General features: G+C 63.9%; 85 protein-coding genes (2 of these 85 only partly in view). 32 read left to right on the top strand and 53 right to left on the bottom strand.

All coding sequences use genetic code 11. The features are described from left to right. From U0O11_RS02265 to fhuB, 6 genes are all read left to right on the top strand, one after another. Positions 1 to 277 carry the end of a lysine N(6)-hydroxylase/L-ornithine N(5)-oxygenase family protein gene (locus tag U0O11_RS02265; RefSeq protein WP_324691470.1) on the top strand. Its footprint begins 1325 nt before the window's first position, so the window shows 277 of its 1602 coding nt (coding positions 1326–1602); its start codon lies off the left edge, out of view; it ends in the stop codon at positions 275 to 277. Further along, entirely contained in the window at positions 274 to 2991 is a 2718-nt protein-coding gene (locus U0O11_RS02260) for a GNAT family N-acetyltransferase (RefSeq protein WP_324691468.1), read from the top strand. Before U0O11_RS02265 ends, U0O11_RS02260 begins: the two co-directional genes overlap by 4 nt. A gap of 255 nt (positions 2992 to 3246) precedes the next feature. Next, positions 3247 to 4014, top strand: coding sequence for an RNA polymerase sigma factor (locus U0O11_RS02255; protein WP_324691466.1), 768 nt, complete (start codon positions 3247 to 3249; stop codon positions 4012 to 4014). Positions 4015 to 4126: 112 nt separating this feature from the next. Then, entirely contained in the window at positions 4127 to 4894 is a 768-nt protein-coding gene (locus tag U0O11_RS02250; protein WP_279835342.1) for an ABC transporter ATP-binding protein, read from the top strand. An 8-nt stretch (positions 4895 to 4902) separates the two neighbouring features. After that, positions 4903 to 5847: an ABC transporter substrate-binding protein gene (locus tag U0O11_RS02245; protein WP_324691463.1), complete on the top strand. Its 945-nt coding sequence runs from the start codon at positions 4903 to 4905 to the stop codon at positions 5845 to 5847. 7 nt (positions 5848 to 5854) lie between these two features. Then, positions 5855 to 7954 (top strand): Fe(3+)-hydroxamate ABC transporter permease FhuB, encoded by a 2100-nt coding sequence (fhuB, locus tag U0O11_RS02240; RefSeq protein WP_324691460.1) that lies wholly within the window; start codon positions 5855 to 5857, stop codon positions 7952 to 7954. 133 nt (positions 7955 to 8087) lie between these two features. On the opposite strand, the gene purU is transcribed toward fhuB, so the two are convergent. The 6 genes from purU to glyA all read right to left on the bottom strand — a co-directional run bounded on the left by purU (position 8088) and on the right by glyA (position 16033). After that, the gene (gene purU, locus U0O11_RS02235) at positions 8088 to 8963 is read right to left on the bottom strand and encodes a formyltetrahydrofolate deformylase (protein WP_054555342.1); all 876 of its coding nucleotides are present in this window, start codon (positions 8961 to 8963) and stop codon (positions 8088 to 8090) included. A gap of 217 nt (positions 8964 to 9180) precedes the next feature. Beyond that, the gene (locus tag U0O11_RS02230) at positions 9181 to 9882 is read right to left on the bottom strand and encodes a sarcosine oxidase subunit gamma (protein WP_324691457.1); all 702 of its coding nucleotides are present in this window, start codon (positions 9880 to 9882) and stop codon (positions 9181 to 9183) included. Continuing rightward, positions 9875 to 12982 carry a sarcosine oxidase subunit alpha family protein gene (locus U0O11_RS02225; protein WP_324691455.1) on the bottom strand — a complete coding sequence of 1036 codons (3108 nt, stop codon included), beginning with the start codon at positions 12980 to 12982 and terminating at the stop codon, positions 9875 to 9877. Before U0O11_RS02225 ends, U0O11_RS02230 begins: the two co-directional genes overlap by 8 nt. Further along, complete coding sequence (locus tag U0O11_RS02220) at positions 12979 to 13305, bottom strand: sarcosine oxidase subunit delta (RefSeq protein WP_043333138.1); 327 nt, start codon at positions 13303 to 13305, stop codon at positions 12979 to 12981. Before U0O11_RS02220 ends, U0O11_RS02225 begins: the two co-directional genes overlap by 4 nt. A gap of 25 nt (positions 13306 to 13330) precedes the next feature. Then, on the bottom strand, positions 13331 to 14581 hold the full coding sequence (locus tag U0O11_RS02215) for a sarcosine oxidase subunit beta family protein (RefSeq protein WP_043333139.1): 1251 nt from the start codon (positions 14579 to 14581) through the stop codon (positions 13331 to 13333). A gap of 141 nt (positions 14582 to 14722) precedes the next feature. Beyond that, on the bottom strand, positions 14723 to 16033 hold the full coding sequence (gene glyA, locus U0O11_RS02210) for a serine hydroxymethyltransferase (RefSeq protein WP_324691451.1): 1311 nt from the start codon (positions 16031 to 16033) through the stop codon (positions 14723 to 14725). A gap of 372 nt (positions 16034 to 16405) precedes the next feature. Here glyA and U0O11_RS02205 point away from each other — a divergent pair, with 372 nt between their 5' ends. Beyond that, complete coding sequence (locus tag U0O11_RS02205; protein WP_324691449.1) at positions 16406 to 17296, top strand: AEC family transporter; 891 nt, start codon at positions 16406 to 16408, stop codon at positions 17294 to 17296. A gap of 559 nt (positions 17297 to 17855) precedes the next feature. Here the strand turns inward: U0O11_RS02205 and nhaC are convergent. Both nhaC and U0O11_RS02195 read right to left on the bottom strand, forming a co-directional pair. Continuing rightward, a complete protein-coding gene (gene nhaC, locus U0O11_RS02200; RefSeq protein ID WP_324691447.1) occupies positions 17856 to 19388 on the bottom strand; it encodes a Na+/H+ antiporter NhaC in 1533 nt (510 codons plus the stop codon). Positions 19389 to 19603: 215 nt separating this feature from the next. Further along, on the bottom strand, positions 19604 to 20713 hold the full coding sequence (locus U0O11_RS02195; RefSeq protein WP_213113475.1) for a hybrid-cluster NAD(P)-dependent oxidoreductase: 1110 nt from the start codon (positions 20711 to 20713) through the stop codon (positions 19604 to 19606). 619 nt (positions 20714 to 21332) lie between these two features. Between U0O11_RS02195 and U0O11_RS02190 the strand changes: the two genes are divergently transcribed. After that, positions 21333 to 22616, top strand: a complete 1284-nt coding sequence (locus U0O11_RS02190; RefSeq protein WP_192838586.1) for an aromatic ring-hydroxylating oxygenase subunit alpha — start codon at positions 21333 to 21335, stop codon at positions 22614 to 22616. Between the two features lie 147 nt (positions 22617 to 22763). Here the strand turns inward: U0O11_RS02190 and cyoE are convergent, their stop codons facing one another. From cyoE to cyoA, 5 genes are read right to left on the bottom strand one after another with little or no spacing between them, the layout of a single operon-like run. Further along, complete coding sequence (cyoE, locus tag U0O11_RS02185) at positions 22764 to 23618, bottom strand: heme o synthase (RefSeq protein WP_043333143.1); 855 nt, start codon at positions 23616 to 23618, stop codon at positions 22764 to 22766. 13 nt (positions 23619 to 23631) lie between these two features. Continuing rightward, positions 23632 to 23961, bottom strand: coding sequence for a cytochrome o ubiquinol oxidase subunit IV (cyoD, locus tag U0O11_RS02180; protein ID WP_054555337.1), 330 nt, complete (start codon positions 23959 to 23961; stop codon positions 23632 to 23634). Next, positions 23958 to 24569 carry a cytochrome o ubiquinol oxidase subunit III gene (gene cyoC, locus U0O11_RS02175; protein ID WP_389382371.1) on the bottom strand — a complete coding sequence of 204 codons (612 nt, stop codon included), beginning with the start codon at positions 24567 to 24569 and terminating at the stop codon, positions 23958 to 23960. The genes cyoD and cyoC overlap by 4 nt, the downstream gene beginning before the upstream one ends. A 17-nt stretch (positions 24570 to 24586) precedes the next feature. After that, positions 24587 to 26596: a cytochrome o ubiquinol oxidase subunit I gene (gene cyoB, locus U0O11_RS02170; protein ID WP_248379986.1), complete on the bottom strand. Its 2010-nt coding sequence runs from the start codon at positions 26594 to 26596 to the stop codon at positions 24587 to 24589. A gap of 3 nt (positions 26597 to 26599) precedes the next feature. Next, the gene (gene cyoA, locus U0O11_RS02165; protein WP_082388205.1) at positions 26600 to 27568 is read right to left on the bottom strand and encodes a ubiquinol oxidase subunit II; all 969 of its coding nucleotides are present in this window, start codon (positions 27566 to 27568) and stop codon (positions 26600 to 26602) included. A 1490-nt stretch (positions 27569 to 29058) separates the two neighbouring features. Here cyoA and U0O11_RS02160 point away from each other — a divergent pair. Both U0O11_RS02160 and U0O11_RS02155 read left to right on the top strand, forming a co-directional pair. Next, positions 29059 to 29688, top strand: coding sequence for a flavin reductase family protein (locus U0O11_RS02160; RefSeq protein ID WP_052384477.1), 630 nt, complete (start codon positions 29059 to 29061; stop codon positions 29686 to 29688). A 232-nt stretch (positions 29689 to 29920) separates the two neighbouring features. After that, positions 29921 to 31501: a BCCT family transporter gene (locus tag U0O11_RS02155; RefSeq protein WP_043333147.1), complete on the top strand. Its 1581-nt coding sequence runs from the start codon at positions 29921 to 29923 to the stop codon at positions 31499 to 31501. Between the two features lie 127 nt (positions 31502 to 31628). Here U0O11_RS02155 and U0O11_RS02150 read toward each other — a convergent pair whose 3' ends face one another. From U0O11_RS02150 to U0O11_RS02140, 3 genes are all read right to left on the bottom strand, one after another. Continuing rightward, complete coding sequence (locus U0O11_RS02150) at positions 31629 to 31868, bottom strand: hypothetical protein (RefSeq protein WP_043333148.1); 240 nt, start codon at positions 31866 to 31868, stop codon at positions 31629 to 31631. A 261-nt stretch (positions 31869 to 32129) separates the two neighbouring features. Beyond that, positions 32130 to 35156, bottom strand: coding sequence for a molybdopterin-dependent oxidoreductase (locus U0O11_RS02145; RefSeq protein WP_324691435.1), 3027 nt, complete (start codon positions 35154 to 35156; stop codon positions 32130 to 32132). Further along, positions 35153 to 36916, bottom strand: coding sequence for an NADH-ubiquinone oxidoreductase-F iron-sulfur binding region domain-containing protein (locus U0O11_RS02140; protein ID WP_324691433.1), 1764 nt, complete (start codon positions 36914 to 36916; stop codon positions 35153 to 35155). Before U0O11_RS02140 ends, U0O11_RS02145 begins: the two co-directional genes overlap by 4 nt. A gap of 420 nt (positions 36917 to 37336) precedes the next feature. On the opposite strand from U0O11_RS02140, the gene U0O11_RS02135 reads away from it, so the two are divergent. Then, positions 37337 to 38926: a BCCT family transporter gene (locus tag U0O11_RS02135; RefSeq protein WP_043333742.1), complete on the top strand. Its 1590-nt coding sequence runs from the start codon at positions 37337 to 37339 to the stop codon at positions 38924 to 38926. Positions 38927 to 39064: 138 nt separating this feature from the next. On the opposite strand, the gene U0O11_RS02130 is transcribed toward U0O11_RS02135, so the two are convergent. Further along, positions 39065 to 39457 carry a DUF4168 domain-containing protein gene (locus U0O11_RS02130; RefSeq protein WP_043333741.1) on the bottom strand — a complete coding sequence of 131 codons (393 nt, stop codon included), beginning with the start codon at positions 39455 to 39457 and terminating at the stop codon, positions 39065 to 39067. A gap of 668 nt (positions 39458 to 40125) precedes the next feature. On the opposite strand from U0O11_RS02130, the gene U0O11_RS02125 reads away from it, so the two are divergent. Further along, the gene (locus U0O11_RS02125; RefSeq protein WP_324691427.1) at positions 40126 to 40749 is read left to right on the top strand and encodes a DUF4174 domain-containing protein; all 624 of its coding nucleotides are present in this window, start codon (positions 40126 to 40128) and stop codon (positions 40747 to 40749) included. A 104-nt stretch (positions 40750 to 40853) separates the two neighbouring features. Here U0O11_RS02125 and U0O11_RS02120 read toward each other — a convergent pair whose 3' ends face one another. From U0O11_RS02120 to U0O11_RS02075, 10 genes are all read right to left on the bottom strand, one after another. Then, positions 40854 to 41801, bottom strand: a complete 948-nt coding sequence (locus U0O11_RS02120) for an electron transfer flavoprotein subunit beta (RefSeq protein ID WP_324691425.1) — start codon at positions 41799 to 41801, stop codon at positions 40854 to 40856. A 33-nt stretch (positions 41802 to 41834) separates the two neighbouring features. Then, positions 41835 to 43307 (bottom strand): electron transfer flavoprotein subunit alpha/FixB family protein, encoded by a 1473-nt coding sequence (locus tag U0O11_RS02115; protein ID WP_324691423.1) that lies wholly within the window; start codon positions 43305 to 43307, stop codon positions 41835 to 41837. Continuing rightward, positions 43304 to 45514 (bottom strand): (Fe-S)-binding protein, encoded by a 2211-nt coding sequence (locus U0O11_RS02110; RefSeq protein ID WP_324691421.1) that lies wholly within the window; start codon positions 45512 to 45514, stop codon positions 43304 to 43306. Before U0O11_RS02110 ends, U0O11_RS02115 begins: the two co-directional genes overlap by 4 nt. An 88-nt stretch (positions 45515 to 45602) precedes the next feature. Beyond that, positions 45603 to 47681 carry a dimethylglycine demethylation protein DgcA gene (dgcA, locus tag U0O11_RS02105; RefSeq protein ID WP_324691418.1) on the bottom strand — a complete coding sequence of 693 codons (2079 nt, stop codon included), beginning with the start codon at positions 47679 to 47681 and terminating at the stop codon, positions 45603 to 45605. 272 nt (positions 47682 to 47953) lie between these two features. Then, a complete protein-coding gene (locus U0O11_RS02100) occupies positions 47954 to 48490 on the bottom strand; it encodes a DUF5943 domain-containing protein (protein ID WP_107335564.1) in 537 nt (178 codons plus the stop codon). Positions 48491 to 48603: 113 nt separating this feature from the next. After that, positions 48604 to 49614, bottom strand: coding sequence for a dipeptidase (locus U0O11_RS02095; protein WP_324691413.1), 1011 nt, complete (start codon positions 49612 to 49614; stop codon positions 48604 to 48606). A gap of 247 nt (positions 49615 to 49861) precedes the next feature. Next, positions 49862 to 50623 carry a monofunctional biosynthetic peptidoglycan transglycosylase gene (mtgA, locus tag U0O11_RS02090; RefSeq protein ID WP_082388235.1) on the bottom strand — a complete coding sequence of 254 codons (762 nt, stop codon included), beginning with the start codon at positions 50621 to 50623 and terminating at the stop codon, positions 49862 to 49864. A 285-nt stretch (positions 50624 to 50908) separates the two neighbouring features. Beyond that, a complete protein-coding gene (locus tag U0O11_RS02085; protein WP_043333766.1) occupies positions 50909 to 52090 on the bottom strand; it encodes a GlxA family transcriptional regulator in 1182 nt (393 codons plus the stop codon). Positions 52091 to 52832: 742 nt separating this feature from the next. Continuing rightward, positions 52833 to 53696: an S-formylglutathione hydrolase gene (fghA, locus tag U0O11_RS02080; RefSeq protein WP_324691407.1), complete on the bottom strand. Its 864-nt coding sequence runs from the start codon at positions 53694 to 53696 to the stop codon at positions 52833 to 52835. A 122-nt stretch (positions 53697 to 53818) separates the two neighbouring features. Next, positions 53819 to 54928 carry an S-(hydroxymethyl)glutathione dehydrogenase/class III alcohol dehydrogenase gene (locus U0O11_RS02075; RefSeq protein WP_279835312.1) on the bottom strand — a complete coding sequence of 370 codons (1110 nt, stop codon included), beginning with the start codon at positions 54926 to 54928 and terminating at the stop codon, positions 53819 to 53821. Between the two features lie 286 nt (positions 54929 to 55214). On the opposite strand from U0O11_RS02075, the gene U0O11_RS02070 reads away from it, so the two are divergent. Continuing rightward, on the top strand, positions 55215 to 56108 hold the full coding sequence (locus U0O11_RS02070) for a LysR family transcriptional regulator (protein ID WP_054555324.1): 894 nt from the start codon (positions 55215 to 55217) through the stop codon (positions 56106 to 56108). Between the two features lie 137 nt (positions 56109 to 56245). Here U0O11_RS02070 and U0O11_RS02065 read toward each other — a convergent pair whose 3' ends face one another. Then, positions 56246 to 57772, bottom strand: coding sequence for an NCS1 family nucleobase:cation symporter-1 (locus U0O11_RS02065; protein ID WP_324691400.1), 1527 nt, complete (start codon positions 57770 to 57772; stop codon positions 56246 to 56248). A gap of 350 nt (positions 57773 to 58122) precedes the next feature. Between U0O11_RS02065 and U0O11_RS02060 the strand changes: the two genes are divergently transcribed. The 5 genes from U0O11_RS02060 to preA all read left to right on the top strand — a co-directional run bounded on the left by U0O11_RS02060 (position 58123) and on the right by preA (position 64027). After that, a complete protein-coding gene (locus tag U0O11_RS02060) occupies positions 58123 to 58371 on the top strand; it encodes a hypothetical protein (protein ID WP_324691397.1) in 249 nt (82 codons plus the stop codon). Positions 58372 to 58626: 255 nt separating this feature from the next. After that, positions 58627 to 59529 carry a nitrilase-related carbon-nitrogen hydrolase gene (locus U0O11_RS02055; protein ID WP_324691394.1) on the top strand — a complete coding sequence of 301 codons (903 nt, stop codon included), beginning with the start codon at positions 58627 to 58629 and terminating at the stop codon, positions 59527 to 59529. 84 nt (positions 59530 to 59613) lie between these two features. Beyond that, positions 59614 to 61056 carry a dihydropyrimidinase gene (gene hydA, locus U0O11_RS02050; protein ID WP_043333732.1) on the top strand — a complete coding sequence of 481 codons (1443 nt, stop codon included), beginning with the start codon at positions 59614 to 59616 and terminating at the stop codon, positions 61054 to 61056. A 206-nt stretch (positions 61057 to 61262) separates the two neighbouring features. Continuing rightward, entirely contained in the window at positions 61263 to 62663 is a 1401-nt protein-coding gene (locus tag U0O11_RS02045) for an NAD(P)-dependent oxidoreductase (protein WP_324691391.1), read from the top strand. Then, positions 62663 to 64027 carry an NAD-dependent dihydropyrimidine dehydrogenase subunit PreA gene (gene preA, locus U0O11_RS02040; protein ID WP_084589409.1) on the top strand — a complete coding sequence of 455 codons (1365 nt, stop codon included), beginning with the start codon at positions 62663 to 62665 and terminating at the stop codon, positions 64025 to 64027. The genes U0O11_RS02045 and preA overlap by 1 nt, the downstream gene beginning before the upstream one ends. A 149-nt stretch (positions 64028 to 64176) precedes the next feature. On the opposite strand, the gene U0O11_RS02035 is transcribed toward preA, so the two are convergent. The 3 genes from U0O11_RS02035 to U0O11_RS02025 form a co-directional block, all read right to left on the bottom strand. Further along, positions 64177 to 64797: a TetR/AcrR family transcriptional regulator gene (locus U0O11_RS02035; protein ID WP_043333730.1), complete on the bottom strand. Its 621-nt coding sequence runs from the start codon at positions 64795 to 64797 to the stop codon at positions 64177 to 64179. A 170-nt stretch (positions 64798 to 64967) separates the two neighbouring features. After that, entirely contained in the window at positions 64968 to 66176 is a 1209-nt protein-coding gene (locus U0O11_RS02030) for a CmpA/NrtA family ABC transporter substrate-binding protein (protein WP_324691385.1), read from the bottom strand. A gap of 50 nt (positions 66177 to 66226) precedes the next feature. Next, entirely contained in the window at positions 66227 to 66802 is a 576-nt protein-coding gene (locus tag U0O11_RS02025; RefSeq protein WP_054555320.1) for an ANTAR domain-containing response regulator, read from the bottom strand. Positions 66803 to 67364: 562 nt separating this feature from the next. On the opposite strand from U0O11_RS02025, the gene U0O11_RS02020 reads away from it, so the two are divergent. Beyond that, positions 67365 to 68723 (top strand): NarK family nitrate/nitrite MFS transporter, encoded by a 1359-nt coding sequence (locus tag U0O11_RS02020; RefSeq protein ID WP_324691381.1) that lies wholly within the window; start codon positions 67365 to 67367, stop codon positions 68721 to 68723. Between the two features lie 121 nt (positions 68724 to 68844). Here the strand turns inward: U0O11_RS02020 and U0O11_RS02015 are convergent, their stop codons facing one another. The 3 genes from U0O11_RS02015 to dbpA all read right to left on the bottom strand — a co-directional run bounded on the left by U0O11_RS02015 (position 68845) and on the right by dbpA (position 71401). Next, positions 68845 to 69012 carry a hypothetical protein gene (locus U0O11_RS02015; RefSeq protein ID WP_166019763.1) on the bottom strand — a complete coding sequence of 56 codons (168 nt, stop codon included), beginning with the start codon at positions 69010 to 69012 and terminating at the stop codon, positions 68845 to 68847. Between the two features lie 186 nt (positions 69013 to 69198). After that, positions 69199 to 69771 (bottom strand): GNAT family N-acetyltransferase, encoded by a 573-nt coding sequence (locus U0O11_RS02010; RefSeq protein ID WP_054555319.1) that lies wholly within the window; start codon positions 69769 to 69771, stop codon positions 69199 to 69201. 229 nt (positions 69772 to 70000) lie between these two features. After that, positions 70001 to 71401, bottom strand: coding sequence for an ATP-dependent RNA helicase DbpA (gene dbpA, locus U0O11_RS02005; protein WP_324691377.1), 1401 nt, complete (start codon positions 71399 to 71401; stop codon positions 70001 to 70003). 1094 nt (positions 71402 to 72495) lie between these two features. Between dbpA and U0O11_RS02000 the strand changes: the two genes are divergently transcribed. Beyond that, the gene (locus U0O11_RS02000) at positions 72496 to 74109 is read left to right on the top strand and encodes a hypothetical protein (protein WP_324691375.1); all 1614 of its coding nucleotides are present in this window, start codon (positions 72496 to 72498) and stop codon (positions 74107 to 74109) included. A 342-nt stretch (positions 74110 to 74451) separates the two neighbouring features. On the opposite strand, the gene U0O11_RS01995 is transcribed toward U0O11_RS02000, so the two are convergent. Beyond that, on the bottom strand, positions 74452 to 74886 hold the full coding sequence (locus tag U0O11_RS01995) for a hypothetical protein (RefSeq protein ID WP_043333725.1): 435 nt from the start codon (positions 74884 to 74886) through the stop codon (positions 74452 to 74454). Between the two features lie 554 nt (positions 74887 to 75440). On the opposite strand from U0O11_RS01995, the gene U0O11_RS01990 reads away from it, so the two are divergent. The 5 genes from U0O11_RS01990 (at position 75441) to U0O11_RS01970 (ending at position 79418) form a co-directional block, all read left to right on the top strand. Further along, complete coding sequence (locus tag U0O11_RS01990; RefSeq protein ID WP_043333723.1) at positions 75441 to 75785, top strand: hypothetical protein; 345 nt, start codon at positions 75441 to 75443, stop codon at positions 75783 to 75785. 203 nt (positions 75786 to 75988) lie between these two features. After that, positions 75989 to 76303: a hypothetical protein gene (locus tag U0O11_RS01985; protein ID WP_043333722.1), complete on the top strand. Its 315-nt coding sequence runs from the start codon at positions 75989 to 75991 to the stop codon at positions 76301 to 76303. A 244-nt stretch (positions 76304 to 76547) separates the two neighbouring features. Next, positions 76548 to 77438 carry a pseudouridine synthase gene (locus tag U0O11_RS01980; protein ID WP_324691369.1) on the top strand — a complete coding sequence of 297 codons (891 nt, stop codon included), beginning with the start codon at positions 76548 to 76550 and terminating at the stop codon, positions 77436 to 77438. A gap of 142 nt (positions 77439 to 77580) precedes the next feature. Then, entirely contained in the window at positions 77581 to 78774 is a 1194-nt protein-coding gene (locus tag U0O11_RS01975) for a DUF3500 domain-containing protein (protein WP_324691366.1), read from the top strand. Then, on the top strand, positions 78771 to 79418 hold the full coding sequence (locus tag U0O11_RS01970; RefSeq protein ID WP_324691363.1) for a hypothetical protein: 648 nt from the start codon (positions 78771 to 78773) through the stop codon (positions 79416 to 79418). The genes U0O11_RS01975 and U0O11_RS01970 overlap by 4 nt, the downstream gene beginning before the upstream one ends. A gap of 122 nt (positions 79419 to 79540) precedes the next feature. On the opposite strand, the gene U0O11_RS01965 is transcribed toward U0O11_RS01970, so the two are convergent. The 3 genes from U0O11_RS01965 to guaB all read right to left on the bottom strand — a co-directional run bounded on the left by U0O11_RS01965 (position 79541) and on the right by guaB (position 83923). Next, a complete protein-coding gene (locus tag U0O11_RS01965; protein ID WP_324691360.1) occupies positions 79541 to 80506 on the bottom strand; it encodes a hypothetical protein in 966 nt (321 codons plus the stop codon). Between the two features lie 207 nt (positions 80507 to 80713). Beyond that, positions 80714 to 82288 (bottom strand): glutamine-hydrolyzing GMP synthase, encoded by a 1575-nt coding sequence (gene guaA, locus U0O11_RS01960; protein WP_131431235.1) that lies wholly within the window; start codon positions 82286 to 82288, stop codon positions 80714 to 80716. Between the two features lie 165 nt (positions 82289 to 82453). Continuing rightward, positions 82454 to 83923: an IMP dehydrogenase gene (gene guaB, locus U0O11_RS01955; protein WP_131431234.1), complete on the bottom strand. Its 1470-nt coding sequence runs from the start codon at positions 83921 to 83923 to the stop codon at positions 82454 to 82456. 411 nt (positions 83924 to 84334) lie between these two features. On the opposite strand from guaB, the gene xseA reads away from it, so the two are divergent. After that, on the top strand, positions 84335 to 85705 hold the full coding sequence (gene xseA / locus U0O11_RS01950; RefSeq protein ID WP_324691355.1) for an exodeoxyribonuclease VII large subunit: 1371 nt from the start codon (positions 84335 to 84337) through the stop codon (positions 85703 to 85705). 267 nt (positions 85706 to 85972) lie between these two features. On the opposite strand, the gene glrR is transcribed toward xseA, so the two are convergent. The 6 genes from glrR to U0O11_RS01920 form a co-directional block, all read right to left on the bottom strand. Continuing rightward, a complete protein-coding gene (glrR, locus tag U0O11_RS01945) occupies positions 85973 to 87340 on the bottom strand; it encodes a two-component system response regulator GlrR (RefSeq protein ID WP_054555312.1) in 1368 nt (455 codons plus the stop codon). A gap of 120 nt (positions 87341 to 87460) precedes the next feature. Next, a complete protein-coding gene (locus U0O11_RS01940; RefSeq protein WP_052384557.1) occupies positions 87461 to 88027 on the bottom strand; it encodes a hypothetical protein in 567 nt (188 codons plus the stop codon). A 4-nt stretch (positions 88028 to 88031) separates the two neighbouring features. Beyond that, positions 88032 to 89588: a sensor histidine kinase gene (locus U0O11_RS01935; RefSeq protein ID WP_054555310.1), complete on the bottom strand. Its 1557-nt coding sequence runs from the start codon at positions 89586 to 89588 to the stop codon at positions 88032 to 88034. A 1088-nt stretch (positions 89589 to 90676) separates the two neighbouring features. Next, positions 90677 to 91987: an amino-acid N-acetyltransferase gene (argA, locus tag U0O11_RS01930; RefSeq protein ID WP_043333715.1), complete on the bottom strand. Its 1311-nt coding sequence runs from the start codon at positions 91985 to 91987 to the stop codon at positions 90677 to 90679. Positions 91988 to 92168: 181 nt separating this feature from the next. Continuing rightward, a complete protein-coding gene (locus tag U0O11_RS01925; RefSeq protein WP_043333714.1) occupies positions 92169 to 93452 on the bottom strand; it encodes an inorganic phosphate transporter in 1284 nt (427 codons plus the stop codon). Positions 93453 to 93492: 40 nt separating this feature from the next. Continuing rightward, positions 93493 to 94173: a TIGR00153 family protein gene (locus tag U0O11_RS01920; RefSeq protein ID WP_043333713.1), complete on the bottom strand. Its 681-nt coding sequence runs from the start codon at positions 94171 to 94173 to the stop codon at positions 93493 to 93495. Between the two features lie 475 nt (positions 94174 to 94648). Here U0O11_RS01920 and U0O11_RS01915 point away from each other — a divergent pair, with 475 nt between their 5' ends. Together U0O11_RS01915 and U0O11_RS01910 are read left to right on the top strand one after the other, a co-directional pair. Then, positions 94649 to 95659, top strand: a complete 1011-nt coding sequence (locus U0O11_RS01915; RefSeq protein ID WP_324691348.1) for a CYTH domain-containing protein — start codon at positions 94649 to 94651, stop codon at positions 95657 to 95659. 151 nt (positions 95660 to 95810) lie between these two features. Next, entirely contained in the window at positions 95811 to 96872 is a 1062-nt protein-coding gene (locus U0O11_RS01910; RefSeq protein ID WP_324691346.1) for an ion transporter, read from the top strand. Positions 96873 to 96999: 127 nt separating this feature from the next. On the opposite strand, the gene U0O11_RS01905 is transcribed toward U0O11_RS01910, so the two are convergent. Beyond that, positions 97000 to 97623, bottom strand: coding sequence for an L-threonylcarbamoyladenylate synthase (locus U0O11_RS01905; RefSeq protein WP_324691343.1), 624 nt, complete (start codon positions 97621 to 97623; stop codon positions 97000 to 97002). A gap of 65 nt (positions 97624 to 97688) precedes the next feature. Next, on the bottom strand, positions 97689 to 98549 hold the full coding sequence (locus tag U0O11_RS01900) for a PHP domain-containing protein (protein WP_131432877.1): 861 nt from the start codon (positions 98547 to 98549) through the stop codon (positions 97689 to 97691). A gap of 368 nt (positions 98550 to 98917) precedes the next feature. Here U0O11_RS01900 and U0O11_RS01895 point away from each other — a divergent pair, with 368 nt between their 5' ends. From U0O11_RS01895 to mnmC, 3 genes are all read left to right on the top strand, one after another. Further along, complete coding sequence (locus U0O11_RS01895) at positions 98918 to 99499, top strand: septation protein A (protein WP_043333711.1); 582 nt, start codon at positions 98918 to 98920, stop codon at positions 99497 to 99499. Beyond that, positions 99499 to 99798 (top strand): YciI family protein, encoded by a 300-nt coding sequence (locus U0O11_RS01890; RefSeq protein ID WP_043333710.1) that lies wholly within the window; start codon positions 99499 to 99501, stop codon positions 99796 to 99798. Before U0O11_RS01895 ends, U0O11_RS01890 begins: the two co-directional genes overlap by 1 nt. A 141-nt stretch (positions 99799 to 99939) precedes the next feature. Beyond that, entirely contained in the window at positions 99940 to 102267 is a 2328-nt protein-coding gene (gene mnmC / locus U0O11_RS01885; RefSeq protein WP_324691339.1) for an FAD-dependent 5-carboxymethylaminomethyl-2-thiouridine(34) oxidoreductase MnmC, read from the top strand. Positions 102268 to 102281: 14 nt separating this feature from the next. Here mnmC and U0O11_RS01880 read toward each other — a convergent pair whose 3' ends face one another. After that, positions 102282 to 103019 (bottom strand): response regulator, encoded by a 738-nt coding sequence (locus U0O11_RS01880; protein WP_175089931.1) that lies wholly within the window; start codon positions 103017 to 103019, stop codon positions 102282 to 102284. Positions 103020 to 103084: 65 nt separating this feature from the next. Beyond that, the gene (locus U0O11_RS01875) at positions 103085 to 104824 is read right to left on the bottom strand and encodes a sensor histidine kinase (RefSeq protein WP_324691334.1); all 1740 of its coding nucleotides are present in this window, start codon (positions 104822 to 104824) and stop codon (positions 103085 to 103087) included. Between the two features lie 270 nt (positions 104825 to 105094). Here U0O11_RS01875 and U0O11_RS01870 point away from each other — a divergent pair, with 270 nt between their 5' ends. Next, positions 105095 to 106405 carry a 2-hydroxycarboxylate transporter family protein gene (locus U0O11_RS01870; RefSeq protein WP_324691331.1) on the top strand — a complete coding sequence of 437 codons (1311 nt, stop codon included), beginning with the start codon at positions 105095 to 105097 and terminating at the stop codon, positions 106403 to 106405. A 163-nt stretch (positions 106406 to 106568) separates the two neighbouring features. Here U0O11_RS01870 and U0O11_RS01865 read toward each other — a convergent pair whose 3' ends face one another. The 5 genes from U0O11_RS01865 to ccmI form a co-directional block, all read right to left on the bottom strand. Then, complete coding sequence (locus U0O11_RS01865) at positions 106569 to 106847, bottom strand: YheU family protein (RefSeq protein WP_043333752.1); 279 nt, start codon at positions 106845 to 106847, stop codon at positions 106569 to 106571. 92 nt (positions 106848 to 106939) lie between these two features. Next, positions 106940 to 109054 carry an NAD-dependent DNA ligase LigA gene (gene ligA, locus U0O11_RS01860; protein WP_324692486.1) on the bottom strand — a complete coding sequence of 705 codons (2115 nt, stop codon included), beginning with the start codon at positions 109052 to 109054 and terminating at the stop codon, positions 106940 to 106942. A gap of 422 nt (positions 109055 to 109476) precedes the next feature. Beyond that, the gene (locus U0O11_RS01855) at positions 109477 to 110589 is read right to left on the bottom strand and encodes a cell division protein ZipA C-terminal FtsZ-binding domain-containing protein (RefSeq protein ID WP_324691329.1); all 1113 of its coding nucleotides are present in this window, start codon (positions 110587 to 110589) and stop codon (positions 109477 to 109479) included. 413 nt (positions 110590 to 111002) lie between these two features. Further along, positions 111003 to 114524 (bottom strand): chromosome segregation protein SMC, encoded by a 3522-nt coding sequence (smc, locus tag U0O11_RS01850; protein WP_324691327.1) that lies wholly within the window; start codon positions 114522 to 114524, stop codon positions 111003 to 111005. Between the two features lie 279 nt (positions 114525 to 114803). Continuing rightward, on the bottom strand, positions 114804 to 115343 hold the end of the coding sequence (gene ccmI / locus U0O11_RS01845; protein ID WP_324691324.1) for a c-type cytochrome biogenesis protein CcmI. It continues 813 nt past the right edge of the window; only the last 540 of its 1353 coding nucleotides appear in the window; its start codon lies beyond the right edge, outside the window; its stop codon occupies positions 114804 to 114806.

Genomic DNA, 115343 nt, shown 5'->3' with positions numbered 1-115343 from the left:
CATCACCGGTCGTGAGGTCTATACCATCGAGCGCCGCATCGCCTTCCAGAGCTTCGGCGCGCCCGGCTCTGAAAAGGGCTGTGGCAATGGCTTCACACCGCTGCCCGCTGCACACCTGCCCTACGGCGAGACGGATATTCACGCCGGCCCATCCTCTACCGTCAGCTCATCTACCGGCCCATCCTCTGCCGTCAGCTCTTCTGCCGGCACCGCCTCTGCCCCCCAGGCCGACACGAATCACACCGCTGCACCGCAACACCGGGAGACCACCGCATGAACATGCCAGTCGACATCACCAGCGCTGCAAGCGCCGAACAGTCCAGCAGCGCGGCAAGTTCTCACAGTGCAGCGACCCCGTCACAGCAGGTGTTCGGGACGACCTCACTCGCCGCGCCCGCAACGATCAATCTGCTCAGCCCGGCACCGGGAACGCGCTTCACCCGCCGCGCGGTGGAGCTGGAGCAAGCCCAGGCTCGCCTGCGCAAGCCGCAGGACGACAGCACCAGCGAGCGCGCCGAATTCGCGCTGCGCCCGCTCGACCTTGCCGCCGACATGGCGATGGTGGATGAGTGGACCAGCGGCGAACGCGCCAGCTTCTGGGGCATGAGTGATGACCTCATCACCACCAAGTACGACTTCTACCAGGGCCTGGAAGAGAGCCAGCACGCCCAGGGCTGGGTCGGTTTCTACAACGACCAGCCGGCCTTTCTGGTCGAGCTCTATGACCCGGCGCACGACCCGCTCGGCAAGCATTACAGTGTGCAGCCCGGCGACTTCGGCATGCACTTCCTCGTCGCGCCGCGCAGCGAGGACCAGGCCCCCATCAGCGGCTTCTCGCGGGCGGTGATCGAATCGATCATGGCGATGATCTTCGCCGGCCAGTTCCGCGATGAGCATGCCGATGAAGGGAAAGATGCAGTCCGTCCCGTGTCCCGTGTGGTGGTGGAGCCGGACAGCCGCAATCGCGCCATTCATCCGCTGAATGCCGCGGTGGGCTTCGTCGATCATGGCCCGCTGGATCTCGACGGCAAGCCGGCGCGCCTGTGCTTCTGCACCCCGCAGGACTTCCGCGCCGCCCTGGCCAGCCGCAGCCCGCGCCTGGACCGCGGCGTGACCGCCAACCCGGCCGCGGCCAGCCAGCATCTCACCGGGCCGGACTGGCAGCAGGCCAATCGCCTGCTGGTGCGCAAGGCGCTGGCCGAGTTCAGCCACGAGCGTCTGATCCACCCGCAATGCGCCGATTACTGCGGCACCCGCACCGCCTGCCAGAGCCATGACAACTGGCATCACTTCCGCCTGCCGCTGGCAGCGCAGGTCAGCGACACGCCGCCGGTCAGCCGCCGCGCGGCGGAATATCGCTTCGTGGCGCGCCGTTTCCAGCTCGATCACTGGCTGATCGATGCCGCCTCCATTCAGCGTCTGGATGCCGACGGCAACGCCCTGCCGCTGGACGCGCGTGAGCTGATTCTGGAACTCAATGACGTGCTGGAGATTCCGCCGCGTCTGCTGCCGGTCTATCTCGAGGAGGTCAGCGCCACGCTCGCCTCCAGCGCCTGGAAGATGCAGCGCGCCGTGCGCGAGAATCAGTCCGCCCGCGTGCTGGCAGGTGCCTCCTTCCAGACCCTGGAATCGGCAATGAGCGAAGGCCATCCGTGCTTCGTCGCCAACAATGGCCGCATGGGCTTCGATGCGCTGGACTATCGCGCCTACGCGCCGGAAGCCGCGCAGCCGTTCTCGCTGGTGTGGATCGCCGTGCATCGCGACAACGCCCATTACTCGGCCGTGGATGGTCTCGATCCGCGCCGTCTGCTCGAGGAAGAGCTGGGTGAAGCCGAACTCGCCCGCCTGGAACAGCAGCTGACCGAGAAGGGCCTTGCGCCCTCCGACTACCTGATGATGCCGGTGCACCCGTGGCAGTGGAGCCACAAGCTGGCGATCACCTTCGCCGCCGAGATCGCCAGTCAGCACATCGTCTGTCTCGGCCTGGGGGAGGACCGCTATCAGGCGCAGCAGTCGATCCGCACGCTCTACAACCGCAATCAGCCGAATCGCCGCTATGTGAAGGTCGCGCTGTCGATCCTCAACATGGGCTTCATGCGCGGCCTGTCGCCCTATTACATGCGTGCCACTCCGGTCATCAATCAGTGGCTGCAGGGCCTGATCGATTCGGACCCATCCTTCGAGAAGTGGGGCTTCCGCCTGCTGCGTGAAGTCGCGGCCATCGGTTATCGCGATGATGTGCTGGAAGACGCGGACCCGGCGGCCGTCGGCTATCGCAAGATGCTGGCCAGCCTGTGGCGCGAGAGCCCGGAAGACGTCAAGGACGAGGGCGAGCGCCTGATGACCATGGCGGCGCTGCTGCATGTCGACAACGATGAAAAGGCCTTGCTGCCGGCGCTGATCGAGCGTTCCGGCATCGGCGCCGAAGCGTGGATCGACAAGTGGCTGACGGCTTACATGACGCCGCTGCTGCACTGCTACTTCAAGCACGACCTGGTGTTCATGCCGCACGGCGAGAACCTGATCATGCGTCTGCGCGATGGCGTGCCATGTGGTGCGCTGATGAAGGACATTGCCGAGGAAGCGGCGCTGTTCGCCACCGAGGAGACCCGTGCACTCGAACTGCCGGAAGGGGTCGAGCGTCTGGTGGTCGAGGTGCCGGAACCGATCCGTATCCTGTCGCTGCTCACCGATGTCTTCGACTGCATCTTCCGCTTCGCGGTACCGCTGCTGGTGCGCGAGCAGGTGATGACGGAGGAGGCCTTCTGGTCTCGCGTCGCGGCCTGCATCCATGACTATCAGGACGCCCATCCGGAGATGGCCGACAAGTTCGCGCGCCATGATCTGTTCGCACCGCGCTTCACGCTGTCGTGCCTCAACCGCCTGCAGCTGCGCAACAACCAGCAGATGGTCGATCTCACCGATCCGTCCGGCGCCCTGCAGCTCAAGGGCGAGCTGGATAACCCCATCGCGGCCTTCGCCCGCCGCTAGGCGGTGACGCTTGGCTATCACCAGGTCGCGATGACCTGGTGATCGCCATGACCTGTCAGCTAAGCCGCGTCAGCTACGACCCGTCAGCCAAGACCAGCAAACTACGACCAGCTAACTACGACCAAGCAGCACCGGGACCGCCCTCGTCATGCACGGGGGCGGTCCTTGGCGTGTCTGACACTCAATCATTGATAATGATTCGTAACAACAATACCATTACCCTCCCATCACGACAGATCTCATTGCGAGCCGTGGATGTCCTCTCACGCCAAGCCCCCAGTTCGGCCTCATCGCGACACGGATGAGCGAACGCCTGACGCACACGGGCCAGAAGCTGAAACGCCCGCTGAGCTGCAGGCTTGTGCTGCACAGCAATACCGTCACTCGCTGGACCAGCTGTTTGCCGAGCATCGTCACGAACTGACCGGCTTTCTGGTGCGCCAGCTGGGCTCGCATGAGCTGGCGGAAGACATCAGCCATGAGGTCTATCTGCGTCTGCGCCTGACCGGAGACTGGCCCGCCAACCCGCGCGCCTGGCTGTTTCGCATCGCTCGCAACCTGATCATCGATCACCACCGCCACCAGTCCCGCGCACCGGAATTCGAATCGGTGTCCGAGGGCGATGAGCGCGTGGCGGCCGCCCATCTGGACCCGGAGAGAAGCCTGGCGCGCCGCCAGAAGCTGCAGGTCGTCGATGCGGCACTCTCCGAGCTGGCGGGCCATTTTCGCCTCGCCCTGACCTGGTATCGCCTCGAGGGCCTGACCAAGCGCGAGATCGGCGAGCGACTCGGCGTGTCCGAGCGCATGGCAGGCCGCTACGTCACCCAGGCGCAGCAGCACTGCGAGATGCGGCTGGCCGCGGCGGGCTGTTATCGCAATGAAGTCAGCCGCGACTGCGCCGCCAGCCAACAGGACACCGCGGATTCGCCGCCAGCCGTGCGCCAAACGTCAGCCGCGCCCGGCAAGGCGCGACGACGAAGCCGGCGTGATGACATCCCGACAACAAGAGGCGATCAGCACTGATGGCCCCGCGGAGCACGGATGGGCGAACGTCTCCGCGTCATGTCGCCCAGAATGAATCGCCCCTAGCCTGACGCCCTAGCCTGACGCCCTGACCACGGATGACGATGCTTTCATGTTCACTCTCGACCACCTGCGCTTTGACCTCGGCGAGCGCTGCCTGCTCAAGACGCAGTCTCTCGATTTCGCCCCCGGCCAGGTGCATGGCCTGATCGGCCACAATGGCTCCGGCAAGTCGACACTGCTCAAGCTGCTGGCACGTCAGAACACCCCGACCAGTGGCAAGCTGGCGCTGGACGATCGCCCGCTCTCGCAGTTCGGCAGTCGGGAATTCGCGCGGGCGGTGGCCTACCTGCCGCAGCATCTGCCGGCGGCCGAAGCGCTGACCGGCCGCGAGCTGGTCGCCTTCGGCCGTTATCCGTGGCACGGCCTGCTCGGCCGTCCCGGCCCCAAGGATGAAGAAGCCATCGAGCGCGCCATCGCGCTGACCCACACCGAAGCCTTCGCCGAACAGCAGGTCGATACCCTTTCCGGTGGCGAACGTCAGCGCGTGTGGCTGGCCATGCTGCTGGCCCAGGGCAGTCGTTATCTACTGCTGGATGAACCGCTGGCGGCGCTGGATATCGCCCATCAGATCGAGGTGATGGAGCTGGTCTCGCACCTGAGCCACACCCTCGGGCTGGGCATCATCATCGTGCTGCACGACATCAATCTGGCGGCGCGTTACTGCGACCGCCTGGTGGCGCTGCACGGCGGCAAGGTGCTGGCCGAAGGCGCGCCCGACGCGATGATGAACCCCGCCACCCTCAAGGATATCTACGGCGTCGAGATGCAGGTGATCACCCCGCCGCAGAGCCAGCAGCAGATCGCGGTGCCGCTATGAAGTGGCTGTTGGCACTGATCAGTCTGAGCCTGCTGGCGGTGGGTCCCGCCAGCGCTGCCACGACGGACGAGACAGCCCGGCCACCGGCCGGCTTCGTCGATCGCCCCATCGTGGCGCTGGACTGGACCCTGGCCGAGACCCTGACCGGACTCGGAGTGCGCGCCATGGGCGTAGGCCAGGTCGCGACCTACGCAAGCTGGGTGGATCAACCGGCGCTGCCGCAGGGCACGCGGGATCTCGGCCTGCGCACCCAGCCGAGTCTGGAGCAGCTGGCCGCCCTTGCCCCCGCCGATATCCTGATCAGCCCGATGCTGTCCAGCCTTGCGCCGCGCCTGTCGGCCATCGCGCCGGTCACCAGCATCGCCATCTATACCCCGGACGCCGACACCTGGCAGACACTGGTCAAGGCGACCCGCCAGCTGGGCAAGCTGACGCAGCGCGAGCCACAGGCCGAACAGCTGATTCGCCTGAGCACCGCTCGCCTGGCCGGTTACAACGCCGCGCTGCGCCAGCAGGCGGCACGCAAGGGTCAATCGCCCCTGCCGCTGTTGATGGTGCAATTCATGGATGACCGCCATGTGCGCATCTTCGGCGACAACAGCCTGTTCCAGGCCGTGATCGAGCGCATGGGCATCGACAACGCTTGGCAAGGGGACACCAACGCCTGGGGCTTCGCCACCGTCAGTCTCGAGAAACTGGTGACGCTGAAGGGCCGCATGGTGGTGGTGGAGCCGCTGCCGCCCGGCGGACACCAGGCACTGGCACATAACGGTCTCTGGCAGGCCATGCCGGGCGTGCGTGAGAACAGCCAGGCCTCGGCGCCGCTGTTCCTGCCGCCGGTCTGGAGCTTCGGCGCCCTGCCCTCGGCCAATCGTTTCGCCGCACTGCTTGCCAGCCATCTGATTGATGATGAGGCGGCACTTGAGGGGGAGACCACCGATGGCAACCACTGAGAAAGCCATGAGCACCCGCCCCGCATCAGGCCGTCGCCCGCTGCACCTCACGCCGGGCCGGGCCTGCAGCCTGTTGGCCCTGGCCCTTGTGGTGCTGGGCAGCCTCGCGCTCAACCGTGAAGGCCTGAGCCTGATGCAGGGTCTGACCGCACTGTGGGCATCGCCCGACTTCAGCGCTGCGGCCAGTCTCGGCCAGGCAGACAGCGCACTGCTCTCCGCGCAGCTGGTGGCGCATGTCAGCTGGTGGCCGCGTCTGGTCTGCGCGCTGCTGGCCGGTGGCGCGCTGGGCATGGCCGGCGTGCTGATGCAGCAGGTGCTGCGCAATCCACTGGCCGCGCCCACCACCCTCGGCGTCGCCAGTGGCGCGAGTCTGGCGATGATGCTGGCGACGCTGTTCGCCCCGGCACTGATGGCTGGCACGGGTCTTGGGGGAGACGGCTTCCAGCTGGGCCGTGAATGGGTCGCGCTGGCCGGTGGCCTGGCCGCCATGGGGCTGGTGTTCGCACTGGCCTGGGCGCGAGGCATGTCGCCGACCGTAGTGGTGCTGGCAGGGCTGGTGGTCAATCTCTACATCGGTGCACTGGGCATGGTGCTGTTGCTGTTCAATCAGGAGGCCCTGCACGGCACCCTGGTATGGGGCGCAGGTTCGCTGGCCCAGAACAGCTGGGATGGGGTGATCACGCTGCTCACCCGTCTGCTGCCGGGCATGTTGCTGGCACTGGTGCTGATGCGTCCGCTGGCGGTGCTAGACCTCGACGAGGCCAATGCCAGAAGCCTGGGCGTCTCGCTGCGCAAGCTGCGCCTGATGAGTCTGGGACTGGCGGTATTTCTCAGCGCCTGCGTGGTCAGCGTGCTGGGCATCATCGGCTTCATCGGCCTGGCCGCGCCGGCCTGCGTGCGCCTGATGGGTGCGCGCCGCCTGGGCCAGCGCCTGCTGTGGGCACCATTGTTCGGGGCGCTGCTGCTGGCGGTGACGGACCAGGTGGTCGCCAGTCTCGATGGCCTGCTGCCCAACCTGATTCCGACCGGCGCGATGACGGCGGCCCTCGGTGCGCCGCTGCTGCTGTGGCTGATTCCGCGCCTCAAGATGGCGCAAGGGGCTGGCCCCGCCAGTCATCACGGCATGTCACTGACGCATCGTCATCCCCGCCCCGACCGCCTGCTCGGCTGGCTGCTGGCCGGGGTCTGCGTGGCCCTGATGCTGGCCCTGCTGGTCGGCAATGGCGCCGATGGCTGGACCCTGGGCGCTGACATGCTCCAACAGTTGCTGGCCGGTCAGACCAGCGTGCTGGACTTCCGCCTGCCACGGGTACTGGCGGCGGCAGGCGCCGGCGTACTGCTGGCCCTGGCCGGCACCCTGTTGCAGCGCCTCACCAGCAACCCGATGGCCAGCCCCGAGATTCTCGGCATCAGCGGCGGCACCGCCATCGCCCTGATGCTGACGCTGCTGCTGGTCCCGTCGCCGGGGCAACTGACCCTGCTGGGCGCAGGCATCTGCGGGGCGCTGGCCTGTCTGGCGCTACTGGTGGTGCTCAATCATCGCAGTGGCTTCATTCCCGAACGCGTGCTGCTGTGCGGGGTGGCGATCACGGCGCTCTACGATGCGGTGCGCGGCATCATCCTCGCCGATGGTGACCCGCGCGGTCAGCAGATCCTGGCCTGGCTGTCCGGCTCCACCTATTACGTGGGTCTCTCCGCGGCGGTCGGCGTGCTCGCGCTGGCGATCATCGCGGTCCTGCTGGTGCGCCCGCTGGCGCGCTGGCTGGATATCCTGCCGCTGGGCATGGCGAGCGCCAGTGCGCTGGGCATCGGCGTGACCCGCGCCCGCCTGGTGCTGCTGGGCGCGGTGGCGGTGCTGACCGCGCTGGCGACCCTGATCGTCGGCCCGCTGTCCTTCGTCGGCCTGCTGGCCCCGCATCTGGCGCGCCTGCTGGGCCTGAGCCGCGCCCGCGAGCACATGCTCGGCGCGGTGCTGTGCGGCGCGCTGTTGATGGTGCTGGCCGACTGGCTAGGCCGCCAGCTACTCTCGCCCTACGAGATCCCCGCCGGCCTGATGGCCTCGCTGATCGGCGGCAGCTACTTCCTGTGGAGCCTGCGCAGAAGCTGACGCGCATACGCACACGCATGAACGACGAAGCCCGCCACCGAAAGGTCGCGGGCTTCGTCGTTGGTGGACGTTTTGGAGCTCGTGAACTGCATGAACTGAGTGAACTGGGTGAACTGACGGACGCAGCTCGGGCTCAGTTTCCGAACACCACCGTGCGCTTGTCATGCAGGAAGACACGACGCTCGAGGTGATAACGCACACCACGCGACAGGGTCAGGCACTCGATATCACGGCCCTTGGCGATCAGGTCTTCGGGATAGTGGGCGTGATCCACCGTCTCGACGCCCTGGGTGATGATCGGCCCTTCATCGAGATCATCATTGATGTAGTGCGCGGTGGCACCGACCAGCTTGACGCCCTTCTCGTAGGCCTGGTGATAGGGGCGCGCACCCTTGAAGCCCGGCAGCAGCGAGTGGTGGATGTTGATCGCCCGCCCCGAGAGCTTCTCGCACATGTCGCTCGACAGCACCTGCATGTAGCGCGCCAGAATCACCAGCTCAGCCCCGGTGTCCTGCACGATCTGCCATACCTGGGCTTCCTGCTCGGCCTTTGTCTCGGCGGTGATCGGCAGGTGGTGATACGGCAGGCCATGCCACTCGGCCAGCGGCGCCATGTCCGGATGGTTGGAGATGACGGCGGTGATGTCCATCGGCAGCTGGCCGATGCGATGCCGATAGAGCAGGTCGTTCAGGCAGTGGTCCGAGCGCGAGACCATGATGACCACCTTCATGCGCTCATCCGGCGCACTCAGGCTGACATCCATCTCGAAGTCGGCGGCACGCGTGCCCAGGCCCTGCTCGAAACTCGCGGCATCGAAGCCATCATCGAGGGCACCGGCCTCGGTCTGCGGACGAAATTCGGCCCGGATGAAGAAGCGCCCCGACAGGCGGTCATCGAAGGAATTGAGCTCGGTGATATAGCAGCCCTGCTCGCGCAGGTAGCGTGTCACGACGTCCACCGTGCCGATACGGCTGGGACATTGGGCGGTCAGAATCCAGGTATCACGCATACGTAGGTGCCTGTCATGTAAGGATTATCTATTGTTGGAAGCAGCAACGTCAGGGTTGCATCCGAGGCCCTGCGCGACAAACCAATATTATTGAGGCGGGCTTCAGTATTTCTGAAGCCCGCCTCCTGGCCCGGGCAAGGCCCCTGGCAGTCGATTCAGGTCATTGCGTGCGCCTGCGACAGACCTCTCTCCAGACGCAGACCTCAGGCCTCAGATATCAGGCCTTGATGCAGACCCCGAATTCCTTGCTGGCATCCAGCAGCCAGCGGCCGAGGTAATCGGCGAAGCTTCTGCGCACCACCAGCTCGAATTCGCTCTCGCTGACGCGGCGCAGCACCAGTGTCGCCTTGGCGAACACCGCCGGCACGCCACGTCCGACCGGGAAGGCACGCGGGTGCACATCAGTGGGCGTCGACTTCATCAGCACCTGACGCGCCTGGTCGCCACTCAGCGAGATGACGGTCTGGCCACCGCTGACGTTGACCACCTGATAGCGGCCGGCCAACGCCTCATGCAGCGCCTTCTCGACAGTGAAGGCTTCCTCGCCGGGTACCAGGATCAGCCACTCATCCGGTGACAGCCACTGGATCGAGCGACCGCTCTCATTGTGGTGGAGGGTCGCCGGCGTCAACGGCAGCGCCAGACCCAGCGCCGCCTCGACACCCTTGGCGAAGCCCGGCTGCGCGGGGTCACCGCGCAGCGTCAGGTGACCGAGAAACGCCTTCTCCTGCAGCACGATGCCGGCATCGCCGTCATCGCGGGCCGTGAACAGATGCGCCAGCGGCGAACGGGCGCTCTGGGCGTGAACCTCGGGCGTCGGGCGCTGGTCGATCACCGACGTCTGAGAACTTGTCATGTCCTGCGGCTGCGCATCGACGGCGGCACCCGCTTGCGGGTCGAGTGTGGTGGCATCAGACATGCTGGCGCTCCCCTTTCTTGTCGTAGAACACCGGTGAGGTGATTTCGGCTTCCAGCGTCGTGCCATCGGCCTGCGGCAGGAACACCGTCTCGCCGATGCGCTTGGCACCGCCCTTGACCACCGCCAGCGCGAAGCCATGTCCCAGCGTCGGGCTGTAGTAGCTGGAGGTCACGTGGCCGACCATCGGCATCGGGATGGCGTGCTCGGGGTCGAAGACGATCTGCGAGCCTTCCGGCAGCACGATGCGCTCATCGCCGGCCTTCTTGCGCGTCGGAATCAGGCCGACCATCTGCTTGCGGTCGTCGCGGCGGGTATCCGGACGCGACAGCGCACGCTTGCCGATCCAGGAATACGGCTTGTTGTAGCCGACACACCACTGCATGCCGAGATCTTCCGGGGTGATCGAGCCATCGGTGTCCTGACCGACGATGATGAAGCCCTTCTCGGCGCGCAGCACGTGCATGGTCTCGGTGCCGTAGGGCGTGAGGCCGTACTTCTTGCCGCACTCGAACAAACGCTTCCAGACATGCAGCCCGTAGTTGGCCGGCACGTTGAGCTCGTAGGACAGCTCGCCGGTGAAGGAGATGCGGAAGATGCGCCCTGGAATGTCGGCGATCAGACCTTCACGCACTTCCATGAACTTGAAGCTGTCGCGATCAAGGTCGATGTCGGTCAGCTCGCCGACCAGCGCACGCGCCTCGGGGCCGGTGACGGTCAGGGTCGCCCAGTGATCGGTGACGCTGGTCATCTGCACGTCCAGTTCCGGCCATTCGGTCTGGTGCCACAGCTCCAGCCATTCCAGGATCGAGGCCGCGCCACCGGTGGTGGTGGTCATCAGGAAGTGGTCTTCGGCCAGACAGGTGGTGACACCGTCGTCCATCACCATGCCGTCGTCGTGACACATCAGGCCGTAACGCGCCTTGCCGACGCCCAACTTGGCCCAGGCGTTGGTGTAGATGCGGTTGAGGAATTCGCGCGCATCGCGACCGGTGATGTCGATCTTGCCCAGGGTCGAGGCATCCAGCACGCCGACCTTCTCGCGCACCGCCAGACACTCACGCTCGACCGCGGCATGCATGTCCTCACTGCCCTGCGGGTAGTACCAGGGGCGCTTCCACTGGCCGACATCCTCGAACTTGGCGCCCTGCGCCACGTGCCATTCGTGCATCGCGGTGTAGCGGATCGGGTCGAACAGCTCGCCGCAGTGACGGCCGACGATGGCGCCGAAGGTCACCGGCGTGTAGTTGGGACGGAACACGGTGGTGCCGGTGTCGGGGATGGTCTGCCCCAGACAGCGCGCGGCGACCGCCATGCCGTTGATGTTGCCCAGCTTGCCTTGGTCAGTGCCGAAGCCCATCGCGGTGTAGCGCTTGACGTGCTCGATGGACTCGAATCCTTCGCGGGTGGCGAGCTCGATACCGGCGGCGGTGACGTCGTTCTGCAGATCGACGAACTGCTTGGGCGCGCGCGCGGTGGGCTTGTCATGCGGCACCTGATAGAGCGGCAGCATCGGCGTTTCTGCAAGCTCGGAGACCGCAGGCACTTCGGCCTGGGCGGTCTCGAACTCGCAGGCTTCTACCGCGGCGACACCGCTGGCGTAGGCCGCGACCAGCACATCTTCCAGCGCAAAGCTGCCATTGGCGGCACCGCAGGCATCGAAGCCCTTGAGCATCGGTGCGCCCAGCGCCGGCAGGAAGCCGTGGATCTCGTCGCTCCATACCGGACGCGCACCGGTGTGCGCCGCCAGGTGAACCACCGGGCTGTAGCCGCCGGAGCTTGCGATGGTGTCGCAGGCGAGCTCTTCCACCGCCCCCGTCACGCTGAAGGCATCGATATCGATGGCCGCGATGCGCGCGCCTGTCACGCGGCGCTCGCCCTTGGCCTCGATCACGGCGGCGCCGGCGATGATGCGGATGCCCGCGGCACGCGCCGCCTCGACCATCACGCCGGATGGCGCCGGACGCGCATCGGCGATCGCGACCACTTCACGACCGGCCGCCACCCAGGCAAGTGCCGCGCGATAGGCGTGGTCGTTGTTGACCGACAGCACCAGCTTGTCACCGGCGGCGACGCCGTAACGGGTCAGATAGGTGGTGACAGCACCGGCCAGCAGGTTGCCCGGCACATCGTTGTGGCTGTAGACCAGCGGCCGCTCATGGGCGCCGGTGGCCATGATGACGCGATGGGCACGCACGCGGTGCAGACGTGAACGTGCCTGCTGGGCGCCGCGGGCATTCAAGGGCGCGAGATCGGCCTGATGCTCGGTACGGCGCTCGTGCAGGGTCACGAAGTTGTGATCGTGATAGCCATTGGCGGTGGTGCGCGGCAGCAGCTGCACATCCTCACAGGCTTCGAGTTCCGCAAGCACCGCGTCACGCCATTCGATGGCGGGCTTGCCGTCCAGGGTCTGATCGAGGCAGTCCGCCGACATGGAGAGCAGCGAGCCACCCAGCTCTTCCTGCTCGTCACACAGGATGACGCGCGCGCCGCTGCGCGCCGCGACCAGCGCTGCCATCAGGCCCGCCGGGCCGGAGCCGATCACCAGCACATCGGTGTGCTGATGCAGGTGATCATAGATGTCCGGGTCCTCCTCGAGCGGAGAACGCCCGAGACCGGCGGCCTTGCGGATGTACTTCTCGTAGGTCATCCACAGCGAGGCCGGCGCCATGAAGGTCTTGTAGTAGAAGCCCGGCGGCATGAACTTGCCGCCCAGCTTGCCGACCTGCGGCAGGAAGCGGCTCATCAGGTCCTTCTGGGCCTTGACCCAGCCGCTGACGGCGTGGGCTTCCAGGCCGTCGTAGAGCGCCTGCTGGGTAGCACGCACGTTGGGCACCTGACCCGCTTCGGTGCTGCCCAGCTGCAGGATGGCATTGGGCTCTTCGGCACCGGCGGCGACCAGGCCGCGCGGACGCGCATACTTGAAGCTGGCGTTGAGCACGTCGAGGCCGTTGGCCATCAGTGCCGAGGCGAGGGTATCGCCTGCCAGGCCCTGATAGCGCTTGCCATTGAAGGTGAAGGTCAGCGGCGTGGCGCGGTCGATGCGTCCACCCGAGGCGAGACGGCGCGGGGCAGCGGCGGTCTGGTTGTCTTGCTGGCTCATGCGCTCACCCCCTTGGCTTGCGTGGTCGGATCGGCTTTCGTCTCACCGGTGATGGTGGGCTGCTCGCCCATGCGATAGGTCTCGAGAATCTCGTAGGTCACGGTGTGGCGGGTGATGTTGAAATACTTGCGACAGCCCACGGCGTGAATCCACAGCTCGTGGTGGACGCCACGCGGGTTGTTACGGAAGAACAGATAATCCCCCCACTCGGCATCGGAGCAGGCTTCGGGGTCCTTCGGGCGCTCGATATGCGCCTGGCCCTTGACGTGGAATTCCTCTTCCTCGCGCAGCTCGCCGCAGTAGGGACAGAAGATATGCATCATGGTCGGTCGTCTCCTGACGGCAGGTTCAGTGCGCGACGCCAGCGGCGCCGTGTTCGTCGATCAGCTTGCCCGTGTTGAAACGGTCATAGGAGAAGGGTTCTGCCAGCGGATGGGTGCGCCCCTTGGCCAGTGTCCAGGCAAAGACGTTGCCGGAACCCGGCGTGGCCTTGAAGCCACCGGTCCCCCAACCGCAGTTGAAATAGAGCCCCTTCACGGGCGTCTTGGAAATGATCGGGCAGGCGTCCGGGCAGGTGTCGACGATGCCGCCCCACTGACGGTTCATGCGTACCCGCGAGAAGATCGGGAACATCTCGACGATGGCCTGCAGGGTGTGCTCGATGGTCGGATAGCTGCCACGCTGGCCGTAGCCCACGTAGCCGTCGATGCCGGCACCGATGACCAGGTCGCCCTTGTCCGACTGGCTGACATAGCCGTGGACGTGGTTGGACATCACCACGGTGTCGAGAATCGGCTTGAGCGGCTCGGAGACCAGCGCCTGCAGCGGGTGGGATTCCAGCGGCAGGCGGAAGCCGGCCTTCTCGGCCATCACGCCGGAGTTGCCGGCGGTGACCACGCCGACACGCTTGGCACCGATGAAGCCGCGCGAGGTTTCCACCCCGACGATGGCGCCATCCTGCTTGCGGAAGCCGGTGACCTCGGTCTGCTGGATCAGGTCGACGCCGAGGCTGTCGGCACCGCGTGCGAAGCCCCAGGCCACGGCGTCGTGACGCGCCACGCCACCGCGCGGCTGCCAGGAGGCGCCGAGAATCGGGTAGCGTGCGCGGCTCGAGCAGTCCATCGCCGGCACCAGTTCCTGCACCTGCTGGGCGTCCAGCACCTCGCCGTCGATGCCCTGCAGACGGTTGGCATTCACGCGGCGCTGGATGTCACGCATGTCCTGCAGGGTGTGACCCAGGTTGAGCACGCCACGCTGGGAGAACATCACGTTGTAGTTCAAATCCTGGGACAGGCCTTCCCACAGCTTCATGGAATGCTCGTAGAGCGCCGCCGCCTCATCCCACAGATAGTTGGAGCGCACCAGGGTGGTGTTGCGCGCGGTGTTGCCGCCGCCCAACCAGCCCTTCTCGATCACCGCGACATTGGTGATGCCGTGCTCCTTGGCCAGATAGTAGGCCGTGGCCAGACCATGCCCGCCGCCACCGACGATGACGACGTCGTATTCTTTCTTGGGTTCTGGGCTACGCCAGACCTTCTGCCAGTTCTCATGGTGGCTGAGCGCATGCTTGACCAGCCCGAATCCCGAGTAACGCTGCATTTGCCACCCTCCTCACATCTTTGCCACCGCAAGCGCGGTCCGGTGCTCTCGCCCGAGTGATGTCTGTTGTTGTCACCCGAGTGATGTCTCTGCGCTTGCGGCATGTGTCGTTGTTATCGTTGTCTCTCGCCAGCGCCTTGTTCAGGCAAGCGCGGCGGGGTCGGTCACGCTGTTCGATGCGTAGACTGGGAAGCGGGCACAAACTTCCTCGACCTTGCCGCGCACCTCGGCTTCCACCTTGGCGCTCTCGCCGGTGGACAGCGCGTCGATCAGATCACAGATCCAGCCGGCCAGTGCCTCGCATTCCGCCTCGCCGAAGCCGCGCGTGGTAGCAGCCGGGGTGCCGATGCGCAGCCCGGAGGTCACGAAGGGGCTCTGCGGGTCATTCGGCACGCTGTTCTTGTTGACGGTGATGTGGGCGCGGCCCAGTGAGGCATCCGCGTCCTTGCCGGTCACGCCTTGGCGGATCAGCGAGACGAGGAACAGGTGGTCATCGGTGCCGCCGGAGACCACGTCATAGCCGCGCGCCATGAAGACCTCGGCCATCACGCGGGCATTGGCGATCACGCGGGCCTGATAGCTGACGAAGTCCTGGCTCATCGCTTCCTTGAAGGCCGCGGCCTTGGCGGCGATGACGTGCATCAGCGGGCCGCCCTGCTGGCCGGGGAAGACGGCGCCATTGAGCTTCTTGTGCAGCGCTTCATCGCCGGTGGCGGAGAGAATCAGGCCACCGCGCGGGCCGCGCAGCGTCTTGTGCGTGGTGGTGGTGACGACATGGGCGTAGGGCAGCGGGCTCGGGTAGTGACCCGCCGCGACCAGACCAGCCACGTGGGCCATGTCGACCATCAGCCAGGCGCCGATCTCGTCGGCGATATCGCGGAAGCGACGCCAGTTGACCACGCGCGAGTAGGCGGAGAAGCCGGCGATGATCATCTTCGGCTTGTGCTCGCGCGCCAGACGCTCCATCTCCTCGTAGTCCAGCTCGCCGCTTTCGGTCAGGCCGTACTGGATGGCGTTGTAGTGCTTGCCGGAGAAGTTGGGTGCCGCGCCGTGGGTCAGGTGGCCGCCATGCGCCAGGCTCATGCCGAGGATGGTGTCACCCGGCGAGACGAGTGCCATGAACACCGCCGCGTTGGCCTGGGCGCCGGAGTGCGGCTGCACGTTGGCGAAGTCACAGCCGAACAGCGCACAGGCGCGCTCGATGGCCAGCGTCTCGACCTTGTCGACGAATTCGCAGCCGCCGTAGTAGCGCTTGCCCGGATAGCCTTCGGCGTACTTGTTGGTCAGCTGGCTGCCCTGAGCCTCCATCACCAGCGGGCTTGCATAGTTCTCGGAGGCGATCAGCTCGATATGCGCTTCCTGACGCGCTGTCTCTTCGAGAATGGCCTCGGCCAGTGCAGGGTCGAGTCTGGCCAGTCGGTCATCACGGGTGTAGCCATGTTGCTGAGACATTGCGCGCCTCCGGTAAGCGGATCGTTGTTGTTGGAGTGGTTCGATGAAGGGTGATCAGTGATCGTCTGTTCGCTCAAATCCTGTCGAGTCAGCCGGCGCCAAGGCCTTGAGTGGCTGTCTTGACCCGATACTAGCCCTGCCCCCCTGCGGCAAACTGCTTGTCAGCGTCACCCCGCAGCGCGAATGCGACATCGGCAGGCAAAAGCGACATCTCGACGGCCCGCACAGAGCTGCTGCGAATAGTGGCTGCCCGCCACTGGCGCTACACCGAAGCCCCTGCGGGCAGGTATGCTAGACACCGATATCGTGCGATCAGGCGCCGGATGACGACTGATCCATGCAAGCGCGCGCCTGAGGAAGGGAGTTGAGAATATGCTGATGGAATTGCTGGCGGTGATGGCACCGGTACTATGTGGCGCCGCCATCGGCTTCTTCTGGGTCAGGCTGGGCAACGACTACCCGATGGCCTTCGTCACCCGGCTGGTGCTCTACATCGGCACGCCGGCGCTGATCCTCAATGCGCTGGGCAGCGCCGAGATCGACAACTCGAGCTTTTTGCGCACGGGCCTGGCGACGCTGTCCGTGATGGCCCTGCTGCTGGCGCTGAGCTGGCCCTTCGCGCGCCTGATCGGCAAGCCCTGGAAGGTCGCGGTGGCGCCGCTGCTGTTCTCCAACGTCGGCAACATGGGCCTGCCCGTCTCGCTCTACGCCTTCGGGCAGGCCGGCTTCGCCTACGCCATCACCATCATGGTCACCATGTCGCTGCTGCAGTTCACCCTCGGCGCCTGGCTTGCCAGCACCAGCGGCAACCCGCTGCGCAGCGTGGTGCGCTCGCCGACCATCTGGGCCAGCATCGTCGCCACCCTCATGCTGCTCTGCGATGTGCACATGCCGCGCTTCGTCGCCAACAGCCTGGAGCTGATCTCCGGCTTCACCGTGCCGCTGATGCTGATCACCCTGGGCGTGTCGCTGGCCAGCATTCGCGTCAGGAATCTGGCGGCGGGCGTGGGCTTCAGTGTCCTGCGCATTCCCTTTGCCGCCCTGTGTGCCTGGGGGATCGGCACCCTGCTGGACCTGCCCACGCTGGCACTGCATGTGTTGACCATGCAGATGGCCATGCCGGTGGCGGTCTACAACTACATGTTCGCCCAGAAGGCCGGGCGTGAGCCGGAGTACGTGGCCACGCTGGTGTTCTGCTCGACGCTCGCCGCCTTCCTCTATCTGCCCATGCTGCTGGCGGCGATGGGGGCGACACTGGGCTGATCCGACGGAGGTCGCCCGAGCCTTCCCGCAGTGAATGACAGGCACAAAAAAACCACGCGAGCCTGAGCTTGCGTGGTCGTGTGACACCTTCCTGCGAAAACTGCCGTGCCGTGAAGAAGACGGTATTGCACCATCCCGATATTGAGCAGCACGGCGCTTCCTGTTGCGACGATCAGCCTTGTAGTCCTGCTGGCACCCGCTCCCGGCCTGGAGGTGGCGCACTGTTCCCCTGTGTCATCATTGCCCTTTTGACCAAACCCGTGACTGGAGTGGCAGTCGTGGACCTGACGTGAACGCTCTCCGCTCTCGACCCGCAGCTGAAGGTGGCATGCAGCCCAACGGGGCCTTGTGCTTATGGCACCAGGGCGAACCCTAGCGTGGCCTGGCGGGACTTCCCGCAGAGCCCCCTGCACTGCATGCGCTCATTCACGTGGCAACATCTGAAGGGTAGCCCCGAAGTCGTCTGCACCTCCAGATGGTTTGTGCCGTCTTCCTGCGCGAGTCGACTTGCTCATGAACCTGAGCATGAAGTCTTAGAGCACTCATGCCGAGCAGACTGTCAGCGCACCTCGGGCGCGGCGGCTGGCACTCCCGCCAGGCCTTCGGCCTGCTGCTGACGCAGCTGGGCCAGCGTTGTCACGGCATGTCCCCTGGCTTGCCATTCGGCGCGCTCGGCATCATCGGCCCGGATGATGAAGCGTCCAAGCAGGGTGTAGAGCAGCCCCAGCAACGGTGACAGCCAGCAGGCGAATGCCAGCGGAATGTAGAGCAGCCCCTCCATGCCCGCGCCACCGGCCATCAGCCCCAGTGAACTGATCACCACCGCACCACTGGCATTCCAGGGCACCAGCGGCGAGATCAGCGTGCCGCCCTCTTCCAGTGAGCGTGACAGATTGAGCGTCGAGTAGCCTTCTCCGCGGAATACCGGCGCGTACATGCGCCCCGGCAGAGCGATTGAGAGGTAGGGGTCGCCCGCGATGACATTGGTCAGCGCCGCCGTGGAACTGGCCGCGACCTGCAGCCCGAAGATACCGCGCACCTTGACCAGCACTGCGGCGCACAGCACCTCCAGACAACCGATCACCTCCAGCATCCCCCCGAAGGCCAGCGCGATCATCACCAGCAGGATGACCCAGGCCATCGACATCAGGCCACCGCGATTGAGCAGGCTGTCGATCTCGCTCACCCCGGTGTTCAGGGTGTAACCACTCTGCATATAACCGAACAGTGCCTTGATGGCCTCGCCCTGGACACCATAGGCCACCACGGCGCCCGCCAGCACCCCGACGAACAGCGCCGGGAGTGCCGGCATGCGCGCGATCGCCAGCGCCATGACCAGCAGCGGCGGCACCAGCACCCAGAGATTGAATTCGAAGGCACCTGACAGCCCAGCAGTGATGGCGGTGATGCGCTCGAGATCCAGCGACTGGCCAGCGGCGAGCAGGTTGCCGGCGATCAGGTAGATCACCAGCGCGATCAGCATGGAGGGAATGGTGGTCGGCATCATGTTGCGGATGTGCGCAAACAGACTCACGCCGGTGACGGCAGGCGCAAGGTTGGTGGTATCCGACAGCGGCGAGACCTTGTCACCGAAGAAGGCGCCGGACACCACCGCACCGGCGGTCCACCACGGCGGAATGTCGAAGCCGGCCCCGATGCCCATCAGCGCAAGCCCTACCGTACCCACGGTGCCCCAGCTGGTACCCAGCGTGACCGAGACCACCGCGCACAGCAGCATGGCCGCCGCCAGGAAGTATTCCGGCGAGACCAGCTTGAGCCCGTAGTAGATGATCATCGGCACGCTGCCGGAGGCGATCCACACCCCGACCGTCATGCCGACCAGAATCAGGATCGCGATGGAAGGCAGGCCGACACGCACGATGCGCATCATGCCCTCTTCCATCGCCGACCAGCCGTAACCCAGCTTCCAGCCGACCAGCGCCGTCATCGCGACGCCACAGATCAGCGGTACGTGCGGAGTGAATTCACCGAAGACAAACAGTTGCAGGGCCAACACGGCCAGCGTTGCCAGGATAGGCAAGCTGGCCATGGGCAGGGAGGGGCGTTGCGGTGCATCGACATCACGAGTCATGAGACATTGCTCCATTAGCCAGTTGTACTTGTTGTACCCCCACGCTAACCGACCCATGTCCCGACAGATGACTGACAGCGTCACCGGCCTCCCTGTATGCGACATCGTCTACGACTTTCCGCCTATCACTTGCGCGAGATTCATTCACCTCGCCGGGGACTGTCACCAACTTCATCTTGTGGTGAAAAGACGCTCTCCACCAGAACCTCAGAACCTCAGTAATCGATCACCACATCGCCATTGGGCACACTGCAGCAGGACAGGATGAAGCCTTCGGCGACGTCTTCATCGGTGATGCCGCCGTTGTGTTCCATCTCGACCTCGCCCGAGACCTTCTGCACCCGGCAGGTGCCGCAGATGCCCATGCCGCAGGCCTTGGGAATATGCAGGCCGAGCTTGGCGGCGGCGGCGTGGACGGTCTCGCCCGGGGCGATCTGCACCGACTTGCCGGTGGTGGAGAACTCGACCCGCGTGAGATCGGAGCGGTCCAGCTCATCGGCCAGCACCTCGGCCTGTTCGGCCTGCTCGATGGCCTCTTCCTCGACATCGACCGGCGTGGCACCGAAGGATTCCTCGTGATAGCGGCTCATGTCGAAGCCGTGGCTGCGCAGCAGATGCTTGACCGCATTCATGTAGGGCGTGGGGCCACAGCAGAAGATCTCGCGCTCCATGAAGTCCGGCGCGATCATCTCGAGCATCGCGTCGGTGAGATAGCCGCGATAGCCGGACCAGGTCTGGCCGGTCTCGAAGCGCTCGCAGATGACGTGCATGTTGAACTCCGGCACGCGGGAATCCATGAACTCGAGCTGACGCCAGAAGATGATATCGCGTGGGCTGCGCGCACTGTGCACGAAGGAGATGTCCACATTGGCATTGGTATCGAAGTACCAGCGCGCCATCGACATCAAGGGCGTGATGCCCACGCCACCGGACAGCATCAGAATGCGCTCCGCCGGGTAGTCGATGCAGTTGAAGTTGCCGACCGGGCCGTGCACCGCCAGCACATCGCCTTCATTGAGGTTGTCGTGCAGCCAGTTGGAGACCAGCCCGCCCGGCACGCGCTTGACGGTGATCGAGAAGCTGTAGGGCACCGACGGTGAGCTGGAGATGGTGTAGGAGCGCATGATCTGCTGGGCATCGATCTCGAGCTCCAGGGTCACGAACTGCCCCGGCTTGAAGAAGAACATCACCGGCTGTTCGGCCATGAAACAGAAGGTGCGGACGTCCCAGGTTTCCTGAATGACCTTCACGCAGCGCACGCTATGTCGACCGTTGGTCCAGGTCTGTGTCGTAACCGGATTGAAGTTGCTGAGAGTGGTGCTCATGAAGGCCTCGCTGGGCATGTTGTTCTTGGAGACATGTTCTTGAAGAGACAGTGTCAGGCCACCCTGCGCTGCGTGCGCGGCCAACGGTGGGACATGCTCAGGATTGTCGAGTCAGCGCCCGGCAAGCATTTATCCGTGCACGACAGAAACATGCCCGATCACTCCAATCCCGCCCCCGCAGCGCCCTGCCCCCGCCTCATCGCTACGCCTGCCTGTGCCTCAAAGCCCCTGCGCAGACGACCGGCGTCGGAAATACATCATTGAGCGTCGCCATCAGACATAAGTCGCGTCTTGACCTCAGCCACACTGCGCTCCATGCGTGGCAATGCCACTCAGACGTCATGCGGGCTGCCTGAACTTCCACGCTGACTATCCTGTCGAGCGAGCGGCACTCTGCCAGCGCCGCCCTCGACACCCGAACCGACCAGGACGGGATGACGCACCGCGCGATGCATCGGCAACCCCTCATGGGGCCCCGATGCCGCCCCGCGGTGCTGCCCGGCAATGGTCTGTTCACTCGTTCCCTCTGTCCCGGCTTCACAACAACAATGATCAGCACACTCACTCAACCCAAGGCGACCCTGCTCCCGGCGCCTACCGACCGTGCGAGGACACCGCGATGAGCGACTTACTGGAACACGCTCAGGATCAGCAGCGTCAGGCTGTACGCGAGGCCGCCGCGCGGCTTCTAGAGGCCCGCAGTCCCGGCTACACCCTGCCCCAGCCCTTCTACAATGATCAGCGCCTGTTCGATCTCGACATGAAGGAGATCTTCGAGCGCGAGTGGCTGTTTGCCGGTCTCAGCAGCGAGATCCCGCTCAAGGGCAACTTCATGACCATGGATGTAGGCAACAGTCCGATCATCATCGTGCGCGGTGACAACGGGGCCATCCATGCCTTCCATAACGTCTGTCGCCATCGCGGGTCCCGCCTGTGCAGCACCGAGCGTGGCAAGGTCGCCAAGCTGGTGTGCGGCTATCACAAGTGGACCTATGAGCTGGATGGCCGCCTGCTGTTCGCCGGTTCCGACATGGGTACCACCTTCGACACCAGTGAATACGGCCTGCATCCCGTCCACGTGCGCTCAGCCGGCGGCATGCTGTTCATCAACCTCGCCGAGCAGCCCGAGAACTGCGAGCCGTTCTTCAAGACGCTGGAGTTCTACCTCAAGCCCTACGACATGGAGAACGTCAAGGTCGCGGCCAGCTCCTCCATCATCGAGGAAGGCAACTGGAAGCTGGTGATCGAGAACAATCGCGAGTGCTATCACTGCGATGGCTCCCACCCGGAGCTGCTCAACACCCTGCAGGAATTCGATGACACCGATGACCCGCGTGCCACCGAGGCCTACAAGGCGCTGGTCGCCAAGAAGCAGGCCGACTGGGATGCCGAGAAGGTGCCCTATCAGCTGGTGCGCTTCGGTCGCCGCAATCGCATGACGCGCACGCCGCTGCTGGAAGGCACCGTCTCGATGACCACGGACGGCACTCCGGCGTGCAAGAAGCTGTTGGGTCGCCTGCAAAGCCCCGACATGGGCTCGCTGCGCATCCTCAACCTGCCCAACTCCTGGAACCACTTCATGGGCGATCACGCCGTGGTCTTCCAGGTCGACCCCATCGGCCCCCTCAAGACCCGCGTGACCACCAAATGGCTGGTGCACAAGGACGCGGTGGAAGGTGTCGACTACGACCTGGCGAAACTGCGCAAGGTGTGGGACGCCACCAATGATCAGGACCGTCAGCTGGTGGAAGAGAACCAGCGCGGCGTCAACTCCAGCGCCTATCAGCCCGGCCCCTACTCGGCGACCTTCGAGTTCGGTGTCGTCGACTTCGTCGACTGGTATGCCGAGCGCATGCAGGAAGCGCTCAAGGAACAGCAGGAGCCGCATCTGCAGCTGGCCTGAGGACTTTAGTCCTTGAGTCCACGAAACCTGAGTCTCTGAAAGACAGGCAAGAAAAAACCCGCCACCGGCAAGCCGGTGGCGGGTTTTTTTGGCTTTCACCCGGGCAACACGCCGAAGGCGGGTCACCCGAGAGGTACTACGGCTGGATTACAGCTGCGTGTCCAGACTCATCATCAGGCTGAGCGCCATGACGATGATGATGGAGAAGCCGAACAGCTTGCGTGCCCAGGAGGCATCAGGCTGATCCTTGAGGCGCCAGGCGGCCAGATACAGCCACCAGCCACCCGTGACGGTCGCGACTACCAGATACCAGATGCCGGTATATCCCCACAGTGTCAGCAACAGCGACACCGGGATGAAGCCGGCAATGTACCCCGTCACTACACGCTTGGCATGCTCCATGCCTCGCGCTACCGGGAGTACCGGAATATTGGCGGCCCGATAGTCATCGACACGAAACATGGCAATCGCATAGGAATGCGGCATCTGCCACATGCTGAAGATGATCAACAGCAGCAGCGCCCCCATGTCCGCCTGACCGGTGACGGCCAGGTAGCCGACCACTGGCGGCGCAGCGCCGGACAGTGAGCCGATGAGGGTGCCATACACCGAGCCACGCTTGAGCCACATGCTGTAGGCCCCGACGTAGATCACGAAGCCCAGCCCCACGGCGATCATCGCCATGAGATTGGTCATCGCGGCCAGAAGCCAGAAACCTGCAAGGCCCAGCACGCTGCCGAAGACGAAGGCCCCCTTCAGCGAGATGTCGCCCTGCACCAGAGCACGGCCCTGGGTACGTGCCATGTGGCGGTCGATATCGCGATCGATGCAGTTGTTGAACACACAGCCTGAGGCCACGATCAACGCCACCCCGACCAGGGTGGCGATGAACAGCGCCCAATCCACCTCACCACCGGAAGCGAGAAAGAAGCCGCCGCTGACGGTGATCAGGTTGCCGAAGATAATGCCCGGCTTGGTGGTACGCAGGTAGTCCTTGATCATCAGGCTCACGCTATCAGATGGGCATCATGTTCTGATTCAGCTCGATCATGATCCACATGGAACCACCAACGACGATTGCCACGATCACCAGGGTGAACAGCATGGCCATGACATTCCAGCTCTGCTCCTTGGAGCCGTCCAGGTGCAGGAAGAAGTACAGCTGCACGAAGACCTGAGCGATGGCGAAACCGTAGATGGCCCAGATCACGCCGACACCCGGATCGTCCATCATCATCACCATCCCGAACGGGATGATGGTCAGGATGATGGAGAGAATCAGACCGGTCACGTACTGCTTGACGCTGCCGTGATTGTCGTTGTGGTCGTTGTTGGAATGGCTCATAGCATCACTCCTGTGAGATAGACGACGGTGAAGACGCAGATCCAGATGACGTCCAGGAAGTGCCAGAACAGGCTGAGCATCATCAGACGACCGCGATGCACTTCCGTCAGGCCTTTCTGCTTGACCTGGAAGATCAGCAGCGCCATCCAGATCAGACCGACGGTCACGTGCAGACCGTGGGTGCCGACCAGGGTGAAGAAGGCAGACAGGAACGCGGACTTGTCCGGGCCATGGCCGTTCACGATCAGGTGGTGGAACTCATAGATTTCCATCGCGATGAAGCCTGCGCCACAGGCGAAGGTGATCATCAGCCACTTGATCACCGCGGAGCTGTCTCCGCGGTTCATGCCCAGCATCGCCAGGCCGTAGGTGAAGCTCGAGGCCAGCAGCAGCGCGGTCTCGACCAGCACGAAGTCCAGCTCGAAGATCTCGGCACCCGTCGGGCCACCGGCATAGGCCTGGCTCAGTACCACGTAGCCCGCGAACAGCATCGCGAACAGGATGCAGTCGCTCAGCAGATAGAGCCAGAAACCGAAGACCTTCAGGCCGTTGGTATCGTGATGCTCGTGATCGTCATGGGCGTCATGCGCCCCATCGTGAGATGTCATTGCATTATTCGCCATGATTACCCCTGAACCACTGTGTCGTTAGGTGTGCGGGCGCTGGGCAGGGCGCGACGCTCGCGACCCTCACGCTCGACACGCTCCACTTCCTCGACGGACACGTAGTAGTCGATGTCGTAGTTGAAGGAGCGCACGATGAAGGTGGCGATCATGCCGACCAGCCCGACCACGGCCATCCACCAGATGTGCCAGATCAGTGCGAAACCGAACACCAGACTGAAGGCGGAGATGATGACGCCAGCAGCGGCGTTGCGCGGCATGTGGATCGGCGCATAAGGCTTCTTGGCCTCCTGCTCGATGCCACGTTCCTTCATTTCCCAGAACTCGTCGAGCTCGGAAACCTGCGGCTCGTGAGCGAAGTTGTAGAACGGTGCCGGTGAAGTGGTGCTCCACTCCAGGGTACGACCGCCCCAGATATCGCCGGTGGTGTCCTGCAGCTGCTTGCGGTTCTTGATGCTGACCGCGATCTGGATCACGGTGCAGGCGATACCGATAAGGATCAGGACAGCACCGATGAAGGCGACGACCAGGTACGGTACCCACAGCGGGTTGTCGACGTGCTGCAGACGACGGGTCATGCCCATGAAGCCGAGGATGTACAGCGGCATGAAGGCGAGGTAGAAGCCAGTGATCCAGAACCAGAAGGAACGCTTGCCCCACTTCTCGCACAGCATGAAGCCGGTCGCTTTCGGGAACCAGTAGGTGATACCGGCCATCGCACCGAAGACCACGCCGCCGATGATGACGTTGTGGAAGTGAGCGATCAGGAACAGCGAGTTGTGCAGTACGTAGTTGGCGCCCGGAACGGCCAGCAGAACGCCGGTCATGCCACCGATGGTGAAGGTGACGATGAAGCCCAGGGTCCACAGCACCGGAGAGGTCATTTCGACGCGACCGCGGTACATGGTGAACAGCCAGTTGAAGATCTTCACACCTGTCGGGATCGAGATGATCATCGTCGCGATACCGAAGAAGGCGTTCACGTCAGCGCCGGCACCCATGGTGAAGAAGTGGTGCAGCCAGACGATGAACGACAGGACGGTGATGACGAGAGTCGCCCACACCAGCGAGGTGTAACCGAACAGCTTCTTCTTGGAGAAGGTGGAGATGACTTCGGAGAACACACCGAAGACCGGCAGCACCAGGATGTACACCTCAGGATGGCCCCAGGCCCAGATGAGGTTGACGTACATCATCATGTTTCCACCAAGGTCATTGGTGAAGAAGTGGAAGTCGAGGTAGCGATCGAGCGTCAGCATCGCGATGGTAGCGGTCAGAATAGGGAAGGCCGCGACGATCAGGACGTTGGCACACAGTGCGGTCCAGGTGAAGACCGGCATTTTCATCAGGGACATGCCCGGCGCACGCATCTTGAGGATGGTGGCGATGAAGTTGACACCTGTCAGCAGGGTACCGACACCGGAGATCTGCAATGACCAGATCCAGTAATCCACCCCGACTCCGGGACTGTAATTGGCCCCCGACAACGGCGGATAGGCCAGCCAGCCAGTCTTGGCGAACTCACCCAGACCCAGAGAGATGTTGACCAGCAGCGCGCCGACCACGAACAGCCAGAAGCTGAGCGAGTTCAGGAACGGGAAGGCCACGTCACGTGCGCCGATCTGCAGCGGCACGACAACGTTGATCAGACCGATGACCAGCGGCATCGCCACGAAGAAGATCATGATCACGCCGTGGGCAGTGAAGATCTGGTCGTAGTGATCCGGGGGCAGATAGCCGTGCCCGCCGGAGGAGGCCAGCATCTGCTGGGAACGCATCATGATCGCATCGGAGAAACCACGGATCAGCATCACCAACGCGACGATGATGTACATCATGCCGATCTTCTTGTGATCGACAGAGGTGAACCACTCATTCCACAGGTAGGCCCACTTTTTCTTTACCGTGATGAAGCCGAACAGGGCTGCACCACCGAGGATTACCGCCGCGAGCACGATCACAATGATCGGGTCGTGATACGGAATCGCCTCTAATGTGAGTTTTCCAAGCATTGCTTATTCCTCGGTTGCCATCGCAGATTCAGCGTGACCAGAAGCGTCATGATCGGACATGCCGTGTTCGGCGCTGTCGTGATGCATTCCACCCTTCTTCATGTGGCGCATCTGATCATCGCTCATGCCCAGCTCCATGCCGTCCATGTAGGGCGCCATGATCTGCTCATACAGGTTCGGCTTGACCTGACCATAGAAGGTCGGGGCAACGTCCTCGCTCGGCTCCTTGAGAGCGGCAAGACCAGCGTCATCCAGCACCTTGCTGCTGCCGCGTGCCTTCTCGATCCAGGCGTCGAAGTCGCCTTCGCTCATGACATGCGCCTTGAAGTGCATGTCGGCGAAGCCGGCGCCGCTATAGCTGGCAGAGATACCGTCGTAGGTACCCACTTCACTGCCGATCAGGTGCAGACGGTTTTCCATCCCCGCCATTGCATAGATCTGGCTACCGAGCTGCGGGACGAAGAACGAGTTCATCACCGTGTCGGATGTGATGTGGAAGCGAACCTGACGATCCACCGGCATGGCCAGTTCATTGACCGTAGCGATCCCCTGCTCCGGATAGATGAACAACCACTTCCAGTCCATGGACACGACCTGCACCTCGATCGGCTCACCGCCGTCGACGATCTCGGCACGCGGGTCCAGCTCGTGCGTGCTCTTCCAGGTCAGGATGCCCAGAGCGAGGATGATCAGGCACGGAATGCCCCAGACCACGATCTCGATCTTGGTGGAATGCGCCCAGTTGGGCGTGTAGGTCGCCTTGCTCTGCTTGGTATCGCGATAGCGCCAGGCGAACCACAGCGTCATGAAGATGACCGGGATAACAACCACGAGCATCAGGTAGGTAGCAGTCAGGATCAGCGACTTTTCGGATTCACCGATAGGCCCCTTGGGATCGAAGAGTACGGCGTCACAGCCGGACAGCATCAATAATCCCGCGAGGATAGGGAGTCCCCGCAGAGCCCCCCGCATTAGGCTTTTTCTCATCTCACGACCTCGTTGGAACACGCCATGGCGTCATGACGAGCCCACATGTGGAACACAGCGTTCGAAGAAATGACCAACAGGAAGCCGTCGATCTTTCGAACGAAATCAGAAGATTTCCCGCAGGCGGGCACAGGATAGAGAAAAGACAGGGGGGCTGACTACGGGGCAGGATGACGCACCAGGGGCCACATGCGGATGACTTCGGCCATCCGGTGCGCGCCAATCATGCCTTGAGCGGCATGAGTTCTCTCACGCTCGAGGGAGGTTAAGGCAGCGGGATCGGGTGGCGAAGCCGACACTCACGGCAATGATGTCGCGACAGTGCATGCCTTGCAGGGCCAGACAGCTTGTCATTCACCGGCCTTCTCCGCGATGCCAGCCCCCCTGCCCTGCTTGATGATGCCCGTGAGAATCACGACCTTGTCGCGCCACAATTCAGTGCATCCCCGCAGATGTCCTCGCCATCGGCGCACCAGGTGGCGTCGAAGCAACCACTGCCGCCACACGATACCGCGCAACAAAAACCCAATAAATGACCACTACTTGAAATAAAATGCCAAAAATTGTGCCGATGAGCCTTTCAAAAGTTGCTGAAGTACTCCCCCAACCCGGGCGAGAGAGGCGTTTTCCCGACATGATACTTGTATGAGGCCGGCGTTCATTGACGAGAAAACATGCATCATTATCGATCATGACCTGACAGGTAAATGCACCATGATGCGTCTCACATGATGCTGGCATTCCCGATCAACAGGGGACACTTTTTCGCAACCTTGGCATGGCATTCTCATGATCAATGCCGAACCAAATGGCCTGATGAGTGTCATTTTCCGTCATTCATTTACGCGGACTCACCACCTTTCTGCCAGATGACGCCCAGCCTTCCATCATAAAAAATACACAAATAAACACACTTCAGAAACCCTCTGGTTACCAATTTTGCACAAAAATCCGATTTCCCGCCCCCATTGTGTGACTTGAGTCAGACAAGGAATGAACTCGACCGCGGCGTCAGGAACAACATCCTCGAAAAAGGTCAAGACCTGCGACAATTGACCACACCAAAAATAGGGACAATGATCTGGGAGAATTTCCCGGGACCTTTTCCACGCCCAGCGGCCACACAGGTCTCTCTTCACCAGCACCACCGGCCTGAGGTCAGGCGCGATTCGCGTTCCCCATCAGCGATGATTCGCGGCCGCCACTCGCCGCGACGGCCAGATTCTTAAGCTCTCGGTCTAGCGGGCTCTTGGCTTGCCGGGTCTCTTGGCTTGCCGGGCTCTGGGCCTGGCGGGCTCTCACTCTCTCCAATGTCAGGGCCGTGCGACATGCTGGCTGAGCGGGTCGAGAGCCATGCCCTGTGACGGCAGCTCTGCAATGACAGCTCTGCGACGAAAGCTCTACAACAACAGCCCTGCGATGACAGCTCTAAAACATCGGCCCTACAACCAGAGCCCTGCAATGAGACCCTCACCATGACTGCCTCCTCGACCACGCATTCCCTCATCGCCGCCGACCAGCTTCCCGCAGGCATCCTCTATCGCCTGTTCTCGGGCAGCATCGCGCCCCGGCCGATCGCCTGGGTCTCGACCATCGACGCGGCAGGCAACACCAACCTCGCGCCCTTCTCGTTCTTCACCATCGCCAGCATCAATCCGCCGGTGCTCGCCTTCAGCCCGCTGCGCAATGGCGAAGGCAAGACCAAGGACACCCTCAACAACCTCGGGCAGGTGGCGGAGTGCGTCATTCACATCGGTGGCGAGGCGATGAGCGAGGCGCTCAATCTCACCAGCGCCAGTCTCGCCGCCGACGAGGATGAGTTCACCCACGCGGGTCTGAACAAGGTGGCCATGCCGCCGCTGGCGGTTCCGCGCGTGGAAGGCGCTCCGATCGCCTTCGGCTGTCGACTGCGCGACATCATCTCGTTCGGTGATCAGCCGCTGGCCGGTTCACTGGTGCTGGCCGAGGTGGTGGTGATGCATGCCGACGCAGCGGTCTGGGATGGGCGGCATGTCGACAATGAGGTGCTGCGTGCCATCGGGCGCATGGCCGGCAGTGACTATGCACGCACGGATAGCCTGTTCAGCCTACAGCGCCCCGAATGAGTTTCCGGCGCAGACAAGAAATCCATAAACTTTAATACAATCAATGCCTTTCAGCGCACCACAAGGATGGCTCAAGGTTTGACGACGCCACCTGCAACTGGCAGAAAGGCGCATGTTGCACAAGGCTTCAGACCAAGGTCTGAACGCTTCCACCAGGCGGGACAAGGTCCCTCATTCTGACTCGAGATGCCCACAGGAGCGGCTATCGAAAGAAAACATACGAGGTAACTCCATGTCATCGAATCCGTATGTGACGGATTACCAGATCGGTCAGGACAATGTTCAGCGACTCGGGCTGGATGTCCACAAGCCGGTCTTCACCATCAGTGCGCTGCTGATCGTGGGCTTCATCCTGTTCACGCTGCTGATGCCCGAGTCGGCCGAGTCGGCACTGGGCGGCGCCAAGGCATGGTCCATCACCCATGGTGATTGGCTGTTCATGCTCTCCAGCAACTTCTTCATCCTGTTCTGCCTGCTGCTGGTCCTGCACCCGGTCAGCCGCCTGCGTCTGGGCGGACGCGACGCCAAGCCGGAATTCAGCCGGATGGCCTGGTTCGCGATGCTGTTCGCAGCCGGCATGGGCACCGGCCTGATGTTCTGGGGGGTCGCCGAACCAGTGGCGTACTACACCGACTGGTCCGGCACGCCACTGAACGCGCCACCGCGCACGCCGGAAGGCGCAACGGCGGCACTCTCGGCCACCGTCTTCCACTATGGGCTTCACCCCTGGGCCATGTATGCCGTGATCGGCCTGTCGCTGGCCTTCTTCGCCTACAACAAGGGCCTGCCGCTGACGCTGCGCTCGGTGTTCTACCCCTTGCTGGGTGAACGTGTATGGGGCTGGAGCGGCCATATCATCGATATCGTCGCGGTGCTGGCCACCCTGTTCGGCCTTGCCACCTCTCTGGGGCTGGGCGCGGCACAGGCGGCCTCGGGGCTGGACCATCTGTTCGGCATCGGCGATGGGCTGGTCAGTCAGATCGGCGTGATCGTGGCGGTCACGCTCGCGGCCATCTACTCGGTGAGTCGCGGTCTGGATGGCGGCGTCAAACGCCTCTCCAATCTCAACATGATGCTGGCCGCGCTGCTGGTGGTGTTCCTGTTCATCGTCGGCCCGACCATGGACATCATCACCGGACTCGGCACCACCAGCGTCGGCTATCTGGAATATCTGCTGCCGCTCTCCAACTGGATCGATCGCCCCGACGAAGGCTGGTTCCATAGCTGGACCATCTTCTACTGGGCCTGGTGGATTTCCTGGTCGCCGTTCGTCGGCATGTTCATCGCGCGTATCTCGCGCGGACGCAGCGTGCGCGAATTCGTCACCGCCGTGCTGGTGGTACCGACCCTGGTCACCATCGTGTGGATGACCGTCTTCGGGGGCACCGCACTGGAAGAGGCGCGAGCCGCCGGCAGCGAGCTGGCCCAGGGCATCGATACTCCCTCGATGGCCATGTTCCAGATGTTCGACAGCCTGCCGCTGTCCTCCATCACCTCCTGCGTCGCCATCGTGCTGGTGCTGGTGTTCTTCGTGACCTCCTCCGACTCCGGCTCGCTGGTGATCGATTCCATCACCGCCGGTGGCAAGCAGGATGCCCCGACGCGCCAGCGCATCTTCTGGGCAGCGGCCGGCGGTCTGATCGCCTGTGCCCTGCTGTATGGCGGCGGCAGCACCGCGCTGAGTGCACTGCAGGCGGGCGCCATCTCCACGGGTCTGCCCTTCACGGTGGTGCTGCTGGTGATGTGCTTCTCGCTGTTCCGCGGTCTGCGCTGGGAGAAGCGCGAGTACGATCGCGCCAACGCAGCGACCTGAAACACTGCGTGCAGTGAAAAGAGGCGAGTGAGCACCCACGTAAAAGGGCCTGTCAGTCGACAGGCCCTTTTGTTCATCTGGCAATCAGTGTCAGTGCGCGGCGCGCAATCTTTCAGGAGTGCCGCGCCTAGCGCAGCCCCGGCAGCAGATACTTGTCCAGCGCCTGGCGCACCGACGGCAGCAGGATATCGGAGTGCATCACCAGCTCGCGCACCAGCTCCTGCAGGCCCGGCACGCCCACCTCGGCATGCTTTCTGAGTGCCATGCGCGCGCAGGTGTCCGCGCAGGCATGCTCGGAAATCTGCACGCCCAGCGCCACCAGCCGCTCACGAAAGTCTTCGTGATCAATCAGCTCCACGATCATCATCGTCATTCTCCTTGCTCGCTGACGGCGGGCATTGTCATTGGTATTGACCCACTCTGTTCTGAGCATAGCCCTTGTGAGGATAGCCGAAATGCACGACGGGCTGTCTCCGACATTCTGGTCAGACCGGGGCGCCCTCTGCGTGCCTGCCCACGCCACTGGCGTAGGCATTTGCGTCAGGCGCGTCTGGCTCGGTTGCGGTCTATTGCCTCGATCTATCCGCTCGGTCCAGCCCGCTTGCCATGTCCACCTCACATGTCCGCTTCAGCTCTCCACACCCGCCTCGGCGGGTTCGGCTCTGGCCAGACGGCAGGCGGCGTACTTGAACTCGGGAATCTTGCCCACCGGGTCGAGCGCCGGATTGGTCAACAGGTTGGCGGCGGCTTCGGCGTAGCAGAATGGCACGAAGACCATGCCGGCCGGCGTCAGCGGATCGGCGCGGGTGGCAAGAGTGATCTGGCCACGTCGCGTGGTGATCGAGAGCGGCTCGCCCGGCGTGATGCCCAGGCGCTCCAGCTCCACCGGATTGAGCGTGGCCACGGCGGCCGGCTCGAGATTGTCGAGTACCGCCGCGCGGCGCGTCATCGAGCCGGTATGCCAGTGCTCCAGCTGACGGCCGGTGGTCAACACCGTCGGATAGTCGTCATCCAGCGTCTCATCCGGCGGCGTGGGCCAGGTCGGCACGAAGCGGGCACGACCACTGGCGCGAGGGAAGCCCTCGCCGAATACCACATCCTCGCCCTCGCCCCCCGGCGTCAGGCACGGATAGGTCACCGAGTTCTCCTCGGACAGCCGCGCCCAGTCGATGTTGTCGAGGGAATCCATGCCCTTTTGCATCTCGGCGTAGATCTCCTCCGGCCCGGCGTAATCCCAGTCAAGCCCCATGCGCCGCGCCAGCTGCTGGGTGATCCACCAGTCCGGCTTCGCCTCGCCCGGGGCGCGCAGTGCCGCCCGGCCACGCTGCACCTGCCGGTTGGTATTGGTGACGCTGCCGTCCTTCTCCGGCCAGGCGTACGAGGGCAGCACCACATCGGCGAACTGCGCCGTCTCGGTGACGAAGATGTCCTGCACCACCAGGTGTTCCAGATGCGCCAGCGCGCTGCGCGCATGTTCGAGATCCGGGTCCGACATCGCCGGATTCTCGCCGAGAATGTACATGCCGCGGATCTGATCGGCGTGAATGGCGTGCATGATCTCCACCACCGTCAAGCCCGGCGTCGCCGAGAGCGGGGTCTGCCACAGCGCTTCCAGCCGCTCGCGCGCCGCCGTGTCACCCACCGGCTGATAGTCGGGGAACACCATCGGAATCATCCCGGCATCCGAGGCGCCCTGGACGTTGTTCTGCCCGCGCAGCGGGTGCAGGCCGGTGCCTTCACGCCCGACATGACCACACACCAGCGTCAGCGCGATCAGACAGCGCGCATTGTCGGTGCCGTGGGTGTGCTGCGAGATGCCCATGCCCCAGAAGATCATCGCGCGCCTGGCGGTCGCGTACTCGCGGGCCACGGCGCGAATCTCTTCTGCCGCCACGCCACACAGCGGCGACATCGCCTCCGGCGTCAGCGCCGCGACATGCTCCGCCAGCGCGGCGAAGTCCTCGGTGTGTGCCTCGATATAGGCCTGATTGGCCAGCCCCTCGGTGATGATGACGTTGAGCATGGCATTGAACAGCGCCACGTCCGCCCCTGGCGTGAACTGGATCGAGCGATGCGCCTGACGACGCAGCGCCAGCGCACGCGGGTCGATCACCACGATGCGCGTGCCACGCTTGGCGGCGCGCTTGAAGAAGGTCGCCGCCACCGGATGATTGACGCCCGGGTTGCAGCCGGTCAGCACGATCAGATCGGACTGCTCGGCCTGCATGAAGGAGGCACTCACACCGCCCGAGCCGACGCCTTCCATCAGCGCCGCCACCGAACTTGCATGACACAGGCGCGTGCAGTGATCGACATGGTTGGAGCCGAAACCGGTGCGCACCAGCTTCTGGAACAGCCACGCCTCCTCGTTGGTGCACTTGGCGCTGCCGAAGCCCGCCAGGCTGTCGGGCCCATGCGCACGCTTGAGGCGCATGAGCCCCTCGGCCGCGACCTCGAGGGCCTCGTCCCAGCTGGCCTCACGGAAGTGGGTCAGCGGATGGGCGGGGTCAAAGTTCGCATCCAGCCCCTTGGCCACGCCGTCACGGCGGATCAGGGGGCGGATCAGGCGCTCCGGATGGCGCGGATAATCGAAGCCGAAGCGCCCCTTCACGCACAGCCGGCCGTGGTTGGAGGGCCCATCGCGGCCACTGACCGCGATGATGTTGTCCAGCCGCGTATCCGCGACGCGCTGTCGGCGCTTGTCAGTGTTATGGGAGCCGCCGTCCGCCATGCCCTGCTGGGCATCCGCCAGGGTCGCAACCGGCTGGCCCTCGACACTCAACGCCTCGCCGCTGCCACGGCTGACTTGATACTCCAGCTGACAGCCCACGCCGCAGTACGGGCAGATGGAGGCGACGCGCTCATCGACGGCGGCGCTGTCGCCGAAGCCCTGCTCATCCACCTGGGCGGCGGGCATCAGGGCGCCGGTCGGGCAGGCCTGCACGCACTCGCCACAGGCGACGCAGGTGCTGTCGCCCATCGGGTCCTCGAGATCGAACACGATGCGCGTATTGCTGCCACGCCCCGCCAGCCCGATCACATCATTGACCTGCACCTCGCGACAGGCGCGCACGCACAGGCCACAGCTGATGCAGGCGTCATGATTGACCGCCATCGCGGTATGGGAGTGATCGAGAGCGCTGGCCTGCGTCGGCAACCACTCCTCCACAGTCTCCCCCAGCCACTCGCGGACCGTCTCGCGGGCGCCGCCCAGGGTCTCGCGAGCGTGCCCGACATCCACCGCCAGCAGCTCGGCCATCGCCATGAAGTGACTACTGACATCGGGATTGTGCGCCTCGGCGGGCATGTCGGCGGCGAGCAGCTCCACCACCATCGCACGCGCCTCGCCGGCACGCCGTGAACTGGCACTGCGCACCACCATGCCCGCCCGCGCCTCGCGGATGCAGCTGGCAGCGAGAGTGCGCTCGCCATCGATCTCGACCATGCAGGCGCGACAGTTGCCATCGCCGCGATAATCCGGCGCTTCGCTGTAGCAGAGGTGGGGAATCGTCTCGCCGGCACGCTTGGCGATCTTCCACAGCGTCTCGCCGGGATAGGCCGTCACCTCGGAACCATCCAGCGTGATGGTGAAGCCATCCTCGCGCAGCGGCTGATCATCCGAGGACGAGTTGCCCAACCCTGTCAGTGCATTCATGCCTCACCTCCCGTGGTGTCAGCCGCATGGCTCGTGGCGATCAAACGCACCCCGCTACTGGCGAGGGTCTCCCGGAAGTCCTTGAGCAGGCCGAGCACCGGATTGGGCGCGGCCTGACCAAGCCCGCAGATCGAGGCGTCCATCATCACCTGCGACAAGCGCGTCAGCAGCGTCTCATCCCACTCATCGCCGCTGAGCGCCGCCAGCATCTGGCGCGTGCCGACACGACACGGCGTGCACTGGCCGCAGGACTCGTCCATGAAGAAGCTCGTCAGATTGCGCGCCACCGCCGCCAGGTCGTCCTTATCCGACAGCACCACCACCGCGGCCGAGCCGATGAAGCAGCCGTGGGCCTGCAGGGTGTCAAAATCCAGCGGCAGGTCCGCCTTGCTGGCCGGCAGAATGCCGCCGGAGGCCCCGCCGGGCAGATAGGCACGCAGGCGATGGCCGTCGGCCATGCCGCCGCCATATTCCTCGACCAGTTCGCTGAGCGTGATGCCAGCCGGTGCCAGATACATGCCCGGGCGTCTGACGCGCCCGGAGAGCGAGAAGCTGCGCAGCCCCTGACGTCCCTGACGCCCGGCCGCAACGTAGTGGTCATGGCCTTCACGATGAAGCCGCGCGATCCAATAGACCGTCTCGACGTTGTTGACCAGGGTCGGGCGACCGAACAAGCCACATTGCGCCACGAAGGGCGGCCGCTGACGCGGCTTGCCGGGCTTGCCTTCCAGCGACTCGATCAGCGCCGATTCCTCGCCACAGATATAGGCGCCGGCGCCACGCCGTAGCTGGATATAGCCCGGCGCGACGAGGCCTGCGGCTTCCAGCTCCGCAATGCAGTCACGCAGCACCTCATTCAGGGTCGGGTATTCGTCGCGCAGATAGAGGTAGAGCGCCTCGGCCTCGATGGCATGCGCACTGGCCAGCGCGCCCTCGAGGAAGGTGTGCGGCTCACGCTCCAGATAGCAGCGGTCCTTGAAGGTGCCGGGTTCACCTTCATCGGCATTGATCACGCAATAGCGCGGCCCCGCCTCGGCGCGCACGAAGCCCCACTTGCGAAACGTCGGGAAACCCGCCCCGCCCAGGCCACGCAATCCGGCCTGTTCGATCATCTGCGCCAGGTCATCGATGCTGACCTCACCGCCATCCAGCGCGGCGAGCAGCCCATAGCCGCCACTGGCGCGATATTCCGCCAGCCGCGGATAGTCGAGACTCGCAGCCGGCGCCGCATGCACATGGCCCTCGGCAAGCGCCGCCGTGACGCCTTCCACGCTGGCGTGGCCGAGATGGTAATGCCCGACCTCCGCCACCGGCGCACTGTCGCAGCGTCCCATGCAGGGCGCACGCAGCACGCGCACCTGTTCGGGGTCCAGCCCCGAGGCGAGACCGGCGCGCAAGGCCTCGGAGCCGGCCAGCTGACAGGACAGCGAATCACAGACGCGCACGGTCAGTGCCGCGGGCGGCGTCTCGCCATCGCGAACCACGGTGAAATGGGCATAGAAGGTGGCCGTCTCGTAGACCTCGGCCATCGGCAGGCGCATCCACTCGGCCAGCGCGCGCAGATGGGCCAGCGTCAGGTAGCCGACCTCATCATTGAGCACGTGCAGATATTCGAGCAGAAGGTCACGCTGCGCCGGGGCATCGCCCAGCAGGCGCTGTACCTCGGCCCAGGCCTCGGCATCCAGCGGACGGCCGCGCAACTGGCTGCGCGAACGGCGGCGAGCGACAGGTGTCGGCTCGGTCAGGGTCTCAGGCGTCATGGCGGCACCACTGTGTTGTTATTGGGCAGGAGCAGGCAAGTACTGGCGTATCGCGCGAGGAGTGAAGTCTCGGGCGCGAAAGTGGTGCGCGGTCAGGGAGTACGCACCACTTTCCTTCACTGTAGATCGCAATCTACAAAGCGGGCACACCTGCGACAACCGCTCTGAGCGCTGAATCGCCCCCTGTGTCAGTCACGCATATGCCGGCGTCGTATCCAGCTAACTCGCTCTCGCCCAGCCCTCACACAATCACGAGGGCCGGTGGCGACCTGCCCCGCAGTCAGACTCGCCACCGCGCTCCGGATTGCCATTCCACCCCCTTCCCACATCGCAGCCCCGGGAGACACCCACGACAACACCTCGCTTCACGCCAGCTGCCCTGCCCGGCTGGCGACACCAATAACAACATGAGGTCACCACATGTCATCGAATCCGTATGACACGGACTACGAGATCGGCCAGGACAATGTCCAGGTCATGGGTCTCGATGTTCATAACCCCGTCTTCGCGATCAGCGCCGTGCTGATCGTCAGCTTCATCCTGTTTGCCATCCTCTTCCCAGCGGGCGCGGAAAGTGCCCTGGGCGGCGCCAAGGCCTGGTCCATCGCACATGGCGACTGGCTGTTCATGCTGGCCGGCAACCTCTTCGTGCTGTTCTGCCTGCTGCTGATCGTGCACCCGGTGGGCAAGCTGCGCCTGGGCGGTCAGAAGGCGAAGCCCGAGTTCTCGACACGCTCCTGGTTCGCGATGCTGTTCGCCGCTGGCATGGGCATCGGGTTGATGTTCTGGAGCGTCGCCGAACCGGTGGCCTACTACACCGACTGGTACGGCACGCCACTGAACGCACCCGCCGGGACGCCGGAAGGAGCACGCGCCGCGCTGGGCGCCACCATGTATCACTGGGGCCTGCATCCCTGGGCCATCTACGCCGTGGTCGGGCTGTCGCTGGCCTTCTTCACCTACAACAAGGGCCTGCCGCTGACCATCCGCTCGGCGTTCTACCCGATACTCGGTGAGCGCACCTGGGGCTGGATGGGGCATATCGTCGATATCCTCGCCGTGCTGGCGACCATCTTCGGTCTGGCGACTTCGCTGGGGCTGGGCTCCGCTCAGGCAGCATCGGGGCTGGACTACCTGTTCGGCGTCGGCGATGGCCTGCCGACCCAGATCGCGATCATCATCCTGGTGACGCTGGTGGCCATCTACTCGGTCAGTCGCGGCCTGGATGGCGGCGTGAAGCTGCTTTCCAACATCAACATGATCATCGCCGCTGTCCTGATCATCTTCATCCTCATTTTCGGGCCGACACTCGCCATTCTCATGGGCCTGGGCACCACCACCCTCAGCTATGTGGAATATCTGCTGCCGCTGTCCAACTGGATCGGCCGCCCCGATGAAAGCTGGTTCCACGGCTGGACCGTCTTCTACTGGGCGTGGTGGATTTCCTGGTCACCGTTCGTCGGCATGTTCATCGCACGTGTCTCGCGCGGCCGCACCGTACGCGAATTCGTCACCGCCGTGCTGCTGGTGCCGACACTCGTCACCATCGTGTGGATGTCAGTCTTCGGCGGTACCGCACTGGAACAGGCCATCAATGGCGTAGGCGCGCTGGCCAATGGCATCGATTCCGTGTCTCTGGCCATGTTCCAGATGCTCGACAACCTGCCGCTGTCCGGTGTGGCGTCCTTCATCGCCATCCTGTTGGTACTGGTGTTCTTCGTGACCTCCTCGGATTCCGGTTCGCTGGTGATCGATTCGATCACCGCCGGCGGCAAGGTGGATGCACCGATCAGCCAGCGCATGTTCTGGGCAGCGATGGAAGGCCTGATCGCCGGTGCCCTGCTCTATGGCGGCGGAAGCGCTGCGCTGGGCTCGCTGCAGGCGGGCGCCATCGCCACGGGGCTGCCGTTCACGCTGGTATTGCTGGTGATGTGCTATTCGCTGTTCCGTGGCCTGATGCAGGAAAAGAAGGCACAGGACATGCTCATTCGCCCGGTCGCCGGCGCCTGACATGCGGCGCTGACCATAGCTTTACTGACCAAGGCGGTACTGACTGACAGGCCGCAGGACATGGGCACAAAAAAACGCCGCCCCCGGCAACCGGGGGCGGCGTTTTCATTGGATGACCCGAACGTCATCCAGGCGAGATCAGGAGTTTTCCTGAGCCAGCTTCTGCACCTTCTTCATCAGGTCCGGGTCGTTCTGGACCGCTTGACCGATGGAGTTGAAGGTAGCGACTTCCAGACCGGAGTCTTCGACAGCGCTGACCATCTCGTCGTTGGCTTCCTGACGCACGCTCTGCTTGGCAGTCTCGTCGTCGGCTTTCTGCAGCTTGCCGGCGAATTCCTGAGAGATGCGTGCGATATCCTGAGAGGCCGCAGCGAACTGTTCCAGCTGAGCGTCAGTGAAATCGCCAGCCTGAGCCTGTGCCGCCTGGGCAGTAGACTGACCCTGGGCCGGTGCGTCAGCAGCGAACGCCGGTGCCGACATCATGCCCGCGGAAATCAGGGCAGCCGTCATGTATGCAGTCATCCGTTTCATTGCAGCCTCCAGCAGTGATCAATAAGTGTTTGCCCTAACTCAGACGGGCCTGACGACAGGATGTTCATTTTTTCATGCAACTCTTTGAAAACATTCTGTATCGCCAGAGTTACATGAGTCGCAGATCAGCAACGTGAAAACCGCGGGGCCGCGCATGGCGGGCATCATGACGGCTGGACGCGCATACAGCTTGCACCACGATTGTGAAAATATCTGCAGCAAGACGCGTGAAGTCTGCCCGCCATGCACTCGACCCGCCCTCGATACAGACATGCCTCTGCGCTCGCTACGCGCTCTAGCAAGGCATGTCACCTGCTGCCGCCGCTATCGGCATGTCGCCACTGGCCTTTTCACAGGCTGAATGAGGGCGGCATGTCGTGAAGTACCACATAAATCGCGCGCCAACGGGCAGCAAACTCTCGGCGACTGTCTTAGTCTTGAAGGAGAGGCTGTCATCCGGGTGTGCCATTCTCCTGTGCAACCTGCTTCTGCAGCCCAGGCTGGCTAGCCCAGCTCATAACATTCGTTGCCGGAGGACTGCCATGTCCACGCACATACCGTCTGCGCAGATAATATCCAAGCAGAGACTGTCCTCGCAGGTACTGTCCACACAGATACCGCCCGCGCTGCCTCGACGGCTCTCGCATCACAGGCTGACGCCGGGCCTGATGAGCCTCTTGTTGCTGGCCCTGCTGTTGAGCTCGCCGGTGCATGCCATCAGCCTGCTGGATTCGGACGCCGACCTGAACGCGCCCGCCGAGACATCCACTGGCGCACCACCGCCCCCGACCTCGCCGGAGACCGCGGAGACCACCATGACCGCCGCCAATGTCGACCCCGCCGCCAACCCGCTTTTGGGCGAGACCTGGAACCGACGCTCGCTGGTGCTGATCGCCCCGGATGAACAGGACCGGGATCTCGAGCGACAGCGCGAGGAACTGCGCGCCACGCGTGGCGAGATGCAGCAACGCGACATGACGCTCTATACGCTGATGGGCACGCGCGGCATCCACGATGGCGTGCCGATGAGCTTCGAGGAGGTGCGTGCCCTGCGCGATGCCATGCAACTGCGCGAGGGCGCGCCCTTCACCGTCATTCTGATGGGCAAGGACGGCGGCAAGAAGATGCAGCAGGAAGGCTTCGTCTCCCCCGACCAGATCTATCAGGTGATCGACAACATGCCGATGCGCCAGCGCGAAGCCAGTCAGGCAGCGCGCAAGCCCCCCCAGGGCACCGACGAACACACCTCGCCCGACCCCTTGAACGATGAGGACTGGCAGTGGGAGGAGTGACATTATCTGTAAGGAGCGACCTTCTGTGAGAAACGACCTTCTGTGATGCATGAAAAAGCCCCTGCCAGCCGAGCTGACAGGGGCTTTTTACCGTCTGCGCGGCTTCAGCGCAGCACGCCTTCCTCACGCAGCAGCTTGAGGATTTCCGCCGCGCCCTCCTCGACGCTCACGCCCTCCAGCCGCTTGCCACCACCCCCTTCGGCCTTGGCGGCCGCGGCCTTGAAGCGGTCCCGCGCGCTGGTCGCCTTGATACGCTTCAAGCGCTTGGGACGCTTGCGAGCCGGGGCCACGCCGAAGGCTTCGGCCTGCGCATCATGGACAAGCTCGCCGCTGGCCAGCGAAGAAAGCTCACCGCGCCGCGCCTGCGCGAAGGCCGACTGACGCGCCGCCGGTGCCGCGGAATCGACACTGACAAGCGCCGGCAGCTTCACGCGCAACCGTCGCCGCTGGCCACGCGGCAGCGCCTGCAAGGCGGTGAGATGCGCGCCATCGCAGCTCTCGATCGCGACGATACCCTCCACCAGCGGCCAGCCGAGACTCTCCGCCAGCAGATGCGGCAGCAGGCCGCTGCCCTCGCCGGTCTCGCCCTGGCCGCCACACACCACCAGCTGCGGTGCCGCCTGCTTGAGGCGCGTGACCAGCAGCGGCCAGACATCGATGACCGGTTGATCAGCAGCCTTGAGCGAATCGGCAGCCTTGAGCGACGAATCGACAGCCTTGAGCGACGAATCGACAGCCTTGAGCGGGTCAGCGCCAGGAGCATCCGGCGTCACCAGCGTCAACGACTCCAGCCCCATGCCCAGATAGCCGCGCAGCGCCTGATCCTGCTCGCTGCCGGGCGCGATCTCACTGCCACTGGCGTGCCAGGCGCTGAGGCTTACGGCACCGGGCGCCGACTGACGCTCCAGCGCCAGACACAGTTCCAGGGCGCGGGCGTCCTGCTCGGCGCGCCTCAGACGCCCCGAAACCGGGTGCTGCCCCAGCGACACCAGACTCACGACCTCAAGCGGTGCCGAGGCCTGCTGCGCAACGGATGAACGATCTGCCTTCATGTCCTTCTCCTTTCCCCTGTCGCAGGCGCGAGTTCAGGCCGCGTCGGCGGCAAGCGTGGCGGATGACGTACTGGATGACGCCGAGGGCGCGGCAGGCACCTGACCCGCCTGGGAGGCATCACCGCCGGCACTGCGTTCGGCCTCGAGCTGCTGGCAGAGACTGGCGAGAATCGCCCCGGCGTCACCGATCACCGAAAGATCGGCACGCTTGACCATGTCACAGCCGCCATCGGTGTTGATGGCCACCACCTTGTCGCAGCGCTGGATGCCCTGCAGATGCTGGATGGCCCCCGAGATGCCCACCGCGACATAGACCCGCGCCGTCACCCAGGTACCGGTGGCGCCGACCTGGCGGGCACGCGGCATGAAGCCGTCATCCACCGCCACCCGCGAGGCGCCTTCGGTGGCACCCAGCAGGCTGGCGGCGCGGTGGAAGCCATCCCAATCGCGGATGCCGTTGCCCGCCGAGAGAATGAATTCGGCCTCGCCCAGCGCGATCGCGGAGGGGTCGACGGCCACCGGGCCAAGATCTTCGATCACGTCTGGCACGGCGTGCGCGGTGCTGGCCGCCTCCCACTCGAGCGGCAGCGCGGCGTGGCGCACATCTTCCACCGGCTCGGCGCATTCCGCCTCGCACAGCACGATACGGGTCAGCGGGCGGGTCAGGTCCTGCTGACCATTGCCGCTGCGCCCGGTGACGTTCACCTCGGCAAGCTCGCCACGCCCGATGGCGGCAAGCTCGCCGTCGAGCTGATAGGCATTGCCGCTGGGCCGCGCCAGCGCATCGCCCCGGCACAGCAGGCGCGCACCGAGACGTCGGCCGCGTTCGCCGCCGCCGGTGCGGGATTCCGGCAGCAACCACAGCCGTGGTGCCAGCTTGCCATCGATGGCCTCAAGCTCCGCCAGCTGGGCCAGCGGCGCATAACCATCGTGGAGGGTATCGGCGAAGTGCAGCCAGCGATCGGCACCCGCCGCGCCGAGCCCGACACTGTCGGCGGCGTCACCATCCTCACGCAAGGTGCCGAAGGTGACGGCCAGCACCGCGCCCTGATGGGCGGGGTCGGCATCGGCGATCTGACGCGCCAGCCCCAGCACATCGCGGTCGTGACTCGAGAGTCGCCCACCGGTCATGTCCGGCACCACCGCGATCAGGAAGGCGGGTGATGCGATCTCGACCAGCGGCAGCACGCGCGCCTTGGCCACGACCGCGGGCTGGCCAGCACCCGCCGCGGCAGGCCCGGAGCGGCCACTGCGGTCGATGCGCTTGCGGCCATTGGCGGCGATGAAGTGGCCGACATGCGGGTCGCGACGCATCACGCCCTGCGGGCCCATCCAGCGTTCCTGAGGGGCTGCCGCGCCGCGGCCCAGCGCCTGCAGCGCGATGAGATGCTGCGGGTGCAGGCGATTGCGTGCCTGCTGCTCCAGACGCGGGTCACGGCGTGGCAACGCCTCTCGATGGGATACCGGTGGGCGCTCGGTTGCTTGTGGATCGACGGGAATCGTCATGCCGCCACCTCCGCGTCAGTGGGCTGCGTGGTCGACGCCGCCAAGCCTTGCGTGGACGCTTCCAGTACCAGCGCCCGCGCCATCAGTTCCGCCAGATCCAGCACCTGGGGTTCGGCTTCACCGGCCGGAGCCACCACGCCTTCCAGCATCGCGGTGCACTGCGGGCAGCCGACCGCCACGACCTCGGCGCCGGTCTCGCGCACATCGCCCATGCGCATGTCGGGGATACGCTGCTTGCCGGGGATGTCCGTCACCGGCGCGCCGCCACCGCCGCCGCAACAGCGCGAGCGGAAACCGGAGCGCTGCATCTCGCGCACTTCCAGTCCCAGCGCCGCCAACAAGCTACGCGGCGCCTCGAATTCACCGTTGTAGCGCCCCAGATAGCAGGGGTCGTGCCAGGTGACCGAGCCGAGCGTCGCCAGCTTGGTGGCATCGAGGCTCAGACGACCCGCCGCCAGCAGCTCGTTCATGTAGCTGGTGTGGTGGTTGACGAGGTAGTCGCCACCGAAGGCGGCATATTCGCGCCCCAGCACATGGAAGCTGTGCGGATCGCAGGTGATGATGCGCGCGAAGCGATACTTCGACAGGGTGGCGATATTGCGGGTGGCCAGCGACTGGAAGGTCGCCTCATCCCCCAGGCGGCGCGCCACGTCGCCACTGTCACGTTCTTCCGCACCGAGGATGGCGAAATCGACCCTGGCGGCGCGCAGCACCTGCACGAAGGCACGCAGCGTGCGCTGGTTGCGCATGTCGAAGGCGCCATCGCCCAGCCACAGCAGCGCTTCCACCGGACGCGGATCACGCGCTGCCTCGCGGGCGGCCTGCAGCTCGGCGATGCGCGGCAGGTCGAGATCCGCTGCCCAATGCAGACGCGCTTCGAGCGCGAAGCCGCCCGGATTGTCGGTGGCGATCAGGTTGTCGAGCACCTCGACACCCTTGCCCGGCGTCGCACCCTGCTCCAGCGTCATGTGACGGCGCATGTCGACGATGGCATCGACGTGCTCGATCATCATCGGGCACTCCTCGACGCAGGCGCGACAGGTGGTGCAGGCCCACAGGGTTTCCGGCTCGACCAGTACCTTGAACTCGTGGATCAGCTTGTCGCCATCTGTCGCCTCACCCGCAGCGCCCGATGCCGCCTTGATCTGGATCGGTCCAGAGGCAACGGTCTGGCTATCAGAGTCAACGGCCTGAGTTGCCGGGCGAGCATGCGGAGAGGCCCCGACGATGGCCTGCTGCGGGCCGCCGCCATGCTGGCCGGGCGCGCGCCTGGGCTCATCGCCCGGATAGGGCGAACCGGCGTAGGCGGCATCGCTGCCACCGGCCATGCCGACCACCATGTCCTGAATCAGTTTCTTGGGATTGAGCGGCTGACCGGCCGCGAACGCCGGGCACACCGCTTCACAGCGCCCGCATTGCACGCAGGCATCGAAGCCCAGCAGCTGACGCCAGTTGAAATCGGACGGCTTGCCGACACCCAGCGGTGCCTCGCGGTTGGTCAGGTCCAGCGGCAGCAGCGCGCTGTCGCGGATGCCAGCACTGTCACGGGTGCTGAAACGTGCCGGACGCCGATGGAAGGCCAGATGCAGCGCACCGGCGAAGGCATGCTTCATCGGCCCGGTGATGCGCGAGCCGCCGCCGGTCATGCCGACGATCATCTCGAGCAGCCCCCAGGCGATGCCCGCTACCAGCACCAGCCCGAGAATACCGCCGGAGATCATGCCGCCGACGCCTTCCGGCAGCACCAGTGACAGACTCATCACGAACAGGCTGGCGGAGAACACCAGCAGGCTCTTGGGCAGACGCATCCACGGGCCACGCGACAGGCGCGCCGGCGGGTCGAGGCGACGACGACGCACGAACAGCGCGCCACCGAACATCGCGCCACTGGCCAGCAGCAGCAAGACGCCCAGCCAGGCGGAGTCGATGCCGAAGCCGTAGACCACCACCATCAGCAGCGCCGCGGCCACGAAACCACCCCCGGTGGCGACGTGGGTGTTGGCCATATAGCGGTCCCGCGCGACCACGTGGTGCAGGTCCACCCCGTAGCGGCGCGGTACCTTGGCAAGGCTCGCGATCAGCTCTCCCACACTCATGGACGTGGCGTCCGCCCGCCCCTGGCGCCACAGGCCGATGCGCTTGACCGCGCCGATGGCAGCCAGCGCCAGCGCGGTGAAGATCAATACCGACAAGATCGTGTCATTCATGCTGCTCACCCTCTTTCTTCAAGCCCGCTGTCGACCGGACGACTGCCGAGCCGGCGCACAGGAGCAGCCGGCTCGGCAGATCACGTCATCAGAAGTCCTTGCACAGACGCAGGGCGTCATAGATGGCGGCGTGGGTGTTGCGCGGTGCGTTGCAGTCACCGAGGCGGAACAGCAGGTATTCATTGCCTTCGGTGGCCTGGCTCAGGCACGGCTGCGGCTTGATGGCGTAGAGCGACTCGACGTCGATCTGGCCCTTGTTGAGCGAGCCGTCCTTGAAGGCGTAGTAGAGCGCCTCATCCGGACGCACGCCGTTCTCGACCACGATCTGATCGACGACGCGCTCTTCCAGCGTGCCGGTGTATTCGTTCTCGAGCACCGCCACCAGCCCCTCGCCTTCGCGGTAGACCTCATGCAGCACCATGTCGGAGGTCATCACGACTTCCTTGGCATACAGGCTGCGGTAGTAGGTCGGGAAGGTGGTACCGCCGACCGCCGCACCCGGCTTGATGTCGTCGGTGACGATCTCGACCCTGGCGCCCTTGTCGGCCAGATAGTCGGCCACCGAGACCCCGGAGAACTCGCAGATGCTGTCGTAGATCAGCACGTTGCTGCCCGGCGCGACGCGCCCATCCAGCACGTCCCATGAAGAGACGATCAGGCTCTTGGCCGGGTCTTCGTCGTAGCCCCAGGACGCGAACTGGTCCATGAACGGACGACCGCCCACCGCGAGAATCACCACATCGCCACGCAGGTCACGGATGGTGGCCTCATCGGCTCGGGTACCGAGGCGCAGGTCGACCTTCAGGCGCGCCAGTTCCAGCTGGTACCAGCGCGTGATGCCGGCGATCTGATCGCGCTGCGGCGCCTTGGCCGCGATGGTGATCTGGCCGCCCAGCTCGTCACGGGCCTCGAACAGCGTCACGTCGTGGCCGCGTTCGGCGCACACTCGGGCCGCCTCCATGCCGGCCGGACCGCCGCCGACGATGACGACCTTGCGCACCGGGCCGCTGGTCTTCTCGATCTGATGCGGCAGGCCCATGTATTCGCGCGAGGTGGCGGCATTCTGGATGCACAGCACGTCGAGGCCCTGATACTGGCGGTCGATGCAGTAGTTGGCGCCGACGCACTGCTTGATCTGGTCGAGCTGGCCCATCTTGATCTTGGCGATGATGTGCGGGTCGGCGATGTGGGCGCGGGTCATGCCGACCATGTCGACATAGCCGCCTTCCAGAATGCGCTCGGCCTGGTTGGGGTCCTTGATGTTCTGGGCGTGGATCACCGGAATCGAGACGACTTCCTTGATGCCGGACGCCAGGTGCAGGAAGGGTTCCGGCGGGTAGGACATGTTGGGAATGACGTTGGCGAGGCTGTTGTGGGTATCACAGCCCGAGCCGATCACGCCGAAGAAGTCGAGCAGACCGGTGGCATCGTAATAGGCCGCGATCTGCTTCATGTCGTCGTGGGACAGGCCATCGGGATGGAATTCATCGCCACAGATGCGCATGCCGACCACGAAGTCGTCGCCGACTTCGGCGCGCACCGCCTTGAGCACCTCGAGGCCGAACTTCATGCGACCCTCGAAGCTGCCGCCCCACTCATCGGTGCGCTTGTTGACGCGCGGGCTCCAGAACTGGTCGATCAGGTGCTGGTGCACGGCGGACAGCTCGACGCCGTCCAGGCCGCCTTCCTTGGCACGCCGTGCTGCCTGGGCGAAATCGGCGATGATGCGCTGGATCTCCTCCACCTCGATGGTCTTGCAGGTGGAACGGTGTACCGGCTCGCGGATGCCGGACGGTGACATCAGCGAGGTCCAGTCGAAGCCGTCCCAGCGCGAGCGACGGCCCATGTGGGTAATCTGGATCATGATCTTGCCGCCATGCTTGTGCACGGCATCGGCCAGATTCTGGAAATGCGGGATGATGCGGTCGGTCGACAGATTGACGGAGCTCCACCAGCCCTGCGGGCTATCGATGGAGACCACCGAGGAGCCACCACAGATGCACAGGCCACATCCGCCCTTGGCCTTCTCTTCGTAGTAGCGCACGTAGCGCTCGGTGGTCATGCCGCCATCGGTGGCATACACCTCGGCGTGGGCGGTACTGACGACGCGGTTGCGGATGGTCAGCTTGCCGATCTCGATCGGCTGGAAGAGTGCGTCGAATGCCATGGTGAGAGCTCCTCGCCGGGGTGAGCACCGCCTTGTCACGCCGGCCTGGCCTGCCCGCCGCCACGAGTCGTTGCTGGTGGCGGCGGGGTTGGCGTCAGGCGTCTTGCATGTCAGGAAAGGCGGCGCTCAGGCGTTGCGTTGTCGTTGTTGTGGGTGGTGAGTGTCGTGACAGAGAGATGATCGGGCAGCCGGCCTGTGCTGTTGCCTTTTGCCTGGGCCGGGCCTGGGCCTTGACCCGAGCCATGGAATAGAGAGTGGCGGATCCGAAAACGTCACACTGTTCCGGGAGCGACCTCGAAATACCCCACGTCACAGCCTTCCTCACCGCCGCTCTGGGTCTGGACGGCGACGGTGCGCAGTTCGCTGCCACGCGCAGCCAGAATCTGGTCCATCGCGCCGGCGAACCAGCCGGTGAACATGTACTCGAGCCTGGTGCCGGTCTTGCCCTGCTGATAGACGAAGCAGGAGTGTTCCAGGCGCACCTTGCAGGTACCGCGCTCCAGATCGATCTCCTCGGTGATGAACAGACCCCAGCCACGCTGCGACAAGCGCTTCATGTAGTGCTCGAAGACTTCCACGCCGACCAGGCCATGCAGCTCGGCTTCCTTCTCGCACCAGTGCCAGGCGCTCTTGTAGCCGGCGTGATAGAGAATCTCGGCGTATTTCTCCACGCCCAGCGCCTCTTCCACCGCGACATGGTTGTTGATGAAGAAGTGGCGCGGCACGTACAGCATCGGCAGCGCATCGGACGTCCAGACGCCAGTCTCGCTATCCACTTCGATCGGCAGTTCAGGGGCCATCTTGCTCATGTCGGTGTCCTCCAAAGGGGGCTTGAGGGAATTGCAAAAGAGAGATCAGGAAAGAAAGATCAGGAAAGCGCGATCAAGAAAGTACGATCAATAAAGGGCACAGGCAGCCAGACTCAGCCGCCCCAGACATTTTCCAGCGTGCGCAGCCAGTTCTCGCCCATGATCTTGCGCACCTGATGCTCGCTCATGCCGCGACGCAGCAGCGCCTCGGTCAGATTGGGGAACTCGCCGATGGTGCGGATGCCTTCCGGATTGACGATCTTGCCGAAGTTGGTGAGACGACGGGCGTAGCCCTTGTCGTGAGTCAGCCACTCGAAGAAGTCCTGGCCGTGGCCCTGGGTGAAATCGGTGCCGATGCCGATGGCATCCTCGCCGACCAGGTTCATCACGTATTCGATGGCCTCGACGTAGTCGTCGACGGTGGCGTTGACGCCGGCCTTGAGGAAGGGGGTGAACATGGTGACGCCGACGAAACCGCCGTGTTCGGCGATGAAGCACAGCTCGGCATCGGACTTGTTGCGCGGGTGGTCCTTGAGACCGGCCGGCGCGCAGTGGGAATAGCAGACAGGCACCTTGGACTCGAGGATGACTTCCTCGGAGGTCTTCGAGCCGACGTGGGAGAGATCACACATCACGCCGACGCGGTTCATCTCGGCGACCATCTCGCGGCCGAAGCCGGACAGGCCGCCGTCGCGCTCGTAGCAGCCGGTGCCGACCAGATTCTGGGTGTTGTAGCACATCTGCACGATGCCCACGCCGAGCTGCTTGAAGACATCGACATAGCCGATCTGGTCTTCATAGGCGTTGGCATTCTGGAAGCCGTAGATGATGCCGGTCTTGCCGGCGGCCTTGGCGGCGCGGATGTCGGCGGCCGTGCGCGCCACGCAGACCAGATCACTGCTCTCGGCGATCAGCTGGTTGCTCTTGACGATGTTGTTGACGGTCGCCTGGAAGCCTTCCCAGACCGAGACAGTGCAGTTGGCAGCGGTCAGACCGCCCTTGCGCATGTCCTCGAACAGCTCGCGCTGCCACTTGGCGATCACCAGACCATCGATGACGATGCTGTCATCGTGCAGGGCGCGGGCCGCATCGGACCCACCGAAGGAGGAGGAGAATTCGGACATCATGTCGCTCCGGCGCTGGGCAGGCGGCTCTGGAAGTCAGGTCACTGCCCGTACCCGGCGGACAGGGCCTGCCGGAACACGATCTCCAGCAGGCTGTGCCAGCATAGTCCTGCCCTCTTTCCCCTCTGACGCCAGATGCGACCCGTGGCTATCGAATCGCGTCAGGGCTGTCGTTTCTGAAACGACGACGCCCCGACTCGAGAGAGCCGGGGCGTCGTGGGACAGCCGATGGTGTAGCGTCGGCCGGTCAATGCGCGGGGGACAGCTCCTTGAGCGAAGGCAGCAGGTCCCAGCTCAGCCAGCCACGCGGCTGTTCCAGACGCTTCAAGTAGCCCATGCCGAGATTGTTCATCTGACGGCGCGTCCAGCTGGCGCGGCGCTGGATATAGGCCGAGGGCTTGCCGGCATTGAAGCGGATCGGGTTGGGCAATACCGCCGCCAGCAGACTGGCCTGGTAGGCGGAAAGGCTGGCGGCATCGGTATTGAAGTGATGCTCGGCTGCGGCCTCGACGCCGAAGACCCCCGGCCCCCATTCGGCGACATTCAGGTAGACCTCGAGAATGCGCTCCTTGGGCCAGATCATCTCGATCAGGATGGTGAACCAGACCTCCAGCCCCTTGCGCACCCAGCTGCGCCCGTTCCACAGGAAGACATTCTTGGCGGTCTGCTGGCTGATGGTACTGGCGCCACGCAGACGCTCACCGGCCAGCCGTGCATCGATGGCCTTGACGATCTGATCGACATCGAAGCCGTAGTGATCGGGGAATTTCTGGTCTTCCGAGGCGATCACCGCCAGACGGGCATTGTTGGAAATCTGCTCCATCGGCACCCAGTCATGCTGCAGCGCCATCGGCTCGCCGGTGACCAGGCCATAGCCCCACTTCTCCAGCATCACCATCGACACCGGCAGCGGCACGAAGCGCAGCAATACCACCAGTCCGATGCAGGCCACCATCCAGCAGGCGACGACCTTGAATGCCCACACCGCCAGCCAGCGCAGACGCTCCATCGGGCGCATGCCGGCACGCGGCGCCGGACGGCGTGTCGCCCCGCGCCGCACACCCGCCACACGCTCCGTGCCTTCCTGCCTGCGTTGCTGTCCTCGTGCCATCCCTTGCCGTCCCCTGTCGTGCGTGTCGTGGCTCGCCGCCGAGCCATTGTCGTGTCAGCCACTGCTTCCTGGTGCCTTCGAGTGTACCAGAGCGTGCCGGTGGCTCCTGTGAAAACGACAACGCCCCTGCCGGAGCGGCAGAGGCGTTGGACGTTGCGGGAAGCTGCTGTCAGTCGGCAGGCATCAGCCCTGCAGGCGCACGCTGGCGTAGGTCGGCTCACCGCGCGCATTGGCCAGTGCCAGAATCGCCGAGGAGACGGGGGACTCGCTGGCCGGTTGCAGGGGCGCGTTGCCAACCATGCTCTGGCCGATCGACTGGTGCAACAGCCCTTCCAGACTGGCGACACCGGTCAGCTGGTGATCGCCATCGGCGCGACACGGCACCTCCAGCACGCTGACACTGCGCTCGCCACCGATGCGCTCGTCACGCGGCGGCATGCCGAAGTACTCGCGGTAGCACTTGGAGAAGTGCGGCGTGGACACGAAGCCACAGGCCGAGGCCACCTCGATGATCGACAGCGCCGTCTGCTTGAGCAGCTGACGCGCGCGGGTCAGGCGCAGCTTGAGGTAGTAGCGCGACGGCGAGCAGTGCAGATACCGCTGGAACAGCCGCTCCAGCTGACGACGCGAGACATCGACATAGTGCGCCAGCTCGTCCAGCCCGATGGGCTCTTCCAGATTGGCCTCCATCAGCGCGACGATTTCCAGCAGCTTGGGCTGGGTGGTGCCCAGCACATGCTTGAGCGGCACGCGCTGCTGGTCCTGCTCGCCACGTACGCGATCGCAGATGAACATCTCGGAGATGCCCGCCGCCAGCTCGCGGCCATGCTCGCGACCGATCATGGTCAGCATCATGTCCATCGGCGCGGTACCGCCGGAGGCCGTGGCGCGGTCCTGATCGATGGAGAACAGTCGTGTGGTCAACGGCACGCGCGGGAAGGCTTCCTGCATCGCGGCCAGACACTCCCAGTGGATGCTTGTCTCATGGCCTTCGAGCAGCCCCGCCTGGGCCAGCGCCCAGCTGCCGGTGCAGACGGCACCCAGCTTGCGGCCGGCACGCGCCTGGGCCTGCAGCCAGCTGACATGCGGACGATGCACGGAACGCTGGATGCCGACGCCGCCGCACACGATGACGATATCCAGCGGCGGGCAGGCCTCGGTGGAGGTATCGGGCGTGACCTGCAGGCCATCGCTGGCACGCACGGGGGCGCCTTCCAGCGTCACGGTATACCAGCGGTACAGCTCGCGTCCGGCCAGCTGATTGGCCATGCGCAGCGGTTCCACCGCCGAGGCCAGCGAGATGAGCGTGAAGCTGTCGAGCAGCAGGAAGCCGATGGTCTGTGGCTGGCGCGTCTCGCCGGCCATTCCTGCAGCGGATGAGTGAGCTTCGTACGGGCGGGCGAAACGGCCACTGGTCAATGCCATGAGGGGAGTCCTTCTCTATATCTGCTTGAGTGGCAGACCGGGGCCTCGTGGTGCCCTCTCCCGTGGCCTGATGAGGCCGGCGGGGGTCCGCAGTATTATCGTTATTGGGTCTCAGCAGGGAGCGAACCCTGAGGGGTCGGCTCCAGCAGCGACGACATCGGCGATCGGTCCCATCAGGGGGAGGTCAATAAGCGACCTCTGCAATTCCGATAGCGTCAGGGATGTCGTGATTCACTGCCTGGACGTCGTGCGTTGTCCACCTCTCGACAGTAAACCATCGCGCCTGCCTGGCGCAGTGACTTTATCGCCGCTGTGCAGCAAATCATCGTTGTCGTACGGCACAGAATAACGCCTGAATTGGCTACCACTGACGCAGCATAAGCAAACGCCACCAGAACGGGCTTTCATGCCTTGAGGTTCTGAAAAACGCCGCTTCTCATGACGAAAAAACGACAGTCCCGCTATCCATCAATCGATAGCGGGACTGTCGTTTCTGTCTTTCACGCAGTGTCTCTGCTCGGCGAGCGATCAGCTGCGATTGGCACTGTCATACCTCAACGCCTGAGGCTCACCTCAAAGCAGGTGCTTCGCATGCTTTTCATTTCTACCGGCGACCACACTCACACCTCAAAGGAGGTGTTTCGCGTGTCTATTCATCTCTACCAGCTACCACACTCACACCTCAAAGGAGGTGTTTCGCGTGGTAGGTCAAATGCTCATCGATGAAGCTGGCCATGAAGAAGTAGCTGTGGTCGTAGCCGGGCTGACGACGCAGGACCAGCGGGTGGTCCAGCTCGGCGCAGACCGCCTCCAGGCGCTCCGGCTTGAGCTGCTCCTCGAGGAACTGATCACTCTCGCCCTGCTCGACGAACAGTTCCTGACGCGCGGCGCCGCTCTTGCTCGCCTGCTTGACCAGCTCGCAGGTGTCCCACTGCGCCCACTGGGTGCGGTCATCGCCGAGATAGCCGCTGAAGGCTTTCTCGCCCCACGGGCAGGCCATCGGATTGACGATCGGCGCGAAGGCCGAGACCGAACGATAGCGGCCAGGATTCTTCAGCGCGCAGATCAAGGCGCCGTGACCACCCATGGAGTGACCGGAGATCGACTCACGCTCGCCATCCACCGGGAAGTGACGCTTGACGAGCGCCGGCAGCTCGTCGGTGACGTAGTCATACATGCGGTAATGACGTGCCCACGGCTCGCGGGTGGCATTGACGTAGAAGCCTGCGCCACTGCCGAAATCGTAGCTGTCGTCCTCGCCGTCCAGATTGACGCCACGCGGACTGGTATCCGGGCAGATCAGGGCGATACCCAGCTCGGCGGCCTTCTTCTGTGCACCGGCCTTCTGCATGAAGTTCTCGTCGGTGCAGGTCAGCCCCGACAGCCACCACAGCATCGGTACCGGGCCATTCTCGGCCTGGGGTGGCAGATAGATGGCGAACACCATGTCGCAATCCAGGCTGCCGCTGCGGTGACGGTAACGCTTGAGCCAGCCGCCATGCACCTTGTTGGCGCTGACCAGCTCGAGTTGTTCGGTCGCGGTCATCATGCTCTCCCTTGTGGTATCGCGTCATGAAAACGGCGTCGGCAAGCCGACGCCGTTTCGCGTTCCAGATCTCACCGGGCAACACGCTTTCGCGCGTTGCCCGGCGGCAGCTCAGCCCCGGATCAGAAGCTCAGCACGGTACGGATCGACTTGCCTTCATGCAGCAGATCGAAGGACTCGTTGATCTTCTCGAACGGCATCTGGTGAGTGATGAAGTCGTCCAGGTTGATCGCGCCGCTCATGTAACGCTCGACGTAACCCGGCAGTTCGGTACGGCCCTTGACGCCACCGAAGGCGGAGCCCTTCCAGACGCGCCCGGTCACCAGCTGGAACGGACGGGTGGAGATCTCTTCACCGGCACCGGCGACGCCGATGATGATGGATTCGCCCCAGCCCTTGTGAGCGCACTCGAGCGCCGCACGCATGACGTTGACGTTGCCGATGCACTCGAAGGAGTAGTCGACGCCGCCGTCGGTCATGTCGACGATGGCTTCCTGGACCGGCACGGACAGCTTGCTCGGGTTGACGAAGTCGGTGGCGCCGAACTTGCGGGCCAGGTCGAACTTGTCTTCATTGATGTCGATGGCGATGATGCGCGACGCCTTGGCCATCACCGCGCCCTGGATGGCGGCCAGACCGATGGCGCCGAGGCCGAAGATGGCCACGGTGGAACCCGGCTCGACCTTGGCGGTGTTCATGACCGCACCGATACCGGTGGTGACGCCACAGCCCAGCAGGCAGATCTTGTCCAGCGGCGCTTCCTTGGACACCTTGGCCAGCGAGACTTCCGGCACCACGGTGTATTCAGAGAAGGTCGAGGTGCCCATGTAGTGGTGCAGCATCTTGCCATCGAGAGAGAAGCGCGAGGTGCCGTCCGGCATCAGGCCGCGACCCTGGGTGGCACGCACGGCGCTGCACAGGTTGGTCTTGCCGGAGAGGCAGAACTTGCACTTGCCGCATTCCGCGGTGTAGAGCGGAATGACGTGGTCGCCCGGTACCAGGCCAGTCACGCCCTCGCCCACTTCCTCGACGATACCGGCGCCTTCGTGGCCCAGCACGGACGGGAACAGGCCTTCCGGGTCTGCGCCGGACAGGGTGAACGCATCGGTGTGACAGACGGCGGTATTGACGATGCGTACCAGCACCTCACCGGCCTTCGGCCCTTCGACATCGATCTCGACCAGTTCCAGCGGCTTGCCGGCTTCCAGCGCAATCGCAGCACGTGATTTCATGAATCTCTCCTAGTGAGCATCAATAGCGGTAAACTGGCTGCCAATCTCATGCCCCCTGGTGTGGTGGTGATCACCACGGAGGCCACCCTGAAAGGTAGCAGCACCTGACAGGTTGCATGGATGAGTCGCCCGAGGGACTCCCGACGCGACAGGCACTGGGCTCGTCCTTGCGGTTCATCCTTGCGGGCTTGGCATGGAGCACAGTCTACGCAGTCATGCGGGTGGGATTAAGCCGTCGGCACTCAGATGATTATTGCCACTCAACAACAATGAAAGAGGAGCCAGCATGCAGCGCTGGGACCGTATCGAAGCCTTCGTGGAAGTCGTCAGAATCGGCTCATTTTCCGGTGCCGCCCGTCATCTCGGGGTGTCCAGCTCACATGTCAGTCGTCTGATCAGCCAGCTGGAAGCCCAGCTCGATACCCAGTTGCTCTACCGCACCACCCGTCAGACGCGCCTCACCGATGCCGGACAGGTGTATTTCGAGCACTGTCATCACCTCTTCGATGGCTTCCGCGCCGCCGAACAGGCCATCGGTGACTTTCATGCCCGCCCCAGCGGCGTGCTCAAGCTGACCAGCGCCACCACCTTCGGCGAGCGCTACGTCGCGCCGCTGGTCAACGACTTCCAGCTGCTGCACCCGCAACTGGAAGTGCAGATGCACTTCACCAACCGTCCGGTGGAACTGATCGACGAGGGCTTCGACGTCGCCATCCGCATGGGCGTGCTCAAGGACTCCTCGCTGATCGCAAGGCGGCTGGTGGACCGCCGCGAATTCGTCGTCGCCTCGCATGACTACTTCCAGCAGGCGCCGCGCCCGCACACCCTGGCCGAGCTCTCCAGTCACCGCTGTCTGGCCGGTTCCAAGCGCGAGTGGCTGTTCGAGGTCGAGGGCCAGCGCCGCGAGGTGCGCATCACCGGCAGCTGGCAGGCCAACTCCGGTCCGGCGCTGCTGGACGCCACGCTCAAGGGCCTCGGCCTTGCCCAGATTCCCGACTATTACGTCGCGCCCCATCTGGCCAGCGGCAAGCTGATCTCGGTGCTGGATGAGTACCAGGTGCGCGATACCGGGGTGTGGATCGTCTATCCCCGCCACCGCCACCTCTCGCCCAAGGTGCGCCAGTTCGTCGACTTCATGGTCGAGCGCTTCGAGGGCGGCATCCCGGGCCTTGACGCATGACGCGCCGCCGCGGATGAGCTGCCGAATTGATGAACGAACAAGTTGATGAGCGGATAAGTTGATGAGCCGACGAACGACAGACGGGCTGCCAATCGGCAGCCCGTCTGTCATTGCACTCACCATGCTCATCAGCGGCGTCAGGCGCGCTGCGCCCCGCTGCCTGGCACCGCCTCGGGCAGATGCACCGGCGGCGCCTTGACCAGCAACTTGCTGGCCACGAAGTAGACCAGCGCCCCCAGCAGCGAGCCGGTGAACCAGCCGTAGTCGTAGAACCAGGAAAGCCCGGGCTGCGAGAAGCTGATCACCGTCAGCCCCACCGGCACGAAGAAGGCGATGAAGCCCGCCGGATTGAAGGCCGGATAGGTGCTGCCATCCAGATAGAGTGCCGGCAGATCAAAGGACTGACGACGGATCACGAAGTAGTCGACGATCATGATCCCCGCGATCGGCCCCAGCAGACTCGAATAGCCCAGCAGCCAGTTGGAATAGAGGCTCTCGAGACTCACGTCCGAGACGATCCAGCCCATCTTCTTGATCAGCTCGAAGCCCATCAGCAGCACCCCGACCAGCCCGGTCAGCAGCACGCCGCGCGTCTGGTTGATCAGCTTCGGCGCGATGTTCTGGAAGTCATTGGTCGGCGAGACGATGTTGGCCGCGGTATTGGTGGAGAGCGTCGCGATGATGATCAGCACCATGGCGATGGCGACCCAGCCGGGGCTGTCGATGCGACCGATCAGGTTGACCGGGTCGGAGATGGTCTCGCCCACCAGCGAGCTGGACGCCGCGGTCAACACCACGCCGAGCGCCGCGAAGAAGAACATCGTCAGCGGCAGACCGATGATCTGACCGAAGATCTGGTCCTTCTGGCTCTTCGCGTAACGACTGAAGTCAGGAATGTTCAGCGACAGCGTCGCCCAGAAGCCGACCATCGCGGTCAGGCCCGCCATGAAGTAGCTGGCCACGCCATCGCCTTCGGGACGATTCGGCGGCTGGGCCAGCAGCTCGCTGATCGAGGTATGCGGCAGCGCCCACACCATCAGGCCGACGCCCACCGCCAGCAGCAAGGGCGCGGAGAGTGTCTCCAGCCACTTGATGGATTCCGCGCCGCGAATCACCACGAACAGGTTGAGCGCCCAGAACACGAAGAAGCCGATGACCTCGCCTACCCCGCCCAGCGCCTTCCAGTCGGCCGAGAGGCTCGACAGCAGCAGGTGGATCGCCAGGCCGCCGAACATCGTCTGGATACCGAACCAGCCACAGGCGACCACCGCGCGAATCATGCATGGCACGTTGGAGCCGATGATGCCGAAGGAGGAGCGTAGTACCACCGGGAAGGGAATCCCGAAGCGCGTGCCGGGGAAGGCGTTGAGGGTCAGCGGAATCAGTACCACCAGGTTGGCGACCAGAATCGTGAACAGCGCCTCGCCGACGCTCAGGCCGAAGTAGGCGGTCAGGACGCCACCCAGGGTATAGGTCGGCACGCAGATCGACATGCCGACCCACAGTGCGGCGATGTTCCAGCGCGACCAGGTGCGCTCGGCACTCCTGGTCGGCGCGATATCCTCGTTGTAACGCGGGCTGCGGGCGACATCCTGTGCCACCACCAGCTCGATCATTTCCTCATTGCTGCGCACCATGTGCGAGCGCGTCTGTGTCGGGGCCATGAGTCCTCACCTATTCAGCTGTTGTTATTGTTGAGGGTGATGCACTGCGCTTGCCTTGTGTCACTTGTCGTTTCCTGTCTTCCTCACCTTCTCCGTCGCTTTCCTGACTCCTCTTCGCACCTCCCCGTTCGGCACACTTCTTCAGGCACACTTCATTCGGCACTGCATGCAGAAGATTCTGATGCAGAAGATTCTGCGGCAGACGAATCTGCGGCAGACGAATCTGTGGCAGGCCGTGTAGAAGAAACACCTTGCGCAGTTAACGTGCAAAACCCTGTGGCAAATCGCATGCCGCCGGCCGGATTATTGCCGATAAATCAAACCTGTCTTGCAAGACAACTTGAGATGCAATGGCGCGTATTTTCATGCATGACGCCTGTCAGGTGGCGACAAGCCGTGTTCGCGCCAACTGTCAGTATGGTCAGGTTCCAAGCTGGTGCAAGGCGGTCTTGCGCAATGCCCCCACAAACGGTCACAAGCCACTGTTGTGCATCGTCTTTTCCTTTGAAAATCGCGTGAACCATGCTGATTATGCAGGCACCACAATGGTGAAATATGGCCTTTTCTTGAATAAAAACTCTTTGATAACAACAAGATAAATCCACAAGACTTTATTTGACACTTCATCTTGCCGAACGCGGGAACACTGTCTAATGTTCATTAAGCTGACTGGTGAGACAGGATTTAAATCGGACCTTTCCTGACCCACGATGCCTGCCAGCGGCATGCAGACTTGCCAGGCAGGCGGCGTGTTTTTCCTGGAGCCATTTCGCGCTATCCCTGCCCACCCGTTCAGTCCACCAGCACTCATTGAAGACAACAACAACCGGCGCCAAGCGCCCGATGAGGAAGACATGTCGAACGATTCCCGCATCTCCTATACCGAGGATGCCGGCAAGCTGCGCTGCGCCGTCATCCAGATGGGACTCAACGTCTCCACCGACCTCGAGCCCGCGCAGATCCGTGATGCCATGAACGAGGCCCACCTGCCGCTGATCGACCGGGCCGGTGAGGCAGGCGTCAAGATCCTGTGCTTCCAGGAAGTCTTCAATCAGCCCTATTTCTGCCCGAGCCAGGATGCCAAGTGGTATGCCGCCGCCGAGCGCGTGCCCGACGGCCCCACCGTCACGCTGATGCAGCAGTACGCGAAGAAGCATCAGATGGTGATCATCGTGCCCATCTACGAGGAAGTGCAGCCGGGGGTGTACTACAACACCGCCGCCGTCATCGATGCCGACGGCAGCTATCTGGGCAAGTATCACAAGACCCACATCCCGCAGGTGGCGGGCTTCTGGGAGAAATTCTTCTTCAAGCCGGGCAAGTCCGACTGGCCGGTCTTCGACACCGCCTACGGGCGCATCGGCGTCTACATCTGCTACGACCGCCACTTCCCGGAAGGCTGGCGCGCATTGGCGCTCAACGGCGCCGAGATCATCTTCAATCCCTCCGCCACCGTCGCGGGCCTCTCCCAATATCTGTGGGAGCTGGAGCAACCCGCCTCCGCCGCCGCCAATGGCTGCTACATCGCCGCCATCAACCGCGTCGGCCATGAACAGCCCTGGGATATCGGCGAGTTCTACGGCTCCTCCTACTTCGTGAATCCGCGCGGCCAGATCGAAGCCCAGGCCAGCGCCACCGAGGATGAGCTGCTGATCCACGACCTCGACATGTCGATGGTGCGCGAGGTGCGCAACAACTGGCAGTTCTTCCGCGACCGTCGCCCCGATGCCTATACCCGCCTCACCGATGGCGAGTGACGGACTGACGACCCGCACGACAACAACAAGACGACCTGACACTCAATGCCGGACAAGGCCGCGCGATGCGGCCGGGAGAGATTCATGGCAATCCTGATCAAGGGCGGCAGCATCCAGACCCACGAAGAGCGCTACACCGCCGATGTGCTGTGTGACGGCGAGACCATCACCGCCATCGGTACCGACCTGGACGTCCCGGACGACTGCGAGGTGATCGACGCCAGCGGCTGCCTGGTGATGCCCGGCGGCATCGACCCGCACACCCACATGCAGCTGCCCTTCATGGGCACCGTGGCCAGCGAAGACTTCCAGACCGGCACCGCCGCGGCACTGGCCGGTGGCACCACCATGATCATCGATTTCGTGATCCCCTCCCCCCAGCAACCGCTGATGGAGGCCTATCACACCTGGCGCGAATGGGCCGAGAAGTCGTGCTGCGACTACAGCTTCCACGTCGCCGTCACCTGGTGGGACGAGAGCGTCAGCCAGGACATGGCGACGCTGGTCGCCGATTACGGCGTCAACAGCTTCAAGCACTTCATGGCCTACAAGAACGCCATCATGGCGCCGGACGACACCCTGGTCTCGAGCTTCGCACGCTGCCTGGAGCTGGGCGCGATTCCCACCGTGCATGCCGAGAACGGCGAGCTGGTCTACCACCTGCAGCAGAAGCTGCTGGCCGACGGCATCACCGGCCCGGAGGCGCATCCGCTGTCGCGCCCGCCGCAGGTCGAGGGCGAGGCCGCCAGCCGTGCCATCCGCATCGCCGGCACCCTGGGCACGCCGGTGTATCTGGTCCACGTCTCCACCGCCGATGCGCTGGAGGAGATCCGCTACGCCCGCGAGCACGGTCAGCCGGTCTACGGCGAGGTGCTGGCAGGCCATCTGCTGATCGATGAAGAGGTCTATCAGAACAAGAGCTGGGAATTCGCGGCCGGCCACGTGATGAGCCCGCCGTTCCGCTCGCTGGAGCACCGTCAGGCACTGTGGGGCGGCATCCAGTCCGGAGACCTGCAGACCACCGCCACCGATCACTGCTGCTTCTGCGCCGAGCAGAAGGAAATGGGCAAGGACGACTTCTCGAAGATTCCCAACGGCACCGCCGGGGTCGAGGACCGCATGGCGATGCTGTGGCACGAAGGCGTCAACACCGGGCGTTTCTCCGCCGAGGACTTCGTCGGCCTGACCTCCACCAATGCCGCGAAGATCTTCAATCTCTATCCGCGCAAGGGTGCGATCCGCGTCGGCAGCGACGCCGACATCGTGGTCTGGGACCCCAACGCCGAACGCACCATCTCGGCCAAGACCCACCACCAGAACATCGACTTCAACATCTTCGAAGGCCGCACCGTCAAGGGCATTCCGCGTCACACCATCAGCCGCGGCGACTGGGCCTGGCGCGATGGCGAACTGCATGCCAAGCGCGGCCACGGCCAGTATGTCGAGCGTCCGGCCTACCCCAGCGTGTTCGACCAGCTCAAGGCCCGCGCCGAGAGCAACGTCGTCAGCGCCGTGGATCGCAGCTGACGGTCGGCGAACGACCCACCTGAGACCAGTACGACACGGCTGAGACCAGTACGGCACGACTGAACGACGGCCTGGCGGCGCACCTGACGCGCTGCCGGTCCCTTAGCACTTCCAAACAAGCCGCTGCCAGTCCCTGAGCGCAACCCGACTCGCCTGCAAGACCAACAACAACGACCCCGCGCCTGAGCGCGGGCAGGAGCCACACCGTGACCACATCCTCCACTCCTTCCCACTGGGCCCCGAGCGGGCTCGCGGAAGAGGCGCTGAGTGCGCGTTTCACAGACCTGCATCCGGCGCTCAGCAAGCGCCAGGCCTTCATCGAGAGCTCGCGCTGTCTGTACTGCTACGATGCACCCTGCATCAAGGCCTGCCCGACCAGCATCGACATCCCGACCTTCATTCGCCGTATCCACGATGACAATCTCGAAGGCGCCGCCAGCGAGATTCTGGATGCCAATATCCTCGGTGGCAGCTGCGCCCGCGTCTGCCCCACCGAGATCCTCTGCGAGCAGTCCTGCGTGCGCAATCAGGGCGATGAGTGCCAGCCGGTGCTGATCGGCCTGCTGCAGCGCCATGCGCTGGACAACGCCCAGTTCGAGGCCCATCCGTTCACGCGTGGCGCCAGCACCGGCCGGCGTATCGCGGTGGTCGGCGCCGGGCCTGCCGGGCTTTCCTGCGCCCATCGTCTGGCGCGTTTCGGCCACGACGTGGTGATCTTCGAGGCCGAGGAAAAGGCCGGCGGCCTCAACGAATACGGCATCGCCCGCTACAAGCTGACCGATGACTTCGCCGCCCGCGAAGTCGAATTCCTGCTCGAGATCGGCGGCATCGAGATCCGCCACGGCCAGCGCCTTGGCGACAACCTGGCGCTGGCCTCCCTGACACGCGAATTCGACAGCGTCTTCCTGGGCCTCGGCCTTGGCACCAGCCATGCCCTCGGCCTGACCGGCGAGGATGCCAGCGGCCTGATGGCGGCCACCGACTTCATCAAGGTGCTGCGTCAGAGTGGCGAGCTGAACGCCCTGGCGGTGCCCAGACACGCCGTGGTGATCGGCGCCGGCAACACCGCCATCGATATCGCCGTGCAGGCCAGGCGCCTCGGCGCGCAGACGGTGGACCTGGTCTACCGGCGTGGCGAGGAGCAGATGTCCGCCACCCATCACGAGCAGGAAATCGCGCGCGCCAATGGCGTGATGATCCACACCTGGGCACGCCCGCTGGCGCTCGATGTGGCAAACGATAGTGATAGAAGCGAAGAAGGTGATGACGCCGCGCTCAGCGCGATGCAGTTCGCGCGCACGCGGGTCGAGGATGGTCGCCTCGTCGATACCGGCGAGACCTTCGCGCTGGCCTGCGATGGGGTCTTCACCGCCATCGGCCAGGGCTTCGATGACGCGAGCCTGAGCGATGCGCATGCCGCAGGGCTGGCCCGCGAGGGGGCCAGGATAGAGGTGGACGAGATGCTGCGCACCAGTCTGCCCGGCGTCTATGCCGGCGGTGACTGCATCGCCCGCGGGCAGGACCTCACCGTTCAAGCCGTCGCCCACGGCAAGCTGGCCGCCGAGGCCATCCATCACGATCTGATGCTCAAGGTGGAGGCCGCCTGATGACCATTCATACCCCGCTCAATGACGACAACGCCCGCCCGGCAGGTGCTGGATCAAGTGCTGAAGCAAGTGGCGATCACGTCGCCAGCTACAAGGCCGATCTGTCGGTCAACTTCGCCGGCATCCGCGCCCCCAACCCCTTCTGGCTGGCCAGCGCCCCGCCCACCGACAAGGCCTACAACGTGGTACGCGCCTTCGAGGCCGGCTGGGGTGGCGTGGTCTGGAAGACCCTCGGCGAAGACCCGGCCGCGGTGAACGTCTCCTCCCGCTACTCGGCGCACTATGGCCCGAATGGCGAGGTCAGCGGCTTCAACAACATCGAGCTGATCACCGACCGTTCGCTGGAGATCAACCTGCGCGAGATCACCCAGGTCAAGAAGGACTGGCCGGACCGCGCGCTGATCGTCTCGCTGATGGTGCCGTGCGAGGAGGAGGCCTGGAAGACAATCCTGCCGCAGGTCGAGGCCACCGGCTGTGACGGCATCGAACTCAACTTCGGCTGCCCCCACGGCATGCCGGAACGCGGCATGGGCGCGGCGGTGGGCCAGGTGCCGGAGTATGTCGAGCAGGTCACGCGCTGGTGCAAGACCTACAGCTCGCTGCCGGTGATCGTCAAACTGACGCCCAACATCACCGACGTGCGTGAACCGGCCAAGGCCGCCTGGCGGGGTGGCGCCGATGCCGTCTCGCTGATCAACACCATCAACTCCATCACCCACCTGGATCTCGACCGCATGGTCGCGCATCCCATCGTCGGCGACCGCAGCACCCACGGCGGCTATTGCGGCAGCGCCGTGAAGCCCATCGCACTGAACATGGTGGCCGAGATAGCGCGCACGCCAGAAACCGCCAACCTGCCGATTTCCGGCATCGGCGGCATCTCCAACTGGGAGGATGCCGCGGAATTCATCGCCCTCGGCGCGGGCAGCGTGCAGGTGTGCACGGCGGCGATGCTGCACGGCTTCCGTATCGTCGAGGAGATGAAGGACGGCCTGGGGCGCTGGATGGACAGCAAGGGCTATCAGCGTATCGACGAGTTCTCGCGCGCGGCGGTGCCCAACACCACCGACTGGAAGCAGCTGGACATGAACTATCAGGTGATCGCCCGCATCGACCAGGACAAGTGCATCGGCTGCGGACGCTGCTATATCGCCTGCGAGGACACCTCGCACCAGGCCATCATGCATCTGGCCAAGGACAACGGCACCGCCCGCTATGAGGTGAAGGACGCCGACTGCGTGGGCTGCAACCTGTGCGAGATCACCTGCCCGGTCGAGGACTGCATCACCATGGAAGTGCAGGACACCGGCAAGCCATACATGAACTGGATGGAGGACCCACGCAATCCGCATCGCGCGGCCTGATACCTGATCGCGTGACGCAGGTAGCAATAGATGGGAACCAAAAAAAGGGGCTGCCAGCAATGGCAGCCCCTTCTTGATTGGCTTGATGATCCGCCAATGATGACCATGATTAGCTTAATGGCAATGAAATCATGAAATCACCTGCTGACTCAGGCAGACAATCCGACACCTTTCAGCAGCACCCGCGTCACGTTCTGCACCGCCTGCTCGAACTCCCGATCACTCAGCGCCTTGCCCTGATTGAGCACCGCGATCTGGTGATCGAAGTCGGCGTAATGCTGGGTGCTGGCCCAGATCATGTACAGGTAGGCAGAGGCATCGACGTTGTCGATGCGGCCCTCGCCGATCCACTGACGCAGGCGTGACTTCTTCATCTCGGCCCACTCGTCGAGCCACACCGTCAGCTCTTCGCCCAGCACCGGCGCGCCCTGCATGATCTCGCTGGCCCACACCTTGGAGCCATAGGGGCGCTGGCGCGAGTGCATCATCTTGGCGCGAATGTAGGTGGAGAGCACCAGCTGCGGGTCGTCGTAGGCCTCGAAGCACAGCGCATCTTCCTTCCACAGCGCCAACAGGCCATCGAGCACCGCGCGATACAGCGCTTCCTTGGTGCTGAAGTAGTAATGCAGATTGGACTTGGGCAGCTCTACCTCGGCGGCAATATCGACCATGCTGGCGCCGACATAGCCCTTGAGAGCGAAGATCTTTTCGGCGGCGAGCAGGATGCGGCCGACATTATCCTTGCGAATCTGAGACTTGCGAGTGGTCATGCGATCCCCTGACGCGGTGCTGGCAGTGCGATGAGAATATCACAACCGCACTGCCAACATGTCTGAGCCGTCAGGTTTGCCCTGTCATCCGGCAAAGGAGATGGCGACTTATCTATAAGTGCTGTGCAATCCCGCGCCAGCGCGGATCGGCAAGAACCGCGCCCGCGACATCACTCGAAGACCGCGCCATCGATGAAGCCATCCGCCGGCATCGGCACCTGCCCCGCCTCGCCGCTCAGCCACCAGGGCGCCGGATGCGTGCCTTCACTGCGCTCATCCGCCACCGGCACCACCATGCCCAGCTTGCGGGCCGCCGTGCGGTAAAGATCCGGTCGCACACAACGTGTCAGCGTCGCCTCGAGATCCTCGTCATTGAAGCCCTGCAGATGCCCCCAGCGCTGCATCTGGGCGATGTACCAGCGTGTCTGGGAGCGCCACGGGAAGTTGGCCGCATAGCGATGGAAGATGGTCCAGCCGGGATTGTGCTGCTGGAAGTCGTCCACCGACTGCTCGACATCGACGTCTTCCAGCCCGCGCGTCACCACGCTCATCGGTACCTCCGGCATGCCCTCTTCGTGCAGCCACTCGGCGGCTCTGGCCCGATTGCCGGGGCGGTCCAGCCAGGCGCAGGCATTGAGCAGCGCGCGAATCAGCGCCTGATGCGCCAGCGGATGCTGCTCCGCCCAGTCCTCGCGCACGCCCAGCACCTTTTCCTGCCCGAAGCGCCAGATATCGTGACTGCCCGCCACCACCTGCCCCATGCCCTGCGCCGCCGCCAGGCTGTTCCAGGGCTCACCGACACAGAAGCCATCCAGCGCTCCGCTGGCCAGCTGCGCCGCCATCAGCGGCGGCGCCACGGCGCGCATTTCGACGTCGCGGTCCGGATTGATGCCGCCCGCCGCCAGCCAGTAACGCAACAGATAACGGTGCGAGGAGAACGGGTGCACGCTGGCCAGCTTGAGCAGCGGCTCGCCGCGCTGCTTGCGCTCGTGCACATGCGCCGCCAGCGCCTTCGCGACCTGCAACGGACTGGAGAGGTCGTGGCCGTCCTCGCCGAGCGTGGCCATCAGCGCGCGCGACAGCGTGATGGAGTTGCCGCCCAGATTCAGTGTCATGGCACTGATCACCGGCGTGGCGCGGCCATCCAGCCCCAGCGTCGAGGTCAGCGGCATCAGCGCCAGCATCTGCGCCCCCTGCAGCACGCCGGTCTGCAGGTCATCACGCAACGCCGCCCACGAGGGTTGCCACTTGAGTGTCACCGCCAGCCCCTCCTCGCGGAAAAGCCCCAACTGCTCAGCGACCACGAAGGGCGCGGCATCATTGAGTGGCATCAGGCCCAGCGTCAGCTGATGGCCATTCAGGGGTACATCTGTGGGCATCACGCACACCTCTTGAACGATCGAGAGAGAAGGACAGTACGGCGACCGACTCAGCGCCGACGCGCGGCCTTGAGCAGCTCATCGGCCAGCTCATGCAGGGCCAGGCGCCGGTTCATGGCGGTCTTGCGCAGGTATTGGTAGGCGGCATCTTCACTGAGCCCGCGCGTCTCCATCACCACGGCCTTGGCGCGATCGACGCTGCGCCGCTGCACCAATGTGGTCTGGGTACGGTTGAGCTCCCCCTTGAGCGCACGGTGCGCCTCGAAGCTGGTGATGGCGACCTCGACCATGCTGCGCACCATCGCTGGCATGACGTGGTCCACCACATAGGCCGAGACACCGGCGCCGGCCGCCTCACGCACGAGGTCCGGGGCATCTTCACTGGCCAGCATGATCATCGGCTTGGGATAGCGTCGCCCCAGCTGGCCGAGATGCTCCAGGGTGTCGCGGCTGGGCAGGTCGGCGTCGATGATCACCGCATCGGGCTGATGCTGCTCGACCAGCGCGTGCAGGTCCTCGTGCTCGTCAACGCGCAGCGCCACCTCGAAGCCGGCGCTCAATAGCGCCTGCTCCAGCGCGGCGGAGCGCTCACTGCGGACATCGACGATCAGCACGGTCACGGGCATGTCAGGTTTCCTTGGGTCGGGCATGAGACTTGCCGTACACCCAAGCAGGATTCGTGCCGCAATCTGGTGCAACCCTGCGGCCAAAGGCCTTCAGAGCGGCCGAGCCGAAAGCGTCGCTGCACTGCAATGAGGCACGCGCCTTGCCGACCCTCCCAGCGCCAGTCGCGTGCGCCAGACTGGTACCTCGCGCCTTGCTGACGCACCGCCAGCGCGCATCGGGCGCGCGTCCAGCCCGGGACACGGCCTGCGCGTGCCAACCCACTGTCCTCGCCAAGCCATTGATCTTCTGGGACTTGTCCCGCCCACACCCCCGCAACTGGCGCGCTACTTGCTTTGTTCCTGTCACTTGCCGCACAGACGCTCTGCTGCCGGCAACCATGGCATCACCGACTGCTGCCATCGCTATCCATGACGTGGACCAGGCTCTTCGGAGTACGAGTGCGTCGAACCAGGCCCCTCAATGACGAGGCGCCCTTGCTGTCGTTCATTCACAGCCGTTCGACCACTCGCCGAGCACACCTGACTTCGTGCCCGGCACCGACGCTGAATCAGGAGCCCACTCATGGATATCCGCAACAAGGCCAGCCGCATCCGGCTGTTCAGCTTCAACACCCCGCAAATGCGCGCCTTCCACATGTCGTGGTTCGCCTTCCACGTCTGCTTCTTCGGCTGGTTCGGCATCGCGCCGCTGATGGCCGTGGTGCGTGACGACCTCGGCCTGACCAAGACCCAGATCGGCAACACCATCATCGCCTCCGTCGCCATCACGGTGATCGTGCGCCTCGCCATCGGCGTGCTGTGTGATCGCATCGGGCCACGCAAGGCCTACACCTGGCTGCTGTGCCTCGGCTCGCTGCCGGTGATGTGCATCGGCTTCGCCGACAGCTTCGAATCCTTCTTCCTGGCCCGTCTGGCCATCGGTGCCATCGGCGCCTCCTTCGTCATCACTCAGTACCACACCTCCGTGATGTTCGGCCCCAACGTGGTCGGCACCGCCAACGCCACCACCGCGGGCTGGGGCAACCTGGGCGGCGGCACCACCCAGATGCTGATGCCGCTGGTGATGGCCGGCCTGCTGATGCTGGGCGTCGAGCAGACCCTGGGCTGGCGTCTGGCGATGGTCGTGCCGGGCATCGTGCTGTTCCTGACCGGTATCGCCTACTACTTGTTCACCCAGGATGCGCCGGACGGCAACTTCAGCGAGCTGCGTGAGCGCGGTGAGCTGCCCAAGGCCGAGAAGGAATACAGCATGCGCGCCACCTTCGGCGCGGCGGCACGCGACATCCGCGTCTGGGCCCTGTTCCTCGTCTATGGCGCCTGCTTCGGAGTCGAGCTGACCATCAACAACGTCGCCGCCATCTACTTCTTCGATCACTTCGATCTCGATCTTGCCACCGCCGGTCTCATCGCGGGCCTGTTCGGCCTGATGAACCTGTTCGCCCGCACCCTGGGCGGCGTGTTTTCTGATCTCTTCGCCCGCCAGTCCGGCCTCAAGGGCCGCGTACGCTGGCTGTTCATCGCGCTGCTGTGTGAAGGCGTCGCGCTGGTCGGCTTCGCCCAGATGGAAACCCTCGCGGTGGCCATCGGCATCATGCTGGTCTTCAGCCTCTTCGTGCAGATGGCGGAAGGCGCGACCTTCGGCATCGTGCCCTTCGTCAATCGCAAGGCACTCGGCGCGGTCGCCGGTATCGTCGGTGCGGGCGGCAACGCAGGCGCGGTCGCCGCGGGCTTCCTGTTCCGCAGTGAGGAGCTGACCTACCAGGAAGGCCTGATGTACCTGGGCATGGGCGTGATCGTGATCTCGCTGTTCGCGCTGCTGGTGCGCTTCAGCGCCGCCACCGAAGCCGAGGAAAGCCGCGCCTACGACGCCGCCGTCGCGGACCGCAAGCAGCAGAGCGAGCAGCAGCCCGCCTCGGCATAAGCGGACTTCCTTCGCCCCGCGCCAAACACAAGAAGGCCCCGCCTCATGGGAGGCGGGGCCTTCTTGTGTCTGGCGACAGCTCAGGTCAGCGGCGACTCATCGCAGCGCTGGCAGCCGAGCCTCAGCTATCGGTGGCGTTCTCGACGCTATCACCGGCTTCCTCGACGGCGTTGTCCATCTTCTCGCCAGCCTTCTCCATCGGGCCTTCGTCCTCGCAACCGGCGAGCGACAGGCCACCGAGACCGAGCATGGCAATCATCAGCGAACTACCCAGAGTCTTGAGCTTCATGATGTCTCTCCTTGAATCATCGGTCGGAATGACGCGACAGCTGCCATCACACGCAGGCTGCCACGTGGTGTTACCTATGACATGGAGCGGGAGCCTTGCCGTTTCAAGGGTCACGCAACGCCGAGTTGCCTGTTGCTGATCAAAACCAATCGCTCAGGGCTGTTCAGCTCAACCGCTCAAGGCTGCTCAGATACCCAGCTCAGAGAAGGTATCGGGAAACTGCACTTCACCGCCCAGCCCCTCCAGATAGTCCGGCAGCAGCTCGAAGGCGACGAAGGAACCCGGCACGTCGTCATGATGGCAGTAGAGCCCGTAATGACACGCCGGATGAAAGCCCAGATGGGTATAGAAATCCGCATGGCCTGCCGCCACCACAGCCCCCGCCCCCAGCAGCCGGCAGCGCTTGACCGCCGAGATCACCAGCCGCTTGCCGATGCCGTGACGCTGATGCTGGGGCAGCACCGCCAGCGGCGCCAGCGCCATCAGCACGCGGTCCGGGTAGCCGGAAAGCTCCACCCGCGACACCATCACATGCCCCAGCAGGCCGCCCTCGCCTTCGCTGAGGTGACGGCCGGTTTCCGGGTCGGTGACACGCTCGGCCACCAGCGAGATCTGCGCCAGATTGCCTCGACGCAATCTATCACCCAGGCGCGCTTCACGATGGCCGGCAAAGACGGATTCATGAATGCGGTAGATGCGCTCATGATCAATGAGACGTTCTTCACGAATGCGAAGATTATCGACGGCGTTGGCAGTCATCACGAGGTACCGGATCAGCGCCCTGATGGCCAGGGACGTTACCTCAAGCTTAGCCACCGCCCGCAGCGGCTGCGAGCGTCAATCTGCTGCTCAAAAAGCACGATGCCCGCCGTGGTGGCGGGCATCGCTTGGGGTGATATCAAGGTCGCATGGCAGATGAAAAGACTGGTTCAGTCCCTCTCAGGGTTCTCGCCGATACCGGTCAGACACGTCACCGACGCTGCCCGCCTCAGCTCTTGAGACGACGCGCGCGGAAGGAGCGCCCCTTGAGCTTGCCGTTCATCAGCTGGGTGAGTGCCGACTTGGCGACATCACGCTCCACGGCGAGGAAGGTGGTCCGCGCCAGTACCTTGATCTTGCCGATCTTGCTGCCTTCCAGGCCGCCGTCACCGGTCAGCGCGCCGAGGATATCGCCGGGGCGCAGCTTGTCCTTCTTGCCACCGTCGATCTGCAGCGTCGCCATGCGCGCATGGAACGGCTCGCGCGTCAGCATGCTTTTCGAGGGCAGCGGCTCGGCTTCCAGCGTCTGCTCGAGGAATTCACCCAGCTTGGTCAGACGATAGTCTTCCTTCTCGGTGTAAAGCGTGCAGGCGATGCCGGAGCTGCCGGCACGGCCGGTACGCCCGACACGGTGCACGTGGGCGTCGAGATCACGCGCGATCTGGTAGTTGAACACCGCATCCAGCGCATCGATATCCAGTCCGCGCGCCGCGACGTCGGTGGCCACCAGGATCGAGGTGCTCTTGTTGGCGAACATCACCAGCGTCTGGTCACGCTCGCGCTGTTCGAGGTCACCGTGCAGCGCCATGGCACTGAAGCCGTGCTCATTGAGTGCGTCGCTGACTTCCTGCGCCTGACGCTTGGTGTTGCAGAACACCACGCTGGATTCCGGGCGGTACTTGAGCAGCAGGATACGCAGCGCCTCGAAACGCGCCTCGTCATCGGCGACACGGTGAAACAGCTGACGGATGCTGCTGTCATCGTGGGTGGAGGCCACCTCGATGCTGACCGGATCACGCAGCATGCGCTCGGCGATCGGACGCACGCCATCGGCGAAGGTCGCGCTAAACAGCAGCGTCTGACGCTCTTCCGGGGTCTCGGCGACGATGGCATCCAGCACTTCGGCGAAGCCCATGTCGAGCATGCGGTCGGCTTCATCCAGCACCAGGGTATTGAGTTCGACCAGGCTCAGGCTGCCCTTGCGCAGGTGCTCATCCACGCGCCCCGGCGTGCCGACGATGATGTGCGCGCCGTGTTCCAGCGAGCCCAGCTGCGGGCCGAAGGGCGCGCCGCCGCAAAGGGTCAGCACCTTGACGTTGTGCAGGCCGCGCGCCAGACGACGGATCTCGCCGGCGACCTGATCGGCCAGCTCACGTGTCGGACACAGCACCAGTGACTGCACACGGAAGCGCGAGACCTTGAGGCGTGACAGCAGCCCCAGGCCGAAGGCAGCGGTCTTGCCGGAGCCGGTCTGGCCCTGGGCGATGACATCGCGGCCTTGCAGCATCGGCGGCAGGCTCTGCGCCTGAATCGGCGTCATGGTGTGATATTCGAGCGTGGCGAGGTTGTCGAGCAGCTCGGGCGCCAGCGCCAGAGAGGCAAAGGCAGGGGTGGCGGTGGCGTCAGTCACGGGGACATTCCTTCAATCGATGAACAGGCACGAGCCGAACGGGCTTACGCGCGGGCGCAGAGCATAGCAGAGCGTGGCCACTAACGCCTGCCACGGATGCCAGCGCCTGATACCGGCTCCCCAGGTGAGATAGCCTTTTTTAGCAACGCCCTCTCTTGCCCGCCAGACTCACCTCTCAGCACACCGTATGAGCCAGCTCGAATGTGACTCAACTCAAAGCATGATTTTCGTCACGACAGGATTCGATTCCCGCCAAATATCATTTATTAATTATCGTTAATTAAACAAAATGGCCAACGGTCAGTTGGCAAGTCACGAAATCCCATATCAGGCGGTGGCTGAGTCGCTGCATATTTCACGCCGTGCATTTCCTGCAGCGCACTTCACGAAAATGGCGCCGACATTCGTGACGGGATAATCATCAAGACGTTCTTGTTATCTGCCTCAGACTATCAGTGCCAATGACACACCAGGATTGGCGCATACCGAGATGGGCCCACCCCCATACCGGGTATGAGGAATGCCACCTCTCATCAGTGATGTGCTGCTGGATACCGCTCGGCTACTGCTCGGCTGCCGCAGTGGTGCCGCTGCGCGCCCAGAGACTAAATCTGAATCTATGTCATGAATATCAATGACTTGCAGATAGCGAACTGCTGTCCGTGCCGCACAGGCGTTTTCGATCTCGGGGTGGTCTCCCGAATTGGATCGTTGCAAGCGTACTGACAGCTAGTGCGAAGCCGCTCATCACGCAGGCCATGAAACCTGTCATCAAGCCCGACGCAAGGCACAGGTCGCCGGCACTCAGAACCGGCAACACCTTGGAAACACCATTGACGTGAATCCTGCAGCTTCATCGCTGCAATGCGCGACACCACACGCATGCAAGTTGCTGTAATAGCACGCCAAAGAGCAAATGATATCGCACGGACAGGCGATCTTTGCCACCCGCAACACCACGGTCACCGCTGCCCCGACAACAGGGGAGCAGCAATAGAGCGGCGCAGTCTTCAAGCCGCCAGCTGTCAGAGGGGATCACACCTCTCTACCGAAACAGCCACAAGATGTCACTACGACCCAGGGAGCAAGACGACATGAAGGACCTCTCAAGAATCACGGGCTACGGATGTATCGTGGCCGGTGTCGGCCCGGCAGGCATGGGATTTCTGTTCAATGCCCTCAAGACAGGCCAGATCACGACACTGGCCCGCCACGGACTGTTGATTCTCGATGCCGGCGGTACCCACGCCAGCGGCAAGCTTGGCGCTGGTCGGCTGGGCGAATATCGCATCACCGCCAACTCGGTCGGCGATGTGTTCCTCGACTGCCTGCGCGACCCGGCACTCGCCGACGTGCTGGCCCCGCTCGAAGGCGAACCCTGCCTGGAGCGAATCCGGGCCGATCCCTACTCCTCCCCGCGACTCGATGAGATCGGCGAGCTGCTGGAAGCCGCCAGTGCGCTGGTATTGGCGCACATCACCGCCCTACCGGGCGTCGAGATGTGGTGCGGCACCAGCCTGGACACGCTGCAGTACCTCGACGGCACCAGCATTCTGACCCTCTCGCATGAACCGGAAGTGGCCCAGCGCACGTCGCGGCTGCGCACCGAGAATCTGGTGCTCAATCTGGGCGGCCAGCAGTGCCCGGAGCAACTGACCCAGAGCCTCAATCGTCAGGGCCTGACGCCGTCGCGGCGCGCACGCATCTACAGCGGCGATGAGCTGTTGCGCATGCCGCCGGGACAGCTGCGCAGCCTGCTGCTGCCGCGTCTGCGCCGTGGTGGTCGCGTCTGTGTGGTGGGTGGCTCGCACAGCGCCTTCTCGATGCTCGACGTGCTGGCCGACGCGCTGCGCAATACCCGCGTCAAGGAGATCACCCTGCTGCATCGCTCGCCGATTCGGCTGTTCTTCGAGAACGCCGAAGAAGCGCGCGCCGCAGGCTATCACTACGATGCCGAGCGCGATGTGTGCCCGATCAGCGGTCGCATCAACCGTTCCGGTGGGCTGCGCTACCGGGCACTGGCCATCGGTCAGGAAATACTGGCCACCGGCCGCATCGAAGAGTGCGCGATGGACATCCAGCTGGTGCAGACCGGCCCCGGCAGTGCCCAACGCCTGGAACTGGCCAGCGAAGTGCTCGCCGACGCGCCCATCGTGGTGCAGTGCAACGGCTATCAGCCGATTCTGCCCACCATCAGCGACGCCCATCATCAGCCCATCACGCTGCGTGAGGTGAATGGCGGGCTGGATTCCGATGCCAACGGCAACCCCTGCGACATCCACGGCCAGCGTCTTGCGGGCCTCTACATGTTCGGGCTGGGCGCCGGGCTCGCCGTCGACCCGACGCTGGGCAGTGAAGCCTCCTTCGATGGCCGCATCTACGGCGTCTGGCAGTTCCACAATCACGCCAGCCTGCCGGCCCTCCACGCCATCATTGCGCGCAACGCCAGTGACGACGCGCTCGGCAGCGACACTGCTCACTCCGTCGGTCAGGTGATCGCCAGCGATCGCGGCATGGCCAGCGTCAGCGGCAGTGGAATGCCCAGCGCTAGCGACAAGACCAGCGACAAGACCATCGCAAACAGTGTCGTCAGTGAGAAAGCCAGCGCGGAGAGTCTCGCACAGGCGAGCGACGCCGAGGATTTCTCCAGCGCCCTCAAGGTGCTGAGTGACTCACTGGGCCTGCAGCAGAAATCCCGCATGGCGTAGCAAGGCATGACGTGACCTGAGCAAGCACAGTGCTGCCTGTGGGCCTTGCCATCAGATGATTACGTAATGCCGATTATGGAGCACAGAAGACACAATCATGGGCCTTGCCATCTGCACATAAGCCAACTGATTGCCTTTTGGATAAACATAACAAGAAACCACACATAACGACGCTGGAGCCCCCACTCTCCCCGGCGCAAGCAAGAAAGGCCACACGAAGACGCACGATGGCGATACCTCCCCACACAAAAGCGCCGCCCGGGCATGTCCCGAGCGGCGCTTTTGTGTGTCATCTCAGCAAGGGCTTTGGCCGAGCCTTGCAGCCAGCTCGGCCACGGGCACTTAGCGTGCCGCTTCTTCCTCAAGACGCGCCTGCTTGCCACCGAGGGTGAAGCAGGTGTCGATCTCGCGCAGCATGAACAGCGCGACACAGGCGGCCAGCATCGGCCAGGCGGCGAAGAACAGCAGGTGATCGAACGGGTCCAGATACTGCTTGAAGGCAGAGAAGGTAGACCCGGCGTGCAGCAACAGCACCAGACCGTAGGTGAGGGTCTTCTTCACCCCGGTGACGAACAGCAGCAACAACACCATCTCGATGACGGCAATCGCGATGACGATACCCTCGCCCATGCCACCGATGGCATAGAACTTCTCGAAGATGGCGGCGGCGTGGCCAGGATTGAAGAACTTGTCCAGTGTCCACATCGTGATCACGAGGAAGACCCCGAGGCGCAGCAGCAACAGGGAAATGCGGATTCGATCGGCGTACTTCGTCATGTCAATTCTCTCCAGGGGGAATGGGCCAGCGCTGCAACGCAGCGGGCACGTGCTGCTGTGTACGCACCAAGTGGCCGTCTGGTTGCATTGATTGATGTTTTTTCTCGCAAAATTAATCACTTGGCAGCCCCACCCCGCCTCATGACTCCTTGGCGCAAACGCCTGCTTCATCTGCGGGTTTAGCATCCGCGAGCTGCCATTGTTGGGCAAAACAGCAGCAGTGACTGCCGCGCAAGAGGCGCTGACTCGCCCGCCTCCAACACTCTGCCTTTCTCGCTGTCTGATTCATCAGTGGCTAGCGCCTTGCTACCTCGCCCTGACCTTGGGCCCTTGACCCTTGACCCTCGCCCCTCGACCGGCCTGCCGGTTCGCCCTTCGCTCTGGAGTTTATCCACATGGCCTCCAAGACTGATCATCCGTCTGATTGTGTGTCGTCAGACGCTTCAATACCGGGCTCTTCAATCAAGCCCCCTCCATTACTGCGCCGCTGGCAAGCGCCCGGGCCTGGCGACTCGCATCTGCCGGCCCGCATTGCCAAGGCGCGCTTTCCGGCCTTGAGCGCCCAACTGCTGGCGCATGCCGCGCGCATTGCAGCAGAACGTGAGCGCGGCGAGATTCTCGACTACGCCTGTGCCATGAGTGCGGTGCCGACGGTGATTCAGGAGATCTGGCTGGCCAGCGGCGAGCTTGAGACATTCGCATTACGCGAAGGCATCCAGATCGAGAGCCTGGCGGAGCTGCTGGGCGAGCACACTCCGCCTGACAGCCCCGCCACCGCTGCACAAAGTGGCGAGCCAGCGCGGGTCGTGAGGCCCCTTGATACTTTCGACTGGCTGCATCTGGCGCTGGAGCAGCTGTTGCAGATACATCAGGATAAGCAACGTTTACACTCAGACTGATGTATCTCGGCGCCAAAACTCGTATGGTGAGAGAGAGGCTCGGCCTGTCGTCGATCAAGATGACGCGCGAGCCTCGAGCACGACTGTCATATGCACGACTGGAACGCATTTCTGGTACGAGCAACAAGGCACGACATCAAGCACAGCACGCGGAGCAGAACATCACGATCGATCATTGAAAACGACCAGCCGAGGAGGTTCACATGAAGGTCTACAAACCTGAATGGCGTTGCACGCTCGACGTGACGGAAGGCCCCGACCCCACCGCCCGCTGGAAAACACGGCTTGCCTGGCGCTTGCGCGCCCTCGCCGACCGCTTTGATGGCGGTAGTCGTACGATGAAGATTGACTGCAATGTCACCCCGGCGCTCACCCGCGAAGAGGTCGACACCTGCCTGGGCAAGGGCTTTGCCCTCAGCCAGAATCTGATGCTGCAACTGGCCAACCACAGCGCCTGCGAAGATGTCCTACGCGACGCCAAGGCCGAGCTCTACGAAGAAGAGCAACACCCGATGTAACGGTCTGATCTCAGTAGAACCCCGCAGATCAACCCATCGGTGAACGTAGTCCGCAAGACGCATGAAAAAGCCCTCCCGGCGATGCCGGGAGGGCTTTTTTGATGTTTTATATCAGCGCCTTGATCACACCTCTGGCCCCAGCTCTCCCTACCTATAACAGCGCCAAAAATACTGACAACGCCGCTCTCCACCTCACCCTGTACAATGGCTCCCTCAAGCCGCTCCTCCCAACCTCAGGCCCACCATGTCCATTTCCGCGCGTCCTTCCAAGCTGAGCCTGCCGCAGGTCAATCCCGGTGTGACGACGGTGCTGGAGTATCTGCTGCTCAAGTTTCCGGCGATTGCCGAGTCACGCTGGCGCGAGCGCATGGCCGAGGGCAAGGTGCATCGCGATGATGGCTCGCGGATTACGCCAGAGTCGCCCTACCAGCCGCACCTGCGCGTGTTCTATTACCGCGAGGTGGCAAGCGAGCCGAGCATTCCCTTCGCGGAGCGGATTCTCTATCAGGATGAGCACATTCTGGTGGCCTACAAGCCGCACTTTCTGCCGGTGACGCCCGGCGGCCTGTACGTGAACGAGTGCCTGCAGCAGCGACTGCGCAAGCGCGCCGGGATAGAGGCGCTGCAGGCGGTGCATCGGCTGGATAGAGTCACGGCGGGGCTGGTGCTGTGCTCCGTCAATCCCGACACGCGCTCCCTCTACCATCAGCTGTTCAAGTCGCGGAATATCCACAAGACCTATCAGGCCATCGCCGAGACACACAGCGATGAGTCCCTGGTGGGCCAGCAGTGGGAGGTGAAGAATCGTCTCGAGCAGAGCGAGCAACGCTTCCGCATTCATGTCACCGACGGCGCGGCCAACAGCCACTCGGTGATTCGCTGCGTGCAGCAGACAGACCGCCAGGCATTGTTCGAGCTGCATCCTGTCACCGGCAGAACCCACCAGCTACGCGTGCATATGCAGACGCTGGGCTGGCCGATTTTGAATGACCGCTACTACCCCGTGCTGCAACCGCTCTCGCCGGATGACTACGCGCGCCCCTTGCAGCTGCTCTCCAAGGGATTCGAGTTCATTGACCCCGTCACCGGCGAGGCAAGACGCTTCGAATACGACGGTGATCTGACACTGGCGTGAGCCGTGACATGGCCCGTAGCTGTCGTCGCCAGCCGACGCACAGGCCCCGGCATGTGCACAAAGAAATCATCTGCCGAAGGCTTCCTGCTCAACGTCAGGCGGGCTAAGGTTTTCCTCCTGTCCCCGGAAAATAGGCCCATCGATGTCCCGACGTCTCGCAGTGACCGGAGGAGCCGCGCTGGCCGCGCTCCTGTCCTTCCCCGTCCTCGCACAACAAGGGCACGACGGGCCGCCGCCCGATCACGATGGCCCGCCGCCGATGTCAGCGGAAGACCAGGCCCTGAGCGAGGCACTGCGCGCGCGCATGGGCGATACCAGCACCCAGATGCAGAGCGTGCCCATCCCCCTGAGCGCCGCCGAGTGCGGCGACACACCCGGTTATGAGCGCATGTTGTGCCTGATTGATCTGCTCAAGGCGGATATCTCCGACGATGACATCCTGCAGAACCTGCAGCATGACTACTCCCTCGCTGAGGCCGAGAACTGGAGCAATCTGCCCGCTGGCGCCTTCCCGAAACGCCCCGGCGTGCTGCTGGGCGAGCTGAACATCAAGCAGCGCGGCCTCGTCAAAGCCATCATGCTGGAAGCCACCGGCCACGCGCCCGACGAAGGCTTCGACGAGATGCTCCAGACGCTCAACGCCGATGACTACATCAACACCGTCAGCACCGACTACAAGGCCGGTTACTCCTCCTACAACACCAAGTTCGCCTTCCTCGGCACGCCCGGCGAGACCGGCACCTGGGAGCTGTACTACGGCGGCCACCACATGGCCTTCGCCAACACCTACATCGACGGCAAGCTGGCCGGTGCCACGCCCTCCTTCCGTGGTGTGGAACCCTTCCCCTATTTCGAGATGAACGGCCGCGTGAACGAGCCGCTGACCCAGGAGCGCGATGCCTTCGCCACCCTGTTGAGCTCGCTCTCCGATGACCAGCAGGCTAAGGCCACGCTGGAAGGCACCTATCGCGATATCCTCGCTGGCCCCCAGGCCGACGATGCCATCCCCGATAGCTATGAAGGCCTGCCGGTCTCCGAGCTGGATGATGAGCAGCAAGCGCTGCTGCTGACAGCCATCGAGTCCTACGTGGACGATATCTCCGCCCCCGAAGCCGCGGCCTACATGGAGAAGTACACCTCCGAACTTCCCGAGACCTATCTCGGCTTCTCCGGCACGCCGCAGGTCAGCGCCGAAAACGATTATGTGCGCATACACGGCCCGTCGTTGTGGATCGAATTCTCGTTGCAGTCCAACAAGTCCACCGACAAGGTCGGCAACCATCCGCACTCGGTATGGCGTGACCGCACCGACGACTACGGCGGCCAGACCGAATGATCCGCTGCTCACCGTGGCGCGCGGCGCTGCTCACGCTCGCGGTGATGATCGGCGGAGCCATGCTTGGCGGCAATGGTAGGGGAATCAGCGGCATGGGAGTCAGCGGCATGGGCATCGTCCAGACGGCTCACGCCCATGCCCTGCCCGGCAGCACGCTCCTCTTTGAGCAGCAGCCGCAGCACACGCTCAAGCTCACTCTCCAGTTCCCGCGTGAAGATCTGCTGATCGCCGCGCCACAACTGGCAGCGCTTGGTGACGCCAAGTCCGATGCTCCCTTGGCGCAGGCGCTGACAGATCAGCTCGGCGACTATCTCAGTCAGCACCTGGCACTCACCAAGGACGGCGACACGCTACCGCTGACGCTCACCGAGGCGCATCTCACCTCCACCTATCAGCCACAACTCGGCGACTACCTGCTGGTCGTCACCCAGTGGAACCTGAGCTACAAAGGCGCCTTACCCGACTCACTGCTGCTGAAATACGACGCCGTGATGCACGAAGTCCGCAATCACCGCGCCGAAGTCGAATGGCAAACTCCCGCAGGCGGCACCCGCCTGATGGCCGACTTCGGCTTCTTCCACTCCGCCCACGGCGTACGGCTGAATCTGCAGAAAGCCAGGCAGGCGCCAGCCAAGCAGGAATGAGCAAAGCGGTAAGCGTTTCCTGAATCGCACCCACAAAAAAGCCCTTCCAGCCAATGGCCAGAAGGGCTTTTTGCTTACGAGACAAGTTTTATAACACAATAAACAATATTTCATAAACAACACTATATAGATACAAATCTATCCACCGGGGTTCTTCCACTTATAATCATTGAAAGTAAAATAATACCAAGCTGATCATCAGGCTTATTAAAATCTTCAAAAATCTTGTCATTCTCAATGATCTTAAAAACCACCCTTTTTGATATTTCCTCGATATCAACCGAAATATCTTTAGGATTCTTAGAAGGTGTTTGAGTAGTTGTTGAACCATGTATGGTTTTCGATCTTAAATCATAAGCCTTCTTTATTTTTTTGAATACAACAAGTCTACCTTCTGGATTGTCTTCGAGAAATATAGCAACCCGTTCTGAAAGCTGATGAGCAATTTCACTATTAGATGTCGAAAAAAGTGTTTCGAGCGCAGTACAAAAATTAGCAACTCTTATTGAGAAATCGAAATTACCTCTAGCCATATTCATCCATGTTAAAGCTCTGCCAAGTCTTGAATTATCGCGTGAAAACTGAGCGTCTGCTACAGGCGCCTGGCTGCTTTTTATACCAAGCCTCTCTACATGTATTTTACGAATTTCTTGGAGTTTCTTTCTAGATAACCTTACGCTGATATCACTACCATCTGCAGAGTGATATTTATGGGATAGAAAATTACTGGTTACATTATAATTCCTGGCTCCTTTAGATACCAAAAAACAAAGCTCAAAGTTAATGCTATTATCACTCTTTAACCAAGAAGCCATTAGGAAATCTTGAACAGTATACATCTTAGAGGTTAGGTAGGCTATTGGATCTGCTTCTGATGAGACCTTCTCAGATGAATACAGAAATACTTCCGTAGTCTTAAGGTGGTTGTATTCAATAGCACCAATCATTGGCTTTAAACTTTCGTTTACAAAAGTAGATTTTACGTTAGAGTCATTTGTTATCTTTATCCCATCTCCAATCTTATCACCATTATGCAACCCCTCTATTATTGAGAAATTATGCAAAGCAGTTATAAAAATAAATTCCATAATATCACCTCAGCATAAAACACGGCACATCAATAATATTAACTACGAATCATGGCATTAATATAAGTGTACTATATACACAAAAAAGCCCTCCCGACCATTGGCCAGAAGGGCTTTTTGCTTGCTGCGTTCTCGTCTCGATCAGTTCAAGAGACCGTCAAGACAGAACGCTGCCTCAGCTCAGCGAGGGGGGTGATCGTCAGGCGATCATTCCCACTCGATGGTGGCCGGCGGCTTGCTGCTGACGTCATAGGTGACGCGCGAGACGTGCTCCAGCTCGTTGATGATGCGGTTGGAGACCTTCTCCAGCAGCTCATACGGCAGGTGCGCCCAGCGGGCAGTCATGAAGTCGACGGTCTCGACGGCACGAATGGCGATGACCCACTCGTAACGACGGCCATCGCCGACGACGCCGACGGACTTGACCGGCAGGAAGACGGCGAACGCCTGGCTGGTCTTGTGGTACCAGTCGAAGTTGTGCAGTTCTTCGATGAAGATGGCGTCGGCTTCACGCAGGATATCTGCGTATTCCTTCTTCACTTCACCGAGGATACGCACGCCCAGACCCGGCCCCGGGAAGGGGTGACGGTAGACCATGTCGTAGGGAAGGCCGAGTTCGAGGCCGACCTTGCGGACTTCGTCCTTGAACAGTTCGCGCAGCGGCTCGACCAGTTCCATCTTCATGTCGTCCGGCAGGCCGCCGACATTGTGGTGGGACTTGATGACGTGGGACTTGCCGGTCTTGCTGGCAGCGGATTCGATCACGTCCGGGTAGATGGTGCCCTGGGCGAGGAAGTCGACATCCTTGAGCTTGGCGGCTTCGGCATCGAACACTTCGATGAAGGTGTTGCCGATGGCCTTGCGCTTGGCTTCCGGGTCGCTGACGCCAGCCAGCTTGCCAAGGAAGAGGTCTTCGGCGTCAACACGGATGACCTTCACGCCCATGTGGCGAGAGAAGGTTTCCATGACCTGGTCGCCTTCCTTCTTGCGCAGCAGGCCGTTGTCGACGAAGACGCAGGTCAGCTGGTCACCGATGGCCTTGTGCAGCAGCGCCGCGACCACGGAGGAGTCGACGCCGCCGGACAGGCCGAGCAGCACCTTGCGGTCACCGACCTGAGCGCGAACGCGATCCGTGAGGTCTTCGATGATCTTGGCCGGAGTCCACAGACGCTCGGACTGGCAGATCTCGATCACGAAGTGCTCGAGGATGCGCTGGCCCTGCAGGGTGTGGGTGACTTCCGGGTGGAACTGCACGCCGTAGAACTGCTTCTCTTCCCACGCCATGGCGGCGATCGGGCAGCTCGGAGTGGAGGCGGTGACGGTGAAGGTCTCCGGGACTTGCGCGACCTTGTCACCGTGGCTCATCCAGACGTCGAGCAGCGGGCGGCCTTCATCGTCCAAGTGGTCCTTGATGTCCTTGAACAGCGCGGACTCACCGTCGACACGAATCTGGGCATAGCCGAATTCGCGCACGTTGGAGCCTTCGACCTTGCCGCCGAGCTGCTCGGCCATGGTCTGCATGCCGTAACAGATGCCGAACACCGGCAGACCCATCTCGAACACGCACTCAGGTGCACGCGGCGAGTCCAGCTCGGTGACGGATTCCGGGCCACCGGCCAGGATGATGCCGTTGGGGTTGTACTCGCGGATCTCTTCTTCGGTGATGTCGAAGGCACGCACCTCGGAGAACACGCCCAGCTCACGCACGCGACGCGCGATCAGCTGTGTGTACTGGGAACCGAAATCGAGGATCAGGATCTTGTGGGAATGGATGTCTTGCATCTTCAGTCTCTCATTGGGGAGTCGTGAGACCCGCTTCGGAGCTGCGAGGGAGCGCAGGGCCGAAACAATCTGGCGTCGAGGGTAGCCGATACCGAAAGTTCGTTCGACCCAAGCAAAGCGGGAACCCGTGTTGGGCTCCCGCTTTGCGTCGCGCTTCGCTATGTATCAGTCGCGCCGATAGTTGGGCGCTTCCTTGGTGATCTGCACGTCGTGGACGTGGGATTCGGCGAAGCCGGCACCGGTGATCTGCACGAATTGCGGCACGGTGCGCATCTCTTCGATGGTCTGGCTACCGGTGTAGCCCATGGAGGCACGCAGGCCGCCCATCAGCTGGTGCACGATGGCGCTCATCATGCCCTTGTAGGGCACGCGGCCTTCGATGCCTTCCGGTACCAGCTTCTCGACGCCGGCATTCTTGTCCTGGAAGTAACGGTCGCTGGAACCCTGGGTCTGGGACATGGCGCCCATGGAACCCATGCCGCGATACGCCTTGTAGGTACGACCCTGGAACAGCTCGACTTCGCCCGGCGCTTCTTCCGTCCCGGCGAGCAGGCCGCCGATCATGACGATGCTGGCGCCTGCGGCGATGGCCTTGGCGATGTCACCGGAGAAGCGGATACCGCCATCGGCGATGACCGGCACGTCGTACTTGGCCATGGCGGCCGCGACGTTGGCGACGGCGCTCATCTGCGGCACACCGACACCGGCGACGATACGCGTGGTGCAGATGGAACCCGGACCGATGCCGACCTTGACGCCGTCTGCGCCGGCTTCTGCCAGGGCGATGGCGGCTTCAGCGGTCGCGATGTTGCCACCGATGACCTGAATCTTCGGGTGGTGCTCCTTGACCCAGGCGACGCGGTCGATCACGCCCTTGGAGTGACCGTGAGCGGTGTCGACGACGATGACGTCAACGCCGGCTTCGGCCAGTGCAGCGACGCGGTCCGGGGTTTCCGGGCCGGTGCCGACGGCGGCGCCGACCAGCAGGCTGCCGTTGCTGTCCTTTGCCGCGTTCGGGTAGGTCTTGACCTTCTCGATGTCGCGAACGGTGACGAGGCCGCGCAGGCGGAATTCGTCATCGACGATCGGCATCTTCTCGATGCGGCTTTCCTGCAGCTTGGCCTTGATCTGGTCCAGCGGCGTGCCTTCCAGCACGGTGACCAGCTTCTCGCGGCCGGTCATGATGCCGGCGACGGTATCGCTGAAGTCAGGCTGGAAGCGCATGTCGCGACCGGTCACGATGCCGACCAGGTATTCACCCTCGACCACCGGGAAGCCGGAGTAGCCATGCTCCTCGGACATTGCCAGCAGATCCTGGATCTTGGCCTTCGGGCTGACAGTGACCGGGTCACGCACGATGACGCTTTCGTGCTTCTTGACCTTGCGGACTTCCGCGGCCTGCTGGGCGATGCTCATGCTCTTGTGGATGATGCCGACACCACCTTCCTGCGCCATGGCGATGGCCAGGCGAGCTTCGGTGACGGTATCCATCGCAGAGGAGATAAGCGGGATATTGACGCTGATGTCGCGTGTGAGACGTGATCTCAGGCTGACGTCCTTGGGGAGGACCTCGGAGTAGCCGGGGACGAGAAGAACGTCATCAAACGTCAGAGCTTCTTGCGCTATACGTAGCATGTCGAACGCCCAGTAGCAGTTTATGAGGGATGCGCGAAAGCCGCAGTGCAGGGCCCGATGGACAGGCGCCATGACTACGGTTCTAGCGGTTGCTGCGAGGTAATCACCCATGATAACCCATTCGCCCCGCCCGAGACAAACGTCGCAGGCTATCAAACTCGCAACTTCACGTCCCGGCGACACTAACCATCTGGTCAACTAAAGCCACGGATGGCGCGGCCTGCGGGCTGGCGGACGGTGAGTCACCTTGCCAGAGCCGAGCCTCGCTGGGGCGCTGGCCAGCGCAGCGCATGGGACGCTTTGGATCGTCTCTCGCTTCTCGCCTGTGGCATCATTGCCTTGTTCTCTTCACAAGCTTCAATAGTCGCCCTCACTCAAGCTCCCCGTCAGCTCCAGCACAAGGAATGTCGCGTGTTCGAAACCTCGTCTGCCGCCAACGCCATCAGCGTGACCCAGCTCAACCGCGAGGCCAAGGGCCTGCTGGAGCGAGGCCTGGGGGAGCTCTGGATCGAGGGGGAGATCTCGGGCTTTTCGCAGCCGCGCTCCGGCCACTGCTACTTCACGCTCAAGGATGACAACGCCCAGGTGCGCTGTGCGCTGTTCAAGAGCCGCGCCCAGTTTCTGCGCGAGAAGCCCAGGGACGGTGATCGGGTGCGGGTGCGCGCCAAGGTGTCGCTGTTCGAGGCGCGTGGCGACTATCAGCTGATCGTCGAGGCGTTGCAGCAGGCGGGGCTGGGGGAGTGGCTGGCGCGACTGGCACGCCTGAGGGAGCAACTGGCGGCCGAGGGCGTGTTCGCCAATCAGCGCGCCCTGCCCCATCCGCCGCGCCATCTGGGCGTGATCACCTCCGCGACCGGCGCTGCGCTGCAGGATGTGATCGCGGTGACGCGCAAGCGTTGGCCGCAGGCGCATCTGAGCGTGTTGCCAGTCGCCGTGCAGGGGCCGCAGGCGGTGCCGCAGCTGATTCGCGCGGTGGCGATGGCCAATCGCGACAGCGACTGTGATGCGCTGCTGATCACACGTGGCGGCGGCAGCCTGGAAGACCTGTGGGCCTTCAATGACCAGCATCTGGCGCGCGCCATCTTCCACTCGCGCCTGCCGGTGGTGGCCGCCATCGGTCACGAGACCGATACCACCCTGGCGGAGCTGGCCGCCGACCTGCGCGCGCCGACTCCCTCCGCCGCCGCCGAGGCACTGTACCCGGACCAACGCGCCCAGGTGCAGCAACTGACCGCCCTCAAGCAGCGTCTGTGGCGCGCGCAGCGTGCCCGCCTCGACCAGGCGGCGCAGCGGCTGGATCATGCCCGCTCGCGCCTGCGTCATCCGGCCCGTGAGCTGGAAACCCAGCGCCAGCGTGCCCGTGAGCTGGAACGCCGCCTGCACACCGCAGTGCGCATGCGCATGACCAGTGAGCAGCAGAAGACCGACCAGCTGATCCGCCGCCTGCAGCAGGCCAGTCCCGCGCGCGATATCCAGCGCCATCGTCAGCAACTGGCGATGCTGACCCCGCGCCTCAACAACGCCCTGCCACGCCGTCTGGCCGCTGATCGTGAACGTCTGGAAGGCGCGATGCGCGCGCTGAATGCAGTCAGCCCGCTCAATGTGCTCAACCGTGGCTACGCCATCGTCGAACGCGTCGGCACCAGCCAGACGCAGTCACCCGGCGACAGCAAGGTGATTCGCGCCGCCCACCAGACCCAGCCCGGCGAGATGCTCTCGATCCGCCTCGGCGAAGGCCGCCTCGCCGTCGAGGTCAAACGTCGCTACAAGCCGCGCCCCTGATCCTCTGATCGGCACTGTCGCGCTACCAAACCGAAAAAGCCCCGCTACCTGAACAGGTAACGGGGCTTTTTCATGGGCGCTTCACGTCCGACACACCCAGCCGCTTGTGATCTCACGCTTTACGCGCGTGAGCTTGCAAGGACCTGTGGCCGCTTTTGACCTTATGCCTTTCGCGTGGCGCCGGGCCGCTTTTGACCTTACGCCCTTCGCGCAGCACCGGGCCGCTTTTGACCTTACGCCTTTCGCGTGGCTTCGGACGCGATAAACCTAGAAGTCAGGCGGACCCTGCTCGGCGCCCGGCTTGAACACGCCCGGCTCCAGATCATGACGTCCCAGCAGCTTGTAGAAATCGGTGCGGTTACGTCCGGCGATACGCGCCGCCTGGGTCACGTTGCCTTCGGTGATCTTCAGCACCTTGATCAGGTAGCTGCGCTCGAAACCGGCACGCGCCTCGGAGAAGGACGGCAAGGCGTTCTCTTCCGCGGCCAGCGCCTGGGAGACTAGCGCTTCCGGAATCATCGAGGAGCTGGTCAGGGCGACACACTGCTCGACCACGTTGACCAGCTGACGCACGTTGCCCGGCCAGGCACTGGAGGCCAGCAGGTTGAGCGCTTCCGGCGAGAAGCCCTTCACGAACGGCTTGTGGCGCGCGGCCGCCTGGCTGATCAGGTACTTGGCCAGCAGCGGCACATCCTCGGCGCGCTCGCGCAGGGCGGGCAGCTTCAGATTGACCACGTTGAGGCGGTAGTAGAGGTCTTCGCGGAAATCGCCGTCATGCATCGCCTTGTCGAGATTGCGGTGCGTGGCGGAGATGATGCGCACGTCGATGGGCACCGAGGTGGTGGAGCCCAGCGGGCGGATCTGACGCTCCTGCAGTGCCCGCAGCAGCTTGACCTGCAGCGCCAGCGGCATGTCGCCGATCTCATCGAGGAACAGGGTGCCACCGTCCGCCGCCTGGAACAGGCCCTGGTGGGCACTGACCGCGCCAGTGAACGAGCCCTTTGCGTGACCGAACAGCTCGCTTTCCAGCAGCTGCTCCGGCAGCGCGCCACAGTTGATGGCGACGAAGGGGCGCGAGGCGCGCGGGCTGGCGTTGTGGATGGCCTTGGCCATCAGCTCCTTGCCCGAACCGGACGGGCCGGTGACCAGCACGCTGACATCGGATGCCGCCACCATGCGCGCCTGCTCGAGAATCTGCTCCATCTGCGGGGAGCGAGTGATGATGCCAGCGCGCCAGGCATCGTCACCCTCTTTTACGGGCGGCGCCTGGGCCAGCGCCTCATCGATGGCGGCGAACAGCTCGTCCTTGTCGACCGGCTTGGTCAGGAAGCTGAACACGCCCTGACGGGTGGCACTGACGGCATCAGGGATGGAGCCGTGTGCGGTCAGCAGGATGACGGGCATGCCCGGCTGACGCTTCTGCAGCTCACCGAACAGGGCCATGCCATCCATTTCATCCATGCGCAGGTCGGACAGGACCAGGTCTGGACGTGCGGCTTCGAGACGGCTGAGCGCCTCGCGGCCACTGCTGGCCGTCGTGACCTTGAAGCCACGGCTTTCGAGACGCATGCCGAGCAGCTTGAGCAGGCTCGCATCATCATCGACGAGCAGAATATGCGCTTGTGCGTATTTCACACTAACTCTCCTTGCGACACCCGAGGGCCTGGGACATCGACGTCGGGGCCGCACAGTCTTGCGTCATGCAATCGCGGGGATTGAGTGACAGGGTCGTGGCCAGAGTCTGCCGCTGATGGCTCAGGGCGTGCTCTGGCGGCGCGAATTGATCGATTCTTCGATGGCCGTCAAGGCTTCCAGCTTCTTGGTCAGCTGGGCGTTCTCGGCGCTGAGCTTGCGACGGGCACCGTCATTCTTGTCACGCTCGGCGATCAGACCGCGACGCTCCTCGAGGCCATTGAGCCACTGACGAAGCAGCGGCTGCAGGCGGCTCGGGGCAGTGGGCAGGTCCGCCTTGTAGAGGTCGGAGGCCAGCTCCCAGTCCGATTCATCGCCCCAGCTGAGCACGATGGCACGCGCGAGGCGACGGTCGTGGCGGTTGCCTTCCAGCTGCAACAGGGTGCTTTCACGCCAGCCGCTGTTGCCACGCTGGGCCTGCAGCGCGAAGGCGACCCACTCATCCAGCAGGCAGTCCTCGCCGGTGAAGTCCGGCAGGTCGCCGGCGCCGTAGCAGCTCTCCCGCACACTCGGGCTGACCACTTCCGGCTCGCTGCCCGGCATGGTGATATTGGTCAGGGCGCCACAGGCGCTAAGCGTACTGAGCAACACGCCTGCAGCCAGGCGCATCAGTAGTCGTTGACCCTTCATCACTTCAGTTCCTTGCGTGCTTGATGGCGTTCAATGACGCCATTTCATGTGGTGTGGACTGCTGATCCGCTCCGGCGGCATCCCTGTCTGCCTGCGGTTCATGCTCGCTGCCTTCCCCTGACGTCAGCGAGCGACTCGGTGTCGGCAATGTCAGCCGGAAGCAGACATCCGCCTTGGGGTCATCCACCAGCGCCAATTGACCAAATTGGGCGCGGGCGCTGTCAGCGGCGACCGAGAGACCGATGCCGGAGCCCTTGAGCGGGCCCTTGCGCTTCACCGCGCCCTGATAGAAGGGCTTGAACAGGTGGTCACGGTCCTGGGCGGCGATGGGTTCACCGCTGTTGGCGACTTCGATGATCAGCTTGCGACGCTCCTTGCGGGCTCTCAACCACAGGTCACCGCTGTCTTCGCCGTAGGCGATGGCATTGGAGATCAGGTTGTCGAGAATCCGCCCGGTACGCGGCCTGTCCGCCTCCCAACTGAGGCTGGCAGGCGGAAGATGCACGCGCATGCCCTTCTTTTCCAGTGCCAGGCGATGTTTTGCCAGCACTTCCTTGAACACTTCATGCACATCGAAGCGACTCTGTTCGAGGCCCTGATTGTGCTGCAGCAGATTGTAGTCGAGGAGTTGCTCGATCAGCTTCTGCAATTCCTTGCTGGAGTCATCCAGCAGGCCAAGAATCTCGGTCTGGTGCGGACTCAGCGGCCCGGCGACCTCGTCGATCAGCAGGCCGGTGCCTTCGCGGATGCTGGCCAGCGGGGTCTTGAGCTCATGCGACATGTGACGCAGGAACTGCTGCTTCTGCTCCTCGAGCTCATCCAGACGCGTCGACAGCCAGTTGAGACGCTCGCCCAGCTGCACCAGCTCCGCCGGCCCCTTGATGACGATGGGTCGCTCGCTGTCGGTACCGCTACCCAGGCCATTGATGCGGCGCTCCAGCTGCCGGATGGGACGGATGATCAGCCAGGTGAAGAACAGCATCAACAGCAGACTGATGGAGACCAGCGCGGCGGTCTGCCACCACAGCTGATTCTTGACCTGGGAGGCGCGGGCGCGGATGCCTTCGATACGCGCATCGACGAGTTCACGCGTGGAGTTGAGCAGGCCGCTGGCCTGGATCGAGAAAGGCCCGAAGTCTTCCAGATGGCGACTGACCTGGTCGACGCTCATCTCGGGCATGCGCTCGAGCTGTGACAGCGTCGCCTTCAACTCACTGACGCGGGGGTCCCCCTCGCCCAACAGGCGCGCCTGCTCATCCAGCAAGGTGCGGAAGCTGTTGGCCTTGTCGGCGTAGATCTTCATCAGATCAGGATTTTCCAGCACGGCGTACTGGCGGGCGCTACGCTCCATCTCGACGGCGAGATTGGTCAGCGTGCGGGCGCGGCGGGTCTGGTCGACGGCCTGGCGGGCACTGACATCCGCCAGTTCCGACAACTCCGACAGCGCCTGCCCTGCTTGAAACATGAGCACGGCAATCGGCAGCATCACCACCAGAAATGCCATCAGAACCAGCTGCGGCAGCGAGCGGGGACGCCAGCGTCGTGACACTGTGGAGGCCATGGAAAGAACTCTATGCAAGAAAGGGGTGGTCATCATCGAATCACGTCTTCCTAGAATACCAGAGTTCACCAGCGTCCATCGCGGTTGCCAGTTCGTTAATAAATATGACTCTTATTCAAATCATTACGCCGCCACGAGACAAACCGCCCCATTGGCAACGTTTCGCATGAAATTGTTGGCCATTCAGCGCTAGACGCACAAAAAAAGAGGGCCGGCATAGCCGGCCCCAAGTACGCAGGGAACTGAAGGGTCAGTCATCACGTGGTGCCTCTGGTACCTGGAGACCAGAGGCACCACGTGATTGGCGGGTCTGACAGGTGGTCTGCCTGTCAGTCCCGGGAGAAAAGAACGTCACCTGGTGGTCGTTCCAGGTCAGTTGACGTTCACGCCGGACAGCGTCCGCGCTCCCTATCGGATGTGAAGCAGGGGGCAACACATCGCAATGTGGGTGATCGAGTCGGATGGCTTGCCGACTTGTCCGCCTCGATCGTCAATTCGGGGATGACGGCAGCCAATCTCTCCAGCTACCGCATCGGTTTCGGGCATCCTTGCCCGGGCGTCCTTGCCCTCAAGATACTGTCCATGCCCACCAGGGGCCGTACCTGTCTCATCGCAACCTGAAGTCACACATCGCGTGGAGCAGACGCTTGGCCTGTCAGCGATCACGGAGCGCACAGGGTAGTGAGTACCGTCATCGCTGGAAGGCCAGAGAAAGGGCCGGTGATGCACCTCATATCTCTTGCTCACGGTACCTATTGCCAAAGGCGTGCCATAAACGCGAAAACATATTACAAAACAATGACTTGAAATGAGGGTCGCGACGACAGGCATGCCAATGTTGCCCAGGGCGGCACACAGAGTCGTGTTTTACTGGCCAATTCGTCGCAATTTGCCAACACATATACGGGGCATGCTATTTTTCCCTTCTGAATCAATATCTTGAAACGTCTCCTTTGCAAGACAATCCCGCAAGGGGTGGGGGAAAACTGCGACACCTACGCAAGAACACCCGCTGATCTGCCCTCATTCAGGGGGTCATCAGCGGGTGTTCTCTGAGCGATTCACACTGGCAGGCAAGTGAGGTGTGACTAGAGCGACTTGAGCAATACCTTGGAGTTACGCGCCGAGTTGTAGGCCTCGCGACGCATGGGCGGCAGGTCTTGCAGGCCGGCCGACACGAAACCGTGCTCGATGAACCAGTGGACGGTATGGGTCGTCAGCGCATACAGACGCTCGACGCCAGCGCGACGCGCGCGCAGCTCGATCTCGGCCAGCAGCTGCTCGCCGCGCTGTCCGCGGCGATAGTCATCATGCACGGCCACGCACGCCAGCTCGCCCATGGCGGCGTCACGGCTGAGGTGCAGCGCCGCACACCCGATGACCATGCCATCGCGCTCCAGCACCACATAGTCGTCGATCTCGTGTTCGAGACGCTCCCGCGAGCGGGCCACCAGGATGCCACGCTGCTCCAGCGGCCCCAGCAGCGCCAGCAGGCCACCGACATCCTCGAGCCGCGCCTTGCGCAGCTGCTCATAGCCCTGACGCGTGATCATGGTGCCGATGCCGTCACGGGTGAACAGCTCGCCCAGCAGGGCGTCCCGGTCGCGCCAGCTCAACAGGTGAGTGCGCCCGACGCCGCGCCGTGCGGCGCCACAGGCAGCAGCCAGATGGCGCGACAGCTCACTGTCGTCATCGCGGGGCGGCGCCATCAGTGCGGCTTCCTCCGGATTGAGCTGACGCAGCAGCTCGCCGTCTTCGCCGAACAGGCCCTCCCCCTCACCAAGCAGGATCAGCTTGTCAGCGGCCAGCGCCACGGCGGCGTGTTCGGCGACCTCAGCGGCGTCCAGATCGAACACCTCGCCGGTGCTGGAATAGCCCAGCGGCGGCAGCACGACGATGGCCTGCTGCGAGAGCAGCCCCTGGATCGCCTCACTGCGCACGCGGCGCACCTCGCCACCATGCAGGAAGTCGACGCCATGACGCACACCCAGCGGCTTGGCCATCACCAGATTGCCGGAGACGGCGGAGAGCTCCACGCCATGCAGCGGCGTATTGGGCAGCCCCTGGGACAGACTCGCCTCAAGGCGCAGACGCAGCGTGGCGACCTGCTGCTCCAGATGGCCGAGAATCTCGCGCGTCACCACCCAGCGGCCCTGATGGCGGTCCGCCTCGATACCGGCAGCCTGCAACGCCTCGGCCACCTGCGGGCGCACCCCGAACACCACCACCAGCTTCACGCCGAGGGTATGCAGCAACGCCAGATCCTGTATCAACTGCGTTCGTCGTGACGAGGACAGGGCATCGCCCTCGATCAGAATGACGAAGGTACGGCCACGATGGGCATTGATATAGGGAGAGGAGTTGCGAAACCAGTCCGCGAAGGGGAAACGCGTGTTCAAGAGCCAGCTCCGGGCAGGAGAGAGGGAAAATGGCATGTCAGGCATGCCCATGAATCATCATATCAGCGCCGCAGCCTGCACGGCGAGCGGTGCCCCTGACATCCATGTGTCAGACACGAGAAAGGCGACCCGAAGGTCGCCTTTCTCGTTTTACCAATTCAGCTCTGGATCATGCGTCGGCTTAGCCGAACATGCCCTTGAACATGAAGAAGAACAGGATCGACAGGATCGCACCGGCCGGCAGAGTGATCAGCCAGGACATCACGATGGTGCCGATGACACGCAGGTTGAGCGCTGCCATGCCGCGTGCCAGGCCCACCCCCAGCACCGCACCGACGAGGGTGTGGGTGGTGGAGATCGGCAGGCCGGTGCCGGAGGCCAGCACGACGGTCGAGGCGGCGGCCAGCGTGGCCGCGAAGCCGCGTGACGGCGTCAGCTCGGTAATGCCGGTGCCGACAGTGGCAATGACGCGACGACCATAGGTGACCAGGCCGACGACGATACCGCCGCCACCCAGCACGAGGACCCACCACGGCATGCTCGCCTTGGCGCCGATCTGACCGGCAGAGTCGACGACGCTGATGATGGCCGCCAGCGGACCGACCGCATTGGCCACGTCGTTGGAGCCGTGGGCGAAGGCCATCGCACAGGCGGTGAACATCATCAGCAGGCCGAATACCTTCTCGACGCCGCTGAAGTCGAAGTCGTCACCGGTGGCGCGATTCTTCTCCTTGAGGCGTGAACGCGCGACCTTGCGCTCCATCAGCACGCCGATACCCATCACGATGGCGCCGATGACGACGGCCAGCAGCAGGCTGGATTCGAAGCTCAGGTGCAGGCCGACATGCTTGAGGCCCTTGACCATGGTCACCATCGAGATGATGAAGCCGACCAGGAACATGTACATCGGCACGTAGCGCTTGGCGGCCGCGAACGGGTCTTCGTTGTCGAAGATCAGCGTCTGCACGGACTTGAACAGCACGAAGGCGATGGAGCCCGCCAGCAGCGGCGAGACCAGCCAGGAGGCCGCGATCTGACCGACCTTGGTCCATTCGACGGCATCCACACCCAGACCCGCAGCGGAGAAGCCGACGATGGCGCCGACGATGGAGTGGGTGGTCGAGACCGGCCAGCCCTTCATGGAAGCGATCAGCAGCCAGATACCGGCGGCCAGCAGCGAGGCCAGCATGCCGTAGACCAGGAACTGCGGATTCTCGATCAGCAGTGACGGGTCGATGATGCCCTTGCGGATGGTGTCAGTCACCTCACCACCGGCAAGCCAGGCACCGAGGAATTCGAAGATCACGGCGATGATGATCGCCTGCTTGATGGTGATCGCCTTGGAACCTACCGAGGTTCCCATGGCATTGGCGACGTCATTCGCACCCACACCCCATGCCATGAAGAAACCGAACAGACAGGCAAGAATGACGAGCACATCGCCGTATTGAGCAATGATGGACATAGAAGACTCTTGGACAGATGGCAGGACGTCCTGATGGCGCTCAGCGCGCCATCAGGATCTGCAGTCGGGTACCGACCTTTTCCGCTTGGTCAGCCACATCGCCGACCCAATCGATGATCTTGTAGAGGAAGATCACATCGACGGGCGGGAGACTGGCTTCCAGCGAGAACAGGGTCTGGCGGATGGCGATCTGCTGTTCGTCGGACTGCTTCTCGAGCTCATGCAGCTCGTTGATCAGCTTGTCGACCAGCTCGCTCATGTTGCGCCCGAAACCGGACTCGACGAGGTCTTCCAGTTCACCCAACGCACGACGCGCCTGGCAGACCGATTCGACCGCAGTCTTGAGATACTCACGCATGGCGGGCACCAGTGCGGTGGGTATCTGCATATGACGACCCAGCATGATCCCGGCGATGTCCTTGGTGACATTCGCGATGGAATCCTGGACATGGATCAGCTCGAGAAGGTCGGAGCGCGAGACCGGCAGGAACAGCGAGTTGGGCAGGTTGAGACGCAGCTGCGTCTTCAACTCGTCCGCTTCACGCTCCAGCCCGCTGATGGTCTTGCGAATGCTGGCTGCCTGCTCCCAATCACCCTGCTCGCAGGCGTCGAAGAAGGTCAGCAAGTGCTGGGCGCACTCGTCGGTCTTGATGATGTGGGTGTGCAGCGCCTTGAAAGGCGAGCGCCCGAACATCGAAGAGAAAGGGTTGGTCGTTACCATAGTGGCCGTCGGCGTTAAGGATTGACGCGCGGAGTGTAGCAAAGCCTTTGTGACGATCACATAACTTTCATCGTAACGTCATGATACCGCCTTGCTGTTGTCATTTACGCAACAACAGCGGCAGTTCGGGGGAACACGAAGGATTCCAGAAGAGAGATTGTCATGTAGCGGCAGGACCCGTGGTCGCTGGCTTTATCCACTGTTCGTAATATAACCAAGGACGTGACGACAGGCAATTGCTGTCACTTCAATGTCATCATGCTGTCATATAAGTGTGATTCGGCCGACAGACCGATATCCCGCATGCCCTTCCGCCCTCCCCGCGCTTGCCTTGCCGCGGGCCAGGCGCGAGCATGAGACACATGAGCCTTCACCACCATGCACCACGCTTGCCGGAGGCTCTGCGGTCCTGGCGCTGCTGTCACACTCATCCGTCAGCATCTGTCTTCTTTCATCCGTACAGGGAGTGCCCATCATGGCGCAGGAAATCGAACTCAAACTGGCACTGTCTCAACCCGTCATTGATCGCGATGCCATTCTGGAGACACTGGCGAGCATTGCAGAACTGGCAACGGTCGCCCCCAGGCGGCGCTGGCTGGCCAACACCTACTTCGACACCCCCGAGCATGCGCTGGAGCGCGCGCGCATGGCGCTGCGGCTGCGCCAGAGCGGTGAGGATGCCGACAGCACGGGTGCCCTGCGCCAGACGCTCAAGACCAGCGGCGAGAGCCATGGCGGACTGCATTCTCGCGGCGAATGGGAGTGGGAGCTGCCCGAGGGCCAGACCGGCCTCGACCTCGACGGCCTGCGTGATCTGCCGCCCTTGCAGGCGCTGGAAGGCGGCGCCCGCGAGCAGCTGCTGAGTGCACTCGCGCCCAGCTTCAGCACCGATTTCGAGCGCCATGCCTGGCAGATCGACGTCAAGGCGACACGCAGCGACGAGAATGTGAGCGACGAGCAGGTCACCGTCGGCGTCGAGATGGCGCTGGACCTGGGCGCGGTGAAGGCCAGTGGTCGCGAAGTGGCCATCCAGGAGATCGAGCTCGAGCTGACCGGCGGCGAAGAACTCGCCCCCGAGGTGAGAGAAGGCGTGCTCTGGCAGCTGGCGGATTCACTGGCCAGCCGCCTGGCACTGCGCCCGGCGGATGCCAGCAAGGCCAAGCGCGGTGCGGCGCTGCGGGATGGCGAATGGCATGAGAAAACTCTGGATACCGCTGACCCCGGCGCGCTGCTGTCCGCCGCCATCGATGCGCTCGATGCCCACGCCGACCGCCAGGCGAAAGACGACCTCAAGTGGCACGCGCATGCGCTGGCCGCCCTGTCGGCCCTCGCATCACGACTGGCCGCCTGCCAGCATCCCGGCCATATCCACGCAGTGGCGCTGGTCGAGGCGCTGGAAAGCAGCGACGGCGACGCCTCACAGGACTGGGCGACTCGCGACTTCGGCCAGCACAGCCTGTCACTGCTCGCGACGCTGCGCGGCTGAACCTCAAAACGACACTGACTGCCCAGCCGCCAGGCGCTAGACCACTGGCTGATGGACAACGGCCGGGCAGTCATTGAAGGTCACACACTGAGACATCCCCGATACGCCCTGACATTCATCCGGCGTCGTCACGCCCGTCAAGGAAGCCTGCATGCCTGAACGCCAGGGCCCTGCCAATGAATATGGCAGCACGCCGCAAAGCCCCCCAGCGACACCCTCGCACCCCAGTGACTACGAGCCCGCGACGGGCCGCCTGCGCGCGCGGCTGTTCCACTGGATCTTCGAATCCGACACCAAGGCGGCCAAGGCCTTCGATATCGGCCTGATCCTGATGATCTTCGCCAGTGTCGCCGTGGTGATGCTCGACAGCGTGCCCTCGCTGAATGCGCAATACGGCGAGCTGTTCCGCATCATGGAGTGGGGCTTCACGATCATCTTCACGCTGGAATACGCCGTCCGCCTCTACTGCCTGAAGCATCCCGGCACCTGGGCCAAGGGCTTCTACGGCGTGCTCGACCTGCTGTCGATCGCCCCCACCTGGCTGTCGCTGCTGATTCCGGGCGCCCAGGCCCTGCTGGTGGTGCGCGTACTGCGTGTGCTGCGCCTGTTCCGCGTGTTGCGCCTGATGGCCTTCGTCGGCGAGGGCCGCATGCTGGTCGAGGCCATGACGCGCAGTCGGCGCAAGATCCTGCTGTTCTTCATCACCGTGCTCAGCATCGTCACGGTGTTCGGCGCTCTGATCTATCTGATCGAGCCGCCCGAGGCCGGCTTCACCTCCATCCCCAAGGCGCTCTACTGGGGCGTGGTGACGCTGACGACGGTGGGCTATGGCGACATCGCGCCCATCACGCCGCTGGGGCAGTTCATCTCGGCGCTGATGATGATTCTCGGCTACTCGATTCTCGCCGTGCCCACCGGGGTGTTCTCGGCCGAGGTCCTCAACGGCCTGCGCATGCAGCAGACCAGCGACGAAGCCTGCCCGGGCTGTGGTCGTGAAGGCCATGATCGCAACGCCAAGTACTGCAAGTTCTGCGGCACCTGGCTGGACGAGGACACCCGCGACCCGCGCGAGCCGGAACCTGAGCCTGAACCGGAACCGGAGCCTGAACCTGAGACAGAGCCGGAGCCCGAATCCGCGCCTGACGCAGAGACGCCATCGGGGGATGAGACCGCCTCCCCAGGCGACGACTCCCCTGACCGCGACCGCAGTTGACGAAGCCGAGAATCACTCAGCACACGACAACTCCTCGGAAATGACAACGCCCCCGCGACCGCAAGGTCCGGGGGCGTCTTCGTATGGCAAGGCGATGTCAGCGCCGTGAAGCGCTACGCTGTCACGATCACTCCGTGAAGCTCGAGATATCGCCGCGCCCTTCGCGCACGATCACCGGCGGCAGCTCGCGCAGGTCCACCACACTGGTGGTCTCGAAGCTGCAGGCGCCACCGTCGATGACCAGATCCAGCGCGTGTCCGAAGCGCTCGCGAATCTCTTCGGCGTCTGTCATCGGCAGCTCCTCACCCGGCGGAATCAGCGTCACGCTCATCAGCGGTTCGCGATGGGTTTCCAGCAGGGCGTGGGTGATGGCGTGGTCTGGCACGCGCACGCCGATGGAGCGACGCTTGGGGTGCAGCAGCAGGCGCGGCACTTCGGAAGTCGCCTGCAGGATGAAGGTGTAGGCGCCCGGCGTGTGACTCTTGAGCAGGCGGAAGATGGCGTTGTCGACCTTGGCGTAGGTGCCGATTTCCGAGAGGTCAGAACACACCAGGGTAAAGTTGTGCTTGTCGTCCAGCTGACGCAGGCGCTTGATGCGCTCGATGGCCTTCTTCTCGCCCAGATGACAACCCAGCGCGTAGCCGGAGTCGGTCGGATAGGCAATCACGCCACCCTGCTGGATGATGGTGACGGCCTGATCGATGAGGCGTTTCTGGGGATTTTCGGGATGAATCTGGAAGAACTGTCCCATGCGGTGCTCCTTGCGTCTGGGCACCAGCCCGGCAGGCGGACTGGCGTCACGGTGATCTCTTGATATCACATGGAGGCAGCGTCGGCCGCAAAAAAGGGCGCAATGCGCGGATGACACCACACGGGCGGCACCTTGGTGCGGGGCGGCGGACTCATGCTGCCGGGCGCCAGCGGGCCGCCAGGGAAGTGGAAGTCACTGCCGACGGAGGCATAGAGCCCCAGCTCATCCAGCTGACGCGCCAGGTCACGCGCGCGATCGATATTCTGGAAGCCGCTGACCAGCTCCGCGCCTTCGCCGCCGGCGGCAATGAAGTCACGCAGCAGCTCGCCACGCTTGGTGCGCGTCAGCTTGTAGCGCATCGGGTGCGCCATCACGGCGATGCCACCATCGGCACGCACCCAGCCCACCGCCTCTTCCATCTCCGGCCAGTGCGCCTTGACGTCGCCTTTCTGACCCGCGCCCAGATGCCGCTTGAAGGCGTCCTGCAGATTGCGTGCAATCCCGGCCTCGACCAGCGCGCGGGCGAAATCCGGTCGTGACAGCGGGCGGTCGCCTGAGCCACTCAGCGTAGCCTGTTCCCGGGCGCGCTCGAAGGCATTCTCGAGCCCGAGCTTTTCCATGCGCGTGGCGATCTCGTGGCTGCGGCGTTCACGCGCCTCGTGCTGCTGCTTGAGACCGGCACTCAGCGCATCGCCGGCGCCCTCGGGCATCAACGCCACGATGTGGATGGTCTGGTTGCGCCAGCGGACCGACAGCTCACAGCCGGGCAGCAACGAGATTCCCTCGGCGCGGGCGGCCTGCTGGGCCTCGAAGATGCCTTCCATGCTGTCGTGATCGGTCAGTGACATGCGTGACAGACCGCGCCGCGCGGCCAGCGCCACCAGCTCTGTCGGTGCCATGCCGCCATCGGAGGCGGTGGAATGCATGTGCAGGTCGATGTCCGGCACCTCGATATCGGAATCGAAGCGCTCCGGCAGCGGGCGAAACTCGATCGGCTTGCGGGATGCGGAAATCGGCGAAGAGTCGGACAGGACGTCGGACACGGGGAACCTCTCGGGATGAACGTCTGTGCCACGCGATGCCTGAGATGCAGGCGATCCAGCGGGCCAGACGTCGGGCAGTATTGGCTGCGATGCGCGCCCGGACACACAGGGGCTTTGTCAGCAGGCAGCAATGGCGGCAGAATGAGCACATGCAGGCAGGGGTGCGCCGCTGGTGTCAGACAGGATACCACTCGCACAGGCCCTTGCCTTCCCGACGGCTGCGTCGTCGTGTTCAGGAGTGCGCATTACCCATGAAGATGTTGCTCGACTTTCTGCCGATCGTGATCTTCTTCGCCGTCTACAAGATGACTGGCGACATGATCATGGCTACCGCCGTGTTGATTCCCGCGACCCTCGCGCAGGTGCTGTACATCTACTGGCGCCACAAGCGCGTCGAGAAGATGCAGCTGGTCACCCTGGCGCTGGTCGTCGTGCTGGGTGGCGCGACCGTGCTGTTCGGCAACAGCTCCTTCATCCAGTGGAAGCCCACCGTGGTCAACTGGCTGTTCGCCGTCGCCTTCCTGCTGTCGCCGCTGTTCGGCGGCAAGCCGCTGGTGGAGCGCATGATGGAAAAGGCGATTCAGCTGCCACGCCCCATCTGGCACCGCCTCAACCTGGCCTGGGTGGTATTCTTCCTCGCCATGGGCGGCCTCAACATCTACGTCTTCAGTCACTATTCGGAAGACATCTGGGTCGATTTCAAGCTGTTCGGCATGCTCGGTCTGACACTGCTGTTCGTCATCGTTCAGGGCGTCTACCTGTCCCGTCACATGGTGCAGGCCCCTCAGGAAGAGAACGCTTCCTCGACCAATTCTCAAAAGGATGATTCGTGATGCTCTACTCCATTGTCTGTCAGGACGTCGAAGGTAGCCTCGAAGCCCGCATGGCGGCGCGTCCGCCGCATCTGGCACGTCTGGAGGCGCTGCATGCCGCCGGTCGTCTGGTCATCGCCGGCCCCAACCCGGCCATCGACAGCGAAGCACCGGGCGAAGCCGGCTTCAGCGGCAGCGTCATCATCGCCGAGTTCGATTCCCTCGAAGACGCCCAGAAGTGGGCCGATGCCGATCCCTTCGTCATCGCCGGTGTCTATGAAAGCGCCGAAGTGAAGCCCTTCAAGCAGACCCTGCCCTAGCCCGGCGCCCGACCGGTCACCTGACCGGCGGTTTCTCACAGACGACGGACAGCCTGGCTGTCCGTCGTCTGCGTTGCAGACCTTGCTCTGCCGCTGTCTCGCTGTGCTGCTCTCCCGCTCGACCTCCTGCCAGGAATGCCCGTGAACGATCACCCTTCCGCCCCCCGCCAGCCCGCCCCCGGCCAGTCAGCTCCTGATCAGGCCGCCTCGTCAGCCCGCCAGGCTTCGGCGCAGGAAGCCTCGGCCACCGCGGCACGCAAGCCTGCCACGACGCCACCGAGCGCGATCGAGCCGGTCACGGCGCCCGGCGTAGTGCCGAACGTGCCACTGGCACCACTGGCGGCATTGGAGGAGGCGCAGCTCAAGTGGGACGACACCGCGCCACAGGCCACCGATTACGGCGATGTGTACTTCTCGATCCACGATGGCCGCGCCGAGACCGTGCACGTCTTCCTCGACAGCAACCGGCTGAGCGAGCGCTTCCGTGACTGGCGGGAAGCGCGCCCCTTCGTGATCGGCGAGACCGGCTTCGGCACCGGCCTCAACATCCTGTGTGCCGCCCAGCGCTTTCTGGCAACGGCGCCCGCCGAGGCGCGCCTGCATGTCGTCTCGGTGGAAAAGCACCCGATGCGTGCCGCGGATCTCGAGCGGGCGCTGTCCGCCTGGCCGGACCTCGCCTCACTGGCGAAGCCGCTGGTCGCTCAATGGCCCGCTGCCGTCCTCGGCGTGCACCGCCTGTGGCTGGATGAGCGCATCACCCTGGACCTGCACTTCGGCGATGCGGTGGAGCGCATGTCGCGCCTGGAAGGAGGCGTGGATGCCTGGTTCCTCGATGGCTTCTCGCCGTCGAAGAACCCGCAGATGTGGTCACCCGAGCTGTTCGCGGCCATGGCGGGTGTCTCGCGTCCCACGGCGACCTTCGCCACCTTCACCGCCGCGGGCTTCGTGCGGCGTGGCCTGCGCGCGGCAGGCTTCGTGTGGCGCAAGGTGCCCGGCCACGGCATGAAGCGCGAGATGATCTGCGGCGAGCTGGACGAACCGACCGCCGCCGCGCGCGCCGAACTGATGGGGCTTGATGCCTCACCCGCATCCACCCATGCCCCCATACAGGAGCACGCGGTGCGTGGCGCCCTTCATCCGCTGCGTCGTGAGCAGCCCTGGACTCAGCCCCCGCAGCCCGCGCCGGTCAGTCGCGAGACGCATGTCGCGGTACTCGGCGCCGGTATCGCCGGCACCAGCTGCGCCGAGGCGCTGGCGCGGCGCGGCGTGAAGGTCACGCTGATCGATGCCGAAGCCCCCGGCGCGCGTGCCTCCGGCAATCGCCAGGGTGCGCTCTACGTCAAGCTGGCCGCCGAGACCAATCCCGCCAGTCGCTTCCAGCTGGCCGCGCTGCAGTACAGCCGGCGCTGGCTGGCAAGCCTCGACCCCGAACAGTCCCTGTGGTCCGCCAGCGGCGTGCTGCAGCTGGCCACCAGCGAGCGTGAGCGCAAGCGCCAGCAGCGCTTCCTCGACAATCACCCGCTGCCCGAGGCGCTGCTCAAGCCGGTCAGCGCCAGCGAGGCCAGTCGAATCGCCGGCAGCGAGATCACCTTCGACGGCCTCTTCTATCCGGTCGCCGGCTGGGTGCGCCCCAGCGCGCTCTGTCAGCACCTCGCCGCCACCCCGGGCATCCGCTTCCTGCAGGCACGCATCGAGGCCATTCAGTCGCTGGAGGCCGAGGAAAGCGGGGCTACTGGCAACGGCGAGCCACGCTGGCAGCTGCAGATCAGCGACGGCACCAGCATTGAAGTCGATCAGCTGATCGTCGCGCTGGGGGAGCAGACTCACCTGCCCGAGCCGCTCGCGCACCTGCCGCTGCAGCCGATTCGCGGCCAGGTCAGCGAGATCACGGTAGCGCCGGAACACGCCGCGCACCTGCCAGCGCTCGACAGCGTGGTCTGCGCCGGTGGCTATGTCTCGCCCTATCAGCGCCACGCCGATGGCAGCGTGACCCTCAGCTTCGGCGCGACCTTCGCCCCGCGCGATGAGGATGAGGCAGTCCGCGAGGCGGACCACGCCGCCAATGTCGCGGAGCTGCGCAGTGCCCTGCCCGCCTTCGTCGCCGCCTGGGAGCAGGCGCGTGGCGTCAGGCTGGAAGACGATGACTGGCAGGGACGTGTCGCCTGGCGCGCCGCCAGCCCGGACAAGAGCCCGCTGGCCGGCCCGGCGCCGGACGCCGCGCAATGGCGTGAGGATTACGCCGCCATGGCCTTCGATGCGAAAAAGCGCGTACCGCAGTCGAGCGGCGCCCATCTGCCCGGCCTGTGGCTCTCCACCGCACACGGCTCACGCGGCTTCACCACCGCCCCGCTGTGCGCTGAGCTGATCGCCTCGCAACTGTGCGGCGAGCCGCTGCCGCTGGAACGCGAACTGGCCGAGCACCTGCACCCGGGACGCCGCCTGATCCGCGATATCGTCCAGCGGCGCTGAGAGGTCGGTATCACTCAGGCCTGACGGCACTGTCTGGACAGGGCCTGACGGTCGATGACCTGATAGGTGAAGGATGGCCGGCCGATCTGACCGTAGTGGAAGGCCTCGCTGAGCATGCCGCAGGCCGCGAGATGGCGCAGGTACTTGCGGATGGTCACTCGCGACATGCCGGTGGCAGGCAGCAGCGCCTCACTGGTGAAGCTGCCTTCCTCGCGCGGCAGCGCCTGGATGGCACTGGCCACCAAGGCTAGAGATGCCGCCGTCACGCCCTTGGGCAGGCGCCCCTCGGGTACCGCGCCCGCAGCGCCGCTGACCAGCCCTTGCACGCCGAAGAGCTGGTCCAGTTGTTGCTGGCTGACTTCACCCTCTAGGCTCTCCAGCTGCTGGCGCCCGCGACGCGCCAGTGCCAACGCCTGCTGAAAACGGGCGAAGCTGAAGGGTTTGACCAGGTAATCGCACACCCCGAGCGCATGTGCGCTGCGCACCGTGTCCGCCTCACTGGCAGCGGTGATCAGGATCACCTGGATATCGGGGGCGGCGTGGCGCCTCAGCCATCGCAACACTTCCAGCCCGCTGCGACTGCGCAGATAGACATCCAGCAGCACCAGGTCCACCGCTTCCTGCGCCAGCACGTCGAGTGCCGTCGCGACATCCTCGCACTGGGCCACCAGGCGCATGCCGTCGATGCGACTGAGGTATTCGACATTGAGACGCATGACCATGGGGTCGTCTTCGACTATCAGCACACGCATGCGCTCTGGCTCCTTCGTTGTGCAAGTTCCGGCCGCAACGCCATCCCGTGATGCGCGGCCCCCTATCAGGGCGCCGCGCCAGTCAGCAGTCGGCAAGGCAGGGTCAGCTCGACCAGGGTACCGCCGCCCGAGGGCGCATAGAGGTGCCATTCTCCCTCGCGCGCGGTCACGATCTCCTGCACCAGCGACAGGCCCAGCCCGCGGCCTTCTCCATGACTGCTCACCCCCGCCATGCGTGCCGTCTGCCTCAGCTCCGTCGGCAGGCCGGGGCCGTTGTCCGCCACGCTGATCGACAACTGCGCCTCTGCCGACGGGTCCAGTGATTCCAGCATCAACCCCAGGGTCACAGACGGGGCGTGAGCGTCAGCGCTCATCTCCTCCAGCGCTTCGAAGGCATTGTCGAGCAGATTGCCGATCACGCTGACCAGATCATGACTCAGGCTACGCTCCAGCACCGGAAACTCGGCCTGCGCACCCTCGTCCTGTGGCATTCCCCACTCAGCGCAGCGGCCATGATGGCATTCGATCTCCAGCTCGACCGCCAGCGTGATGCCACGCTCGCGCGCCTCGCTGTGCTTGCCGATCAGAAGACCTGCCAGCAGAGGGTCCGCGATGCGCTCGGCGGCCGCGGCATCCGCCGGCAACTCCCGCTCCACCAGCAACGCCAGATAATCGCGCAGACCGGCGAGGTCCTGCATCTGCGTCAGGCCCGACAGCACATGCAGCCGGTTGCGGAACTCATGGCGCGCGGCACGCAGTGACTCCGCCTGACGGCGGACGCCGGTCAGCTCCTCGGCGAGGCGCTGCATGCGGTCGTGCTCGCGCAGTACCAGCACGCCGCCCATCAGCAGCTCGCCATCATGCACCCGCTGGCAACGCACCAGCAATCGCCGCCCGCCGTGAGTCACCTGACGCAGGCGGGTCTCTTCCTGTTCGCTCACCGGCTGGCGCGCGACGAGGCACTCACGCATGCCGGTGTCGGGCAGCCAGCCATCAAGGTGCTCTCCCAGCGTCGGCAAGGCCCCCAGCAACTCGCGCGCCGCGGCATTCACCAGCGTGATCCGCCCCTCGGGATCGACCACGATGATGCCCTCTTCCAGGCTGGCCAGCACCGCCTGATGCTCCTCCACCAGCCGCGCGATGGCCGCCGGCTCCAGTCCCTTGAGCTGCCTGCGCAGATAGCGCGCCAGACCCAGTGCGCCCAGCGTGCCGAACAGCATCAACAAACCTAGTCCGAGCAGCAGCTGGCGCTTCTCATCGGCCAGACGCCGCCCCAGGGAGTCCAGCGTGATACCGATGGCCACCGCACCGACGACGGCGCGCTCACCGCTCTTGGACGCATTCGCCATGACCGGAACGAAGCTGCGCAGGCTTTCGCCGAGCGTGCCGCGGGATTCGGAGAGGTAGGAGGCGCCGGCAAGCGCACGCTGTTCGTCGCCACCCTGGAAGGGCTGCCCGATGCGTGCGGGGTCCGGGTGACTGAGCCGCAAGCCATCCGGGCGCATCACCACGATGAAGTCGACGGCATTCTCCTGACGCAGTCGCTCGATGCGTGCCGCCAGGCGGCTGTTCGCGACGGGAGGCGCAGTCTGCGGCGCGCTGGACTCGCTCAGGGCGGAACGCACCTCGGGCAGACGCGCGATGCGCTGGGCAAGAGCGGCAATGCGCTGGCCCTGGATCTCGCGCTGGGTCCGCTCCAGCTGGGCACTGAAGAGCCAGGCCGCGACCAGCAGGCTGACGATCACCATGCCGGCGGCGAGCAATGAGGTCAGCGCGCTCAGCCCGGGTTGAGAATGTCGCAGCACGCCGGACAAGCCATGTGCCCCCTTGGTGGCATGGCCATTCGGCCCGGCGCATGGGCGAGCGGTAGCCGGCGCTTTCATAAGTTTCAAAAGGCTTTCTTTAATTCGCAAAACTTGGCCCTCGGGAGCCACACCGTAAGCTCCCTGTGACGCGCATCCAGTGCGCGAACATGATGTCCCTTCCCCGTCCCAAACGATCCCGCGATGCCACGCCAACGCGTCCGGGCATGACAACAGGTCCTGCAACGACAGAGTGCAGGACAAGGAGCATGCATGACACATTCCTCGCAGACCGCCACGGCCACGCCTGCCGCAGAGTCCCCCTGGCAGAAGACGCGCATCTTCGGCATGTCGCTGCCGATCTTCGCCCTGTCCTTCCTGGTTCTTGTCGCCGCCATCGCCACCGACAGCCTGCCTGCCGGCATGATCGGCGCGCTGCTGGTCATGATGATTCTCGGGGAGCTGCTGGGCTTTCTGGGCGACCGCCTGCCGATCATCAACAGCTATCTGGGTGGCGGCGCCATTCTCGCCATCTTCGGTGCCGCAGCGCTGGTCTACAGCGGCTGGCTGCCGCAGGAAGTCACGGCGAATGTCAGTGAGTTCATGAAGGCCGGTGGCTTTCTGAACTTCTACATCGCGGCGCTGATCACCGGCAGCATTCTCGGCATGGACTCCCGCGTGCTGGTCAAGGTCGGGGCCCGCTTCGCGCTGCCACTGCTGTGCTCGGTGCTGTTCGCGGCGCTCTTCGCGATGCTGGTCGGCTGGGTCATGGGCTTCTCGCCCAAGGATGCCGTCATGGTCATCGCCCTGCCCATCATGGGCGGCGGCATGGGCGCCGGCGCCGTGCCGATGAGCCAGATCTACGAGCAGCTGCTGGGGCAACCGGCCAGCTACTATATCTCGATCCTGGTGCCGGCACTGGCCCTGGGCAATGTCTTCGCCATCATCATTGCCGGGCTGCTCAACGGGCTTGGCAAGCGCTTCCCGTCGCTGACCGGTGGCGGCCAGATGATGCCGGGCGTCAATGTCCGCGAAGAGAAGAGCACGCCTGACCTGTCCCAGCTGGGCATCGGCATGGTGATTGCCTTGAGCTTCTTCGTCGCCAGCCAGATTCTCGGCAAGGTCATTCCGCTGCACCCCTACGCGCTGATGATCATCGCGGTCGCCGTGCTCAAGTGCGCCAACCTGGTACCGGAGAACATCAATCAGGCCGCCGCCCAATGGTTCCGGTTCGTGGCAGGCAACTGGACCTTCGCGCTGCTGTTCGGCATCGGCGTAGCCTATACCGATCTGGGCCAGGTGATCGATGCCATCACCATCACCTACGTGGTGATCGTGTTCGGTGTCGTCGCCGGTGCCGCCTTCGGTGCGGGTCTGGTGGGCAAACTGGTCGGCTTCTATCCCATCGAGTCCGCCATCACCGCTGGCCTGTGCATGGCCAACATGGGCGGCACGGGTGACGTCGCCGTACTCTCGGCGGCCAATCGCATGCAGCTGATGCCCTTCGCGCAGATTTCCTCGCGCCTGGGCGGGGCCTTGATCCTGCTGATCTCGAGCCTGGTCGTGCCGATGTGGTTCGCATGATCCGGCGCATCGCCAGACGCCACTAACCGCACCAACTGGTGCAACAACTGGTGCATCATGAACGACAACGCCCCTGGCCTGTGCCAGGGGCGTTGTCGCTTCCAGCCCCGGGGTCAGGGGCAGGGTCAGGGCATGCTCAACACAGCATGACCGCTGGCCGGGCTCAGTCGCCCTCTTCCTCGTCGTCCGCCAGCTGGCGACCGAAGGACTGCCATTGCTCCAGCGTCATCACCTCGGTGGATTCGGTGCCGATGTCATGGACGATCAACAGCTTGCCGCGTGACAGCTGGCCTTCCAGCTCCGCGACCCAGCCGGCCATGCCTTCGCCGACATCGGTGGTGTCATAGCCCTGACGGGTGACGAAGGCTTCCAGCAGGGCGCGCCGTGTATCGGCGGGCAGCATGGTCTGCGGCACCTCGATGAAGCGGTCCCGCGGGTCCATCTGATCAAGTGGCATCTGGCTCATGGGTAGCTCCTGTCCTTCATCAGGGTGGCGTGGCGCCGCCTGCGGTGCATCATTCAGCGTATCCATACTCATGCATCCTCTCCCGCGCTGTCTTGCGCACTGTCTTGCACATTGGCTTGCGCACTGTCTTGCGGATTGTCCTGCTGTGCATCAGCACCGGACTCCCATTCGGCCAGGCGCTTCACGAAGGTCTCTTCGTCCAGCACCATGAGGCCCAGCTGCATGGCTTTCTCGAGCTTACTGCCCGCTGCCTCGCCGGCGACCACACCGGCGGTCTTCTTCGAGACACTGCCCGCCACCTTGGCACCCAGCGCCTGCAGACGTGCCTTGCCTTCATCACGCGTCATGCTGTCGAGGCTGCCGGTCAGCACCCAGGTCTGGCCTGCCAGCGGCTGGGGGCGCTCACCGATCTCGACCTCTTCCCAGCTCAGGCCGCAGGCGAGCAACGCTTCCAGCGTCTCGTTGTTGGTCGGCTGCTGGAAGAAGGTATGGATATGCGCGGCGACGATGGGGCCGACATCTTCCACTGCCTCCAGCGCGGCCTGATCCGCTGCACGCAGCGCTTCCAGGGTGCCGAAGTGCGTGGCCAGATTCGCGGCGGTGGCTTCACCGACTTCCCGAATGCCGAGGGCGTAGATGAAACGCGCCAGGGTGGTGTTGCGGCTCTTGTCCAGCGAGGCGACCAGATTGGCGGCGGACTTCTCGCCCATGCGCGGCAGCTCGGCGAGCGTGGCAGCTTCCAGGTGGAACAGGTCCGCCGGCGTCTTGACCAGCTCACGCTCGATCAGCTGCTCGATCAGCTTCTCGCCGAGGCCATCGACATCCAGCGCCTTGCGGCTGGAGAAGTGCTTGAGGGCTTCCTTGCGCTGCGCGGCGCAGATCAGCCCGCCCGCGCAGCGTGCTACCACCTCGCCTTCGAGGCGCTCGATCTCGGAGCCACACACCGGGCAGCCGTCCGGCAGCACGATGGCTACACGGCTGGCGCCTTCGCTGGCGACCCGCACCACCTGCGGGATGACGTCGCCGGCGCGCCGAATGATGACACTGTCACCGATCTGCACGCCGAGACGCTCCACCTCGTCCATGTTGTGCAGTGTGGCGTTGGAGACCACCACACCGGCGACCTGCACCGGTGCCAGCCGGGCGACCGGCGTCAGCGCGCCAGTGCGTCCGACCTGAAAATCGACGCCTTCCAGGGTGGTTTCCTGCTCCTGCGCCGGGTACTTGTAGGCGATGGCCCAGCGCGGTGCGCGCGCCACGAAGCCCAGTTCACGCTGCAGACGCAGTGCATCGAGCTTGATGACCGCGCCATCGATGTCGTGATCGAGGCCATCCCGCTGCTCACCGAGGCGGCGGGTGTAGTCGATGATGCCCTGGGCACCGCGCACCACCTCAAGCTGGGGGCTGGTGCGGAAGCCATAGTCGTTGAGCAGCGCCATCAGGCCGGAATGATTCTGGCCGGCCTCGCTGGCGAGCAGCGCATCGTCCACCCGCGCGACCTGGTAGGCGCAGAATTCCAGCGGACGCGAGGCGGCGATATTGGAATCCAGCTGGCGCAGGCTGCCGGCGGCGGCATTGCGCGGGTTGGCGAACACCTTGCCGTCCTCGTCGCGGCCGCGCGCGTTCAGCGCCTCGAAGCCAGCGTGGCTCATGTAGACCTCGCCGCGCACTTCCAGCAGCTCCGGCAGATCATCACCCCGCAGCTTGAGCGGGATCGAGCGGATGGTGCGCAGATTGGTGGTGATGCCTTCGCCGGTGCGGCCATCGCCGCGCGTCACACCTTGCACCAGCACGCCATTCTCGTAGATGAGCGACACGGCCAGGCCATCGAGCTTGGGCTCGCAGCAGAAGCTCAGCTCGTCACCCGCATCCTGGGCGTCTCCCAGCTCCAGCGTTTTCGCCGCACGTTGCACGAAGGCACGCAGCTCATCGTCATCGAAGGCGTTGTTGAGCGACAGCATCGGCACCGCATGCTGCACTTCTTCAAAGCCGCTGGCCGGTGCGGCTCCGACACGCTGGGTGGGCGATTCCGAGCTGATCAGCTGGGGATATTCGGCTTCCAGCGCCTCGAGACGGCGCAGGCGCGTGTCGTAGTCGGCATCGGTCAGCGTCGGATCATCCAGCACGTAATAGCGGTGGCTGGCCTCAAGCAGCTCGCGATGCAGCTGCGCGACCTCCTCCATCACCTTGGCAGGTACGCCTTCCACCGCGGCCGGTGCAGCGGAGCGGGAAGCGCTCGAGGCGTTGGAATCATCGGCGGGCGCCGAAAACAGATCATCCTGGGCTGACATGACACTCACTCGAAACAGTGGCTCGCCAGCACTGCCAGAAGGCAGCGCTGAGCGACCTGAAAACGGGTGGCGACCCCTCCGACCTGATGCACTTGCAAGGGCTTGCAAAGACTTGCAGGCAGAGGGGTCGCCTTGATGCTGCCATTGTACTCAATGTGATCGACAGGCCACACATTCAAGCACTTCGGGCGACTGGCAGGGAGCGTCAAAGGCTGCAAGAGGTCGGCAGGACACGAAAACGCCAACGGCGACCCGAAGGTCGCCGTTGGCGTTCTGGCATGACTGCTCGACTCAGAGAATGGCTGGGGAGTCGATCAGTTGGCCTGGTAGCGATGCAGACGATTGCGACGCTCGAACTCATGCACCTGCTGGCGCTTGAACTCGATGGTCTGGGCCGTCATCACGCTGTGGTTCTCGTCTTTCAGCTCACCACCCAGACGACGCACCAGCAGCATGGCGATCTCGACCATGGTCTCGAAGGCGGCGGAGGTGTCGTCCGCGCCCGGCAGCGGCATCAGGAAGGTGACGCCATCCAGCTGGCTGTCCACCATCTCGGCCGGCTTGAAGATGCCCGGTTTGACCACGTTGGCCATCGCGAACTGCAGCGGGCTGTCGTCGTCATCTTCCTCGTGGCGCAGGAACAGCCCCATCTCGGAATGACGCAGACCACAGGCCAGCGAGATACCCAGCACGTCTTCACCACTGAAGCCTTCATCGCCGCGCGCCATCACCGAGATGATGATGACTTCACTGGCATCAGCCAGGGTGTCACGTGCGAGCTGGTCATCGACCTGATTGCGTTCGGCACGCAGCACCAGCGGATGACGATCATCCTCGGGCGCTGTGGCATCGGCAGCAGGCGCTGTGGCCGCTTCCAGCGAAGGCTCCTGGCGCTGGGAAGCACTGTCGGCGACATCGGCCGGCTTGCCAGCGGACGACGCCTCAGTCCTCGCATCCTGACCTTCCTCGATCTCGGCCATCGGCTCGAGATCATCGGCCTGGGTGGAGGAGACGCTGATGCTGTCGTCCTCGGCGGTGATCACCGGCTTCTCATGGAAGTCGTCTTCGCGCGCCGTCTCGGCCTGCTCACTGGAGGCGCTGCCGAGCACGGGCTCACGATGCGCATCGTCGTGCTCATGCTCATCATCACGCCGTGCGCCCAGACTGGCCGTCACGTCGCGCATCGACTGGCTGGCACGCGCACCGAAGGCAGCCGCACGCTCGCCGAAGCCCTTGCGCTCCGGCGCTTCACGACGCTCCATGGGCTGCGCCGGACGACTCGGTTGAGTCACCCGCGAGGCCTTGATGCCATGAGCATTGTCGAGCACGACATCTTCCTCGTCCTCGGCATGCGTCTCGGAATCGCCAACCACCCGGTAGCCGCCGTTCGGCAGCTCCCAGTTGTCACGTTCTTCCTCTTCTTCCACCGCGGGATTGCCCGCATCGTCGGTGGAATCCTCTGTACCCGCTCGATCCAGTCGGGGTACTCGACGTTGACGTTGGAGCCTGCGCACACCGTCAACGACGATGATTGCGACCAGCACCAACCCCAACAAGATGAGCCACTCTCTCAATTCCATGGGTCATTAGCCTGTTTGCTTGGGCACCATGCACGTGAACAGCATAGCGCGATTGCAGAAAAAGGGGACATTTTTTCGAATGTCAATCCTGTGGTGGTGACCTGCGCAATCGCCCTTCAATTATCCCTGACTGACACTATGACGCAAACTCGTAGTGCTTTCGATCTCTAGATGCAACACGATCTTGCCAACTAGGCCGCCAAGGCGGCCACTGGCTACCGCGCCGGAGGATGACCTTGCCCTCCTGAACGGCTTTTCCCTCACGCTTCGGCAAGCACGGCAGCTTCTTCTATCCCTACAGAGACAAGGCGCGAGACGCCGGGTTCCTGCATGGTGACACCCATCAGCCGATCTGCCGCTTCCATGGCGATCTTGTTATGGGTGATATAGATGAACTGTACGCTTTCCGACATCTCCTTCACCAGCCTCGCATAGCGTCCGACGTTGGCATCATCCAGCGGTGCATCCACCTCATCGAGCATGCAGAACGGGGCCGGATTGAGCTGGAAGATGGCGAAGACCAGCGCCAGTGCCGTCAGTGCCTTCTCACCGCCTGACAACAGGTGAATGGTGGAGTTTTTCTTGCCCGGTGGCCGCGCCATGATCGCGACTCCCGTCTCCAGCAAATCATCACCAGTTAGCGTCAACCATGCGGTTCCGCCCCCGAAGATCTTGGGGAAAAGCGCCTGGATTCCGGCATTGACCTTGTCGAAGGTGTCCTTGAAGCGCACCCGTGTTTCCTGGTCAATCTTGCGGATGGCGCGCTCGAGGGTCTCCAGCGCTTCGCTCAGCTCGGCATGCTGGGCTTCCAGATAGTTGCGACGCTCGGCCTGCTGGTCGTATTCCTCGATGGCCGCCAGGTTGATGGCCCCCAGCCGCTTGATGCGCTCGCCGATCTGCTCGAGGTTGTGGCTCCAGGCCGACTCGGTGGCATTGGGGTCCAGCTCGTCCTCGAGCTGCGTGATCGCTGCCTCGTCATAACCCAGTTCCACCAGTTGCTCGTCCTGCGCATCGCCCTTGAGGGTCAGCGCCTGCACCTGCATGCGGCCTTCCTCGAGGCGCTGACGAATCCCCTCGAGATTGCGCTCATGAGTCTGACGCGCCTGTTCCGCCTGACGCATCTGTTCGACCAATTCATGAGTCTTGTCACGACAGGCGTTGAGCTTGGTTTCCTGATACAGACGTGTCTCGAGCAGCATCTCGAGCTTTTCGCGCTCTTCTTCCTGCGGCAGCGAGGCCTCTTCGCGGCTGGCCTCGAGCATCTCGATGCGCTCGGCGAGCTTCTCGCGCTGCTCGACGGCTCGCATGCGCTGGCCCTGCATGCCGTCACGCTCGGTGGTCAGGCGCTGACGCTCCATGTCGAGACGGTTGACCTGCTCACGCGCGGGCGCCAGCTGGGCACGCAGCCCGGCCAGCGCCTCCTGATGTTCGCGCCGTGAACGCTCCAGCGACTCGCGCGACTGGGCGTTGTTCTCGACCGCCTCCAGTGCCTGCTGCCAGCGCTCGCGCGCCTCCTCCAGCGTCAGGGCCTGAGTCTCGCGCGTTTCCGCCAGCTGCTCGAGCTCCTCATCCAGCTCACGGGCGCGACCATCGACATGCTCCAGGCGGCTGGCGATGCCGGCCTCCTTGAGACTGAGTTCACGCTGGCGCTCGCCCAGCTCACGCTCTTCGACGCGCAGATGCTCGAGCTGCTGCTCGGCGCCGGCAATCTGTTCGGCGGCTGCGGCCAGACGCGTCTCGATCTCCTCGAGACGCTCATCCAGTGACTCGAGCTCCAGCACCACCTGCTCGAGGCGCGCCCGCTGGGCGATGACGCTATCGGCACGTTCACCGGCCACCTGACGGCGGCTCCAGCCCTGCCCCAACCACAGGCCATCCGGGGTCAGCACGCTCTCGTGCGCGGCCAGCGAATCACGCCTGGCCCAGGCGGCTGCCTGCGACTCGACACAGTGGATGCTGGCCAGCCAACCGGCCAAGGCATCCGCGCCGCTCACCTGCGCCGCCAGAGTGCCGGCGGGGCGGGCTGCCGCGCTGGACGCCGGCGTGCCATCGACCAGCAACAGCTCGCCGCCGGGCAGCTCATCCATCAGCGTGGCCAGACGCGACGGCTCGCTCGCCGCCAGACGCGCCTTGAGGAAGGGGCCCAGCACCCAGGCACTGGCCGATTCCCAGCCCTCGGCGACCTCGAGCCCCTCGGCCAGCGCCGGGGTCTCGGCGAGCCCGTGCTGCTCCAGATGGCTCGCCAGACTGTCATCGTCATCACGCAGCGCCGCGTCGATCAGTGCCTCAAGCGAGGCCTTCTCGCCCTGCAAGACATTGCGACGCTGGCGCAGCTGATCGCGCTCTCCATCCAGCGCCAGACGATCGGCCTGGGCCTGCTCACGGGCTTCACTGGCCTGCTCGCGGCGCGACTCCAGTGATTCGCCGCTGAGCGACAATTCATCGAGCTGCTCACGCAGCTCCTCGCGGGCTTCGCGCAGCTCGGCGACATCCGGCAGCTCCGCCAGCTGCTGGCGGCGGCGCTCGCGCTGGCGCTCGGCGTCGGCGATGGCATTCTCGAGCTGCTGGATCTCGCTCTGGGCGCGCTCGGCGCCACGCTGGGCTTCGTTGTCGGCCTGACTGAAGCGCTCCCACTCGCTCTGGCTGTCCTGGCGGCGTTCTTCGGCCTCCTCCAATGACAGCTCGAGCCCTTCGAGGGTCTCGCGGGCCAGCTCGAGTTCCGGGGCGATGTCTTCCAGGCGCGCATCGATCATCTCGAGGCGCTCGCCGTCCTCGCCCTCGACGCGCTGTATGTCGCTCAGCTCGCGCCTGGCCATCTCAAGATCCGCCGCCAGCTGCTGCTCACGGGTGCGGGCATGCTCGAGGCTCTGCTCGAGGCGCGCGATCTGGGCGCCGGTCTCATAGAAGGCGGCCTGATGGGTTTCCAGCTCTCCCGCCAGCTCGTCGTGCTGATAGCGCTGCTCTTCCAGCTGGCTCTCGCACTGACGCTGCCCGAGAATCTCGCGCTCGACGCCGGTTTCCAGCTCCGCGACGCGTGACTGCTGCTCGCGCTGCTGCGCACGCAGGCCCCGCCGACGCAGCACGGCCAGCTCGCCCTTGAGGCGATATTCGTCCTGCTTGAGGGTCTGATAGCGCTTGGCGGCCTCGGCCTGACGCTTGAGGCGCTCGAGCTGCTTGTCGAGTTCCTCACGCAGGTCATCCAGGCGCTCCATGTTCTCCTGGGTGCGCTTCATGCGGTTCTCGGTCTCGCGGCGGCGCTCCTTGTACTTGGAGATGCCCGCGGCTTCCTCGAGGGTGCTGCGCAGGTCATCCGGGCGCGCCTCGATCAGCTGCGAGATCATGCCCTGACCGATGATGGAGTAGGAGCGCGGCCCGAGGCCGGTGCCGAGGAAGACGTCGGCGATATCACGCCGGCGGCACTTCTGGCCATTGAGGAAGTAGCCGGACTGGCCATCGCGCGTCACCAGACGCTTGACGGCGATCTCGGCATACTCGGACCAGGCGCCCCCGAGGCTACCGTCGGCATTGTCGAAGGTCAGCTCGATGGAAGCCTGGCCCACCGGCTTGCGTCCGGTGGAGCCATTGAAGATGACGTCCGTCATCGACTCGCCGCGCAGATTCTTGGCGCTGGACTCGCCCATCACCCAGCGCACAGCATCGATGACGTTCGATTTCCCGCAGCCGTTGGGGCCGAGAATCGCCGTCATGTTGCTGTCGAAGGGCACGGTGACCGGATCGACGAAGGATTTGAAGCCGACCAGCTTGATCGATTTGAGCCGCATTGCGCCTGGCGCGTCCTTGAGTCTGGAGAAAGAAGGTCTTTAGAAATAATTCTGGAGAAAGAAGCTATGACGCAGGAAAACCTGAAATACCGCGGCGTCGCAGGCCTTTCGATAAGAGCCCGCACCGCCGCAAGGTAAACATGTCCTTACGACGAGACAGCCGGTCATCGAGGGTATTTTCGAAAAACCAGCGCGCAGTCTACCCAAAAGCGGCGATGGCCCCAACCGGCGCAATGACAAACGAAGCCGTCATCGCGCGGGCCAGGGGCCAATCGCGGCTTACTGAGTGATGCGGTGATCGATGCGCAGTGCCAGCGGTGCCTGTGATGCATCAGCGCCTTTCTCGTCATCGGCGTCAGCACTGCGGGTGACGATGACATTCTCGAGCTTGCCTTCGAGATCCCCCGGCTGGGCCGTCGGCTGCCCGGAAGCGGAGATGCGCGCCACGAGCGTGACGCGCTCGGCCATCGAGAGCCGCGCCATCGGGGCCATGGCGTTGTCGTCCGACAGAGTGAGCGTCAGCGGCAGCTTGTCCGCGGTGGTGCGCACTACTGCCAGCGGCGGCAGCTTGCCTTCGCCATCACGCGCCACGATGAACAGGGTCGCCGCTTCGGCACTGACCGGCAGCGCCGCCAGCTGAGCCTCGAGCGTCGGGTCCAATGACACCTTGAGCGTCAGACGTGCAGCGCCCTCCTTGCTGTCCTGATCAGCCGCCGCGCCTTGATCTGGCGCGACCGAGTTGGCCAGGGCGACCGAGGCATCGACATCACCGGCACTGGCCATGCGCTGGCGTGCGGCCTTGATGCCTTCGCGCAGCGC

It is taken from the genome of Cobetia sp. D5, assembly GCF_035666195.1.
Lineage (GTDB): Bacteria > Pseudomonadota > Gammaproteobacteria > Pseudomonadales > Halomonadaceae > Cobetia > Cobetia amphilecti.
This window is presented reverse-complemented; position numbering and strand designations above follow the sequence as displayed.

Bases quoted from the DNA above. Each gene is read 5' to 3' on its own strand.
- smc (WP_324691327.1), bottom strand. From the start codon at position 114,524: ATGCGGCTCAAATCGATCAAGCTGGTCGGCTTCAAATCCTTCGTCGAT.
- fhuB (WP_324691460.1), top strand. From the start codon at position 5,855: ATGAGCACCCGCCCCGCATCAGGCCGTCGCCCGCTGCACCTCACGCCG.
- preA (WP_084589409.1), top strand. From the start codon at position 62,663: ATGACCATTCATACCCCGCTCAATGACGACAACGCCCGCCCGGCAGGT.
- U0O11_RS02035 (WP_043333730.1), bottom strand. From the start codon at position 64,797: ATGACCACTCGCAAGTCTCAGATTCGCAAGGATAATGTCGGCCGCATC.
- U0O11_RS02225 (WP_324691455.1), bottom strand. From the start codon at position 12,982: ATGAGCCAGCAAGACAACCAGACCGCCGCTGCCCCGCGCCGTCTCGCC.
- U0O11_RS01900 (WP_131432877.1), bottom strand. From the start codon at position 98,549: ATGCATTCCACCGCCTCCGATGGCGGCATGGCACCGACAGAGCTGGTG.
- U0O11_RS02195 (WP_213113475.1), bottom strand. From the start codon at position 20,713: ATGAGCACCACTCTCAGCAACTTCAATCCGGTTACGACACAGACCTGG.
- U0O11_RS02215 (WP_043333139.1), bottom strand. From the start codon at position 14,581: ATGCAGCGTTACTCGGGATTCGGGCTGGTCAAGCATGCGCTCAGCCAC.
- U0O11_RS01935 (WP_054555310.1), bottom strand. From the start codon at position 89,588: ATGGCCTCCACAGTGTCACGACGCTGGCGTCCCCGCTCGCTGCCGCAG.
- U0O11_RS02095 (WP_324691413.1), bottom strand. From the start codon at position 49,614: ATGTCCGAATTCTCCTCCTCCTTCGGTGGGTCCGATGCGGCCCGCGCC.
- guaA (WP_131431235.1), bottom strand. From the start codon at position 82,288: ATGCAAGACATCCATTCCCACAAGATCCTGATCCTCGATTTCGGTTCC.
- U0O11_RS02120 (WP_324691425.1), bottom strand. From the start codon at position 41,801: ATGAAGGCAGATCGTTCATCCGTTGCGCAGCAGGCCTCGGCACCGCTT.
- U0O11_RS01980 (WP_324691369.1), top strand. From the start codon at position 76,548: ATGTCCATTTCCGCGCGTCCTTCCAAGCTGAGCCTGCCGCAGGTCAAT.
- U0O11_RS02085 (WP_043333766.1), bottom strand. From the start codon at position 52,090: ATGGCCGGCGAGACGCGCCAGCCACAGACCATCGGCTTCCTGCTGCTC.
- U0O11_RS02190 (WP_192838586.1), top strand. From the start codon at position 21,333: ATGAGCGACTTACTGGAACACGCTCAGGATCAGCAGCGTCAGGCTGTA.
- U0O11_RS01925 (WP_043333714.1), bottom strand. From the start codon at position 93,452: ATGTCCATCATTGCTCAATACGGCGATGTGCTCGTCATTCTTGCCTGT.
- U0O11_RS02130 (WP_043333741.1), bottom strand. From the start codon at position 39,457: ATGAAACGGATGACTGCATACATGACGGCTGCCCTGATTTCCGCGGGC.
- ligA (WP_324692486.1), bottom strand. From the start codon at position 109,054: ATGGAGGAGGTCGCGCAGCTGCATCGCGAGCTGCTTGAGGCCAGCCAC.
- U0O11_RS02025 (WP_054555320.1), bottom strand. From the start codon at position 66,802: ATGCCCGTGACCGTGCTGATCGTCGATGTCCGCAGTGAGCGCTCCGCC.
- U0O11_RS02155 (WP_043333147.1), top strand. From the start codon at position 29,921: ATGTCATCGAATCCGTATGTGACGGATTACCAGATCGGTCAGGACAAT.
- U0O11_RS01915 (WP_324691348.1), top strand. From the start codon at position 94,649: ATGGCGCAGGAAATCGAACTCAAACTGGCACTGTCTCAACCCGTCATT.
- U0O11_RS02230 (WP_324691457.1), bottom strand. From the start codon at position 9,882: ATGTCTGATGCCACCACACTCGACCCGCAAGCGGGTGCCGCCGTCGAT.
- mtgA (WP_082388235.1), bottom strand. From the start codon at position 50,623: ATGGAGCGTCTGCGCTGGCTGGCGGTGTGGGCATTCAAGGTCGTCGCC.
- cyoC (WP_389382371.1), bottom strand. From the start codon at position 24,569: ATGACATCTCACGATGGGGCGCATGACGCCCATGACGATCACGAGCAT.
- U0O11_RS01880 (WP_175089931.1), bottom strand. From the start codon at position 103,019: ATGCGTGTGCTGATAGTCGAAGACGACCCCATGGTCATGCGTCTCAAT.
- cyoA (WP_082388205.1), bottom strand. From the start codon at position 27,568: ATGCGGGGGGCTCTGCGGGGACTCCCTATCCTCGCGGGATTATTGATG.
- U0O11_RS02145 (WP_324691435.1), bottom strand. From the start codon at position 35,156: ATGAATGCACTGACAGGGTTGGGCAACTCGTCCTCGGATGATCAGCCG.
- U0O11_RS01940 (WP_052384557.1), bottom strand. From the start codon at position 88,027: ATGAAGGGTCAACGACTACTGATGCGCCTGGCTGCAGGCGTGTTGCTC.
- U0O11_RS02160 (WP_052384477.1), top strand. From the start codon at position 29,059: ATGACTGCCTCCTCGACCACGCATTCCCTCATCGCCGCCGACCAGCTT.
- U0O11_RS02115 (WP_324691423.1), bottom strand. From the start codon at position 43,307: ATGACGATTCCCGTCGATCCACAAGCAACCGAGCGCCCACCGGTATCC.
- U0O11_RS02010 (WP_054555319.1), bottom strand. From the start codon at position 69,771: ATGACTGCCAACGCCGTCGATAATCTTCGCATTCGTGAAGAACGTCTC.
- cyoD (WP_054555337.1), bottom strand. From the start codon at position 23,961: ATGAGCCATTCCAACAACGACCACAACGACAATCACGGCAGCGTCAAG.
- fghA (WP_324691407.1), bottom strand. From the start codon at position 53,696: ATGACCGCGACCGAACAACTCGAGCTGGTCAGCGCCAACAAGGTGCAT.
- U0O11_RS01865 (WP_043333752.1), bottom strand. From the start codon at position 106,847: ATGGACCCGCGGGACCGCTTCATCGAGGTGCCGCAGACCATGCTGCCC.
- nhaC (WP_324691447.1), bottom strand. From the start codon at position 19,388: ATGACTCGTGATGTCGATGCACCGCAACGCCCCTCCCTGCCCATGGCC.
- U0O11_RS01970 (WP_324691363.1), top strand. From the start codon at position 78,771: ATGATCCGCTGCTCACCGTGGCGCGCGGCGCTGCTCACGCTCGCGGTG.
- dgcA (WP_324691418.1), bottom strand. From the start codon at position 47,681: ATGGCATTCGACGCACTCTTCCAGCCGATCGAGATCGGCAAGCTGACC.
- U0O11_RS02260 (WP_324691468.1), top strand. From the start codon at position 274: ATGAACATGCCAGTCGACATCACCAGCGCTGCAAGCGCCGAACAGTCC.
- U0O11_RS01905 (WP_324691343.1), bottom strand. From the start codon at position 97,623: ATGGGACAGTTCTTCCAGATTCATCCCGAAAATCCCCAGAAACGCCTC.
- U0O11_RS01910 (WP_324691346.1), top strand. From the start codon at position 95,811: ATGCCTGAACGCCAGGGCCCTGCCAATGAATATGGCAGCACGCCGCAA.
- cyoE (WP_043333143.1), bottom strand. From the start codon at position 23,618: ATGATCAAGGACTACCTGCGTACCACCAAGCCGGGCATTATCTTCGGC.
- hydA (WP_043333732.1), top strand. From the start codon at position 59,614: ATGGCAATCCTGATCAAGGGCGGCAGCATCCAGACCCACGAAGAGCGC.
- U0O11_RS02135 (WP_043333742.1), top strand. From the start codon at position 37,337: ATGTCATCGAATCCGTATGACACGGACTACGAGATCGGCCAGGACAAT.
- U0O11_RS02250 (WP_279835342.1), top strand. From the start codon at position 4,127: ATGTTCACTCTCGACCACCTGCGCTTTGACCTCGGCGAGCGCTGCCTG.
- cyoB (WP_248379986.1), bottom strand. From the start codon at position 26,596: ATGCTTGGAAAACTCACATTAGAGGCGATTCCGTATCACGACCCGATC.
- U0O11_RS02140 (WP_324691433.1), bottom strand. From the start codon at position 36,916: ATGACGCCTGAGACCCTGACCGAGCCGACACCTGTCGCTCGCCGCCGT.
- U0O11_RS02015 (WP_166019763.1), bottom strand. From the start codon at position 69,012: ATGAAGCTCAAGACTCTGGGTAGTTCGCTGATGATTGCCATGCTCGGT.
- U0O11_RS02125 (WP_324691427.1), top strand. From the start codon at position 40,126: ATGAGCCTCTTGTTGCTGGCCCTGCTGTTGAGCTCGCCGGTGCATGCC.
- U0O11_RS02070 (WP_054555324.1), top strand. From the start codon at position 55,215: ATGCAGCGCTGGGACCGTATCGAAGCCTTCGTGGAAGTCGTCAGAATC.
- U0O11_RS02255 (WP_324691466.1), top strand. From the start codon at position 3,247: ATGTCCTCTCACGCCAAGCCCCCAGTTCGGCCTCATCGCGACACGGAT.
- U0O11_RS02000 (WP_324691375.1), top strand. From the start codon at position 72,496: ATGAAGGACCTCTCAAGAATCACGGGCTACGGATGTATCGTGGCCGGT.
- U0O11_RS02110 (WP_324691421.1), bottom strand. From the start codon at position 45,514: ATGAATGACACGATCTTGTCGGTATTGATCTTCACCGCGCTGGCGCTG.
- U0O11_RS01965 (WP_324691360.1), bottom strand. From the start codon at position 80,506: ATGGAATTTATTTTTATAACTGCTTTGCATAATTTCTCAATAATAGAG.
- U0O11_RS02205 (WP_324691449.1), top strand. From the start codon at position 16,406: ATGCTGATGGAATTGCTGGCGGTGATGGCACCGGTACTATGTGGCGCC.
- U0O11_RS02100 (WP_107335564.1), bottom strand. From the start codon at position 48,490: ATGAGCAAGATGGCCCCTGAACTGCCGATCGAAGTGGATAGCGAGACT.
- U0O11_RS02030 (WP_324691385.1), bottom strand. From the start codon at position 66,176: ATGCCCACAGATGTACCCCTGAATGGCCATCAGCTGACGCTGGGCCTG.
- U0O11_RS01870 (WP_324691331.1), top strand. From the start codon at position 105,095: ATGACACATTCCTCGCAGACCGCCACGGCCACGCCTGCCGCAGAGTCC.
- U0O11_RS01975 (WP_324691366.1), top strand. From the start codon at position 77,581: ATGTCCCGACGTCTCGCAGTGACCGGAGGAGCCGCGCTGGCCGCGCTC.
- U0O11_RS02060 (WP_324691397.1), top strand. From the start codon at position 58,123: ATGGCGCGTATTTTCATGCATGACGCCTGTCAGGTGGCGACAAGCCGT.
- U0O11_RS02020 (WP_324691381.1), top strand. From the start codon at position 67,365: ATGGATATCCGCAACAAGGCCAGCCGCATCCGGCTGTTCAGCTTCAAC.
- U0O11_RS01995 (WP_043333725.1), bottom strand. From the start codon at position 74,886: ATGACGAAGTACGCCGATCGAATCCGCATTTCCCTGTTGCTGCTGCGC.
- U0O11_RS02065 (WP_324691400.1), bottom strand. From the start codon at position 57,772: ATGGCCCCGACACAGACGCGCTCGCACATGGTGCGCAGCAATGAGGAA.
- U0O11_RS01895 (WP_043333711.1), top strand. From the start codon at position 98,918: ATGAAGATGTTGCTCGACTTTCTGCCGATCGTGATCTTCTTCGCCGTC.
- U0O11_RS02150 (WP_043333148.1), bottom strand. From the start codon at position 31,868: ATGATGATCGTGGAGCTGATTGATCACGAAGACTTTCGTGAGCGGCTG.
- U0O11_RS01985 (WP_043333722.1), top strand. From the start codon at position 75,989: ATGAAGGTCTACAAACCTGAATGGCGTTGCACGCTCGACGTGACGGAA.
- U0O11_RS01890 (WP_043333710.1), top strand. From the start codon at position 99,499: ATGCTCTACTCCATTGTCTGTCAGGACGTCGAAGGTAGCCTCGAAGCC.
- U0O11_RS02055 (WP_324691394.1), top strand. From the start codon at position 58,627: ATGTCGAACGATTCCCGCATCTCCTATACCGAGGATGCCGGCAAGCTG.
- U0O11_RS01920 (WP_043333713.1), bottom strand. From the start codon at position 94,173: ATGGTAACGACCAACCCTTTCTCTTCGATGTTCGGGCGCTCGCCTTTC.
- guaB (WP_131431234.1), bottom strand. From the start codon at position 83,923: ATGCTACGTATAGCGCAAGAAGCTCTGACGTTTGATGACGTTCTTCTC.
- U0O11_RS02220 (WP_043333138.1), bottom strand. From the start codon at position 13,305: ATGATGCATATCTTCTGTCCCTACTGCGGCGAGCTGCGCGAGGAAGAG.
- glyA (WP_324691451.1), bottom strand. From the start codon at position 16,033: ATGTCTCAGCAACATGGCTACACCCGTGATGACCGACTGGCCAGACTC.
- U0O11_RS02075 (WP_279835312.1), bottom strand. From the start codon at position 54,928: ATGAAATCACGTGCTGCGATTGCGCTGGAAGCCGGCAAGCCGCTGGAA.
- purU (WP_054555342.1), bottom strand. From the start codon at position 8,963: ATGCGTGATACCTGGATTCTGACCGCCCAATGTCCCAGCCGTATCGGC.